Source organism: uncultured Brachyspira sp. (assembly GCF_944388875.1).
Classification (GTDB): Bacteria; Spirochaetota; Brachyspiria; order Brachyspirales; family Brachyspiraceae; genus Brachyspira.
Genome location: NZ_CALXKQ010000001.1, coordinates 288,357 through 403,699 on the forward strand (window position 1 = coordinate 288,357; position 115,343 = coordinate 403,699).

The window sequence follows — 115,343 nt, forward strand, 5'->3', positions numbered from 1 at the left end:
TTTCTTAAAACCTATATCTATACCTTCTTTTTTTCCCTCTTCTCTTTCATATTGAAGCATTACTGCCTGTCCATAAAGAAAAGCATCTCTTTCATTATAGGCTGACATTTCTTTTTCATCAGCTACGAATCTTTTATATTTATCTATTACTTTAGGCATAATAATATTACCTCCTATAAGTTTCTTAATATTTTTTTCTAAATCTTTAGTTGTAAAAAAGTCAATCCAAGATAAAAGTTTATTTTTATTATAATCATCTATACTAATATTTTTTAATATTTCTACAAATCTTTTAATCTCTACAAAATGTATCTGAAAAGCATCTAACTTAAGAGTAGGATTATTAATATCTGATAATTGAAGACATTTATGTTCTTTTTTTATATCAGTTTCACTACTTATATTTAAATTAAAATTTATAAAACTAATACTTATCATCTGGCTTACATTAATATAATCTTCATTTTCTTTTAATTCAGAAGCTATATTTTTAGCTATGTAATATAGTATTCTTTTTATAAAGTTATTATTTCCTACAAGCTGTATTTCAATAATTATTTTTTTACCGTCTTTAGTTTTTGCTTTAACATCAAGTATAGACTCTTTTAAATTTTCATTTTCTGGCAAATTATAAGGATTAATAATTTGAAGATTACTTACAGACTCAAAACCTACATCATTTAAAACAGCATTAACAATATTTTCTAATATATCTTCATCACCTTCAGTACCAATCAGATATCGTACAAATAAATCATTAAGTCTGTTAATCTCTTTCATAGTTTAATTATACTAAAAACATTTCAATTTGTCAAAGTTTAATAGTTTTTATTTAATAAAATAATCAATAAATATTCTTTTTTAAATAAGGCTTTAATTTTTCAAAATCATAAAGTGCTATAACAGCATGCGGAAGTACAAATGATTATGCATCCTAATACTATCGTATACTTTTGTAATTGAAACACCTGCAGACATTAAAGTTTCAGCATAATAACTATCAGATTTATTTATTACATCAATAGTAAAGTTATCTTCTCCAATTTCTTTATAATATTTGCTAATTTCGCTTTGCAAAGTTTTTCTAAATTTATCGCTGTCATGATAAAGTCAATCTTTTTATTAATATATAATGAAAAATTTGACATTATTGCTACTCCATCATATTCTGTACCGCTTGTAAAACATTAAATCAATATTATTTAACTGAGCATTATTTATTTTTAAACTAAATTCTTGAATTATTATAATAAAAAGCAGACAATTAGGCGGTATTTTTAGCCATTTATCCGCTTATATGTATTTGAAATTAATACAATTGTATTTATAATATCAATCTATATAAGACTTTTTATTAATAGTTATATTATATGTAATATGGTACTTATACAAAATAAATGATTTGTTATATTAGTGGCATCTAAAAAAGCAGATAAGTACATTATATTTAGCAGTGTAAATATCTTTTAATAAGCCGAGTTCTTATTATTAAATAGATATAGAGAGTATTATAAAATAGATTTTAATTAATTTGACAATTTAAATAATTATAAAAGAGTTATAGATATGAATAAAAATATAAAAATAGAAATATGTGTTGATTCCGTAAAGTCCTGTATAAATGCTGAAAAAGGAGGAGCTGACAGACTTGAGCTTTGCGGAAATATGTTTGAGGGAGGCACAACAGCTAGTTTCGGAGTCTTAGAATTAGCAAGAGAAAAAGTAAATATACCAATATATGCAATGGTGCGTCCTAGGGGCGGAGATTTCTGCTATGATGACATTGAATTTGAAATAATGAAAAGAGAAATAAAACTTATGAAAAAATTAAAAATTGACGGCATAGTATTCGGCATACTCACAAAAGAAGGAAAAGTTGATAAAGAAAGATGCAGTGAACTATTAGATTTATGGGGAAGCAGTAAAGCTACTTTTCATAGGGCAATAGATGTAAGCTGTGATTTAAATGAGTCTTGTAAAGATATAATATCCATTGGTTTTGAGAGAATACTTACTTCTGGAGGCGAGGCTAATGTTATGAACGGTATAATAAAATTAAAAAAATTAGTTTCAAAATATAATGATAAAATAATAATAATGCCAGGAAGCGGAATAAATGAAAGAAATATTGAGTATATAAAAGACACTCTAAAAGCTAATGAATATCACATGACAGCAAACAAAACAGTTGAAAGCGTAATGCAATACAGAAATGAAAATGTATTTATGGGGGCAACTTTAAGAGCTTCAGAGTTTAGTGTACAATATACAGATGAAAAAAAGGTAAAAAATATAAAATCAAAAATATAATAATTTTGGAGTAATTTTATGGCTTTAAATGATAAAAAAATAGAGGCGGAATAAGAGCTGCCATATTTCATTTAGGTGTATTAAAATGGCTTGCAGAGGAAAATGCTTTAGAGAATATAGAACATATATCAACTGTATCTGGGGCAAGCATATCAATAGCTTTGGTATATTCTTTTAATAATAATAAATTCCCAAGCAGTAAAGAATATAATAATGTATTAAAAAAAATCAAAAATGCTGTTATGAAAAAAGATATAGAAAAAACATCTATTTTTTCTTTGATTTTTCACCCATCAAAAATATTTAAAAAACCAGAAATAATTTCATATAATATGAAAAAATATTGGAATATGAACGGTAAAATTTCAGACTTGTTAAAAACTCCAAGATGGTCTATAAATGCCGCAACTGTAGAAACAGTAAAAAGATTTTCTTTCTCACAAAAACATATAGGAGATTATGAATTGGGATATACTGAAGATTTAAACTATGATATATCTATGGCTACTGCTTTTTCGGCCGCTTTTCCAATATTAGTAGGAATGCAGAAATTTAGTACAGAAAATAGAAAATGGATAGACAATGAAGGCAAGGAAATAAAAAATATCCCTAAATATATATATCTATGGGACGGCGGAGTTTATGATAATTTAGGACTTGAAGCTATATATAAAATGGATAATGGCTGAGAATTCAAAGATAATATCAACTTTACTGTTGTGGCAAATGCTTCTAGTTTTAATGATAAGTATGCCGTAGGAAAAATGGATATTAAAAGACTTTTAGATATTTCTATGAGTCAGGTAGATGCTTTAAGGACTAGAAGCTACTTTGATTTTGTATCGAGAAATAAAAATGGAATATATGTAAAAATAGGAAATCATGCTTCAAAAATATTAAATATGTCATCACTCGATAAAGATAAAAAAAAGAGATTATAAAAAATTATGATACAGAAGAAAATTGTCAAAAAGTAAAAGATTATAAAACTACATTATCAAGTCCTAATGAAGAGAACTTTGATATGATTTTAAGGCATGGATATGAGAATGCAAAATGCTGCTATTTAGGTTATTTTTAATAAATATATATTGACATAAATATTTTTTATATTATTGTTGTTAATAATTTTCAGTGAATTAACTTTATTAGTAATGAACAAATGAATAATAGAAAACATGAATTAATATCATCATTAAAATATGCATTTCCTTTTACTATACCTGTTCTTATAGGCTATATTTTTTTAGGTATGGCTTATGGTGTACTTATGAAAGCAAAAGGACTTGATACTTCTCTTGCTGTATTTTTAAGTTTATTTGCTTATTGCGGAAGTATGCAGTATACGGCTATTAATTATTTGTTTTTAGCACCTTTTAATCCTCTGTATGCTCTTATACTTACATTAATGGTTAATTCAAGAGTGGCATTTTACGGAATATCTATGGCTTCTAAATATAAAGGAATTGGAATATTAAAACCATTCCTTATATTCTCATTAAGCGATGAAACTTTCTCAATATTATGTTCTGCTAATATACCTTCAAATATCAATAAAAAATTATTTCTGTTTTTCGTGTCTTTTATAAATTACTGCTATTGGAATATAGGCACATTGTTAGGATGCTTGATAGGCTCATTTGTAACTTTTAATACAAAGGGGCTTGATTTTGTTTTAACGGCTTTATTTGTTGTGATATTTACAGAACAATGGCTTGACAGTAAAGATCATAAAGGTGCTTTAATTGGACTTGTATGCTCTGTACCTATTTTAATATTTAAAACTAATATATTTATAATACTTGCCATGATATTAATATTTATAGCTATAAGCATTATTTATAAATATAATGAAAATGTAAAAATACATGAACAATAAAGAAATATTTATAACAGCTTCAATGATTGTGATAGGAACTGCTTTTTTAAGATTTCTTCCATTCATTATAATAAACAAATCATTATCAGAAAGCAAATATATAAAGTTTTTAGGAAAAATGCTTCCATACTCTATGATATCTCTTCTTGTAATATACTGTTTAAAAGATATTAATATTCTTAAATTTCCTTATGCCATTCCAGAGTTAATTTCTATAGCAGTTATAATAATACTTCATATATTAAAAAGAAATGTATTGTTAAGTATAGGGCTGGAACTATAATTTATATGTTTTTGGTTCAGGTAATATTTGTATAATTGATAAAAGTATTAAGTTTAGTTATATTAAATTTATAGTGTCATTCATTATATTTATGAAATATGTTGCTGAATAATTGAAATCTTTTTTTAGGGCTGAATATAAGTATAACCTGCCCTTTTATATCCTTTTTATCTATAAGTCCGAAATACCTGCTGTCCTCACTTACCTTTATATTATCCCCCAATACAAAATATTGATTGCTTCCTACTAAATATAGTCCATCATCTTCATTAGAAAAAATATAATATTCATGTTCTATAAGCTCATCATTCAAATATAAACCGCCGGCTTTAATTTCAACCTTATCACCTTCTACACCTATTACCCTTTTTACTAGATTACTGTCTTCATAATTAAATACAATAACATCAAAATTTTTTATGCCGTTAAATATAAAATTTCTTTTTAATAACAGTATTTGATCCCCTTCCAGAAATGTAAGTTCCATAGATTTATTTGTAACAATATATGATAAGTGTACATTTAATAATTATAAATTCTCTTTCAAATGTGTTTTCAATGATTTCTGTATTCATATATTGAGTATAATAATCAACAATAAAAAAGCAACTAATTTAATATAAAAAATTATTTACACACCCCGCCCTATATCTTTATTATTTTGTTTTCAATTTTAATCTTTATTTCCTTACTGCTTCAAACAAAAAAGCATTCCCGCCCAAGTTTTGATTAGATTTATAATTAACTAAACGCACGGTTAATAATTTTTTTAATATTAGTAATATTATGTATTATAACTTAATTTATATTTGTTGTTTTATTTAGCGTGCGGTATTAAATTTTTTAATTAAATACAAATTATGATTGACATTTTATTATTTTTATAATAGAGTAATCGGCATGCGGAGCGGGTAAACGCGGTATTTAAGTAACTAATACTGAGGAAAGTCCGTACCTCTAAAGGGCATCATGCAAGCTAACGGCTTGAAGGCGAAAGCCTATGGAAAGTGCAACAGAAAATATACCGCCAATTTGGTAAGGGTGAAAAGGCATGGTAAGAGCATACCGCATTTGTGGCGACATGAATGGCAGTGTAAACCCCATGAGAGGCAAGAGCAAACAGAAACGGATTGCCCTTTTCCTAAGTTTCAGGTAGCTCGCTAGAATATTATAGTGATATAATATCAAGATAAATGTTTACCTTAAATGACAGAATACGGCTTATAGCTCCGCTTACTTTTTATAATAAAAAAATATCTTACACATATAAAATATTATCCTAAACAAGTAGATTATATATTAATATTTATTATCTATTATTATTTTATTATTCTCATGTCTTACTTCAAGTTTCTACACTTTTTCTAATGAAAAATCAAAATACTATCTGTAATGTTCACCTCTTCTCTTTTCCATTTCAAACATAATTAAAACCAATATTTTAACTGACAAAATGAAGCATCGTACATTCGTAATAAATAACTTAGGTGAGAGCAGATTATATAAAATAAAAAATATGTAATACTTTTTATCTTAAATTATAGATAATTACAAACTAATACAATTATGTTCATGTATCTGTTTATTATATTCATTATTATATTTTGTTTTTTAGATTTATTACAGCTATTTATATTTATACTCTGTCTGCTACGTCGTTTAGTATAATATTATAATCTTGAACATTTTCTATATTAAGCAGATGCCCCGCATTTTCAACTATAAATATATTTTTTTCTGGAGATATTATCGTTTCAAAATATTTTTTTACTTCTATAGTTGGAACCTGCCAATCATGAGAACCGCATATAAAAAATATAGGTATTTTAAAACTCTTATAAGAACTTATATCAAAATCTATAAGATAATCCAAAAGATTTTTATTAACTTTCAAAACTGAAATATATGCAAAAAGATCCTTCAAAGAAAATATAGGACTCTTTCTTATAATATTCATAAGCTTTAGAGTTCCTTCATGATAGCCTGCCAATCCGTATTTTACTTGTATAATTCTAAATTTCATTACAGCTTTCCAAATATTATCTTTATCTATATTAAAAGGATAGTCTCTCATCTCTTCCATTTTTTTTATGTATTTTTTCGACTTTGAGTTTTTTACTATTTCAAAACAATGAGTAAATGCTGTCTTTTCTCCTTTAAGAAAGTTAACAACTTGCCCCATTCCTATATAAGCTGAAACATAATTATGATACTTTTTTATAAACTCAATACCCAAAACAGTCCCCCAAGAATGTCCAAGCAAAATTATATTATCACTTTTGTATTTTATTCTGACATAATCTATTATGCATTTTAAGTCTTCTATTAGATTTTCAATGGTAATATCTTTTGTTTTAGTATTATTTTTTATTTGAGTTCTACCTGCTCCTCTTTGGTCATAATAAATCAAATTATAGCAGCTTTTATAATTTTCTGTTATATATAAAAAATGAGCCTCAGATTGTGCAGGACCTCCATGCAGAAATATTATAGTCTTATCAGACTTTCTATAATAATGAATAAGATAATGCTCTATTCCGTTTACTTTTATATACTCTTCATAAAAGTCTTTGTAGTTTTTCATAAATATTTCCATTTAGTACAAAATTGCGGGACTTATATATGTCTTTCACCTATAAGGCAGTTAATGTCTATATTCCTAGTTACATCTTTCCTCTTTTGTGTGTCCCTGCTCAAATTTTTTTTTGAAGATATATATACTAGGTTTAAATTCCCGCTATTTCCAACTATATTAAATAAGTTTAGTTTTTACCTATTTTTAAAAAATGTCAATAACTAAAATAAAAAATTTTTAATTATATATTATGGTGTAGTTTGTATATAATTTCCAAAATTGCTGTATTATAAAACATAAATGTGCTCTAAATAAAATGTATGGTAGTCTGATATATTGCATTTAAGTATTCCTTAATTTATTAAAGTAAACAAGCGGTGTGCTATAATTTTGCATCAGAATGTATGTGTTTATAGTCCCAAAAATTGTTATATTTTCTTAATTTCAGATTAGCTTTCTCTAAAGTTAATTCCTGATTACAAAAGTCATAAAATTTTTTTTGGTCAAAGTTATGTACTTCGTTGCTCTGTATACTGTAGGCAAGGCATCTGCTCGGTGTTAATGCCTCACTATGCGGAAAGACTGCATTTTTTGACTAAAATAGAGGTATTATCATACATTTAAAACTTATTTTATAAATAATTAGTAATACTTTACTATTTATAACTTATCATTATATTAATAAATTGGTCAAAATTTATAAACTATATTTGTTTAGGTATAAACTAATTAAGTATTATATTTATAATAAAAAATAAAATAATAAGTTTATAAAAAAATATTTTTAATATATAATGTTACCTATTATATTATTTTGAGGAGATTATTTTATGTCTGAAGTAAAAAGAATAGCTATAATAGGAGCTATGGATTCTGAAATAACCAATTTTAAAGGTATGATAGAAAATATAGAAGAAATTGAAATAGCTAATATTACTTATTATAAAGGAGTATTATGCGGAAAAAATGTAGTATTATTAAAATCTGGAATAGGGAAAGTTAATGCCGCCATTGCTACAACTATAGCTATAGAAAGATTTAATGTAGAAAAAATAATATTTACAGGTGTTGCTGGTTCTGGAAATCCAGATTATGATATATCTGATATAGTGATATCAAAAGATTTAATAGAGCATGATTTTGATACAAGCGATTTAGACGGAGATGAACTTACTGTGCTTGTAAAAGGCTATGATAAAAATTATTATCCTGCTGATACTTCTTTAATACAATTAGCAAAAGAATCTGCACAAAAAGTGATTACTGATAATAAAATATATATTGACACTATAGCTACAGGAGATCAGTTTGTAGGTAATAATCAAAAAGTTAAGCAGATACATAATAAGTTTAAAGCAGGTGCTATAGAAATGGAAGGAGCTGCTGTAGCTCATGCTGCTTTGATGTATAAAGTGCCTTTTGTAGTTATACGTTCATTATCTGATAAAGCTGACAGTGATGCGGTAGTAGATTTTCCTAAATTTGTTGTAAAATCAGCTCAGAACTCTATGAAAATAGTAGTAGAAATGCTTGAAAATATGAAATAAAAATTTTAATACTGATAAACAAAAAGCTGATAATCAAATAAATAAGATTGTCAGCTAACTTTATAATAAATAATATATAAACGACTAGGAAATATATAATATCAAATAAGAGTCATAAAACTTATTGTTATATATATATACAAATTTACTATTGAAAATATTTTACATTTGTAATATAATCTGTACTATTAATTAACATAATTATATTAACATAATATTGGAGCTTCAATGCCTGATAAAAGAACAATATTAAATGGAAATGGAGTCGGAGATGATGTTGCAATAGGAAACTCATTCTTATACACGGCATCATTAAGCACGCCTGTATATAAAATAGAAGAAGATGATATAGAAGAAGAATATAAAAGATTCGATGAGGCTATAAAAAAATCTAAATTAGAAATACAGGAATTACAAAAGCATGTGGATAATAATATAAAAAATATATTAGCCATGCATATACTTATGCTTGAAGATAATGTTATAATAAGACAGGTAAAGGATGAGGTTAAATTAAAACTATTTAATGTAGAATATATATATGATACTATAATTTCAGGATATTTAGATAAATTATCTAAAATAAATAATAAAATGCTGTCAGAGAGAACCAGCGATATTGTAGATATAAAATCAAGACTTATAAGAAATTTAATACAGCCCAATTCAGGAGATTATTCTCAAGTTCCTCCAGACAGTATAGTAATAGCAAAAACTTTAACTCCAAGTGATGTTTTAAAATTTAACAGTATAGGTGTTAATGGCTTTATCATAGAAAGCGGAGGATATACTTCGCATGCAGCAATACTTGCAAAGTCATTTGGAATAACAACGATATTTAATATAGCAGACATTTCAAACAAAATAAAAAACGGCAGAAAAATTATAATAGATTGCAGAAGCAGTATAGTAATAATGAATCCAAGTGAAAAGGATATAAAAAATTATACTATTCTATCAGAAAATATAAAGCAATTTAAAGAACAATCTATAATAGATGCAAAAGAAGATGCTGTAACAAAGGATAATATAGAAATAAAGATACATGCTAATATAGATATACCCGAAGAAACAGAAAATGTATTAAAACATGGTATAAATTCCATCGGATTATATAGAACAGAATTTTTGTATATATTTTCAGAAGAAGATAGTGCTACAACATTACCTACCGAAGAACTGCAGTTTAGCGTGTACAAAAGAATAGCATCTAAAATGAAAGGCAGAGTAATAATAAGAACTTTAGATATAGGCGGAGATAAAATGACTCCTGCTTTAGGATTAGATTTCAAAGAAGATAATCCATTTTTAGGATGGCGTGCTATAAGATTTTGTTTATCCAATAGACAGGTATTTAAAGATCAAATAAAAGCATTGTTAAGAGCATCTCATTATGGGAACATAGAAATAATGATTCCTATGATAAGTACTTTAGAAGAATTTATAGAAACTAAAAAATTTATAGAAAATATAAAAGATGAATTAAGAAAAGAAAAAAAAGAGTTTAATGAAAATATAAAAATAGGAGTATTAATAGAAACACCATCAGCTGCTGTTATAATAGATTTATTAGTAAAAGAGGCTGATTTTTTATCAATAGGTTCAAATGATTTAGTACAGTATTTGATGGCATGCGATAGAACAAATGAAAAGTTAAGTTATCTTTATAATCCTATAGACATATCAGTTTTAAGAACTTTAAAAAATGTAATAGAAACAGCTAAAAAGGCAAACAAACCTATAACATTATGCGGTGAAATGGGAAGTGTGGGAGCATATACTCCTATATTATTAGGACTTGGTATAAGAGAATTATCAATGTCAGTTACATCAATAGCTAAAATAAAAAATATTATTAGAAGCATAAGTATAAAAGAATGTGAAAATCTAGTTAATGAAATGCTTAATAAATGCGACAATAATTTTTCTAAATCTATTTTAAATAGTTTTATAAAAAGAATAAATGTAAAAAATTATAAAGGTATAAGTGAATGAAGAGAATTTTATTAAACACTATTATTTCTGTATTATTCATAATATTATTGCAGTCATGTAAGGTTGCAAATTCATTAAATGAGTATCAAAAGTTAAAAACAATAGAAAAAACAGAAGATTATGGTTCTTTAAGTGATTTTTTAAAAAATTTACCCAAATCAGAAGAAGAAAATGCTCAATCGCCGTACAATGAATTAACGGCATTTATTACTGGAAGAAATCAAATACTGTCATCAAACTATAAAGAAGGTTTTGAAACCCTAGCAAGATTCTTATTCACATACCCTTCAAGTTATTATGAAAGCGAGGCTTCCTATCTATTAGGTCAGGCTTTAATATATATGGTAGAAAATGATCCTAATTATATAGAACAATTTTACAAGCAATTATTATCAGAAGGTATAGTAGAAGGAGAAGAAAATAATGATGATGCTGTTACAAATGTAAATACTTCTTTAACAAATATATACCGTCAGCTTGGTATTGTAGTGAAAGACGGAAAATATTATTTTAACGGATATACATTTGACAGAATACTTCAGGATGAAGAAAGTGCTTTTCCTCTTAAAGACTTTGCATACTATTTTAGTATAAGACATAGATTCAGCAATATAGAAACTTCAAATGATAAATATAAATTTATAACAAATGTAAGCTACCTAAAAAGATTTTCAGACAGATACAGAACAAGCATACTTCAGGAAAATATACTAAATAATAAATCATACTTTCCAGATACTTGGCAGTTTCAATTAACAGCAGAAGAAAAGAGAAATTATGATGAAATAATAAAAATTGTAAGAAACAGAATAGATGATATAAAAGCCGAATATGAAGAACCTAATTATGTTATAGGAAATGGTGTTATAATAAGAGATAGAATACCAGCAGTAAGTACAGGAGAAAAAGAGCTTTATAGATTATATAATTATGATTTTGTAAGCATATTAAAGAGAACTAATGTATACAATACTAAAACAAGGGAGAATGAAAACTGGGCATTAGTAAAATATGATACATACTACGGTCCTATAGTAGGATGGAGTTATGCAAGATATATGACTAATAATATAAAATATATAGAAGATATATTTGATAATTACAGGTCTGCCATGAATTGTTATAAAAATTATGATTATTTAAAAGCATCAGATTTCTTTTCCTATGTACTAAATAATCCTCAAACCAATTATTTCACAGATAAATCAGTGTATTTCTTATGGAAGGTTAACAATAAAATAGGAGAATTGGTAAGTTCTAAGAGTAATCCGTATTATAATTATGTATTAGATTATCCAAAATATTTTTATTACAATACAAATAATAATGTACTTCAAAGTTCAACATTATTATATAACTACTTGATAAAAATACTGCCTACTAACCCTTATAGATTTGTTATAAGCGGGGATAGTGAGGCAGAATACAGTGTAGACTAAAAAATTATAAAATATAAAAAGGCTGCCAATTATTTGACGGCCTTTCTTAATTATAATAAATTTTATTATTCAGCTTGTAATGAAGTTAAAACAGCCAAATCAGCAATATCCTGAGCAGAACATCCTCTTGAAAGGTCATTAGCAGGTTTAGCAATACCTTGAAGCATAGGACCTATAGCAGTACATTTACCTACTCTTTGAGCTATTTTATATCCAATATTTCCTGCATTCAATTCTGGGAATACAAATACATTAGCATCCCCCTTAATAGGAGAACCAGGAGCTTTTTGAAGTGCAACTTTTTCTACCATAGCAGCATCAAACTGCATCTCTCCGTCATAAGCAAAATTAACATTGCGTGAATCTAATATTTTTTTAGCCTCTCTTACTTTTTCAACAGTTTCATGTTCAGCAGAACCTTTAGTAGAAAATGAAAGCAAAGCAACTTTAGGTTCTATTCCAGTCATAGTTCTATAAGACTCAGCAGTTGAAGCTGCAATATCTGCAAGCTGTTCAGCAGTAGGATCAGGTATAACAGCACAATCAGCAAAACAAGCTATACCATTACTAAATAAATTTTTATCAGGACTTTCCACAAAGAATGTAGAAGATAATGTTTTAATACCTTTTTTAAGACCAATTAAAAATAAAGCAGCTCTAAGCATTTCTCCAGTTGCATAAACGGCACCTCCAACCATACCGTCAGCATCGTTAGAAGCAAGCATTGCAGCACCTGTATAAACAGAGTTATTAATTATTAAATTCTTAGCTTGATCCTTAGTCATACCCTTTTTCTCTCTAGCTTTAAATAGCATTTCTATATAGCCTTCTGTTTTAGAATCTTTGTTAGGGTCAAAAATTTTAGCAAAATTTCCATCTAATTCTAATGAATTTTCTTTTGCTAAAGCCTCTATTTTTGCAGTATCTCCTACCAATATTACACCCTTAGCTAATTGATCTCTTTTTAGTATAACAGCTGCCTTAACATGTCTTTCATCATACCCTTCAGCTAGAACTATAGTTTTAGGATTAGTTTTAACTTTTTCTTTTAAATTGTCCATAAATGATGCCATAATAAAAAACCTCTTTAAAATAAAATTACAATTATATTTTAATGCATAAATAATAATTTTGCAAACATATACCCATAATATGTATTATTTTTATATAAAAAAAGCACCCGCTATAAAAATAGCAGGTGCCTTATAATAAACTTATAAAATTATAAATCTTCTCTATTAAATGGCATAGACATACACCTAGGACCTCCGCGTCCTCTTGATAATTCAGCAGAAGGCATTATATGAGTTTTTATTCCAGCATCCTGCAATACTTTATTAGTTACAGTATTTCTAGAATAAACAATAACTTCTCCAGGAGCAATGGCCAAAGTATTAGATCCGTCATTCCACTGTTCTCTAGAAGCAGCAATCAAATCATTACCTCCGCATTTAAGAATTGTAACTTTATCCAATTTTAAATATTTGGCCAAAGTTTTGTCGACATCCATTGTTTCTTCTTTAATAGATATATCCCCATTTTCACCTCTAGTAATAGCATAAGTAGTTAAAGGTCCCTCAATCTCAGGATGCATTACAAATTTATCTCTGTCAATCATAGTAAATACTGTATCAAGATGCATGAAAGCACGTTTTTTAGGAATATTAAATGCCAATACAGTTTTGAAAGAAGTATTAGCATCAAATAAGTTAACAGCAAGTTTTTGAACAGATTCAGCATCAGTACGTTCAGAAATACCAATAGCAAGCAGCTCTTTAGAAAGTATCAATTCATCGCCGCCCTCTATAGATGTAGTATCATTTCTCTTATACCACATAGGAACTTCTTTTCCTTTAAATCTAGGGTTATATTCAAAAGTATACTTACCAAATAATGTTTCTCTGTTACGTGTTACAGTACGCATATGATTTAAAGATACGCCATTACCTATAATAGCAAACGGATCTCTAGTAAAGTATAAATTAGGCATAGGATCAACAGCAAAAGGATAATCTGGATCAAACACATCAAAAAAACTTCCTATATATCCGCTAATCTCATCTTTCCTTACACCAGACATCATCTTCAATACCAGCTGTTTATTATCTTTGATATCGGAATAAAACTTTAATAATAAGTCTTTCTTTTTACCATAAGCATTCAAATCATCAACAAAGTCCATAATAAACTGATCTCTTACCTTAGAATCAGATATACTCTCAGCAGCCAAATCTTCCAAATACAATACTTCTACCCCATTATCTCTTAAAATTTTAGCAAAAGCATCATGTTCTTCAATAGACGCATCTAAATAAGGTATATCATCAAATAATAATCTCTCAAGTATATCAGGAACTAGATTTTCTAATTCGAGATATGGTCTGTGTAATAACACAGTTTTTAATTTTCCAATTTCAGAATAAACATTTAAACCGTTGTCCATAAAATTCTCCTTTTATCATATCACCTATTATTATTAAGCTTTTTTAGTTTGAATATCCTCGTCTGGGAATCTTTTCATACCGTTTCCAACAAAACCAGCTACTAAATAAACTATAGAGCCTAATAAACCAGCAAGTATAGGAGCTTCAACCCAGCCAACATTTAATTTTAATATAAATATTGTACTAGTAATTAATCCAACAAGCATAGAAAGTAATGCAGCTGTTATATTGGCTTTAACAATAGGTCTCATCATAATAGGACCAACAAACATAGCTATCAAACCGCCAGTACCTATATAAGCTATTTGATTTAACATACCTTGAGGAGCAAGATATGTTAATATTACACCCCATACGCCTGTAAATATAACTCCGAATCTATTAATTAATGGACTGCTTTTCTCAGGATTTCCAGATATAGAAACAATTAAATCGTGTGAAAGAGCTGAAGCCAAAGCCTGTAATACAGAGCTTATAGTAGATAACATCGCAAACAAGATGAACAATATTATAAGTCCTTCAATTGCAGGCGGTAAATAAGTAGTTAAGAATACTGGCATAGCACTGTCTGGATTAGCCAAACCAGGTTGTTTATAGAACATATAAAGACCTGTTATAGGAATAAGACTTAATATAATTCCTATAGGAGCCATTATAAGAGCCATTAATGGTATATTAACATTATCTTTGAATGATAAGAATCTAACTGACATATAAGGCAATGTTGTTGTGAATAAGAAAGCATAAATAAATACCAAAAATACACTGTATTTAGCTTCACCATAAGGAACTGAACTTTCTGGGTTAATAAATTCAGGTTTCATTTCACCTACTTTTTGTATAAGTTCCAATAAAGGTATATCTTTAACTATAGTAAAGTATACTATTAAAGAAGCTACAACCATACCCATACACATTATAGTATCAGTAACAGCAACTGCAAGCAAACCGCCTTGTACTGTAAATATAATGATAACTATCATCAATATAATAGAAGCTGTATGTTCAGGAATACCAAGCCATTGAGAAGCAACCAAACCAACAGCTCTGATTTGTCCTATTATGTATACAGATAAGAATACAAAAGTAGCTAAACCGCCTAATCCATGTACAATTCTTTTCTGTCCGTTTGGACCTCTGTGTGTTGAAGAGATATATTCAGGAACAGTAAAACCGCCGCTTTCTTCTGCTCTTCTTTTCATAAATCCGGCAAAAAACAATGTACCGAAAGTTATAGCAGGAGCAAAGAAGAAATTAGCAAATACTTCTATAGCACCATAAGCATAAGCTGTACCAGGAGAACCAATAAACCCCCAGCCGCTGTAACCTGTAGCCATTAAAGTACCAGCACCTACAAATGCACCTATAGATTTAGCTCCTAATAAAAAACCTTCAGATGAACCACCAGCATCACCTTTTTTAATTTTCATTTGAGACCAAAAACCAACTCCTATAAGAGCTAAAGAAGATAGTATAAAGATAATCCAGTTAGCAGTCATTATTTATTACCTCCCTTATTCTTATTCATTGCCCTCAAAACGCAAGCTATTATAGGTACAATAACCAATACAACGCACCCATAAATAAAATAATCCATTAACCAAGAACCAGTCATATTTCACACTCCTTGAAAAACAACGGGAGGCTTTAACCTCCCGCTAAAAAATTTTAATTTATTTTACCACTTTTTAACTTCCCATTTTTTGTAAGTAACAAGAGTAGGATCATCAACAGCCTTAGGGAAATAATCCTGACATGTTCCTTCACGGTAAACGTCAGCAGTAGCACAGTGTAAACCGCCTCCGAATGGGTAAGCATCACGGAATGGAACAGGAATAACATTCATTCCTAATTTATCCATTTGCTCTAATTGATTAGTTTCGCTAGCTTCTACTAATACTGTTTTATGGTCTAATACAAGACAGTTCATAGACAACCAAACACTAGAATAACAAAGTGGTGGAGGATCTTTGTGAGCAGGCTGAGCAGCATCAACAATTTCCCAACCATTTGCTTCAAATATTTTTCTTTGTTCTGTAGGAAGTTTTCTAGTAGGGTTATTAATTATCAAACCAGGTCTCAATGGAACAAATGTAGCATCAATGTGTATTGGATAAGGGTCTCCAGGGAAGTTTACAGCATGTACTCTAAAGTCTGGATATTGTCTTCTTAACCATTCCATAGCTTTTCTATTAGTAGTTAAACCATGCTGACAGAACAAGTCTTTACCAATTCTCATAATATCAGCAGCATCGAATAGAATTTCATGCTCAGTTGTTACCATGTGTAATTTTGCTGTTCTTTCTAATAAGATTTCTTCAGTTACATTTCCGTCAAAATAATGCATATCATAGCTGGCATCTCCAAGTTCAGGACGAGGTGCTGATATCCATCTGAATTCTGGATCATCATCAAAATATTGTCTTAATATTGGTGAATAAGCCAAATATTCAAAGTATCTGGATCTGAAAGACATAGGTGCTGAAATAATGTCGCTTCCTATAGTAAGAAGTACATCTCTAGGAGGCATACATCCAAACATACTTCCTGTCATAAAATGAGGTGTTACTACTGCTTGGTTCCACTGAATAGGAGTAGGTCTGTCTACTTTTACTCCATGTTTTTCTAGGATTTTGCAAAGGTTATCTAATTGAGCATTAGCCTTTTCTACTGTATCCAATGGTCTTGGACCTGTCATACCTCGCATTGGACTATTAAGCGGTACTTTAGCTTTTGAAGCAGGTTCAGAAGGTGCAATACAACAATTGTCTGCTCTACCTACTATAACATGTTTCAAAGGATCAAAATCATTCCATGAATTAACTATTTTCATATGGATCTCCTTTTTATTTTTTTATATAAATAATTGATTATACAACTATTTATTTCTAATGTAAAGTACTAAAATTTTAGACAGTATAAAGTAAAGTTATTTTATAACTATTGTTCCTGTTTTTCCTGCTATTCCATCTGCAGCTTTTTCCAAAGAGGTAATTAAAGCCTTACGTCCTGATTTAGATTCTGCAAACATCATAGCTGCTTTTACTTTAGGAAGCATAGAACCTGGAGCAAAATGTCCTTCATCTATATATTTTTTAGATTCATCTATAGTCATTTTTGAAAGCCATTCTTCATTAGACTTGCCAAAATTAATAGCAACTTTTTCTACTGCTGTCAATATTATCAAATAATCAGCATCTAGTATTTCTGCTATCTTAGCTGAAGCAAAATCTTTATCTATAACAGCTGGAATACCAATTAATTTATCGCCATCAACATAAACAGGTATTCCGCCTCCGCCTACAGTAATAACAACTGTACCAGCATCCATTAATGTTTTTACTGTATCTTTTTCTACAACATCAACTGGTAAAGGTGAAGCTACAACTCTTCTATAGCCTCTGCCTGCATCTTCTTTAAATACATCGCCTGTTTTTTTTGCTTGTTCTTCTGCTTCTTCTTTTGAATAAAATGAGCCGATTGGCTTGGTAGGATTTTGGAAAGCTTTGTCATTTTTATCAACAACAACTTGGGTAATAACTGTAGCTACATTCTTATTGACTTTCCTACGCCTCAATTCTTCGCTTATAGCATTCTGAAGATGATAACCAATATAACCTTGACTCATAGCACCGCATTCAGGAAAAGGCATATTTGGTATATTAGAAGCTGTATCAAAAGCTAAATTAATCATACCAACTTGAGGTCCGTTGCCATGTGCAATAACAACGGTATGTCCTTCCTGTATCAAATCTACTATAGGCTTTGCTGTATTTATTACAGCTTCAAGCTGTTCTTTTGGATTATTACCTAAAGCGTTACCGCCTAATGCTACTACTATTTTTCCCATTTATTACTCCATAAATTGATATTATAGTGGCAAACTCATTACCACTATAATATTCTTAAAATTTATTTAATTATAGTTTACCAATAGTTGCTACTATAACTGCCTTAATAGTATGCATTCTATTTTCTGCTTCATCAAATACTCTTGAATATTTACTTCTAAATACTTCATCTGTTACTTCCATTTCTTTCAAGCCAAATTTTTCATGTATTTCTTTACCTGTTGTTGTATTTAAATCGTGGAAAGATGGAAGACAATGTAAGAAAATAACATTAGGATTACCTGTTTTCTTAATCATATCCATATTTACTTGATAAGGCTTCAATAATTTGATACGTTGTTCAAATTGTGCTTCTTCTCCCATAGATACCCATACATCTGTATAAATAACATCTGCTCCTTTTACATCTTCTATACTCTCGCTGAAATTAAGAGAAGCTCCTGTTTCTTTTGCCACCTCTTTCATTTCTTTTACTAAATCTTCTGAAGGCCATAATTCTTTAGGAGCAATACCCCAGAATTCCATTCCCATTTTTGCCGCACCAATCATAAGTGAATTACCCATATTATTTCTAGCATCACCTACATATACAAATTTCACTTTATTAAATGGTTTTGGAACATATTCTCTTACTGTCAAAAAGTCAGCAAGAATTTGAGTTGGGTGATAAAGGTCTGTTAAACCATTCCATACTGGTACTCCAGCATTATTAGCCAATATCTCTACTGTTTCTTGTTTAAATCCTCTAAACTCTATACCATCATAAAACCTACCTAAAACTTTGGCTGTGTCCTCTATAGATTCTTTCTTGCCCATCTGACTATCACTAGAACCTAAGAATGTAACACAGCCGCCTTCATCCATAGTTGCTACTTCAAATGCACACCTTGTCCTAGTTGATGTTTTTTCAAACAAAAGAACTATATTTTTTCCTTCTAAAAGATTTCCTTTTATTCCTGCTCTTTTTTTAGCCTTCAAATCAGCAGCTAAATTTAATAAATAATCGATCTCATCAGGAGTAAAATGTTTTAATGTTAAAAAATTTCTTCCTTTCAAATTTACTGGCATGTTTAACCCCTATTTAGTTTTATTTGTAAGAAATAATTAATTATCTAATTATTCATAAAACTAGTATATAAACTTTTAATTGCTTGTCAAGAAAGTACCAAAAAAATATATCAAAGATAACAATTAAAGGAAAAATTTAATATAAAATGTGAATATATAATCATTAATAGTAATTAATAAAGATAATAAAAAATATATATATTGTAAAATTTAGATACAAAATAGTAAATAACTTATACAAAAACAATAATATAATTTAACAAAATAATAAAATTAAGTTATAAATACGTATGTTAATACTATACCATAGAATACTATAAAAGAATAAAAAATAATTACTATTTATTTTATACTGCCGCCTATTTCACATATAAATATAGCAGACATCATACATATACCCCCTATAACAAAATTAACAGTAAGAGGGTCTTTCATAAATATAATACCGCACAAAGCTCCTAAAAATGATTCTAAACTCAATATTATACCAGCTTTGCTAGGAGCAACATATTTTTGAGATACTGTTTGTAATAGATAGGCTATACCAGTTGCACCTATTGCTAAATAAGAAAGAGAATATATGCTTTCACTGGATACAGCATCTATATTAAAAGGTCTTGATGTAATAATACCAATTGATAAAGAAATTAATCCTGCTATTATAAGCTGCAATGCTGACATTACAATACTATCTACATAATTAAGTATTTTATCAACAAGCATCAAATGCACCGCAAAAACCACAGCACATAAAAGAACAAGTAAATCGCCTGCTTTAATAGAACCTATGCCGTCAAATGATGTTAATAAGTATAAACCTATTACTGTTATAATAGCTGCTATAAATGCTGCAATATGAGGTCTTTTTTTATACATAATCCAAGTAAAAAACGGAAGCAATATTACATAAGAGCCTGTAAAAAATGCTACTTTTGAAGCTGTGATAAATTTAGTACCCATTGTTTGAAGGAAAAAACCCAAGAAAAGAGCAATTCCTACTGGTATTGATAATAATATATCTTTTCTCTTTACATTGATAATTTTTTTGAAAAATATAATTGATAAAAATATACCGCCTGCAAGATTCCTAAATCCTACAAGATAAAAAGGGTCTATTTCCTGAACAACTACTTTAACTGCAACAAAGCTATAGCCCCAAATTAATGCAGTTAAAAACATTCCAATAGTACCTAGTCTTTCCTTATTAGCCATATTTTATAATCCGATTAATATTAAAAATGAAAGATGTAAAAAATCAAGATTTTAATTTACTTTGAAATAAATTAACTATTTTACTATAGCCTTTCTCTTTAGCAATATAATACTCTTTTTCTAATATATTTTCACTAAAATCATCTATTTCATAGTATTTAATTAACTTCTCACATATCTCAAAATATCCATTTGAAGAAGCAATATATAATGCTGTACATCCATTAGCATTTTGATCTTTAATTGAGGCATTATTCTCTAATAAGTAATCAACAACATCCAATCTTCCATTATCAGCAGCTATCATCAAAGCAGTTTCTTTAAATTTACTCTTTTTATCGATAATATCTGGATACAAATCTAAAATATATTTAACTATATTCATATACCCTTTAGCACAAGCAAACATAAAGGCATTCCATCCATTCACATCATTTTCTTCTATATTGACGCCTTTTTCAACTAAATATTTTACAGATTTAAGATTATCATATATAACAGACCACATTAAAGGAGTAATACTCTCGCCGCTTTTATTTAATGACATTCCATTTAATAAAAGAAGCTCAACTATATCTATATTTCCAGATATTAATGCATGTACAATAGCATTTCTATCTATACTGTCTATAGCATTTATATATGCATTATTATCAAGTAAAGTTTTTACTATCTCTATATTACCAATGTATGAAGCATACATAAGGGGAGTTACATCATCATCATCAGCTTGATTAATATTAACATTATACTTTATAAGCAAATCTATAATTTCCTTACTTTCATTCTCTATAGCTGAAATCAAAGCAGATTTACCGTTATCAGATACTCCATTAGGAGATACGCCATTCATAAGCAAATAGTTTACTATATCTTTATGTCCTGCAGAAGCGGCAATTGCCATAGCTTTAGGTGCTTTCTTTTTAGAGTTATCAAAGAAATACCTTACAACATCCAAGTGTCCGTTATAAGCTGCTGATATAAATGCACTTGAAAATACATTATGCTGTTTATTTGTCCCTAATTTTGAATGTATATAATGAACCAATGCCAAATTTCCGCTTATAGCTGCTACAGTTAAAGAATATTTGGGTATCTCTATATTACCCCTATTAAGTATATATTCAACTATATCAATATTGCCGCTGGATATGGCATAGGATAAAACAGTTTCTTCATATATATCAACATCATCGATATTGGCATTATGATCTATTAAGAATTCAACTGCTTCAAAATTCGATTTCTGACATGAATACATCAAAGGTGTAACATTAATATCTGTTTTAGCATTAACATCAGCACCATTTTCAACAAGTATCTTTATTATATCAAGATAATTCTCAGAACATGCATAATGCAAAGGAGTTTCGCTATTGCAGTTGCTTAAATTTACAGAAGCTCCATTTTTTATTAATATATTTACTATATCAGTATGACCATTGGCACAAGCATTCATTAATGGTGTTATATATAGTTGATCTGGTTTATTCGGATCTGCCCCAGCTTTAAGTAATAATTCAACTATTTCTTTATATCCTGATTTTGAAGCATGTGTTAAAGGAGTTAAACCTAATATATTGCTTAAATTTATATCTATATCCTTATTCTTTAATAAAATTTCAACAGCTAAAATATTATTATTAGCTGATGCCTCATGCAATTCAATCTCAATCTCTCTCATAACTAATAAACCTCATTTATTACAAATTTAATATAAAAGATTAAATAGTCAAATATATTTTTATTATTTTTGAGTTTTTTATGTGGCTGTCATTATAAATTAATTATGTTAATTTAACAATATTTTTTTAAAAATTTTTTAAAAATAGTAAAAAAAATATTACTGCATTATCATAAATGCAATAGTAGCTATAGAGCAGTATATAGCAGTTCCAATTATATCACATATAGAAGTAAGCATAGGTGCTCCGCTTATTGCAGGATCAATATTAAATTTTGTTAATATAAATGGAAGAGAAAGACCTATCACGCTGCCTATAAAAACTATGCTAAACATTGATACGCCTACAATAGAAGCTATTTCCAATCCTCCGCGTATTATTCCTAGTATATATGCTCCTACTGCCATACTTAAACCCAATATAGAAGCCACTATCATTTCTTTTGAAAGCATATAAAACCAATCTTTAAGTACAACATCTCCAATAGCAAGCGAACGTATAACAAGCGTAGCAGACTGACTTCCAGCATTGCCTCCGCTGCCTATAAGAAGGGGAAGAAATACAACCAAAACTATATGTTTCTGCAAAGTATTTTGAAATATTCCTATTACGCCTCCTGAAAATATATTTATAAATACTAATATTAAAAGCCATAATATTCTCTGCTTATACAATGTTAATATTGGAGTAATTTTTAAATTATCATCAAATTGATCCTCGCTTGAAGTAATACCAGCCATTTTATGAAAATCATCAGTATACTCTTCTTCGGCAATATCCATTATATCATCTATTGTAACTATTCCTATCATATAATGCCTGTCATCAACAACAGCAAGAGAATGAAGATTATATTTTTTTATTATATCAATAGCATTTTCCTGTTCATCATAAACGGATATATAAGGACAATTATTGATTATCTCTGATATAAGTACATCTTTATCAGTAAAAAATAATTTTCTTAAAGTAATAGAACCCATTAATGTTCTTCTTGAATCTATTACATAAATAGTAGTATAAGTTTCAGAATCTTCTATATTGCTTCTTACATATTCAAATGCCTCTCCGACAGTCCAATCAGGTTTTATTGTTATATATTTTGGCGTCATCAAACGACCGATACTTCCTTCTGGATATGCAAGCAGCCATGAAGCCATCTCTCTCTCTTCGCTGCCTAATAATTTTAATATATTTTCAGACATCTCCTGAGGTATTGACTCTAAAAAATATGTTCTGTCATCAGGATTAATATTTTCAAGCAAATCTTTAATATCAGCATTATCCGTATTTTCTATGATTCTTTGCTGATCTATTGGAACAAGCTCTGGGAAAACACCTAAACGATAATCTCTTGGAAGAATATTAAAAAGTTTGCTCTTATCTTCATTCTTTAAAGATGTTATTAAATTAGCAGTTTCAACCTCCTGCCATAATGGAAGTATATCACTTAAGGCGTCCCATTCCTTCTCTTCTATTAAATCCTCAATCTCTGGCTGTAAAAGTTCTTTAAGCATTCTGCATCATACCTCATAAGTAATACAAAAAATAAATTATAATTAATTCTTAGTACCAACCAAATATGTACCTAATTGTATTCCAAAATCGAATGAATGTATATTATATCTTGAGTAATTAGGATTTTTATAATTCATAGCAAAATCATAATTAAAATATAATCCAGCTGCTATAGCAGAAAAGCTGTTTAAATTATATTTAAAATCTATTGTAAACTTAAGATATGGTATAACTGCCGTTGTAAAAGAATTTTTTATATCATCACTATTTAATTTAGCACTATAATCCCCATCTTTAATATTTGCTGCCAAAGGTATTTTTACTCCTGAACCAATACCCAATGATAAAACCAATACAGTAACTCTGAACATAGCTCCTACATTTACTGTATCAAAAGTGTATGAAACTAAACTTCCGTCATTAGAATTTCTATAATTGTAAGAACTTCTATAATATCCTATATCCGCTAAAGCATCAAAGCCTAAAAGTCCTCCGAAATCATAAAAATATCCTGGCTGAAGCAATACTCCAAAATCAAAGGCACTTCCGCTTTTAAGTATATTTAATTTACTTCCGTCCAAACCTCTAACATCAGAAAATGCAAAACTTCCTGTTAATGGTACAAATAAAGCAACACCTCCCCCATGCTGTGCAAATAAGGCTGAACTAAACATAAATGCTAAAAATAATGATGTTATAATTTTTTTCATATCATACTCTCTTAAATTATATCTTTAGTATTATAATATAAAAAAATAATATAATGTCAATTATTTATTTAATGCAGAATATATAAAATGGGGCGGGTGGGCGGGGTAAATAAATAATAAAGATAATTTTAAATTATGTTTTTATATATACTATAAAAAAAATCAAACTTCTATACTGAGTCCGTCATAAGCAGGATACATATTAGAAGGCAGCTCTTTCTCTAAATGTCTATGCAAAACATCATGCGTCATGTGTGTAAAATACGCTTTTTTTACTCCAAGCCTATCAGCTATATTTACAGATTCTTGAAGTGATAAATGAGTATGATGAGGTCTGTATCTTAAACCATTCAAAACTAAAACTTCTGTACCCTCAATTAATTTTAGACTTTCATCGCTTATATAGCTTGCATCTGTTATATAAGTAAAATTATTAAATCTATAGCCTAATATGTTTAAAATACCATGCTTTATAGCAATAGGAGTAATTTTTATATCATCAATCATCATCTCTTTTTCTATATGATGAAATACAACCTGAGGAAGTCCTCCTCCAATTTGAACAGGATTAAAAAAATAATCATATTTATCCCTCAAATTATCCATAGTATCCTTGTTGCCATAACAGTCTATTGAAGTATGCATAATAAAATTCAATGATCTTAAATCCACTATACCTGAAGTATGATCAGCATGAGCATGAGTATAAAATACTGCCTCAAGACTGTCAATTTTTTCTCTTAACATCTGCTGCCTGAAATCAGCTGAAGTATCTACTATATAATTTTTATTATTATGCTGAATCAAAATAGATGAGCGTGTTCTTTTATCTCTTTTATCTTTACTAGTACAAACTTTACATTTGCATCCTATCATAGGCACACCGTCAGAAGTGCCTGTTCCTAAAAAAGTTATTTTCATATAATCTGCACCTCCATTTATTATTTATAATTAATATTATATAGTTTTTATTCTTAATATCAATATAGTATTTTAATAAATAAAGGTGCATTCAAAATAGGTATATTATTAATCGATTTTCATTATAATCCATTGAATAGCAAAGGCATCTTCTAAGATTTCACCAAGCAAAAGTCCTACATTCATTAATTCATCTCCAGTATAAACTCTATCTGAATCATTTACTTTATATTTTGATTTTGAATCTAATCCTTTCAAACGCAAACGCTTAGTTACTAAATTAGGTACTACACATATTTGAACATAATTTACAACTATAGTTTTCTTATCAATGCTTTTATGAAGCCAAGCATATTCATTTCCAGAATCTAATCCTTTTAAACGGTAAATACTTCCAAATTGAACAGTACTTCTTATGCTTTTATATACTTCTAATTTTTGAGCTATAACTTTTCTATCTTCTTCGCTTATTTTATTTAAATTAAGTTCAAGTCCCAAATTTCCCCACATAGCAACATTAGCCCTTGTTTCTATTCTCTCTTTTCTTCTAGTTTGATGATTAGGTATATCGGATACATGGCAAGCCAAATATATAGAAGGATATACCAAAGAAGCACCATACTGTATAGCAAGCCTTTCTACAGCATCAGTATCATCACTAGTCCAAACCTGAGGCATATAATAAAGCATACCAGCGTCGCATCTTCCTCCGCCTCCTGCACAGCTTTCAAAAAGAACATTAGGAAAAGCATTAACTATATTATCTAATACTCTGTAAAGCCCTAACATATATCTATGAGCTTGTTCCTTTTGTCTTTCTGGTTTTAAATAAGATGAACCCATATTAGTAATATTTCTATTCATATCCCATTTAATATATGTGATATTATTCTTAGAAAGCAGTTCGGTCATAAAATTAATTATATAATCACATACTTCTGGATTGCTTAAATCCAAAACATACTGATATCTTGAAGTTTCTATTTTTCTATCCTTTACTTGAATAGCCCATTCAGGATGCTTTCTAAATAAATCACTGTCTGGAGATACCATTTCAGGTTCAACCCATAAACCAAAACTTATTCCTTTTTTATTTATATCATCTATCAAACTAGATAAACTCCCTCCCAATTTTTTTTCATTAGGCGTCCAATCTCCGAGAGAACTTTTATCATCATCTCTTTTTCCAAACCAGCCGTCATCTAATACGAATAATTCTGCTCCTATATTTTTTCCCTCTTCTACTAATTTCAATAAACTTTCCTTATTAAAATCAAAATAATTAGATTCCCAGCTGTTAATTAAAATAGGGCGTTCTTTATAAGCATATCTATCTGACATCAAACAATCCTGATATAGCTTATGGAAAGTTCTTGACATATCTCCTAAACCCTTATTTGTATATATCAAAACTGCTTCAGGAGTTTGGAACTCTTCATTAGGCATTAATGTCCAGCCGAAGTCGAAATCGTTTATTCCCATTTGAAATCTGGTATTTAAATGCATATCTACTTCGGCACTTATTATAAAGTTTCCGCTGTAAATAAAATTCATAGCAAAAACTTCTCCATTATTTTCATCAGTATTCGGAGATATTAAAGCGGCAAATGGATTTTGTCCATGTCCAGAAGCTCCCCTTATACTGCCTATAGACTGCATTCCCTGTTCTAGTTGTCTTCTTTTTATATGACATTCTCTTGCCCAAGCTCCTGCCAAATGAAGAAACTCAAAATTACTATCTTGAATATCAATATTAACAGACATTATCTTTTCTATATACAAAGTGTCTGAAGGATTTTTATTTATAACTTTTACAGATTTTGTTAAAGCATTATGTTTTTCAAATACTGCTAATGTAATTATAACTTCCACTTTTTTTAATTCATCAAATAAAGTTAATTCCAAAACTTCGCTGTCATCATTTGATAATACAGTAGGAAGACCATCTAATTTTTTCTTTGTTTTGTATATATTATGAGATTTATAACGCAAATCTGTAATTCTTGAACCATCTTTATGAATAAAATGAAAAGCAGGTTCTTTTAAATCTGTGTATCCGTAAGAAGGATATAATTGAGGTATAACTTCTAATTGAAACTTTTTCTTATTATCAGTATCAGCCATATAATTAGCTTCTGTAATACCGTCTATTACATAATCTATATCGCATGCTTCTATTTTTGCTCCCCAATATGGTAAAAATATATAATTATCTTCATGCACCATTAAAACTAAAGATGTACAAATAGTATTAAGAAAAAATAATTTCCTTCCTTTGCTATTTTCAATAATGCTTATCATTTTTTAATATCTCCTAAAATTAAAATAATATAAATAATTATAATAAATTCAATATAAATTTAAATAATGTTATTTTTAATAAAATAAAAGTAACCGATTACAAAATATAATAAAACAATAATTATATTTTGTCAACTTAAAAAATAATTCAGCTTCTTTTTTCTAAATAAGAAATAAGCTCTATATGATAAGTATCAGCAAACATATCTATAATACTTAAATCCAGCATATTATAATAATCTTTCATCAAATTAATATCTCGTGAAAAAGTCATAGGATCGCATGAAATATATATAATTTTTTTAGGCTTAACTCTTATTATCTCCTTTATAACTTCCTTATTAATACCATCTCTTGGAGGATCTAATATCAAAACATCAGCATTATAATTAATATTTTTCAATGTTATTAAAGCATCTTCATTTTTTATATTTAAACCATATTTATTAGCTATATATACAGAATCTTTACTTATTTCTGATGAAATAAAATTATAATATTTATTAAAACTTTTTAATTTATTTTCTATGGAAATAGTAAAAAAACCGCTTCCAGAGTAAAGTTCTATAAGTGTATTATCATTATCTCCTATATATTTTACAGCCTCATCTTGAAAAACATCAAGTAAATATAAATTACTCTGAAAAAATGTTTTATGCCCTATAGGAATACCTCCATATTTGGTATTATATAGCATACCTTCAATACCATAATTTTTAATATTTTTATTATGCTTGATAGTTATTCCTTTAAAATATTTTTCAAAAGATTTTATATTATTTTTTTTGTTTAATTCGATAAAAGCAAATGCTTCATTATTATTATTTTCTATAGAATATATACTGCCTGTTATATTATTTTCTTTGGAAAAATCTTTAATCCTTTTAAATAAACTTTTTTTTAAAATAATGCATTCGTCAATATCTACAAAATCATTGCTTTTAAATCTATAAAAACCTACATTACCATTAAAAGCTATCATATTAACTCTTAATCTATAGCCTTCATTATAATTAATATTTTTATTATAAATGATTTTTATATCTTTTATATAATCAAGATTTCTTATAGCATTTAAGACAATTTTCTTTTTTATATCAAGCTGTTTGTTATAATCAATATGACAAAATACGCACCCCCCGCAAATACCTGCATATTTACATTTGGGTTTTATTCTATATTCAGAAGGTTCTATTATTTTTTTTATAATACCATAAGAGAACTTTTTACTTTCTTTTGTAAAATATATATCTAATAAATCGCCCTCTACACTATGAGGTACAAATATAATCTTTCCATTTTTATCTTTAGCAATACCATATCCGCCATAAGCTGTATCTATAATTTTTACTTCCATAAAATAATTTTATCCGTACTAAAAAATGATTTTTTAATTTAATGAGTATCCAATCATAACTTTTTTATATATTATATTGTCGTTTATAATAAAATAACTTATAACTATCTTATTTATTAGTTCATTAAAAATTTATATTTAATAACTTCTTATTCAATATTAAAGCAAAAAGTATTCATATTAGCATTAATTATTATTGAATTGGTAAAATCTAAAAATTAACTTTATCAGTAAAAAGATAGCATACAAAATAATCATTAAGCACATTAAAATTTTTATTATCTGATTTCAATTCCATAAACTTATTATAATGAAATATTTATTCTTTGTCAAATAATATAATTACATAAAGATGGCAAAATTCAAATTTGATTAAAGAATAAAAATATATTATACTAATCAAAAAATTATAAACGGATAAATATAATGCAGGAAACATTTTTTGGAAGCGATAATAAAGAAGAAAGTCAAAAACTCACGCCTATGATGAGGCAGTATAAAGAAATTAAAGATAAATACAATGACAGCATACTTCTTTTTAGAATGGGTGATTTTTATGAGGTATTTTTTGATGATGCCAAAGTAGTATCCGATATATTAGGGCTTACTCTCACAAAAAGAGCCAATGTTCCTATGGCTGGAGTTCCTTATCATGCAATAGACAATTATTTATCAAAACTAGTAAAATCTGGAATGAAAATTGCTATATGCGATCAAATGGAAGACCCAAAAACAGCTAAAGGAATTGTAAAAAGAGAAGTTACTCAGGTTATAACACCTGGTACTATTTCAGAAAATAAATATTTAGAATCAAAAAGCAATAATTATCTGGCTTCTATAATAGTTTCAAAAAGTGAGAAAAATGCTGCTATATCTATATGCGATATTTCTACAGGAGAGCTTTATGCTTCAGAAATTAATTCTAACTTAGAAAATCAAAATGAAGCTATAAAAGAAATTATTAATGAACTTACAGAAGAGATTATAAGATTTTCACCAAAAGAGATTATGACTATAGAATCAGTTTCCGAAAGCATTATCATAAAAGAGATAAAAAATAAGTTTTCAAATATATTTTATAGTACAACATCAAATTATACCGCAGAATACTCTTATGCCTACAAAACTTTAACTAATCATTTTAAAACAGTATCATTAAAAAGTTTCGGCATAGAAGATAAGCCTCTTTTAATATCGCTTTTAGGTTCAACTATATTTTATATTCAAGAGCTTTCAAAAACCTCACTTGAACATATATCTAATATTAAGCTATATAACAGAAGAGATTCAATGACTTTAGACTATGCTACAATAGCAAGTTTGGAAATATTAGAAACAATAAGAAATGATAATAATAAAATGACATTATTTGACACTATAGACAGAACAAAAACTTCTATGGGAGCGAGATATTTAAAAAGAATAATAGTAGAGCCATTAATAAATATTGATGATATAAATAAAAGACTTGATAATGTAGAGTTCTTTTATAAAAATCAAAAGTTTATGTATAAAATAAGAGATTTGCTTCAGGACATTGGGGATATAGAAAGACTTGCTTCAAAATTGGCATTAGGAAGGATTAATCCTAAAGAGCTTGTATCATTAAAAAGATTTTTAGTAACTTCTCTTGAGGTTATAACGGAACTTGCTATGAATAATTTTGAAGATGTTAACTTTGAAGAGGTGAACGATATAAAAATAATTACTGATTTGATAGAGCGTGCTATATTAGAAGAACCTAAAATAGTTATAAATGAAGGCGATATTATAAAAGATGATTATGATGAAACATTGAAAAAATATAATGAAGCTAGAAGAGAGGGACGTTCTTGGATATCAGAACTTGAACATAATTATAAATTAGATACTGGAATTAATAATTTAAAAATACGCTACAATAATGTCATAGGATATTATATAGAAGTAACCAAAGCAAATGCCTCATCAGTACCAAGCGATTTTATAAAAAGGCAAACATTAATAGGAAGCGAAAGATACACCACAAGCAAATTAATGGAGTATGAAACTATTATTAATGAAGCCAATGAAAAAAGCTATGCTTTAGAGTATGATATATTTATTGATGTAAGAAATAAAACTAATGAGTATTTAAACTCAATATTAAAAATTGCTAAGATAATATCTGTAATAGATGTTTATTCTTCTCTTGCATGCCTTGCTAAAGAGGATAATTATGTTAAGCCTATAATAACAGATGATGGAATAATAGATATAAAGGAAGGAAGACACCCAGTTGTAGAAGTTAATCTAAAAACAGAAAGATTCATTCCAAACGACACATATTTAGACAGCAAAAAAGAACATCTCCTTATAATTACAGGACCTAATATGAGTGGTAAAAGCACATATTTGAGGCAAACTGCTTTGATAGTATTATTAGCTCAGATTGGATCATTTGTACCTGCTGCAAGTGCAAAAATATCTATAGTTGACCGTATATTTACCCGTGTTGGAGCAAGCGATAATATAGCAAGAGGTGAAAGTACATTTTTAGTAGAGATGAATGAAACAGCATATATACTTAATCATTGTACTGATAAAAGCCTTGTTATAATGGACGAAATAGGAAGAGGTACTTCTACTTATGACGGACTTTCTATTGCTTGGGCTATAGTTGAATATTTAGTTCATGAAGAAAATAAAAAAGCTAAAACCTTATTTGCTACGCATTACCATGAACTTACTATGCTTGAAGATTTAGAAGGTGTTAAGAACTATAAAGTATTAGTAGAAGAATATAAAGATGAAATAATATTTATGAAAAAAGTTACAGAAGGAGCTGCACAGTCAAGCTATGGAATATATGCAGCAAAAATAGCAGGAGCTCCTAATAAGGTTATAAAAAGAGCTGGCGAAATATTAAAAAAACTTGAAGCTGATGCTAGCATACAGGTTGAAAATATAGAATTAAATACTGAGAAATCAAAGGATATACTTCCTTTTTATGATAATAATATAATAGAAGAAAAAATAAAAGAAAGTGAAATAGAAAAAGAAATTAAAGAATTAAATATAAATAATATTACCCCGCTTGATGCCATAAATCTAATCAGTAAATGGAAAAATATGATATAAACAATATAGTATTAATAAAATCGATTTTTATATAAATTCAATTTTATAACATCACAATCCGAAATTATACTATAACAATGAGGTATAAACATGACTGAACAATACTATTATAAATCAACTACTGAAAGAGAATTTGACTGCATAAAAGATGATGAAAAATTAATAGAAACATTAGCAGACAGAGGATATACAGTTTATTCCATTACTCAGAAACCTAATCAGCTTATACCATATCATGAACATCCTTCTGAAGAAATGGTTATAGTATTAAGCGGAAAAATAAGGTACATAGTAGAAGAAGAAATAGTAGACTTGGAAGAAGGCGATATAATAAGAGTAAGACCTCATTCAGTTCATTCAATGATAGGCAGAACCGAAGAAGAAAATTCCAATTTATTATTAGTGTTTATTTAATTTTATACTAAAACCATTTATAAAAAATAATAATATTTAAGTTAATAAATTAATATTCTATATTATGAGCAATACAACAAATAATCTATCATTTAAAATCTTTATATAACATACTAGGCTGAACATCGGTATTGTTTTGATATTTGCTGCTTGTATATTCTTCATATTCCCCGTCAATAGTGTGATAATAAAGCTGAGCTATTTCTACATTTGGATATATTATAATAGGTTTTATACAGAATATTTCTAAAGTCCAATATCCAGCAAAACCTACATCTCCAAAACCAGCTGTAATATGAATAAATATTCCAAGTCTGCCTATAGAAGAACGTCCCTCTATCATAGGAACATAATTTTTGGTATTGGTATATTCTAAAGTCCTTCCTAAATATAATTCATTAGGCTTTAACTCATAACCGCTTTCTGGAATTATTATCTCTTTAACACTATTTGGTTTTCTCATATCTAATACTTTATCTTTATATATTAAAAGTTTATTGTGAAGTTTTACATTATAGCTGTTTGAATTTAATTGTTTTCTATTAAATGGTTCTATTATTATATTTTTACCTAAATTTTTTTCTATTTCTAGTCCTGATAAAATCATCTATATAAAATCCTATTTATTATAAACTCTTATAACAATAAATTTACTAAATTTTCTTTATTTTTCGGTATTATTATAGTATAATTTACCAACTAAAATAAAATGAGGGAGTTATTAAATGCTGTCTATAAATTATAAAAATGTATTAGGATTTTTAAAAGAGCATGAATTAGAATATTTATCTGATAGTGCAAAATATGCTAACGAACTTCTTGAAAACAAAAAAGGTGCCGGCAATGACTTTTTAGGCTGGGTTAATTTACCAACAGAAGCTTTGAAAATGGTTAATGAAATCGATAACTTAGCTAAAGAAATAAGAGAGAATGCTGAGGTATTGGTTTCAGTTGGTATAGGCGGATCTTATTTAGGAGGTAAAGCTGTTATTGAATCATTCTTAAATCCTTTTGCTCAGGCTAAAAAAGGAAATACTCAGGTGGTATATGCAGGTCATAATATGAACGGAGAATATTTTAAGCATCTGCTTGATTATTTGGAAGGCAAAGATTTTTATATCAATGTAATATCTAAAAGCGGCACTACAACAGAACCTGCCATAGCTTTTAGAATGCTTAAAGAATATGCTGAAAAAAGATACGGTAAAGAAGGAGCTTCTAAAAGAATAATAGCTACTACAGATAAGGCTAAAGGAGCTTTAAAAACATTATCTGATGAAAATAAATATAGAACTTTTGTTATACCTGATGATGTAGGCGGAAGATATTCTGTGCTTACTCCAGTAGGACTGATACCTATTGCAGTTTCTGGTATAAATATAGAAGAGTTTGTTAAAGGTTTTGATGCTATGGCTAAAATAACTAAAGAAATGGATTATAAGAAAAATCCTTCTATGTTATATGCTATGCTTAGAAATGCACTTTACACTAAAGGATACAGCACAGAAATAATGGTTAATTATATACCTAGAATGCATTATATATCTGAATGGTGGAAACAATTATATGGAGAAAGCGAAGGAAAAGATAAAAAAGGAATATTCCCTGCTTCTGTTGATTTTTCAACTGATTTGCACTCTTTAGGTCAGTTTATACAGGACGGTAAAAGAGGATTATTTGAAACTGTTATAAGAGTAGATAAAGAAGATATTGATTTAAAAATACAAAAAGAAGCATCAGATTTAGACGGACTTAATTATTTAGATGGAAAGTCTTTGCATGAAATAAATAAATCAGCATTGGAAGCTACGGTATTAGCACATGTTGACGGCGGAGTACCAAATATTATAGTAGATATTGATAAAATTACTCCTTTTACTATCGGAGAACTTTTATATTTCTTTGAAAAAGCATGCGGAATATCAGGACATATACTTGGTGTTAATCCATTTGACCAACCTGGCGTAGAAGAGTATAAGAAAAATATGTTTGCCATGCTTGGTAAAAAAGGCTATGAAGAGATGGGTAAAGCTCTAAGAGCAAGATTAGAAAAATAATTGTAATAAATTGATAATGGAGTTGATAATATATATTATTGACTCCTTTTTTAATTTATATTATAATATACCCTTACTATCTATAATATATAATATTTTGAGGTAAATTATGGATAAACTTATAAATTTGAAGGTAAAAGAGTATATAAATGAGGTAGATTCTCCATCATCTGCTCCGGGAGGAGGAAGTGTAATGGGGGTTGTCGCCTGTTTATCATCTGCTTTAGCTGGAATGGTTGGGCATCTCACTATAAATAAAAAAAAGTTTTTAGAATTAAATGAAGAAGAACAAAACAATTTTAATAATTCTATAGAGCAAATAAAAAATATTAAAATTAATTTAATGGAAATAGTAGATAAAGATGCTGAAAGTTTTAATTTATTTATGGAAGCTATGAAAATGCCTAAGGATACTGAAGAGCAAATAAAAAATAGAAAAAATGCTATGTCAAATGCTGCAATAAAAGCTATAGAACCTCCTTTTAATACACTTAAATACTGCTATGAATTGATTACATTATTTGATATAGTTTTAAAATATGGAAATAAGGGAGTAATTACCGATATTGCTTCTGCATATATACTAGCTTTTGCTGCTGCTAAAGGCTCTATACTAAACATAAACATTAATATTCCAATGATAAACGATGATAATATTTTAAAAAAAATAAAAACTGATAGTGTTAAATATATTGAAACAATTGAAAATAGGTATTTGTCTATAGAAAAAGAAATATCTCTATTTAATATTTGATATAACAATAAAAAATATTTTATTATGCTCTATAAATTATTATTATTATAATATAATTATAAAGTTTATGAACAAAATTCTAATTTTGTTTTTTCATATTGATATTTTATTTATAGTATGATAATCTTTGCAAACAACAAGGGTTTATAAAATATATAAGAATAAAAAATATAGTAATATAAGTGTAAATTTTATTCTTGTATTTTGATGTAATATATCTAAATTACTTTAAAATAAAAATTATAGTCATAAGTATGGGATTACTATGTTTTTTAAAAAAAATCTCCTTGTCTTAAATTTTAAGCTACATCCATTCTTTTTATAGGAGGTTCAAATGAGCATAACTACTAAACATATAATATCCTTAAGTGAAGAGGAAAGAGAAAAAATCAAAGAATTCATTAAAAAGGAAGGTAAATCCAAAAGGCTCATATCCAGAGCTAATATTATTTTAGCATTAGATGATAAAAAAAACACAGGGTTAACTCATACAGATATTGCTAAACAGTATAATGTTACTTATCATACAGTAGTAAATATCATAAATGAGTATATTAAGTCAGGATTAGATGAAACACTGACTTACAAAAGAAATCCAAACAGCAATAGAAAAAAGAAACAGGCTAACTAAAATGGACAATATTTTTATGTGCGGGACAGATTATTTTCAGAAATTATTTTCAATACTCTCGCACATGAGAGAATATCCGCATCTATATCATCAAACATATAATCTGCATTTTCATATATATTGCTTATCAAATTAATTCCAAAATTTATACCTTTGTCTATATCTCCTGTCATAGCTAAATCATCTGTAATAACAATGCCTTTAAATCCTAAATTATATTCTAATATATCAGCATATATTTTAGACATACTTGCTATATTATTGCTGTCTATATATTTATTTTTAATATGTGCTATTAAAACCATCTCAGCACCAGCATCTATTGCCCTTTTAAAAGGAATAAACTCATTTGAATAAAGATCATTAGTAGTTTTATTTATATATGGAAAATCATTATGAGAGTTTACTGCTGTATCCCCATGCCCTGGAAAATGTTTTAATACACTTATTATTCCTGCATCTCTTTGGGCCTTTACTGTATATTCAGCCATGTCAGATACTATATCTATATTAGTAGAAAAGCTTCTATAATATAGATAAGAATTAGTATCATTTGGTATATCACATAATGGTCCTAATATCATATTAATTCCTAAATCTAATAAAAATTTAGATTTTTTATATGCTATATCATAAGCATATTCTTTACTTGCCTTATCCCCTATATCTTTAGGAGAAATATCTTTTAAAGGGTCAAAGTCTATACGATTTACGCTCCCCCCTTCCTGATCTATAGCTATTAGCATGTTTGAATCAACGTATTTTCTTAAGTCAGAAGTTAATTGCTTTAACTGAATTTCATCTTCTATATTATAATCAAACAGTATTACTCCATTTATATTATTATCCTTAAGTGTTTTTATTGTTTCTTTAGATAGAATTTTATCTTTTATTCCTACCATAAGTAAAAGACCTTTTCTTTTCTTTCTGCTCATTTTGGATACTTCATCTATATAATGATTTAATTCTGGGTATTTTTCTTTTAGTTTTTTCACATATATTTTTTCATTTACTATATTTATGACTATTCTTACGGAATATATTACAAATACTATTATTATTAAATATAATACTAATTTTATAATTTTTTTATTAATCTTAATATCTTTGAGCATTCTTTTATATCCATTTCTTTTATATTAGTTTCTATAATACTTTTTAATTTATTTACATCTTTATAATAATTACTTGAAAGTACATTAACTGCATAATTAATAATATTCTTATCATCATTAATATAATCAGTCATTATAATACCATTAAATTTCATATTATTAAATAAAAAATCCCTGTATTTATCATTATCCTTTATATGCGACATTACTATAATATCAGTATTAGCCTTTATACCAGCTAAAAAAGTTTCCCTGTTATCAATAATACTTTCTATATTTTCTATATTCTCATCTATATATAACTCATCATTATAGTATTTTGGAAAATATTTTATTGCTGTTATAAGCCCATTATCTTTATATGCTTTTACTGTATTGTATATCAAATTAGAAGCAAGTATTTTATCATCTGAAAATATATGCTCTTTAAGATGAGATTTTTCATTGCAATAGGTATTACATATTGGAGATAAAATCATATTAATGCCTATAGATTTTAATTTTGAAGCTCTTTCATATGCTATTTTGTATGCATATTCTTCACTTTTTCTCTCTCCTATATAGCTCGAAAATACCTTAAACTTCTTATCATAGTATATACTGGAAGTGTTTTTATAATCCTGATCTATTGCTATAAGTATTTTTCTTTTAATATTTCTTTTTATTTTTTTTATTATTTTATCAAGATTTTCGATATCTAAATTATCTATATTTATTATTATACCTGATATATTGGTTTTGTTTATTATATCTATCAAATTATCATCATAATTTTTTACTGATATTATAAATGGTATCTCTTTTTTATTTTCAATACTTTCATTATTTTTTAAGACAATATTAAAATTATCATAAAGATAAATAAAAATAAAAAATAAAATTAATAATAATATTGAAATTATAACAATGTAAATCATTATTTTATTATACTTTATTTATATAATATTCTTATATACTAATATTTATAAAAACTATTTAGTTAAAATATAAACTAAATAAGCCTTTAATTAAATTGTATATCTTGATTTATAGTTTTTCTATTTTTATCTATATATAAAAAACTTGTTCGTAACAATCCATACCATTCTTATGAATGTCAGGCACTTACAAGTTTTTTATTTTTTCTATACTTAGTCCTGTTAATTCACTAATAAGATTAATATCCATGTTTTTATTTTTCATATTTTTAGCTAATGAATATTTTTCTTTTTCTATACCTTGTTGAAAACCTATTTCTATACCTTCTTTTTTTCCTTCTGCTCTCTCATACTGAAGCATAGCAGCCTGCCCATAAAGAAAAGTATCTCTTTCGTTATATGCGGACATCTCTTTTTCATCGGCTACAAATCTTTTATATTTATCTATAACTTTAGGCATAATAATATTCCCCCCTATGAGCTTATTAATATCTTTCTCTAAATCTTTAGTAGTAAAAAAATCAATCCAAGATAAAAGTTTATTTTTATTATATTCATCTATGCTAGTATTTTTTAGTATTTCTGCAAATCTTTTAATCTCTATAAAATGTATCTGAAAATCATCAAGTCTAAGATTAGGATTATGAATATCAGCAAATGTTAAACATTTATGTTCTATTTTTATATCAGTATCACTTCCTATATCCAAATTAAAATTTATAAAGCTAATACTAATTATCTGACTTATACCAATATATAAATCACTTTCTTTTAATTCAGAGGCTATATTTTTTGCCATATAATACAATATTCTTTTTATAAAATTATTATTTCCAACCAATTGTATTTCAATAAGTATCTTTTTACCATCTTTAGTTTTTGCTTTAACATCAAGGATAGACTCTTTTAGATTCTCATTTTCTGCTAAATTGTAAGGATTAATTATTTCAAGACTACCAACCGACTCAAACCCCACATCATTTAAAACTGCATTAACAATATTTTCTAATATATCTTCATCACCTTCAGTACCAATTAGATATCGTACAAATAAATCATTGAGTCTGTTAATCTCTTTCATGATTTTATTATACTAAAAATATAGTATTTTGTCAAAAAATAAAACATTAATTCAAATACTTAATAATACTTTCAGCAATATACACAGCATCCTCTTCTTTTAAAGTACTATATAAAGGAAGAGTTATTTGATTTTTATATAAATTAAAAGCATTTTTATAATTATTAATATCATATCCTAAATCAATATAAGCCTTTTGTGCTGGAAGAGGAAGATAATGAACATTTAATATTATTCCAATTTCAGACATTTTATCTATAAGCAAATCACGTTCATCTTCTTCATAATCTTTTATTCTAATCAAATAAAGATGATAAGATGACTCGCTTAAATCATCTTTAAAATTGGGAAGTATTATTCTTTTATTTTTAGATAAAATTTCATTATAAACGCCTACTATTTTTTTTCTGTTATTAAGCATAGAGCCATATCTTTTAAGCTGAGATAAACCAATGGCAGCATGAATATCACTCATATTAGCTTTATACCCTGCTAGCTCAATACTATATCTCCAAGCTCCTTTACCGCCTTTATTTTTATCGAAAGCACTTTTACTCTGTCCATGAAGTGATAATACAGAAAGCTCTTTATATATATCATCAGCATTAATAATACCCATATCATTAAAAGATAAAGCTCCGCCCTCAGCAGTAGTAATATTTTTTACGGCATGGAAAGAGAAAGAAGAAATATCAGCCTGAGAGCCTGTTCTTTTTCCTTTATAAACTGCTCCTATAGAATGAGCTGCATCAAGTAAAAATAGTGGTCTTTTTAATTCTCTTTGATATTTATTTTCTGAAGCATTAAATAATTCTTTTTTACTTTCAAGTATTTTAATAATGCCGTCATAATCGCAGGGTTTTCCTCCAATATCTACAGCAATAACAGCTTTAGTTTTATTTGTTATAGCTTTTTCTAATGCTTCTAAATCTATATTAAAATCATTATCTTTAGCATCTATAAATACTACTTTGGCTCCAAGATGAACAACTACATTTGCAGTTGAAGTATAAGTATAGGCAGGAACTATTACCTCATCACCCTCCCCTACTCCAAATATTTTTAATGCAAGCTCCATAGCAGATGTAGCACTTGATAATAGCTTTACTCTTTTTACATCTATATATTTACAAAGCTCTTCTTCAAACTCTTTATTAACTGGACCTGTTGTAATCCAACCTGATTTTAATACTTTTACTACTGCTTCTATTTCACTGTCTGTTATATCTGGAGGTGAGAATGGTATAGATTTATTCATAAGTTATTTCCTTTATATTTTTCTATATTATGTTTACTTTACATAATTATATAATATATAGCATGTAAAAAATAAATCAATAATAATTTATAATTATTAATAAACTTAATATAAAAATATTAAGCTTCATTATGTATTTATAATTTATTCATTTAAAATTTAGATATTAATTCTATTAAAGAATTTGCAAATAACACATATTTAGTATAAATAAATTTGACAAAAATTTATCATAGGTATAGTATTTTTTGTTAATAAAAAATAAATTAGCGGTGTTGTATTATGCTGAGTATAGAGAATTTAATTATAATAATCATAGGCTGTTCAATAGCAGGTTTTGTTGACGCAGCAGCTGGAGGAGGCGGACTTATAAGTCTTCCAGCATATCTAATAGCAGGCATCCCTCCTCATACAGCATTAGCTACAAATAAACTCACTTCAACATCAGGAGCTGTAGTTTCTGCTTTTACATTCTTCAAAAATGGAAAAGTTACTTCAAAACTAATAAAGTTTTTAATACCTATGACAATATTAGGCTCTATTGTAGGTGTTCAGGTTATAGTATTGATAGAAGCTAAAATATTACAGCCTTTGATAATGATATTAATTCTAGCTGTAGGTATTTATACTTTATTTTCTAAAACTTTTGGAACCGAAAACCTATTTGATGAAAATAATTTGAAAAGAAAAAACTATATAGTAGGTATGCTTTTCGCTTTTCTTTTGGGTTTCTATGATGCAGTATTCGGACCTGGTACTGGAAGTTTTTTAATAATGTTTTTTGTGCTTTATTATAAAATGGATTTTCTTCTTGCATCTGGTAATGCTAAGGCTTTGAATCTCACAAGCAATTTATGTTCATTAATAATATTTGCCATAGAAGGAAAAGTGAAATATATGGCTGGAATATTTGTTATACCTTTTATAATGATATCCACTTACTTTGGTGCTAAGTTTGCAATTAAAAAAGGAATAAAAGTGATAAAACCAATATTTGTAACTATATCACTACTTACTACATTAAAAATTTTAATAGATATAATAAGATAAAAATAAAGTATATACCTAAACAAATACAGTTTGTCAAAATTAATTTTTAAATTTCAATATTTACGAATCACACAGAGCATGACAAAAAACTGCATCATGATGAAGTCTAAAAAGCGAATGTTGAAAAAGTTGAATAAAAAAATACAAACTTAAAATTATCAGCATATATTAAATTTATGGTATCATTCATTATATTTATGAAATATGTTGCTGAATAATTGAAATCTTTTTTTAGGGCTGAATATAAGTATAACCTGCCCTTTTATATCCTTTTTATCTATAAGTCCGAAATACCTGCTGTCCTCACTTACCTTTATATTATCCCCCAATACAAAATATTGATTGCTTCCTACTAAATATAGTCCATCATCTTCATTAGAAAAAATATAATATTCATGTTCTATAAGCTCATCATTCAAATATAAACCGCCGGCTTTAATTTCAACCTTATCACCTTCTACACCTATTACCCTTTTTACTAGATTACTGTCTTCATAATTAAATACAATAACATCAAAATTTTTTATGCCGTTAAATATAAAATTTCTTTTTAATAACAGTATTTGATCCCCTTCCAGAAATGTAGGTTCCATAGATTTATTTGTAACAATATATGTATCGAAAAAAAATATTCTTATAAATGCCGCCAAAAAAACAGCAAGCAATGATGCTGATATTATTTCTATAATTTGTTTTTTGTTTATCATAATTAATAATTTTTAAGATAATAGGATAAAGCCTCTTTTGCTGACTCAAATGCTATTTTTTTTATATCAATATTTTCTCTTTTAATAAAACTTACACTTTCCGCATCATCATCAGCATGAACCTCAGGAGTATAATCTAATACAGAATAAAAAAATAAATCTGAAGTTATATACATAATTCCGTCATATACATATTCATTTACTCCGCTTATTAGAAAATGCACATTATTAAGCTCTATACCTGTTTCCTCTAATACCTCTCTTACAGCCGTATCTTCCACTTTTTCATAAGGCTCGCAGAATCCGCCCGGCATATCTATATATCCTTTCTTAGGTTCAAATTTCCTTTCAACAAATACTATGCCGCTTGGAGTATCTATTATAACACCAACAGCTGAAGCAGGGTTAAAAAAATAAGTTCTTTTGCATTTTGAACATTCAAAAATTTTTATGCCGTTAAATATTAAAGAATCTTTAGTACCGCAATAAGGACAGTATTTAAATTGGTATTTAATATGCTCTTTTATTTTAAGAGCATTTTCAAAATGACTATTAATATGTTCTTGCATAATTTTTATTTATATAATAGGAAGCTATATTCTTTGCATTGCATATAAAAACATCAGATTCTGCCCAAATACCAAAAGGGGCATTCTCAAATGATATATTATGTAAATCTACAACATTAACACTCTCATAATTATAATTATTAGGATCAACATTATAAAAATCATAAATATAATAGTAATCAACACTCATATCTTTCATTTTTTCATCTATTAAAGTTTCCATTTCTTCTATTGTATTTGCAACTATATAGTATGTAGATATGAAAGTTCTTTTCTGGCATTTACCTAATCCCTTAACTGTAACATTCCACCATTTTGCTGTTTTCACAAATGAGCAGTCATCATTTAAGTTAATAGTTGTAAATCCATATATATGCTTTAAATTATTGATAATATCATAATAATCAAATATATATTCATCCGTTTCCGAACATCCTTCATCAGATACTATTGATGATAAAGAATAATGCCAATGTTCATAATCAGCAATAAAAGATGCCTCATTATTAAATAAATTATATGAATCTAATATGCGGTTGATTCTTTGCATATTTTTATATGTTGTATTTATTTCTATTTCTTTATCCAAATTTATGAATATTTCAAATTCTGTAAGTTCATCTATTACACCAAAACCTACAAATCCGCATTCAATCCATAAATCACTGTACTTTTTAAATATTTTTTTTATTTCATTTAATGAAATATCAGGATCGCTCATTAAAACATCAAAATCCCTATTTACATCCTCACTAATGCGTTCTATAACCATAGTACCATAAGATGGAAACAATTTTAATAATTTTAAATATAAATTAGCAATTTTTTCTGACGATATGGATATTCTATATGAATATATATCTCCATTATCAGTATTCTTTAATTCTATTTTTGCCCCTTCTACGGGATATGCATATCTGCTTGGAATTATACCGAGCGGAATATGAAATTTATTTATTATAATCCTTCTTGATTTTATATTATTTAAGATCCTTCTTCTTCTTTGACTCTTTTCAAAATAACTAAGCACAATATTTCCCCAAAAAAGATGTTCTCATTATAATAATAAAAAAATGAATTTTGTCAAGTAATAAGTTTGTAAATTAAATTGATTTTTTTCATATTTTTTTATATAATTGCTTGACTTTTTTTGAAATATTTTTATATTTATGCATATTTATTCATGGGTGCAGCATAGATTTTTTAATGTCTATATCCGATTAATATATAGATATTATTTATTTGGTTTATTAATTGTGGATAATTTATTTATTGAAAAGTTAAATAATCTGCTTTCTAGGGTATCTCTCATTGATATATTAGGGGATAAATATAAAGTTGTGCCTAGAGGAGGAAATAAATATACCGTACAATGTCCTTTCCATAAAGATGGGCAGGAAACTAATCCTTCTATGTCCGTAGATAATGATAAGGGAATATATAAATGTTTTACATGCGGTGCTAAAGGAAATGTAATTACATATTTAAAAGAGAAAGAAAATAAAACTTTTAAAGAAGCTATACAGTATCTTGGAAGCAGATTCTCTATTGATGTAAGCGATTTCTTTTCATCTAAAACATCACAAAAGGATAAAATATATTTAGAAAGCAGAAGAATAAATAGGATAGCATGTAATTTTTTTGGTAAAACATTGTTTTTTAAAGATAAGGATGGAAGCTATTTTTATAAAGAGGCAGAAAAATACCTAAAAAATAGAAAAATACCATTTAGTATAATAAAAGAGTTTAAAATTGGATATGCTCCGCCTAGTTGGAATGCACTTATGAATGCTTTAACTGAAAATAAAATAACCCTAAATAATATGAATATATTAGGGCTTATAAGTGTAAGTAAAAATAACCCTAATCATTATTATGATACATTTGTTAATAGAATAATGTTTCCTATTATAAATGAAAGAGAAGAGGTTATAGGATTCGGAGGCAGGAGCATAGATGGAAAGGAGCCGAAATATTTAAACTCTAAAGAAAGTTTAATTTTCAAAAAGAAATCAGTTCTATACGGTATAAACATAGCCAAAAGTTATATAATGAAGAAAGATGAAATTATATTAGTTGAAGGTTATATGGATACTATAGCATGCCATAAAATGGGCATAAAAAACACTGTTGGTACATTGGGTACAGCAATAACGGAAGAGCATGCATTGGAAATAAAAAAATATACTAAAAATGTAATTTTGGCTTTAGATAATGATGAAGCAGGGATAAAAGCCGTAAAATCGGCTATTCTAACATTATTGAAATTTGATTTAAAATTAACTATACTTTCCATAAAAGATACAAAAGATTTAGATGAATTTTTTACAGTTTTCGGAAAAGAACGGTTTGATATACTATATAATAATAGGTGTAATTGGTATGATTTTATTATAGATACCAATTTGAAAAAGGATATAAATTCTGCTTCAATAGAAGAGAAATTAGATATTATTAATAGTTTTTATAAGTATTTGGATGCTGTTAATAGTGAGACAGAAAAGCAGATGATTATTTCTCACACGGCTTCTAAACTTTTAGTAGACAGGGAGGCTTTTAACAGGGATTATTTACGTAATTATAAATCAAATCAGCATGTTTCTAACAATAAAAAAAATATAAAGAAAATAGATGATAATAATAATAAGTTTTACTATGAAAATAGTTTAATATATTTGCTTGCTTTGAATCCTTCTTTAATTAAAGAGGCTGAAAGAGAAATTAGTGTTGATCTTATAAAGAAAGATATAACAAGAGAATTTTATATAAGACTCTTAACCCTTAATAAAGAAGCAAGCGTTCAGGATGCTCTTGATATATTAGGAAATGAGCATGTAGCTAATCAGATTCTAAGCAAACAGAAATTATATAGTGAAAATATATATGAGAAATTGGAGGAGCTTATTATTAAAATTAAAAGCGGCGACATAGACTCTAAAAGGCAAGAGGTTTTACACAGCAATGCATTTAATAATACTCTTGAAAGTAATGAGGGATTTGAGGCTATTTGTGCAAAGGCCCGCGAAATACATTTACTTAATAAGCAAAAAGAAAAATTACATCAAGGAAGTGATTTATGATGATAGAAGAAGATTGCGATCTTTTGATTAAAAACGAAAAAATTAGAAAACTTTTAGAAAAAGGAAACGCTAATAAATATCTCACTTATAAAGAGATTAATAGTGCTATAGACAATGTTGATGCTGATGTTATAGATATATTATTCCAGCTGTTAAATGCAAGAAATATTGTAACTGTAGAAGATAAAAGGGAATTTGAAAGTCTTTCTAAAAGCCAAAATAAAATTGACGATGCTGCTAAATTCATACATGTGGAAGATAAAGTTGGAAATAATGATGATCCAATCAGACTTTATCTAAAAGAAATAGGAAAGGTAAGCCTTCTTACACATGATGATGAGGTAGATTATTCTAAAAAAATAGAATCTGGGGAATCTGAAATAGAAAATATTATACTTAATACTCATCTTGTTGTAGGAGAGGTATTAAACACTATTAAAAATGTTCAGATTGGAAAAGTATCAATACATGAAATATTGGAGCCGCCTAGAATATATAATGTTTCCACTCAGGAAAAAAGAAAATTAGAAAGAAAATATAAAAATTTTGAAAAAGAATATACTGCATTAGCTGAAAAATATCTTTCTTTAGATAAAAGAATCAAAAAAATAACAACTCAGAAAACTATAAAAACTTTAACTAAAGAACAGGAAGAAGTTAAAGAGAATATAGTTAAACTTTTAACTAAAGTAAGATTAAATAGAATGGAGATAGACAGAATAGCAGAGAAATTAAAGTTCTATCTTCATAGGATAAATCAAATAGAAGAATATTTTGAGAAACTTAAAAAGAGATACTACAAAGAGATAGAAGATTTTGAAAACTATTACAAAGAAATAGAAGCAGGCAATAAAGATATATTCATAAGATTGGTAGATGAGTTTAATATCACGCCAGAGGCAATAGAAGCTGTTATAATAAGCTTTCATAAGGCACAGATTCGTATGGCTGATATTTATGATGAGGTTCGTATTGATAAAGAAACTTTAGTTGAATGGGTGCGAAAAATAGATTCATCAAGAAGAAAGATTGCTCAGGCTAAGGATCATATTGTTAAAGCTAATTTAAGACTTGTAATAGCTATAGCAAAAAAATATGTAAATAGAGGACTTCATTTCTTTGATTTAGTACAGGAAGGAAATATTGGGCTTATAAAAGCTGTAGATAAATTTGAATACAAAAAAGGATATAAATTTTCTACTTACGCTACTTGGTGGATACGTCAGGCAATAACACGTTCTATAAGCGATCAGGCTAGAACTATAAGAGTACCTGTTCACATGATAGAGCAAATAAACAAAGTTCAAAGAGTTTTAAGACAGTATATGCAGCAGTACGGAAGAGAGCCTTCTATACAGGAGATTGCAAAAGCATTAAGCTGGCCTGAAAGCAGGGTAAAAAGTGTAAGAAATGTAGCTAAAGACCCAGTATCTTTAAATGCCCCTATAGGTGATGAAGAGGATACTATACTTGGAGAGCTTATAGAAGATAAAGAATTTGAAAGCCCTCAGAACATTACAACTTTCAAAATTCTTAGAAAGCAGATTGATTCAATACTTGACAGTTTGCCTGAAAGAGAAAAAAATGTTATAAGGATGCGTTTTGGGCTTGTTGATGGATATTCGCATACTCTTGAAGAGGTTGGATATGTATTTAAGGTTACAAGAGAGCGTATACGTCAGATAGAGGCTAAAGCTATAAGACGCTTAAGGGCTCAGTCAAAGAAAAAAGAGTTAAAAGATTTTCTTGACTCTTAATATTTAAATTAAAAAATTTCAAAGGAGGCATTTTTTATGTCTCCTTTTTTAATATGCAAATTCAAAATTTAATAAACACTTGGGTGGGTGTGCTATTTCTCATCAAGCAAAAAAACAATTAAAAATTATATTTCTAAATAAAATAAAAAACTTTAAAGGGAGGGGATGTAATTTAAGTTAAAAATCTCATTACAAGCCCCACCCTATAGTTTTATTAATTTAATTTCTGATTTTTATGTTTTTTCTTTTTTGTTTATACTGTTATTTTGATGCCCGCCCTAGTTTTATTTAAATTTTTAGCTATATCACCGCACGCAAAATAAAATTACAAATATAATTAAAATTATCAATATAAATTCAATTATATATAAAATTTATTTAACCGTGCGTGAAATAAATCCTCAAATTTAATAAATACTTGGGAGGGTGTGCTAGTTCTTATAAAACAATAAAATAATTAAAAATTATATTTCTAAATAAAATAAAAAACTTTAAAGGGAGGGGATGTAATTTAAGTTAAAAATCTCATTACAAGCCCCACCCTATAGTTTTATTAATTTAATTTCTAATTTTTATGATTTTTTCTTTTTTGTTTATACTCTTATTTTGATGCCCGCCCTAGTTTTATTTAAATTTTTTAACTGAATAACCGCACGCAGAATAAAATTATAAATATAAAGAAAATTATTAATTAAAATTCAATCATATATAACATTCATTTAACCGTGCGTTTAATTGAGTTTAAAATTTAATAAACGCTTGGGAGGGTGTGCTTTTTCTAATTAAACAATAAAATAATTAAAAATTCTATTTCTGAATAAAATAAAAAATTTTAAAGGGCGGGGTATGTAAATAGTTTTTTAATTATTTAGCTATACTTTATATTTTACTAATAATTCAATAGTCATTTGTCTTTTATATAACTCAGCATAATATAAAGCATCATGTCCATCATTATCTTTTATATTAATATCAGCACCATTTTTTATTAAATACTCTGCTAAATTTAAATGCTCATTTAAGCATGCCATAATTAAAGGAGTTTCTCCATAACGGTTCTTTATATTAATATCAATTCCTTTACTCAATATATATTTAGCTAATTCAAAATAATTATTTTCACAGCATATAAATAGTGCTGACTTATAATTTTCTTCATTTGCATAATTTAGTAAATACTCAATTATTTTAATATCTAAATCTAATATTGTACAATAGTCAAAATATTCAAAAATATTATGATTATTAATTTTTACATTTATATTGGCACCATTTCTAACTAAATATTTAACCCACTCTAAGTTATTTTTTCCACAAGCCTCAATTAATAATATTTCTTTTATATGAAATTTTTTTTCCAAATATTCTATCAAATCGGCATCTTGTTTTTTATAAACCTCTTTAAATATTTTTATTATTAAATATGAACGATTTTTTAAACGATCTATAAAATATTTAAAAAGTTCAAATTTGTTATATTCATTATCAGAATGTATTAACTTTCTAATTATCTCTGCACAGTTATCAGAACTTATATAAAATTTTTTACTTATGGCATATTTAAAGAAATCCATATAATTATTGTCTATAAGAATTGAAGATATTTTAAATAAAAAATCATCGCTTATTTTTATAAATTTCTTGTCAGATAAATAATCTATGAAGCATTTAAAAAGCTTAAATTTATTATCTTCATTATCGTAATGTATTAAATTTCTAACTATTTCTACACCATTATCAGAGCAATAATTTTTTATATTATTTTTAAAAAATAATTTAAAATCTTTTAAATTTCCACTTCTGCAAATTTTTTCTAATTTTTTCATATAAAGCTGCTCCTTAAATTAATTATTTAAAATTATAAAATGATTATGCGACAGTTTTTGTCAGTATTTTTGTTATTTTAAAACAAGATTAAATATTATTCTCACTCCCCCACCCTTTATATTTAATGCTTAATTTTGAATTTGAAATTTTATTTATCTTTATTGCTTTAATATGAATGAGAATGCCCACCCTAGAGTTTTTTAACTTTCTACACTAATTAACGCACGATTAATATTTTATTTCAAAATAAGCGTTATGAGTAAAGCAATTTAAATTATCCCAAAAATCAATTTACCGTGCGTATTAAATTTTTTTTATATATGCATTGTGTTATGATAACTATTAATTGAAATTTTATCATTTTGATGTAATATTAAAAAATTCATAGTTTATTTTTTATAAAAGAGGAATATATGCAAAATAATATTGATAAGGTTTTAATACTAGATTTCGGCTCACAATTTACACAGCTTATTACAAGAAGAATAAGAGAATTGAATGTATATTCTGAAATACATCCTTTTCATATTTCAATAGATTTTATAAAAAATTTCAATCCTAAGGCAATAATACTTTCAGGAGGCCCTTCAAGCGTATATGAAGAAGATGCCCTAAAAGTTGATAAAAAATTATTTGAACTTGGTGTGCCTATATTAGGAATATGCTATGGTATGCAGATAATAGTTTATTCTATGGGCGGAAAAGTAGAAGGTGCAGAAAAACGTGAATATGGAAAAGCTGAAATTGAAATAACTAATCATGAAAGCATATTTAAATCATTTAATAAAAAAAATATTGTTTGGATGAGCCATGGAGATAGTATAAAATCTATACCTGAAGGTTTTGAACTTATAGCAAAAACACCTAATACAGAGCTTGCTGCTATAGAAAATAAACAAAAAAATATTTATGCTATACAGTTTCACCCAGAGGTTGTTCATACAGATAACGGCATAAAAATTATAGAAAACTTTTTATTTAATATTTGTAAATGCGAAAAAAATTGGAATATGGGCTCTTTTATAGAGTATGAGATAAAAAGAATAAAAGAGAAAGTAGGCGATAAAAATGTAATACTAGGGCTTTCTGGAGGAGTTGATTCTTCAGTGGCTGCGGTATTAATAGAAAAAGCTATAGGAAAGCAGTTAAAGTGCATATTCGTTAATAACGGACTTTTAAGAAAAGATGAAGACAAAAAAGTTGTTGAAGTGTTCAGAGATAATTTTAATATTGATTTGATTTATGTTGATGCTTCAAAAAGATTTTTGGATAAATTAGCAGGAATTACAGACCCTGAACAGAAAAGAAAAATAATAGGACATGAATTTGTAAATGTATTCAGTGACGAAGCTAAAAAGATTGAAAATGTAGGATTTTTAGCACAAGGCACGCTTTATCCTGATGTTATAGAGAGTGTATCATTAAGAGGAAGTTCTGCAGTCATAAAAAGCCATCATAATGTAGGCGGACTTCCTAAGGACTTAAAATTTGAACTTTTAGAGCCTTTCAGAGAATTATTCAAAGATGAAGTTAGAGAGATAGGATTAGAATTAAAACTTCCTGAAGATATAGTATACAGACAGCCTTTCCCTGGTCCTGGTTTAGCTGTTAGAATATTAGGAGATATCACTGAAGAGAGAGTAAAAATACTTCAGGAAGCTGATGATATAGTTGTAAGCGAGATAAAAAAGGCAGGTCTTTACAGGAAATTATGGCAGTCTTTTGCTGTACTTCTTCCAGTAAAAAGTGTCGGTGTTATGGGAGATGGCAGAACTTATGAACAGGTTTGTGCAGTTAGAGCTGTTGAAAGTGTTGATGCTATGACTGCTGACTGGGCTAAAATAGACTATAATGTTTTAGGTATAATATCAAATAGAATCATAAATGAGGTTAAAGGAATTAATCGTGTCGTATATGATATATCCTCAAAACCTCCTGCAACTATAGAATGGGAATAAATTATGAATGCAAAGGTTAAGTCTAATCGAAATAAAACTATAGACTTTGATATAGAAAGCGATGATGCTAAAGAGTATATAAAAAGATGCATCACAGATAATGACAGCATAAAAGAATACAGTAAAGAATATATAAACAATAAAACTATAAACGGCGACACATTCATTGTTTTAGAAAAAATAGAAAAGAATATTGCTGATTTGATGATAGTTGATCCCCCTTATAATATATCTAAAAATTATCATGGTTTTAAATTTAAAGATATAGATAATTTAAGCTATGAAAAATATACTAATTTATGGGTAGAAAGCATTATTCCTATACTAAAAGAAAATGCCGCTTTATATGTTTGCTGTGATTGGAAGTCCAGTCTTATAATAGGAAATGTATTAGATAAATACTTTCATATACAAAACAGAATCACTTGGCAGAGAGAGAAAGGAAGGGGTGCTAAAAATAATTGGAAGAATGGAATGGAAGATATTTGGTTTGCTACCCTATCCAATAAATACACTTTTAATGTAGATAATGTAAAAATAAGAAGAAAAGTAATAGCTCCTTACAGAATAGAGGGAAAGCCAAAAGATTGGATAGAAACAGAAGATGGAAATTTTAGGGATACATGTCCGTCTAATTTTTGGGATGATATATCGATTCCTTATTGGTCTATGGCTGAGAACACTGCACACCCTACTCAAAAGCCAGAAAAGTTAATAGCCAAATTAATATTAGCAAGTTCAAATGAAAACGATTTTATATTCGATCCTTTTTTGGGAAGCGGCACAACTTCAGTAGTAGCCAAAAAATTGGGCAGAAATTATTGCGGCATAGAGCAAAATCCTACATACTGTGCTTGGGCTGAAAAACGAATAGAATTAGCAGAAACCAATAAATATATACAAGGCTATAATGATAATATATTCTGGGAAAGAAACACAATATCCATACAAAACAAAATAAAAAATGGGATTATATCCCACGAATAACCCCATTACTTTAATGAATGAACAAAAAACTACTTTTTTATTAAAGTATTAAAATTAAAGAACCGATAATATAAATGCGACAAGGGGGAAATTATCCTTGCACATTTAAAGCACCCCCCGTGATTTTCGGCTCTACTTCAACAGTTGCTGTATTGTCAGAGAAATTACTTCTGACAGTAACATTTACCCCACCTATTGACGTAACATAAGTATTAGTTGTGTCAGTCGTCGTAATAGCTGTAACCATATTTGTAAACTCCTTTTTAAATATAGCTTCGTTCTAACTGTATTATACATTATTATCAAAAATAAACAAATATAAAATTTATTTTTTTGAGTAATTTTAATAGTATAAAAATATTGACTTTAGGCATAAATTATACTATTATAAGTTTATGGCTTATAGTAATAATATCAGAGAAGAAGAATTAAAAAATAAAGTAGCTAGAGATTATTTTAACTCTTTCGATAATACTCAAATCATAGAAGAGATTGATTTCAGTATTGCACCGAAAAAAGAATCGGATAAAAAAGAAACAGAATATTTTTTGTGGGCAGAAGCTAAGAAAGGAAATAAAAATGATATTTACGAATCATTTGTTCAGCTTATACTCACTATAGGAAAGAAAAGAGTTTTTGACAAGCATTTACCGCCGCCTTTTTTGGGAGCTTTTGACGCTGAGAAAATAGCTTTTATTCAGTATTATAAAGTTCTTGATGTATTTAATCAAAATGATTTTAATTGGAATGTAACGCCTTCAGATCATGAAACTAAAGAGTTTAAACAGCTTTATAATCTAGTAGAAAATACTCTCAAAAATGAAAGCTATATTTATAAATTCGGCGATGATGATAAAGAGATTAAAAACTTCATAAGCAGTAATTTTGCAGCTGGTAAAACAAGCATATCAAAAGTGCAGATAGACAAGAATAATTTTGTTAATATATATTCAAAATGGCTTAATGCTGTAAAAGAATCTATATCAGTAGATTGGGATAAGGCAAAAAGCTATGGTATAATAGATGCCGATTTTTATTTAGCGGATTTACTAAGCGAAAATAATTTAACATTGAAAGAAAAGCTTTATGTAATACTTAAAGAAGATCATTATGAGCTTGACAGAAAAATAGACGATATGGGTTTAGCCTCTAGTAAGGAAGCATATTTTTATGATAAGCAGAAGGCACATAATGAGTTTTGGAAGAGGTATCAAAGACCTCCTAAAAGCGAGTATTGGTATTATATAATAGAAAGACGCGATTTACTTGTACCGCAGGATATAAGGGAGAGGAAAGGCTCATTTTTCACACCGCAGATATGGGTTGAAAAGAGTCAGGAATATATCGCAGAGGCATTGGGAGAGAATTGGCAGGACGAATATTATATATGGGACTGTGCGGCAGGTACTGGTAATTTGCTTGCAGGACTTACAAACAAATATAATATATGGGCATCTACTTTGGACAAGGCGGATGTAGAGATAATGAAAGAGCGGGTAAAAAACGGAGCGAACTTGCTTGAGAATCATATATTTCAATTTGACTTTTTGAATGATGAATTTGATAAACTTCCTAAAGACTTGAAGGCTATAATAGATGATGAAGAGAAAAGGAAGAAATTAGTAATCTATATCAACCCTCCTTACGCTGAGGCTGCATCTACAGGTACTATATCTGGTACTAGTAAGAATAAAGCAAAAGTTGCAACAGAAAATAATACAATAAAAAAATATAAAAAAATTATGGGAGCATCTTCAAATGAAATATTTGCACAATTTTTAATAAGAATATATAAAGAAATTCCTAATTGTATTATAGCAGAATTTTCAAAATTAAAAGTTATACAATCTCCAAATTTTAAAGATTTTAGAAATATATTTTTAGCAAAATTAGAAAAAATGTTTGTTGTACCAGCTGATACTTTTGATAATGTTAAAGGAAAGTTTCCAATAGGTTTTTTTATATGGAATACTTTAAAAAAAGAAATAGTAGATAGTTATTTATATGATATATATGATGATAATCAAATTTTTATAGGAAATAAGAAAATATACTCATATTCTAATTGTAAATATATTAATGATTGGTATAAAAATTATTACGATAATAGTTCAGAAGAAATTGGTATAATGAATACTAGAGGAAACGATTTTCAAAATTATAATTATATTCGTATTTCATCTGATAATAATCATAATCACACAAATATAATCACCAAAAATAATTTATTGCAATCATGCATTTATTTATCTGTTCGTCATTGTATTGAGGCTGATTGGCTTAATGACAGGGATCAGTTTCTTTACCCAAAAAATACTTGGGAGGAGGATACTGAGTTTCAAAATGACTGCGTGGCTTTTACTTTATTTCATTCGCAGAACCGTATTTCCTCAGAGCAGGGCGTTAATCACTGGATTCCGTTCACTGAATCCGAAGTTAATGCAAAAGATTCTTTCTCTTCGCATTTCATGACTGATTTTATCGCTGGTAAGATTAAAAAAACTGCTTCCGACAATGACAGTCTTTTCAGCAGCGGTACAAAATCTTCGTCTCCTTTGAAATTTTCTAAAGAAGCTAAGGCGGTTTTTAAATCTGGGCTTGCTTTATGGAAATATTATCATTCTTTTGACCTTATCAATGTTAATGCGTCCTATTATGACATACGGGCATTTTTTCAGAAGTTTAAAGTGGACAACCGAGCATCTGCATTGAAAAATGCAGATACTTATAGCGAGGCTGGGAACTTAGCAATAAAAAGGCGTATGAACCCTACTTCCAAAGACGAAAAATACAACTCTTTACTTGCCGATCTCAAATTCAATCTTGACGTTCTTGCTAAAAAGATTGCTGTTAAGGTGTATGAGCATGGGTTTTTGAAGGAGTGATTTTTATTTTAATAGGCTTGACAAATTATTAAAAAAGTGTAATATAGCAATATGACCAGCCTATATTAATAAAATAGTATAGGTAGATCCTGCGGTGGTTTACCAACGCAGGCTTTTTTATTTTTATGCAAAAAATATATGCTTATATTGATGGATTTAATTTATATCATAACTTAAAATCTTATATTAAGAATAATAATCTTGACAATGAATTAAAATGGCTTGATGTCAGAAAACTTGTAAGCTGTTTCATAGATGAAAAAATTCAAATTTTAGAAAAAGTTAATTTCTTTTCGGCAGTACCTACTCACTGCAGTATATCTAAGCAGGAAAAACATAGAAATTATTATGAAGCATTAAAAAGTGCAAATGTACATATAATAGACGGCAGATTTTCACAGAAGAAAAATACACATTTTAGATGTTTAAAATGTAATGAAACTAATTTTAATAAAGAATGTCAATATTGTTATAATACAGATACAAATTATTTTGTAACACATGAAGAAAAAGAAACGGATGTTTCACTTGCCATAAATATAATTAGTGATGTTTTAACTATTACAGACTTGAAAAAAATAATTTTAGTAAGTGCTGACACTGATTTTATTCCTGTTGTAAGATATATACTTGAAAATACCGACAAAAAAATTACTGTTCTTCTTCCTTTAGGACATCATTATTCTAATGGTTTTAATAACATTAGAAATGAGTATAAAAATAATCATAAAAGATTTGATATAAAGATTATAAAACTTAATAATATATTAAATTCATTGCTTCCAGATGAAATTGAATATAATAATAAAATATATAAAAATCCTTATAAAGCTAATTAACAATTTTATATGAATTCTTTATTAAATTTTTTCTCTTTACCAAAAGTGAATTTATTGTACCTTTTTGAATAGCCAAAAAAGCTGCTTCTTTTGTTGGCACAGGCACCGCCCCCTCGCGAAGCGTGCCTTCGGCAGGCGAGAAGCAAAAATACTGCAATTATTAATATCATCTTATATATTGTTGATGATTTAATTATTTGGTTTATAATTGAAGTATAAATTTTTTAAGAGTTTTTTATGACTATTTTAAATGTTGATGAAATAGAACAATATGGAATAACAGAACAGCCTAAAGAATATAATTCAGAAGAAGAGCTTATCAAATGGCTAAAGTATGATTTATTAAAACAGGCACTTGGAAAAGGTAAAAACCCAGATGAAAATAATACTATAACTATTACAGATAATGAAGAATATGATTATACATTGAATATTGGTGAAATAAATGGTGAAAAAATAATATTTAATTTTGATATCAATATAAATTATAATTTATTTTTTATGAATAATAATGAAACTAACTATAAAATTAATTTTAATTCTATAGTATTTAATAATTTTGTATCTTTAAAAAAGATTAAATTTAATAATGATATAAATATACAAAATTCTTACTTTAATAATAAATTTGATTTATTTGAAATAACATTTGATAAAAATGTTGATTTTTCAAATTCAGTTTTTAATAAAGATAATATAGAATATTATTTTTATAAAGTAACTTTTAATCGAAATGCATTTTTTAGATCGGTTTCAATAAAACATAAAATAATATTTAATAATATGTATTTAGAAAATAAATTTAATTTATCTATTATAGAAAGCTACAATACTCATATAGAATTTGATAATATTTATTTTCAAAATTCAAATTCTTATTTAAACATATTCTATGTAGATAAAAATATTCATAAAATTATTTTAAAAAATACTATTATAGATGGAAAAATAGAGTTGAGAAATATTGAAGTAGAAGAAGCAGATTTTAAAGGCTCTGTTATTAATGGAGGTTTAATCAATCCTGTTAATTTCAAAGTGCATAAATTTGCTAATCATGAAAGTGCTTTATTTCTTAAACAGCAGGCTTATACTGCAAATAATGCTATTGATGCATTACAGTATAAAGCTCAGGAAGTGGAACTGCATAAAGAAGAATTAAAAGAGCAATTTAAAAAAGATAAAAATCTAAAAACTTTAGGAGATATACTTTCAATTGAATTAAGTTCTTTATACAGCGATAATGGGCAGAACTGGATTAGGGCTTTTATTTGTACTATTCTTTTTCCAAGTGTGTTTTTTACTCTTTCATTTGCTCCGTATACTATAACATTATTTATTTTTATAATTTTATGTTTTGCATATCCAATATTTTATAACAATAATATTACTAAATATATACTTTTTTCTCTTATAACATATTTAATAATTTCGTTTTTATATATGTTTAATGATAATTCTCATTTAAATTTTGTAAAAGAATTATTCTCTTTTTTGACACCTACAAATTTTAATCAAATAATATATAACAATGAAAATTCAAGTTACATATATAGCAATAACTCTAACTATATACAATTGATATTTAAAGGAATTTCATACTTTTTAGGTAAAATTGCTTTTTGGTACGGCTCGGTGCAGACTGTTCAGGCATTTAGGAAATTTGCTAAAGGGGCTTGAGATTATTTATTAATTAAATATTTTGAAAGTATTTGATTAGCTATTTCTGATATTGAGGTTTCTGACTGCTTGGATAAAATTTCTAGCTCAGATAATATTTTTTTATCTAAATAAATGGGAGTTTCTATATCTTCATTATTAATAAAAAATTTACCATTTTCAAAATCTGTAATTCTCTGAGCTTTTGAAAAATTGTATTCTTTTTTTATATTACTCATGATTCCCCCTATTATAATATTGATTAATTTCATTTTTAGTTGCATATCTAGCTGATATGATTCTTATAACTTCTTCATTAGAATTTTTTGTTCTGTCTGTATGAACAACAACAACAATAAACTTTCTTTTAATATTTCCCATTGTAATAAATCTGTCCTCATAATCAGAATGTTCTTCATCTTTCATAATGAGTGCATTTTTATCTGAAAAAACATATATTGCATCTTCAAATGAAATTTTATGTTTTTTTATATTTATAAGATTTTTATTGTTATCCCATTCAAATTTTATCATAATATTATTTTATATTATTAAACTATAATATCAATAGTGATGAATAATATTCTACTTCTTCTTAGGCAAATGCTTTATTACCTGACCCTCAAGCTGAATGGATTTCTGTTTAGCATCGTATCCTAAAATTTTGCCGTACACTTCTATATAATTTTTAGTTTCTAATTTGACAGTAAGATTAACTATCAAATCAGCAACACCCGCAATGTTTTTATCTTCATTATCATAGACTAATATCCTAGCTTTCTTTTTAGGAACTCCGTCTATATTAGTTTGAGATACTGTATTTACATCGGCTTTCCATTTTATATATCCGCCATTGTATAAGTCGTAATTTTCAACTACTGTAAGATAGTCTGGACTTTCTCTAAATATATTATAATCGGGTGCTATTACAAAGTTTTTAAGTACTCTGAATCTCTCTTTTAAGTATTCGTTAATGTCGCTTTTTAATGCACCGTTTATTATCATAACAGCTTCATTGACAGATGCACTTCTCATATTCTTTTTTGCCTTATCAAACATCTCAGCTACTTCACGAGGCGAATATGTGGGACTTTTAGCACTCTCTGGTATCTTTCCATCTTCAAGCCCTTCAAATAAATATACATTCTCAAGTTTTTCTCTTAACTCTTTTTGATCCTTATCAAGAAGAACATATCTTATCTTAGGATAAACTCTGTCTATAACTAAATATGAACCAAGCGTTAGTATAAACGCTATAGGTATAAGAAGCAAAAATTTTGATACAGATATTTTTTTCTTGCCTAGTAAATATACTCTTGGATTAATCTCATCTCCTCTGGCATTGTTAGTTAAAAATCTTATTCTTTCTATATTGTCTTTTGCTATTTTATTTTCAGGCTCCAAATCTAATATTCTAAAATATTCCCTTAAAGCATTTTCTCTATGTCCATTATTAAGACTTATATACGCCTTAGCAAGCATAGCATTAATACAGAAACTATCTTCTCTAAGTGCCTTTCTTGAAACTTCTTCAGCACCATAAAAATCTTTCAAAAAAATATCAGCAAATGCAAGCATAGCATAGGCATCAGCATCATGAGTGATTTTAGATTTGTTGTTTAGAATAAAGTCTTTTGCTTTTTTATACTTTTTCTTTTTTATTAAAATATAAGCATTATAAGCTATTTTGCTTCTCATATATAAGTGATAATCCTGTATTTAAAATGTTAACATAATTATCGGTATTATGATAACTTGCATTAATACTTTTTTGACTTATTAGACTTCCCCCAAAAGTACTTGAGAATATTAACTACAAAAATTATTTAATAAAAAAACCATAAGCATAATGTTTTATATGTTGCATAACATATTATTTTAGTATATAAATATGCATTCTTTTTGTCTTTCTCATGCACAGAGTTCCCAACTATAATAGAAAAATATTAAATCAAAAACTATAAGCATTAACAATTGAGTTTTGAAACAGCTATAAAAAAAGGACAGCAAACAAGCTGCCCTTATATATAAATAATATTTCTATTTCTCTTTTTTGGCATCTTTTTTCTTACTCATACCTAATGCATCAGCTAATTCCTCATCAATAACAACAACAACATCATTGTGTAATTTTAAAAAAGTAACAGGACATTTAGTTGTAACTTTATCATGGCTCAATAATTCTTTCATAGCAGCAGCTTTACCCTTTCCTATTGCAGCAATGACTATCTTTTTTGCCTTTAATATTCCTCCCATCCCCATACTGAATGCTTCTCTAGGAACATCTTTTTCTGAAGCAAAAAATCTTGAATTAGCTTTAATTGTTTTTTCATTTAGTTTAATACATAAAGCATTAGCATGCAAAGCCTCATCATTAGGTTCATTAAATGCAATATGCCCATTAGGACCTACACCTAAAAGCTGTAAATCTCTAGGAAGCTTTTCTATTTTATCATTGAACTCTTTTAATATTTTATCTTTATCCCCTATACCCTTAGGAACAAAAGTATTTTTTTTATCAATATTTACATGATCAAATAAATTTTTATTCATAAAGTATCTGTAGCTTTGTTCATTTTTAGAATCCAATCCCTTATATTCATCTAAATTTACAGATTTTACATTTTTAAAATCTATCTCTTTTTTTTGATAAGCCTTTATTAAATGAGGATACACCGCCTCAGCAGTACCTCCTGTAGCCAGTCCTAAAACAGCATCTTTTTTTACTTTTAACAGATTAATAATTTCAGAGGCAACTTTTTTACCAACAGCATTGGCATCTTTAGCAATGATTAATTTTAAACCCATAATAATACTCCTTTTATTAATTTTGGATTATCATATTTTTCATAAATTTACATACCAATCATATCTGACAAAATTATAACACATATATATTTTATTATCAAATACGTTATTTTTTATTAAATACTTTGCATAATTCATTATATATTTCATCAAATAATGATTTCTCATTTTTCAATCCTGTTACTTTGATAATCACATCTGATAATTTTTCATTATCAAGCATTTTTTTTAATTCTTTACTTTCATTATCATCTTCGCTGTAGAATTGAAAAGCTGCAACAACACCCTTAACCAAATTATCATGTTTTAAATTGTATTCTAAAGTTCCTAATATAGGTTTTATTAATCTGTCATTATATGATAATTTCCTCATAGGCTCTCTTCCTACTCTCAAAACAGAATCTTCTAAATAAGGATTAAAAAATCTGCTTAATATTTTTTGTATATAAGCTTCATGTTGATCTTCTTTGAATCCATGTCTTTTTATCAAAACAGCTCCGCTTTCTCTCATAGCACCTAATACTATATTTTTAATACCTTCATCATTTACAGCATCATATATAGTTTTTTTGCCGTTTATAAATCCCAAGTATGCTGTTATAGCATGCCCTGTATTTAAAGTAAATAATTTTCTTTCAACATAAGCATCTAAATTTTCTTTTAATGATAATCCTTCAACTTGAGGCAAATCACCTATAAAAACAGACCTGTCAATTATAAGATCAGCAAAATTTTCACAAGTAACAGTAAGAGGATCCGAATTTTTCATAGTAGGAACTATGCAGTCAACTGCCACATTAGGAAAAACTATCTTATTTTCCATCCATTTTTTTATATCATCATCTAAAAGTTCATATACACTCTCTTTTAGCTTAGAAGAAGCACCTGTAGTATTTTCACATGCAACTACATTTAATGCTTTTTCATTTTTTGTATCATGCCTTCTTTTTACAGCTTTAACAACAAAAGGTGCAATTTTAGGAAGTATATTAACTCCTACAGCAGTTGTTATAATTTCTATATCATCAAACAATTTTAATAAACTCTCTTCATCATCAGGCACCTTATCAACTTTATCAATTTTTATAGTATTATCAACATCCTTTCCAACAATTCTCACATTATAAGATTTTTTATCTGATATCATAGACAAAAGTTCCATATTTACATCAGAAAAATATACTTCATATCCAGCCTCATGAAATAATCTTCCAACGCATGCTCTTCCTATATTTCCTGCTCCAATTTGTATCATTTTTTTCATTATATTATCTCCTTATTTTTTATTCTCTTTGATTTTATCTGCTATTTCATTATAGAAATTTTTATCCATAAAATTATTGATGCTTAAATGTATTTTATTAGGCATTTTTTCTTTAGCTAAATTAGTCAATGATTTTTGAGTGATGATTATATCAGCACTGTCATCTAAATTAGAAATTGCAGAGTTCACTATAGTTATAGAATCCAAACCTTTTTCTTTTGCTATCTTTTTAAGAACAGTAGCTCCCATAGCACTTGAACCCATACCAGCATCGCATGCTACAACTATCTTTTTTATTTCTACTTTTTTTATTGCATCTTCAAAACTAATTTCTGATACTTCTACAGTATTATTATTTTTATCTGAAATATTACCAGAAGTTTTATTAGACTTGCTTTTTTCTATTGCTTCTTCTAAATCTTCTTCAGGAGCTCTTTTTACAAATATTGAAGCAATTAAAAAAGTTACAACAGTTGCAACTACTACACTTGATATTGTAGCCAAAAAACCGCCTTTAGGAGTTACAGCTAACATTGCTATTATAGAACCAGGAGCAGGCACAGCTATTAATCCTCCTTTAAGTATCAAAGTAGTTAAAACTCCGCTCATACCTCCTACAATCAATGCCAAAATTAATACAGGATTCATCAATATATAAGGGAAATATATTTCATGTATTCCTCCAAAGAAATGTATAATAGCAGCTCCAGGTGCTGTTGCTTTAGAACGTCCTTTACCAAATAAAGTATATGCTAATAATACTCCTAAACCAGGTCCAGGATTAGTTTCTATTGTGAAGAATATTGATTTACCAGATTCTGCAACCTGCTGTATTCCTATAGGTGAGAAAACTCCATGATTTATAGCGTTATTCAAGAAAAATACTTTAGCAGGCTCTACTAATATTGAAACTAAAGGCAATAATTTTAAATCTACCAATACTTGTACCCCAGATGATAAAGCATTGCTTATAGTTTCTACAACAGGACCTATAATGAATAATGAAATAATAGCTAAAATCATGCCTAGTATTCCAGCAGAAAAGTTATTAATTAGCATTTCAAAACCAGTAGGTATTTTAGGTGTGATCAATTCATCCAATTTTTTTATAAGAAATGCACCTAATGGTCCGGTTATCATAGCTCCTAAAAACATAGGTATATTTGAACCTACTATAACACCTGCTGCCATTATACTTCCTACAACTCCTCCCCTATGTCCGTAAACCATATTTCCGCCTGAATATGCTATAAGTATAGGAAGCAAATATGTAAGCATAGGTGAAACTAAACCATTTAATGTTTCATTCGGAAACCATCCTGTAGGAATAAATAATGCTGTTATCAATCCCCAAGCAATAAAGGCTGCAATATTGGGCTGTACCATATTGCTTAGATACCTTCCAAATTTTTGTATTTTATCTAACTTCATAATAAAAATCTCCTTGAAATTTAAGTACTATTATTATATATTATAACATACTTTTATATATTGTAAAACTATTACTACTTTAATTACTAAATATTAATTTTTTTTATATTTTTAAGGAATATTATATGTGTATTATAAAACCTAAAGCAATAATATTTGATTTTGATGGAACATTAGTGAATAGCGAAAGCATATACACAAAATCATTGATAGAAACTGCTGGCAGAATGAATGTACTTAAAGATGTAGATTTTGAATCTATGGCTGGAATGCAGACAAATGATATATGGAATATTCTAAAAAATAAGGGATATTATGTTCCTGATAATTTTTTTAGTGAAACAGAAAAATATTTTCATAAATTACTTGAAACTGATTTGAATGTATTTGACGGAGTTATGGAAACTTTGGAGAGATTTAAAGATTTAGATATGGTTATAGCTTCTAATAGTAATATTAATTATGTAAAAAAATATTCTGATATAAAAGGAATATCTAAATATATTAAAGGCTATTCATGCTTTAATGATAAATTAAAAGCTAAGCCAGAACCTGATTTATTTCTATATGCCTTTGAACTTCTTAAGGAATATAATAATAATTTGAAAAAAGATGATGTTATAATATTTGAAGATAGTTTAGCTGGAATTGAAGCTTCTCAAAAATCAGGAATTAAATCTATAGCAATTACTAACAGCTACAATGAAGAAGAGCTTATAGAAAAAGGGGCTTATATAGTTGTAGATAAAATAAATGATGTCTTCAATTATATAGAATCATAACTTTATAAATATCAATTTTCTAAATAATCAAAAAATATTATTGTTAAAATTGATATTTAATATATGATAAAAATATTAATTATAACTAAGGATTTTATTATGTTAAAAGAAATGTTAAATGGCAAAATACAAATTGCAGATAGTATAAAAGATTGGCAGGAAGCCTTAAGAGCAGCAGCAAAACCCCTTTTAGATGCTGGAAATATAGAAGCTAGATATGTGGATTCTATTATAGAAAATGTAAAGAAAAACGGTCCTTATATAGTTTTGACTGACGGAGTTGCTATGCCGCATTCAAGGCCTGAAGAGGGTGTTATAAAAAAAGGAATGAGCTTATTAAAAGTTAAAAAAGGAGTTGATTTTTATCAAACAGAAAAGAAAGTTTATTTGTTTTTTACATTGGCTGCAGAAGATTCAGACAGCCATCAAGATGCAATAGCAGATTTGGCAGATGTTCTTGGAGATGATGACTTACTAAAAAAAATAATAGAGGAAGATTTATCTGAAGAGCAAATATTAAATTTATTTAATTGATTTATAATTAATAAAAGGTGCTTCATTATTAATGAAGCACCTTTTTATTTTAATCAATATATCAAAATATAAAAAATTACATCTCTGATATATATTTATACATAGGGAATTTTTTGCATAAAGCATCAACTTTCTTAGCAACGGAAGCTATAACTTTTTCATTGTCGCTATTGCTTAAAACCTCATCTATATACTGAGTAAGTTCCATAACTTCCTTCTCTTTTAAACCTCTTGTAGTAATAGCAGGAGTACCAAGTCTTATACCGCTTGTAACCATTGGAGATTCTGTATCATAAGGTATGCCGTTTTTATTTATGGTGATATGTGCTTTATCTAAAACTGTTTCAGCAATTTGTCCAGTTATACCTTTGGATTTTTTTACATCAACTAATATCAAATGCGTATCAGTACCTCCTGAAATAAGTTCATATCCTTTAGATAAAAACATATTAGCCATAGCATCAGCATTCTTTAAAACCTGCTCCTGATATTTTACAAATTTAGGGTCTAATGCCTCTTTAAAACATACAGCCTTAGCAGCTATAACATGCATTAAAGGTCCGCCTTGTATACCTGGGAATATTGTTTTATCAACTTTTTTAGCAAGCTCTTCCTCTGTAGAAATAATATATCCGCCTCTAGGTCCTCTCAAAGTTTTATGTGTAGTTCCAGTAACAAAATGAGCATATTCAACAGGATTAGGATGAAGCCCTGCAGCAACAAGTCCTGCAATATGTGCCATATCTACAAGTAAGTATGCACCTACTTCATCAGCTATCTCTCTGAACCTTTTGAAATCAATAACTCTAGGATAAGCACTTCCGCCTGTTACTATTAATTTAGGTTTATGCTGCAATGCCAAATCTCTAACTTCATTATAATCTATCTGCATTGTTTCTCTATTTACATTATAATGCTTAAAATCATATATTTTACCAGAAAAATTGACATTTTTACCATGTGTTAAATGTCCGCCTGCATCAAGTGATAATCCCAAACAAGTATCCCCCGGCTGAAGTATTGACATATAAACACCCATATTAGCCTGAGAACCAGAATGAGGCTGAACATTAATAAATGGTGCTTTAAATAATTTTTTTGCTCTTTCTCTAGCTAAATTCTCAACAACATCCACAGCACTGCATCCGCCGTAATATCTTTTTGATGGATAGCCTTCTGCATATTTGTTTGTGAATATAGACCCTTGAGCCTCCATTACAGCACGTGAAACTATATTCTCACTAGCTATAAGTTCAAATCCGCCTACCTCTCTCTTATACTCACTTTTCATAGCAGCAAATATTTCTTTATCAGCAGTTTTAAGCGGAACTTCTGATACATAATATTTAGGAGCAGCTACTTTCTTTTCTGCTGTTTTTACTGCTTTTTTAGTATTAGTAATTTTTTTAGCAGCAGTAGTTTTTTTAGCAGAAGCACTTTTTTTAGCAGATTTTGATGAACTTTTATCTGCTGGTTTTTTCTTAGATATGGGCATGTTTCCTCCAATGAAATTTTTATATGCAGTAATGATATATTAATATAATTTTTTTTTCAATTATTAAATATACCTATATACTCTTTTTTAATAAAAAATAATTCCAGCTATTGATTTTTTTTATTTAAATGTTAGAATATACTAACAAATTAGATGATATAACTAACTTTTATAAAGGGTTTATAAAATGAAATATATAATAATCATATCAATGATAATAACAAATACATTATACTCATATAATTCAAAAGAAATTAATAGCTTTTATAATAACTATTATTCTTCAAACTATAGAATAAAATCAATAGAAAATAACAATTCTCAAACATATAAAAATATATATGCCTTAATAAAATCAAAAGGTATAGAAGATGAAAAAGAAAAATACAATTATTTAAAAGAGATAATAAATCAAAATGAAGACTATATAAAATCTGATGATACAGACTATTTAATAAGCGTATCTGAATTATTAAATTATATAGTTTATTATTGTAAATTACCTGAAAAAATTTCTTTTGGTTCAAAAAGTAAAGAAATATATAAAAAAATTTTAGAAATAGATAATAGTAATTTCTTCGCTCTTCTTGGCACAGCCATAGGATATATGCATGCCCCAGCTATAGCAGGTGGAAGCAATAAAAAGGCTTTTGAATATTTTAACAAGGCTTTAAATAATGCTGAAGAAAGATACCAAAAATATTTATCTTATGTTTGGCTTTCTCAGTATTATTTCAAAATAAAGGATAATGAAAATTATAATAAATATATTGATATGAGTAAAAGAATATATCCTAATGGAAAATTCCTTGAAGAAGCTGTAAAAAGAAATAATGAATATAAGAAACCTTTATAAGAAGAATATATTTACAAAGTGAAAATAAAAAATATTAAGTAAGGAGGAAATAAGTATGGAATAATAAAACATATAAAAAATAATAAACAGTTTGATAATAAAAAATGAATAATAAAAAATAATAGTGTTTAGGCGGATACAAAGTTGTTGAGAAGTTATAAACAAAAATATTTGAGGATAAAAAAATGAAACGTTTATATTATATTTTAACAGCTTTAATAATAAGTGCTTATAGTGTGTTTGGATATACAATATTAGAAGATTTTAATGATTTTCTAGTTGATGAAAACCAGCTCACTATAAGGCTTGACAGATTCGGAGTTTTGGCAGGAACAGAAAATTTGAGATTTATGGTAGGAGTTGAAGGAGAAACTGCTGGAGTATTAATTGATAATTTAGATAATGGAGTTAAGGGAGGTGTTAATACATTCAGACCTGCTGCTACAGCTGGATTTGGATATAAAACAGATAGTTTTGGCATAGGATTTGGATATCAATTTAAATATATATCTGGAACTTGGCATGCACATACTCCTATAATAACAGCAACTGCTTTAAATGATAATTTAAGAATCAACATACCTGTTACAATAGGAGTTGGAATGGGAGGAGTTAATGACGGAGATATGGCTGTTTCAACTGATATAAGGGTAGAATATTATACGGGCAATGATATATTCAGCAGAATAAGGGTTAATTTGCAATACGGCATGTACTCAATGAAAGCAAATGACAGCAGAGTTTATAGTATGTCTTCGGCACCTGTTGTCCCTGGTCATAATACTACATTCGGATTTCCTGATGATACTCAGGCACATTCTATAGGTATAGATGTAAGAGGATATTTTATAGCAGCAACAGACCCTATATTGATAGAGCCTCAAATAAGATTAATATACAAAGCTTCATTAAAAGATTTTGGAGGTCCTTCATATACTATAAGTGGTCAAACTGGATCAAGCGGATTTGGTTTTTATCAAGTGGATGCTTCTTCTCCTATTGGAGCTATTGGTGCATATAATCCATCTTCTCATAATTTACCTCTTGAAACAGGGGGAACTATAACAATAGGAGAAACTGATTATTATATTACAAAACCTCAATTTATAGGCTTATCTGTTCCAGTCGGATTTACTGCTGAGAGTGAGTTTATTACTCTATATTTAGAACCTGCCGTATCATTTTCTATGATTACTGGAGGAGTTAATGCTGGAATAGCAAGTATGAAGCCTGTAAGAATACCGCCTGTATTTTATTCGCTTGGATATTTAGTTTACGGAGAATTATATATTACTCCTATGCCTAATTTGGAATGGTATTTTGAAGCTCAGGTTGGAGGTGCCACTACCGTTGATAATATAGGAAACAGTTCTGACAGCGGACTTGTGTTTAATGGAAGTACAGGAATTACTTATAGATTTTAATTTGCTAAATTATTGATTTGGGATAGATTATTGGGTGTCATTAAAATAATGATGCCCAATAGAATATAAATAATATTTAAAGGCTTACAAATGATTAATTCTTATGAAATAAGTAAAGAATATAAATTACAAAATAAAAGGGAACATGAAAAGAAATCTATTCTTTATATGATAAGAATATACTGCAGACATAATCATAAAGAATATCATAAAACTTATTATAAGACATTTGGAAGCAGAGATATTTGTAAAGAATGCGAAGAGATATATAATTATGCTGTTTTAAGAATAGATAAATGCAGGTATATGGAGCATAAAACTTTCTGCAGTGCATGCCCTACTCCATGCTATAGAAAAGATATGAGAGAAAAAATAAAAAATATTATGTCTTTTTCTGGAAAAAGAATGCTTTTTCATAATCCCCCTATAGCATTAAAACATATATTTGTTATGATAAAGCATAATTTAAATAAAAATAAAAAATTAGATTTTAAAGGTATTATATGAGAATATTATTTATAAGTTTAGGTTTTATATTTGTAGGAATAGGAGTTGTAGGAATATTTGTTCCTATTTTACCTACTACGCCTTTTCTTTTGCTTGCTTCTTTCTTTTTTGCAAAAGGCTCTAAAAAGTTTCATGATTGGTTTATATCTACAAAACTTTATAAAAAGCATTTAGAGAGTTTTGTTAATTCAAGAGCTATGACTTTAAAATCTAAACTAAGCATACTTCTTCCTGTAAGTGCTATGCTTATAATTACATTTATTTTTGTAAATAACTTGCATGCTAGAATCGTACTTATAATACTCTTTATTGCAAAATATTTATATTTCTTTACTCAAATAAAAACTATAAAAGATGAAAAAGAAATTAATGAACTTCAAAAAACTGATAATAATTAATTGATTGATTCTTTTTTAATCATACCCTATTTTTTCAGGAGATAATAATGAAAATATTAAAATATATTTTTATGTTAAATACTGTTATTTTTTATTTATCTGCATACGTTTATGCTGAGGAAGACACAGAAAAAAAAGGTTTTCAGTCTGTGTTAGATAATAGATTTTTTTCTATAGGATTATTCAGCAGTTCTGATTCTATTAAAACAACCGTTAATATAGAATTTGGTTTTAAAATTATGAAATATAATAATTTTCAAATTAAAAGCTACACTGCAATAACAGGCTCTAAAATATATGATGACAGTCCTCAAATGTATCAGTTAGGACTTATGCAGAAATTCACTTTTGGAAATAATGATGAATATGTAGGAAAGGTAACTATATCAAGATATGGTTTTGCATTTGCAAGTTTCGGATTTTTATCATTTGATGCTGACAGAAGCGGTAAATTTTTATTTTCCTCACCTTTTTATTGGGAAGTAGGAGGAGGGGCAGGATTTAATATAAATGTAAGCAAACATGTAGGTATAGTATTGGAGTTCGGAGGAGGGCTTCATTTAGTACCTAATGGAAAAGAACTTGGATACCCTGAAAAAATTAATAAGGCTGGTTTTGGAAGAATAAGTGTAGGAGGCAGATATTATTTTTAAGCAATAATGCGTTTTTTCCTTCTCCTAAGACTATGAGTTAACTGTTTATATAATATAAACAGTTAACTATTTATTTAATTTTTGTATTGACAAATAATAATAAATGTACTATACTGAACAATGTTCATTAATTGATTCATTTTTTTATTTAAAATAATGAACAATGTTCAATTTATAGGGTTTATTTTTATGAATAATGCTGTAACTTCAAAAGAGGATATATTAAAAGCAAGCAGAGAATTGATAAGAAAAAAAGGACTTAATTCTATTAATATGCGTTCTGTTGCTGATGAAGCTAATATAGCTGTAGGTTCTATATACAATTATTTCAAATCAAAAGAAGAGTTAACTATTGCTGTAATAGTAAGCGTGTGGTTTGATATATTTCATCCGTCAAATGTTTGTATAGAATCTGATAATTTTATTGACAGCATTGATTCAATTTTTAAAAGTTTGGAGAAAGGAAATAAAAAATATCCGAATTTCTTAACTGCACATTCCACAATAATGTTTAAGAAAAACAAAGATAAAAGTTTGAATGCAATGAAAAAAATGATAGAACATATAAAAGAAAGTTTATATAAAACACTAATGAAAGATAAAAAAGTTAGAACAGATGCTTTTAATAAAGATTTCACTCATAATAAATTTATAGATGTAATATTCTCATTTATTATGAGTGCCATTATAAATTCAAATTATGATAGTTCTTCTATAAAAGAAATTATTAAAAGAACTATTTATTAATATAAAAATTAAATATAAAGGAAAAAGTTTTATGATTAATAAAAGGCTTATTGCTTTGATGGGAGATGCCAAAAAATATATAGCTTGGCATGTTATAATACAGCTTGTTAATCTGGCACTTAATATAACAGCCGTATTTTTTATGGCTGATATTATACAAAAGGCTTCTAATGGTAATATAATAAAAGAAGATATTATAAAATTATGTATTGCTATTTTTGTAATAATAGTATTAAGATTCAGATTTACTGTTTTAATGTCAAAAATGTCGTGTCATGCTTCAGGCAGAGTTAAGCAGACTTTAAGAGAGAAAATATATTCAAAACTCCTAACACTCGGAAGCAGATACAAAGAAAAATTTTCTACAAGCGAAATAGTGCAAATATCTATGGAAGGAGTTGACCAGCTAGAAACTTATTTTGGAAGATATTTGCCTCAATTTTTTTACAGCATGATAGCTCCTATAGTTCTTTTTGCTGTGCTTTCTACTATAAGCATAAAATCAGCTGTTATACTTTTAATATGCGTTCCTCTTATACCTATATCAATAGTTGCTATAGTAAAAATTGCTAAAAGAATATTAAAAAAATATTGGGGAAGCTACAGCGATTTGGGAGAGATATTTTTAGAAGATGTACAGGGACTTACTACTTTAAAAATATATAAAGCTGATGAAAAGAAGAATGAAGAGATGAATACAGAGGCTGAAAAGTTTAGAATTGCCACTATGAATCTTTTATTTATGCAGCTTAATTCTACAACTATAATGGATATAATAGCTTATGGCGGTGCTGCTTTGGGAGTAATAATTTCTGTGCTTGAATATATGAAAGGCAATATTAATCTTTCAGGCACATTTACTATAATAATGCTTTCTGCCGAGTTTTTTATTCCATTAAGACTTTTAGGCTCATTCTTTCATATTGCTATGAATGGAATATCTGCAAGCGATAAGATGTTTGAAATACTTGATATGAAAGATGATGATAAAAGAGTAAATAAAATAAATAAAAATAATGAAGAGATTACTTTTAAAGATGTTAGTTTTGCATACAATGAAGATAAAACTATATTAAAAGATATTAATATGACTATAAAAGAAAAATCATTTGTTTCTATAGTGGGCGTTTCAGGTTCTGGAAAAAGCACTATTGCAGGGCTTATATCGCTTAGAAATGAAAATTATAAAGGCTCTATTAAGATTGGAGATATAGAAATTTCCACAATAGATAAGAATGATTTATACAAAAAAATAGTTGTAGTGGATCATAACAGCTATTTATTTGAAGGTACTGTATATGATAATTTAAAAATGGCAGGAGATAATATAACAGAAAATCAGATGAATGAAGTATTAAAAAAAGTTGAGCTTTATGATTTTTTACAGTCTGAAGAGGGACTTAATACTAAGATAATGGAGAAGGCTGCCAACTTATCAGGAGGACAGAAACAGAGATTGGCATTAGCAAGAGCTATACTTCTTAAAGGCGACATATATATATTTGATGAGGCTACTTCTAATGTTGATGTTGAAAGCGAAGAGAGTATTATGAAAGTGATAAGAGATATCGCTAAAGAAAAAACTGTTATATTAATATCACATAGACTTTATAACTCTATTCTTTCAGATAAAATATACTTCTTAAAAGACGGAGTTATAAAAGAGGAAGGTACACATAATGAGTTAATGAATATAAATGGAGAGTATGCTAAAGTTTTTAATGAGCAGACTAATTTAGAGAGTATAACAAAAGGAGATAGTTTAAGAATAGCTATATAAAATAAATATTTACTTAAAATTTTTAAATTTGTAATTTTTTTTATTGTTCTTTTTCCCGCCGCAAAAAGAACCAAAAAGTGCAAGCATAAAAATAATACTAAATAGTACTAATTTGTGTTTTACATGTTGTATAAATTGTATGTTTAAGCTAGAAAATGCAGTCCTTCGCGACTGCGGGCTGTGCCTACTTCTTTGGGTCACCAAAAGAAGTGGGGGGTTGGGGCTAGTCCCCACAAATATAAATAAAGGAGTTTATAAAATGAGAAGAAGCGGTATAAGAATTATGGCGGAATTAATCGGCTTAATAACTCCGCTTATACATGTTATGATACTTGCAATAACCACAGGAGTTTTAGGTTTTTTATGTGCAATATCAATAACTATATTCGGAGGATATGCCATATTAACATATTTAGGATTAAATAATTTATTTACGGTAAAAACAATATTTATAATAGTGTTAGTACTTGCTGTTTTAAGAGGAGTACTTCACTATATAGAACAGCTTAGCAATCACTTTATAGCTTTTAAACTGCTTGCTTTAATAAGAGATAAAGTTTTTAAGGCTTTAAGAAAATTATCACCTGCCAAACTAGAAGGAAGAGATAAAGGAAATTTAATAGCACTTATTACAAGCGATATTGAGCTTCTTGAAGTATTCTATGCACATACTATTTCTCCTATAGCAATAGGAGTATTAACTTCAATTATTATGACAATTTTTATAGGAAGTTTTAATATTGTATTAGGAGCTATAGCATTACTTGGATATATTACAATAGGCTTTATAATACCTTATTTTTCATTAAAGTTTGGTAAAAATGACGGAATGTCTTACAGAGATGATTTTGGTAAATTAAACAGTTACTTTCTTGATAGTTTATGGGGGATAAAAGAGGTACTGCAATTCGGATACGGAGAGAAAAGAGCAAAAAATATAGAAACAAAAACTGACAGCTTAATGCATATCAATGAAAAGCTAAAAAAATATGAAGGCTTTATATCAGGTATTACAACTTCTGCTGTAACATTATTTACATTTGCTGTACTTGTTGTGAGCATTATACTATCAAAAGATATAAAAAATAATTTTGCTAATATTATAATACCTACTATAGCAATGGCAAGCTCATTCGGACCTGTTATAGCACTAAGTAATTTATCAAATAATTTGTTTATGACTTTAGCAAGCGGAGAGAGAGTGTTAAACTTGCTTAAAGAAAAACCTATTATTGAAGAAGTTCATAATGGAGAGAAAGATTTAGAGTTTAAAGGTTTAGAATGTAAAGACATATATTTTGACTATGAAGGCGAAGAGATATTAAATGATTATAATTTGCAAATAGAGCCTAATAAGATAATAGGAATAAGCGGAAAAAGCGGAAGCGGAAAATCTACACTTTTAAAACTATTCATGCGTTTTTGGGATATCAAAAAAGGAAGCCTCAAAATATCTGATGCAAATATAAAAGATATAAATACAGATTCTCTTCGCGATATGGAAAGCTATGTAACACAGGAAACTTCTATTTTTAAAGACACAATAGAAAATAATATAAAAATAGCGAATCAAAATGCATCGAGAGAAGAAGTTATAGAAGCATGCAAAAAAGCCTCGCTTCATGATTTTATTATGACCTTGCCAAAAGGATATGATACTAATGTAGGAGAGCTTGGAGATACTTTATCAGGCGGAGAGAAACAGCGTATAGGAATAGCTAGAAGTTTTTTGCATAATGCACCTTTTATACTTCTTGATGAACCTACAAGTAATTTGGACAGTTTAAATGAGGCTGTTATATTAAAATCAATAAAAGAAAATAGTAAAGATAAAACTATTGTATTAGTGTCGCATAGACTTTCTACACTTAATATAGCAGATAAAGTTTATAAGATGAAAACTGACAGAGTAAGCTGAAAATTCATATAAAAGCCAAAATAATAATAGAAAAAGTTTAAAAAAGAAGCATGCATATTTTATATATACATGCTTCTCTATTTTTATAATGCGTATAAATTAATTTTCTCTTTTTTTCATTTTTCTCATTACTATTATAATAACGCAAAGAAGTACTATAACTCCCAAAGCAACAGGGATAACCCATCCTTTATATGTAGAATCATTAGAAAGTATTTCATTCCATAAATCTTCCATTAATATATTAGTTTCATCAGGTAAAGTTATGTAAACTTCACAATTATCTAAAGTTACTTGATCAGGATATATTATTTTATTATTTCTAGTTGCTGAACTCATTATAGCAATAGCTCCGTCATTAGGAGAAGCATAATTAATATATTCTATATTTGCTAATGCTATTTCAGGTTCGCATAAGAAATTAATATACATTTCACCCAATTCAGGAGAACCAGAACTAGAAGGTATACATATAGAATCTACAAATAAGTTAGCACCTTTTTTAGGTATAACAAAATTTAAATCATGATTGCTTTCCATCATAGATAAAGAATCTCCAGCATAATAAACTCCAAGTGCTGCCTCGCCTGCTTCCATTTTGTCATATATTTCATCCATTACATAAGACTGCACTAATGGTTTTTGCTCTTTTAATATTCTTGCACATTCTCTTAATTCTGTTTCATTAGTGGTATTTAAAGAATAACCTAAATATGCCTGAGCTATACCAAAAGCATCTCTAGGGTTATAATACATAAGTATCTGACCCTTATATTTTTTATCAAAAAGTATTTTCCAATCTATTTCTTCTTCGTTTTCTGATACTAACTGTCTGTTATAAACTATACCAGTTACTCCCCAAGTATAAGCTACAGAATACTCTCCTGTAGGATCAAATGGAAGTTTAACGAATCTTTTAGCTATATTTGTGTGAGCAGGGATATTATTATAATTTAATTTTTGAACTAGATTTTCTTTAATCAATTTTTCTATCATATAATCAGAAGGTATAATAACATCGTATTGAATTCCGCCTACTTTTAATTTAACATATAATTCCTCATTTGAGGCAAAAGTAGAATAATTAACTTTTATACCTGTAAGTTCTTCAAAAGTCTTATTCACATCAAGCGAACCGTCAGAACCGTCAGATATATATTCTCCCCAGTTATAAACATTAACTGATAAATTTTGCCCTTTAAACTTATGATAATAGTTAGTGTCAAAATTGCTGAGATCAACTGTTTGTGCACTTGCCGATACAGCAATTAACATTAAAACGGCAAAAAATTTTTTTTTCATTGTTACTCTCCTTATAAATATTTATTTTTTTATTTTAATTATTTATGTATTTTTCTTTTAAGCTGCATCAAATATTTTTCTTTCTTTATCTCTTTTAAATTCATAATAACTAAACTTATAAGCACAACTATGAATATAACCGTAGATATAGCATTAATCTCAGGGCTTACTCTTTTTCTAGTCATAGAATAAATTGTTATAGGCAAAGTCTGAGAGGTAATACCAGAAGTAAAATAGCTAACAACAAAATCATCCAATGAATAAGTCAAAGCCATTAGAAAACCAGCAAGTATGCCCGGAAGTATATCAGGTATAACAACCTTCCAAAAAGCCATTGAAGGAGTGCATCCTAAATCCAAAGCAGCCTCATATAAACTGTTATCCTGCTGTCTTAATTTTGGTAAAACATTTAATATAACATAAGGTACATTAAAAGTTATATGTGCTAAAATCAAAGTTGTAAATCCGAATTTTAATTTCATTATAACAAACAAAAGCATTAATGATATTCCTGTTACAATTTCAGGATTGATTATAGATATATAGGTAACACCCATTATGGCACTTTTCATTTTTTTATTGAAACCATTAATTCCTATAGCAGCCATAGTACCAAGAACAGTAGCAAGTACGGATGATATAGAAGCTACTATTATTGTATTAACAAATGAACTTAATATTAAATCATTAGAAAATAATTCTCTATACCAATTTAGAGTAAAGCCTGTAAATACTCCGCGTCCTCTAGCTTTATTGAATGAAAAGAAAATTAGTATTGCTATAGGAGCATATAAAAATAAAAATATAAAAGCAATATAGCTTCTTGAAAGAATCTTTTTTATCATAACGGCATATCCTTATAAAAACATACCCTTAACATCTTCATCTTCTTCATCTATCTGCTGCATAAGCATAATAGCACATAGAGATATAACGATTAATACTAAACTTATAGCAGAACCCAAATTAGGATTATAAGACATTCCTAAAAACTGCATCTCTATTAAATCGCCTATAAGTATATTAGAACCGCCTCCAAGCATACGTGAAATTACAAATGTACTTACTGCAGCCACAAATACCATTGTAACTCCTGCAGCCATACCAGGCAAACTTAATGGGAATATCACTTTAGTAAATACATTAAAAGAATTAGCTCCTAAATCCTGAGAAGCCTCTATCAAACTATTATGTATCTTTGTCATAACTGAATAAAGAGGAAGTATCATAAAAGGCAAATAATTATAAACCATACCTATTAGAACAGCTGCCTGAGTATTTATAAGTTTTACAGGAGAAAGTCCCATAAAAAGAAAAGCTCTATTTATGAGTCCGTTATTCTCAAGTATGCTCATCCAAGCATAAGTTCTAAGAAGGAAGTTCATCCACATAGGAAGCATTACAAGCATTATAAGTGCATGCTGAATAGTCTTTTCCTGTCTTGATATATAATATGATAAAGGATAAGCCAATATCAGGCATATAACAGTAGAAACAGCAGCCAGTACAACAGAACGTACTATAACAGGAGTGAACGATGTAACATTTGCAAAATTATCAAGAGTAAAATCGCCTTTCTGATTGGTAAATGCAAAATATATAACCAAAAAAAGAGGAACTAATACGAAAATTAATGTCCAAATTAAATAAGGTATTGCTGGTATCTTTGTCTTCATATCATCACCTCTTCTACAGTTTTTTTCATAATATGAATATTTTCTTTAGCTACATCTATGCCTATTTCAGTACCTGCCTCCCATTTATCTGTGGAATGTATTATCCATTTATAGCCATGTGCATCAAGTATCATTTCAAAATGCACTCCTTTAAATATAGCAGATTCAACTAAACCCGATATATTGGCATTTTCAGGAGGCACAACTATTATATCTTCAGGGCGTATTACTACATCAACCTTTTCTAATTTTTCAAATCCTTTATCAACACAGTCAAATATATATCCTGCAAACTCTACAACATAATCCTCATGCATTATACCGTCTATAATATTGCTTTCGCCTATAAAGTCAGCAATAAATGCATTTTTAGGTTCATTGTATATATCTTCAGGTGTTCCAAGCTGAAGTATCTCACCATCTTTCATAACAGCAACCGTATCACTCATAGTTAATGCTTCTTCTTGGTCATGTGTTACATAAACAAAAGTTATCTCTAATGACTGCTGAATCTTCTTTAACTCTATCTGCATTTCTTTTCTTAATTTTAAATCCAATGCCCCCAAAGGCTCATCAAGAAGAAGTACTCTAGGCTTATTAATCAATGCTCTTGCAATAGCAACTCTCTGCTGCTGACCTCCTGAAAGACTGTTTATATTTCTTCCGCCGTAATTTTCTAGGTTAACCATTTTAAGCATTTGATAAACTCTTTCTTTAATTTCTGATTTAGCAACCTTTTTTAAATTAAGTCCGAATGCAATATTCTCAAAAACATTTAAATGCGGAAACAATGCATATCTTTGAAAGACTGTATTAACTTCTCTTTTATACGGAGGAGTATCATTTATCATCTTTCCGTCAAATAAAACTTCACCAGAATCTGGCTTTATAAATCCTGCTATAGTTCTTAATATAGTAGTTTTTCCGCATCCTGAAGGACCTAAGAGAGTTAAAAATTCTTTATCTTTGATATCTAAATTAAGATTTTCAAGTATTGAGTTTTCATCGTAGGAAACATTGATGTTCTTTAAAGACACGATAATATTATCGTTCATAAAACGACCCCCTATGCGTATATTTGCAATAGCCTCCGTAAAATTACGTATATACATTTTAACGTATAAAACGCAGTTTACTCGTCGCTTACCCGCATAGGGTTTTTTTCGATCCAGCTAATAATAAGCCTTTCTTAGTCAACAGATACACCTGCAAAGAATATCCATTACTTGAGCTATTGCTAATTGTTTTTTATAGTGCTTTAATATAATACAAATACAAATAATGTCAATACTATAAATAGATTTTTTACTCATTTTTTTATATAAATATTTATCAATGCAAATAAAAAGGGGGTTATTAAAAGCAGCTCATTATGATTTAAATAGCTCAGATTTTAATTTGAAAAACAATAAGATTTATGTAAACAATTCTATTTCAAATAAATTATATTAAAAATGACCCCGTTAACTGCATTTTAACATTAAAAGTTCTTTTTACAAATGAAAGCTTTGAAACTAATGAATTTATTGGAGATATGAATGTTATTTTAGAAAGAGATAATTACACTGATACAGTTGGAGAAATAATATAAATTGTATTGTTTATAGGTCTTTTATCATTGCTTCCTTTTAGTATTTTGCTACCTTTCTTAATGCACTCTCATATAGAAGAATTTAATTTATATATGATGGTAGTATTATTTTTTATAGTAGGTGTATTTATTATTTCTACTTTAATTTTTAATAATTATACTCCAATGCTATTTCAAATACATGCTCCAAAATTTGATTGCTCTTGAAAGGAGTATAATAATTAAAAGTAAAACTAAAATTATTATAATTAATAAGAAGTTTGGCATTTAAATCCATTTTATAATTAGGCGAATGAGAAAAATAAGTTATTATATTAAATAGATTGTTAAGAAAATATAAATAAAGCCCTATAGAATAAAATGAATGACTATCTTCATAAAAATATTCTACATAAGGACTTAATATAAAATCATAATTATAAATAAAAGTATAATTAATACCTAGTAAACTTTTTATATCATTAAGGCTTTTCCCTATATTGTCGCTGCTTAAAATATTGTAAGTAACATTTCCATAAAGTTTAAAGCCTATGTCAAATATATATGAAGCCTCAAAACCAAGCATTAAATTATTTTTAAGTGTTAAGTCATAAGTATATTTTGTAATAGCCATTAAACCCAAATGAGAAGAAGAATATTTTAAATAATACCAAGCTATGTAATACTTTGGTTCTTCTAGTAAATCTATTGATTTTGTGTCTGTGATAAATCCTATAGAATGCGTTATATTATCCTGATAAAAATTAAGCTCGCTGTTGTATAAAGCGTCAAAATCATTATATAATACACTATCGCCCACAAACATATACTGCCTATTAAAACCTTCTCCGAAATGAAATTTTCTTTTGCCTATATAAAAACCCAAAATATCATTTATATATGTAAACTGAAGCTCATCAAAAGTAAAAGAAGCATAAGCCTTATTATCTGTCTGCTTTATAAAATTACCGTTATCATAAATAATATCTCTATTATCTTTTGTATATATTCTTACTGACGGCTTAAATGCAAAATAAAAATTATTATTAATATATTCAAAACCCAAATAAAAATAAGCATCATTGCTTAAAATAGAATTTGGTATAAATTCCGTTTCTTTCATATCTATATAGCTAAAATTATTTTTTATTCCAAATTTAGGAGTTATATCAGCGAATGCTATAGACGATACAATAAAAAAAATAAGATATATTTTTATATTTTTCATTTCTTAATTAATCTTTAAATAAACTAAAAAGCATTTTCATATTCTCGCTTCTAAAATATGAACTTGAGGAACTTGAAGGCTCTGTACTTGATATATGACATACTGTGCTTAAATTGGTATTAATAATCAAATTATAAAACTCCATATCATTAAAAGCATTATTATTTACTTTATATATACCTCTTTTTAATGCTTTACCGCTGTTATCAAAAAAATCTATATTATAACCGTTTGAAGTTTTTTTAAGTACCGCCTTAGCATAAGGAACGCTTCTATTTTTCTTTACTAAATTTATCTCTTCTGAACTTATCTCTTTTTCAATTTTATAATCATCAGTAAAGTTTATGGACATCAAATCATTCATATTGGCAGCACCTGTTACAACATAACTTCCAGAGATTTTTAAAGGTGAAACCTGCTTCTCTCCTTGAACAAAAAAACCCTGCTTATTGGCTAAAAATAAAGTTTTATTATCTTTTAAATACATTAATTTATAATCTTTTCCAACTATCATATCAAAATTATTAATAGTTTTTTTGCCGTCCTTTATATCAGTAAAAGTTCCAGACATCTTATAACTTTTGCCGCCTCTATTATAAATATTAACAAAATCATTAAATATATTCTGACTATACAAATTAAAAGATAAAATACTTATTATAAATAAAACTCTAAACATATTTTATAACCTCTATTATAGGCATTTTTATAACCTTTATTATTGGATAAATACCTGCTAAAATTGATACAGATAATACCCATGCAAATATTAAAACAGTATCTTTGAATGTTAGTAATAAACTTAAAGAATATCCGTCAGTAGCCCCCGGAAATTTCATTATAAAGTTTGAAGCATTAAGTATTCCAGAAGCACTGTAAGAAATAATTATCGAAATAACTGAACTTAATACTGCCATTATTATAATTTCCAAAAATAAAAGCAAAGTTACATTTTTTATATTTATTCCTAAGGCACGCATAGTACCAAACTCATTTAATCTCTCCAAAAAATTTGTAGTAAGCATCTGCATAACTGAAACAAATACTAATATGCTTAATACTCCCAAAGCTATTAAATAATTATTAGTGTTCATATCTATTACAGACAGCAAAAATGCATTCAAATCCTTCCAGTCTTTAGCCTCATAATTTAAATTGTTTTCATTAAAGTATTTGTTAAGATCATTTTTTATTTCTTCCGCCTTTTTATAATCTTTTAAATATATGAGTAAATTATGAGCATCACCATATTCAAGACCAAATACTTCATATACAGCATTAAGAGGACAGTAAATAGTAATAGCATCTGAAGCACTATTATTTAATGATATCAAACCTACAGCCATTAAAGAACCTAAACTTATGCCCTCTCCGAAATCAGTCATCAAATTTAAATAAGACTCTTCATCATAATTGAGATTAAAAAACTCTCCCAAATCTTTACCAAGCACCATAGTATTAATATCATCATCGAATATAGGCGTGCCAGACTTTAAAGAAACTGATGACATGATTTTTGAAGGTTTTTCATAAGCATACCCTGAAAAAAATTTACTTTTATTTTCATTGCCTATAAGTCCGCTTATATCAAGTTTTTTCTGATAATCATTAACTTCATTTATAGTTTCAAGTTTTTTATAAATAATTTCAAAATCATTATCTTTAAGCATATTAATTTTTTCGCTTTTTTTATCCCAATAGGATTTATCAGCTATTACAATAGAGCCTCCGCTTGTATTTATACTTGTAATAATGCCTTCTTTAGTAAAATTATTATATCCGCTTATCATCATAAGAGATACAAAAGACACTATAATAAGTATCATATTTAAAATTGTTCTGGTTTTATTATACCAAAGATTATCAAAAGCTAATTTTATTATATTCATTTATCTATTCCGTTATAGTTATTAACAATATCAATTTAATTTTAAGTTTATCAATTTTTTTATTCAACTTTTTCCCGCCTTCGCTTGCCTACGGCACACAGAGTGGCGGGCTTCGCCAAAAGAACCAAAAAGTGCAAGTTAAAAATAATACCAAATAGTACTAATTATAATAAATCACTTATTCGTATAATAATATATAATTGCGTACTATCTATAATATTTAGCAATACGGTGCGGAGAATATATAACTCCCTCCCTCATAATGTATTTTGTATCAGCATAATTCTCTATCAATTCATCATGCGAAATAAAAAAACCTATGCCGTTTCTTCTCTTTATAGTGCTTCTTATATATTCATAAATAAATTTGCTTGTGTCAGTATCCAAATTTGCACTTATCTCATCGCCAAATATATAAGGAGCTTCACTTACTAATGCCCTAGCTATAGCTACCCTCTGCTTCTGTCCTCCTGAAAGCTGTTCTGGTTTTTTCTTTTTTAAATTATATATTTTTAAGTTTTCTAATATTTCATTAACTTTTTTATTTATATTAGAAGAACTTTCGTTTAAAAATTTAAGAGGAAGTGCAACATTATCAAATACACTCTGAGTTTTTAACAGCTCAAGAGACTGTAAAATAAGCCCAATATTTAAAAGTCTGAAACTGCTTCTTTCTTTATCACTCAATCTTGAAACCTCTTTATCATTCCAATAAACTGCTCCCTCTGTAGGAATATCTATACTTGAGAGTATGTGAAGAAGCGTACTTTTACCAGATCCAGAAACTCCAGCCACCCAAACAATTTCGCCGTCTTTTATCTCCAAACTAATATTTTTATTTGCAGATATATTATAATCTTTAGTCTTATATATTTTTGATATATTTTCGCATCTTATCATAATTAAAAGTCAGCCCCCTCCGCACTTAAAAATCCATCATTACCTTTATCATAAGAGCTTTTTAATAAATACCCGTAAAAACCTTTAGGATACATTTTCAAAGCATTATCCAATTCTTCAAATGCCTTATCCGTTTCATTTACTTTCATATATGCCATAGATCTATAAATATAAGCTCTGTAAATCATATAATCTGGTAAACTGCTTGTATAATTTAATGATGTCATCACAGAATAGTATGCAGCATTATTATAAAAACTCAAAGTAGCTATCTGCCACATTCCGTATACCTGCTTTGCTCTTATATTATTTTTATTCTTTAATAAAGCCAAACGAGAATAAGTATACATATCAACAATCACGCTGTAAGGATATTTTTTATTGAAAAAAGCAAGCGATGTGAAAGAGTTAGCAAAATTAGCATAAGCTCCGTAAATATCAGAAGAGCCTTTTTTAAAAACTTTATCTTTTTTAAGATTTTTATATATATCCCCTAATATTTTATAATCCTCTTCAAAAGTTCCGCTTGCAATAGATACATTAGCCCATAAAGTATAGCATTCTATACTTAAATACATTTTCTCTTCTTCGCTTAAATTACTGTTTTTTATTCTGCTTAAAATATCTTTAGCCTCGCTCGTTCTTACAAGTCTTTCTCCTGAATGATATTCATTATTTTTATTATCTATTTCTTTTAATATATTATTAGCTTCGCTTGAAATCTCAGCGTATAATCCGCAGAAAGAACTAATAAAAATTAAAACAATCACTCTAAACATTTTAATATCCTTATTTATTACAGCAATTTTATATATACTGAAAATTTTTAAGTTTCTCAATTTTTTTATTCAACTTTTTCACTTCGCTTGCCTACGGCACGCAAAGTGAAAAACGCACAATATATAAGTATATTTAATAATTCGTAAATATATCAATTAAACATACCCTTTCCTTTAGCATTCATATCAATAACATTTTTTATAAAAGCCCCCTCTGGAAATATATCTTTTGCCATTTTTATGTATTTATCATAATTGGCTTTATCATTATTTTTAAAATAAGCCTGAGAAGTCCATAAATAAACCGTATGCTTTTCCCATTTCTCTTTGGCATTGCTTTCAGCCTTTTTAAATATTGGAAGTGCTTTATCTATTCCGCCTCCTACAAACTCAGGACTGTATGCTGTAAGTATTGCCTTGCCCAAAAGCGAAGGAAAATGATTCGCATTGATTTTTAAAGCATTATCATATATCTCCCCAGCTTTTGCCGAAAGTTTTATAACATCATTAAATGAGGAATAATTAATAGCACCGCTCATCACATCAGCAACAGAAGCCATATAATCAGCATCTTTTTCAGATAAAAGAGGAGTATTTTTATTAATATTATCATTTAATAATTTATAAGCCTCTCTTTTACTTTTAGGATTCATATATATATCCATAAGTAAAATAAGATTCTCATAAGTTTGTTTTTCTATTTTTCCATAATTACCATTTTTTATCTTTTCTATAACAGCATTTAAATCCCCTTCTTTATTTGTATTAATCATATAATACAAGTTATAAAGTTCATTAAAATCCTTACTATATGGAAAAGCTGAAAGAGCAAAAACTAAATATAAAACTATAAAAATATTTCTCATATATTAAATCCTCCTTAAATATAACTACTCATTAACAATGTTAACATCGCTGTCTTTATTCAAATTATTTTCATTGTTTTCATTATTTAAATTATTCATATTAGAAAAAAATGCTTTGTCTTTTATCCCCATATAAATAAAATAAGAAATCATCACAGCTATAAAAGTACATACAACAGAAACAACATAAGAAATAATCTGCTGTATTATTAAATCATTATTAATAGTTATATTATTTATAATAAAGCTAAAAAAGAATGATGAAAAAGATAATCCGCTTATAACAAATTTTATAAATGCAATTATCAAAGCAGTTATTAAAGCCATATCAATTCCTTTATTTTTAATATAATTTTTGATGAAATAAATAGTTAAGCAAGTTAATATAATACCAATCACATTAATAATAATACCAAAAGCACTTTGAATCATCATATACATCAAAGTTACAGGAGTAGAATCCAAAATAGTAAACATTCTTATAATTTCAAACAATCTAAAAAATATATAATATAAAATACCAATCACTATTGAATAAATAGGAGAATACAAAAAAGCAGGAAGTATAAAAAATATGCTAAATATAGTAGTACAAAATATAGTAATTATACCCAATACTTCTGAATTAAAAGGTATTAAATAAAACGATAAACTCAATGCTGTATAAAAGATTAAGCATATAAAACAAAATATAATTTTATTTTTAATACTTCCCATTAATAATAAACTCCAAAATATTAAAACATTATAGTACTAATTATTAAATTCATAACCAAACTATTATTATTATCAACACCAAAAGTTAATTGTAAAGGTGTTGATCCGTAAAGATTATATCCTATTCCTCCTCCTACAACGTACAATAAATTACCTTTATCAATACTCTCCTCAAAATATTTTCCATAACCTACATTACCAAAAGCAACTAAGTATATATCATTAAAACCAGATGGAAGAAATCGCATAAAAAATTTATATTCAAAATGAGCAAATGTAAGAAAGTCCATATTTTTAAGATGTGCTTCCAAATTTGATAAAGGCATCATCATAAGAGAGTATAAATATTTAAATCCAATAGAATATTTTTTCTCGCTTTTATCAAAATAAGCACTGTATCCTATATAAGGCATAATTCCAAGCTCTCCCCAATAATGAAAGAATGAATAAGGCATACTAGCTGAAACATTATAAGAATACTGATTCTCATTAGGTATAATGCTCGCACCTATACCAGCATTGAATTTTAATTTATTGACTCCATCATCAACAAATGTAGAACTTAAACCAACACTTTGATTAATCTTAAATATAGAGCTTAATCTGTAAACTTCCCTCTCAGAAGAAAGTATTTTTCCTATGTTCATGCCATAATAAATCATTACATTATCAAAAGAATATCCTAATTTTAATTGTCCGTAATATTCTAAATCTTTATAATTAAATGTAGAAAAAGGAGGTGTTATTCCTTGTTTGTAATTTAAATCTATAAAAAATCTTCTGTATCTGTACTCCATTCCAACATTAGCAAATATTCCAAATGATGACTCAGAGCCATAATCAAAACTTATTCCCACACGAGGAACATATACAAAATGCGAATTCTTTTTATATGCATATCCTAAATCAACAGAAAAAGGAAATCCGAAATAATTATAACTATAATGAAAACCCGAGTTTACAAAATCATTCTGAGCAAAAAGAAAACTTGATAATATGCTGAACAAAATTAATATTCTAAATATTTTCATGGAATATAAATCACCTACTATTTATCTTATATTACTATTATAGCATAAGTATTATGTCTGTCAATATACTTTGTGTAAAATATTATAAAATTCATTTTTTATATTCAAATATGCTACTCCTAAATAAATGATAATCTGCAATTATAGAAATAGTCCAATTTAATATTCCATTAAAAGCCCAAATAAACCACAAATAATTATTATATTTATATGTGATAATATTTATAATAAGCATTATTGATGAATAAATAAGAACAGCAATAATAGAGTTTTTTAAATTAATTTTATATATATCATAACTGTATTTTCTTATTTTAGGCTTAATATTATCTGAGAAATTCCAAAGAGTATAAATAATTATATAAATAAATAATATCAAATAAAAATAAGGCATAGTAAGTTTATATCCTATTTTAGTAACTTCATTAAAAAAACTTAAATTCTCTATAATCAAACCCAAAATAAATACCAAAAAAGCTGTAGAAAAAGATGATATCAAAGACGTTAATATCTTTATATATAAATTATGAACAATTTTTGCATCTTTGCTTATATCATCAAAAAGCTCATCAATATTGCCAAGTTCATTTATAGCTTTACTGCTTGCTTCTTCATATTTCATTCCATTTTTTACATAATTCTGAACTTTAGAATTAAGCATATCTTTTATTTCATCTAACTGCTCAAGCACTTCTCTAGTATTAGGATATTTCTTTTTAATATTTTTATAAAACTCATTAATATTCATTATTATTTCCTATTAATATTTTTATCAGAATTTTTAAAAAATTTATAAAATAAAAATACAGTCAAAGGCCAAGATAAAAAATATATAATAACAAATACAAACCAAATATGATGAGGACTGAAAACAATATTAAATATAAATACTGCTATAGATATAATCAAAAAACCTATTATAGAATATTTTAAATTTATTATATAATCATTATAAGTATATTCAACTACCTCATATATACTACGCATATTAATAAATGGTATAACTGTAGTTAAAAAAATAGCAATTATTCCAGAAATAATAAAAAATATGCTTGGCACTAATGAATTATTTATATAAGAAAAAAATAATATATTGTTGTTTTTTAAAGATATAAAACATAATAAAAAAGTTAAAAAAGCTACAATAAAAATATCAATAATACCAGCAAATAAATATAATCTGCATTTATTAATAATTTTTGCATCCTTTGATAATTCTTCAAGAAGTGAATCAGCATCCCCGAAAGATTTAAGAGCCTTTTTAAAAGCCTCTTCTTTAGAATCATTTACATATTCTTCGCTTTTCATATATAAATAATTTCTAAGCTCTTCAATCTGATCTCTAATTTTCTGAGTATTAGGGTATTTATTTTTTAATTCATTACAAAAATCATCTATCATAACATTTTCTCTTATATACAATATCTATTCAATATCAAGTAGTTTATCTATTATCTTTTTAGTAAACAGCCATATTTCTCTCTCTTCATTAAGAAATTTTATGCCTTCTTCTGTAATTTTATAATATTTCCTTCTTCCGCCCTGACTTTCATCTCCCCAATAACTTTCTATTAACTTTTTTCCTTCAAGCCTTCTTATAGCACTGTATAAAGTCTGTCCGTTAATCTCATATTCTCCATTAGTTTTATCGGTTATCAATTTAGAAAGCTCATAACCGTAAGAATCATTATCTTTTAAAAAATGCAAAACTACAGCATCTATATGTCCACGTATAATATCGCTTTCTATATACATTATATTCTAACCCTTAAATTAATAATAATATACTTCTTACAGTAAAATAAATATATAATTTTGTCAATAACTTATTTATCAGCATACCTGAAAGTATTAACAGCAAGAATCAAAGCTACTATTAAACATACTAAAAGTACTGCTATTCCTATAAAGTAAGCCTTAAAATCAAAATAAAAAGCCCCCCTAAATGCATTCAAAAAATACTGAAAAATATTTAATTTGCTTAATAACTTTACTATATTAGGTGCATTATATAATGAATAATATCCGTCGCTTAAAAACATAGAAGCCATTAAAATAATATTATATAATATACTTGCTGTTTCATTATTTTTTACAAGACTAGAAACAAAAAAACTTATAAATATATAAAGCAAAGAAGCTATTATTATTACAGGCAGAAATAACAAAATAGATATAAAAGAAAACTCTATCTTAAAAAATAAAGCACAGACAAAAAATACAAATAAACTGCTTATAATAGATATTATCACCCAAGCAGATGATAAACTTATTATATATTTATATAAAGGAAGCGGGGTTACTTTAAGTAAATTATAAACGCCTCTTCTTCTCTGACTTAATACATTAAAACTAGTAGTCATAAAAGAATAGGCAAGCACACTTACACATGTCATAGCGGTAAGTATATGTATAGTATAGCTTTCCATATTAAAAAAAAGCCCTAGTGATATAACTATTACCAAAGGAAAAAATATTGACCAAAATATAAGAAAAGGATCTCTTATAGCTTTTTTCATTGTAAGTTTAAATATTATTCTCATAATAATTATTATTTCTCATAAAACTTCTAGTATATACATAAACAATTAAAATTTAATAATTAGTAATATGCAGATAAAGTTTCTCTAAACTGTCAAAATTATATTTACTTAAAAGTTCATCTTTACTTCCGCTTTCTAATATCTCTCCTTTATATAAAAATACTATTCTATCAGCAATATCTTCTACCTCTTCTAAATCATGAGAAGTAAAAAGAATTGTTTTATCATTCTGGGCAAACTCTTTTATCATATTTTTTACATTGTATCTTTCTCTAGGATCCAGACTCGCTGTAGGCTCATCAAATATAAGCAAATCAGGATTTTGCATAGTAGCTATCATTATGGCAAGTTTTTTCTGCTCACCTCCTGAAAGTTTAATAGCTAATGTTTTGGCATTAAGAGAATATTTATTAAGCATATTGTTTATATCTTCATCTGTTATTTTTATATCATAAAGAGCTGAAAACATTAATATATTATCTCCTACACTATAGCCTTCAAAAAAAGGCGTAGACTGTAATTGAACTCCTATATGCTTTTTATAATTGTCTATATTAATTTTTAATTCACCGTTATCCGCTTTTAATATGCCTAGTAATATATTTATAAGGGTAGTTTTTCCAGAACCGTTTGGTCCTACAAGTGCTATAACTTCGCCTTTATTTATATCAAAATCTATTTTTTTTAATATTGTATTTTTATTAAACTTTTTTTCTATATTTCTAGCACTAATCAAAGTTTCCATTTTCCGCAATTACCAGATTTCATTTTTTCTAAATTATTATAAAACCCGCTGCATCAATAATAAAATTATCAATACAGCAGGCATTAAAATTTATTATAAAAATTATAATAAATTAATTGTTTGTTGTAGTTGTTACATTAACACAACAAGAACAACAACAAGAGCAGCAACATCCTCCAGGAGTCAATACAACAGATTGGCTTTTTAGAGAACATGTTGTGCGTACTTTTGAAGAATATTTAATCATATCAACAACTCCTTTTGATGTTTTTTATATTAAACTCATCATACAAAACATTTTTATATAATGAAATTAATACCTACGCATATTTTCAAACTGCCCAAAGTAATACATTGTAAAAGCTATATTAGCAAATATGGGCGGTATTAAACTTCCGCTGTACTCAAATGCAAGTCCATTAACAAAAGTAACTACTAAGCAGGCTATAGTAAATATAAATGCCTGTTTAATGCTTGTTACTCTGAAAATTTCTTCCAATGAGAATAACATACCCACTATAAAAATAGTAAAAAATAAATTTTGAAATTTATCTCTTAAAGCTAAGTATATTACTCCATTAAAAAACAAACATTTTATTATACTCGATAATATTATTAATATCCATTTTGGATTTATTCTCGAAGAATAAAGCAAATACACAGATGGAACTAATAATATATTATTAAATATAACATTAGTCCTTATATCTTTATTAATCAAACTTATTACAGCCATAATAATTTCAAAAGCTGAAATAACAGCAAAAATATTAATAAAAATATAAATTATATATTTTCTTTCTATATATAAATATAACAAAATATTTTGTTTTTGCAAAAAACTAATTAAAAATGCAAAGCTAATCATAAAAAGCCAATATATATAAGTGCTTACATAAACATACATATCATCATATTCTAATTTGCTGTGATTCATCAAATTAAAGCATATACTATTAATGATATTATTACGCTCCAAAAACTTAATTATAATACCAAGTATAAATGATATTACTATATAAGGCAGAATGTCTAAAATTATCAATTTATCTTCTCCACTCTCTTTAATGACAATAAATATAAAATCATATTCTGAGAAAAATGGGTAATAACAGGTATTATAATACAGAAAGAAGAATAAACAAACAGCAAAGAATATATTAAACCCACTATAAACTTTTGAAATACAGCATTAGCACCTAAATATATATGATTAATGGCATATATAAAAGCAGAAAGTATAATAACAATAAAGATATTAATAGAAAATATATTATAGGCTATATTAAAAAATACCTGCCTGAAAATAATTTCCTCGCATAAAGCCCCTATAAATATAATTATAATATCAAAAAATATATTCTTTTTTTCTATTATTTTATGAACTTCTATATTTTTTATCCAAACTCTATATTTAATAAAATGAATAATGATGCCTTCAAATAGCTCCAATCCTATGCATATAAATGAAAATACAAAAGCTATTATAATAAAATATATATTAGCACTATAATTAATAATACCAATATACCCTGTAAAAAACACCATTATAACAAATAAAGCATAGCTTAAAGCATTAGGGAGTATATTATTTATTCTGCCTAAATTTAATTTTATAAATATCCCAATCAATGAAGTAGGAAAAGAAACTGCTGTAAGAACAAGCAATGCACTAAGGTAATGGGTGTGGGAATTCATTATTAGAAATTCCTCCGTTTTTAATTATCCTAGGGTGATTACTGTAAGGAAAAGCAGGCATAGACATTTGCACCAGCTCTGGTATATAAACTCTCATAACATGCAAATCTTTATCTGATATTTCAGAAGGTGTAATATCCAAATAAACAGCATATTTTGAAATATTATTAAGACCTTTTAATAAATATTCCAAATCTTTTTGAGTATTAACTTCAAGATTTTTGTATTTATTCAACTGCACTTTTTCTTCTATCTTGCTGTTAATAAATTTAAGTTTTTTATCTTTATTTTCTAAATTAGCCCAATAATTAACATTGCTGTCAAGATTAAGATAATTTTTCTCTGATACAGTTTCTAAATAATCACTAGGCATAGATAATGCTCCGTTAATATTTAATGTAAGTATAGCCAAAGCCTCCATAAAAGCCCTGTATATTACCTTTCTAGGATTAAGCCCAGAAGAAGCACCCACTACAATATACGGAGTTTTTTCGCTTTTGTTTATAAGAATAACAGTAAAAACATAGCCTAAATTATTATCAACTGTATAATCAAATACTCTTATTTTATAATCAATATCCTTCAAAATCATATTAATAGCTTCGTTAAGTATATCATCATCTATAATAACTTCTTTAACCTTGCTTCTTGTATACCACTTTATCATACAAGCATCGCATTCTATTATCTCATTAACAGCAGATTTTAAAGCAAGATAAATACTTTTATGACTTGCACTTCCTTTTGAAAATCCGCTTATAAATACTTTCTCTTTTTTATCTCTTCTTATTATATGCGATAAAAATAAATTCTGTGCTGGTACATAATATTCTTTTTTACTGTCAAATAAGGAAGGAAGAAGCACCCAAGATAATACATCATCTTCTGTAATATTTTCTAAAATACCTATACTATTTAATTTATTTATATCATCATCTGTATATATTTTAACATATTCAAAAGGTATAACATTATCAGGATATTTTTCTTTTAATTGATTGTAAGAAAGATATTTAAGTTTATCCTCAAAATATAAATTTGAAGTAAATAAAGCATACCTCTCAATACCCTCGCCTAATAATCTTATAATAGCCTCATCTCTATAAATACCATATCCTGAAAGATGATAATTCACCTCAGCGTTATCTCCTAATAATATTTTATGATAATTAGGAAGCATAGCAGTGCATGTATTCATATTCTCAGCAATCACAGAATTAGCCTGCATTATGATAATAGAATCCATTATGCCAGTCTGATGTCCGCAAATAGAATTATATTTATTTAAAATGTTTTTATAACTTGGGTAATAATTAATCATATACTTTTATCCGTTTTTATTTAACAATTTCTTTTTTATAATTTTTATCATTTTATTATAACTTTGCTTGAAAACTTTTCTATAATCTCTTTCGATGAAGTATACATTTCATTATATTTTGCCTTGCTTATATGACCGCAAGCAGGACAGAAAGGTACTCTAAGCAAATCCTGAACTTGAATCTCTATAGAAGGTATATAAACATTAATAACTCGCCCTGCTAGTTTGAATTTACCTATTGCAGCAAATAAAAATGCCTCATACAAAGCAATGGAAGTAAAACTTTGCAAAATAGGCGTTATATAAGTTCTTTTATTTTTTATTTTAAAGTTCATAGTCTGCTTAACAAATTTATTATAAACTGATAAACTTTCATTTCTTGCTATAACTCTATTTTCAAAGCATTCATAACAAGCTGTTTCTTTTCCTTTTATAGTTGTAATATTTAAAAATGGTCCGTCCAGTATTGATATAACTATTGGTATTGACTTATCAAGAAGAAGCCTATTAATATTTCTAAGCAAATTAAGTCTTGGCTTCTCTACGCTTATAACTACGCATGATATATTATCAAATAATTTTAATAATTCTTTTTGTATTTCTATGTTTTCAATAGCATCAGTTGTATCTGTAAGATTAGATTTTTCTATTTTTTTTATATCATCAGCACTCATCATATCAATATTTATATATATATCTTTAGATACTAATAAAGCATAATCTTTTAATCTGTCATTATCAGTTATAAACATTATTTTATTTTTTTCTATTTTGCTTTCATCTGGAATATCATAAAAGTATTCGCCTATAAGCTCGTATACCATATTTTGCATATTATTTTTTTTATCATCATACTCTAAAAATCTGTTTCCAATCAAAGAAGATATAATATCATTTAGTAAATTGCTGTCTTTTTCATCTAATAAGAATTTTTTTACTACATCATCAAAAGATATAACCTTGTCATCAAAAAGCTCTTTAGATATAAAAGCTATTACTTCTTTCATATTATCATTTAAATCATTAAGAGTTAAAGAAGCCTCTTCAAAGTTCCATATTCCTTTTCTAAATCTAATCTCATCATCAGAACTGAAAAAAATGCTTACATTATCATAAAGTTTAATATTCTTTTTAGCCATACAAAATCAACCTATTATTATTTATTTTTATATAATTTACATAAAATCATTTTGAAAGTAAAGTAAGATGCACAACATGATTAGTTTGTCCGTCAATATTTAAAAACTCTTCAGATAAAGTTTTATTAAATCCTCCTATATCGCATGCCAGAATACCGCTTGCTGCTGCTGTAAGCTGTATATTCTGAGCAATTTCTCCCGTTTCTATCAATGCAAACTGAAGTGCCATATCACCATATTTCCTAGAGTTTTCATATATGCTGTATACATAATAAATAGATAAAGCAGTTTTTCTTAAATCTATATCTCCTCCAAAAACATTATTATTATAATAATTTTCTAAATCTCTATCACTGAATAATTTAATTTTTTCAAGAGAATGAGTAAAAGGCATATATTTGTATATTCCTTTATCAAGATTATTTATATTAAGAACTGCTATATAAAGATATATTGGATAAAGTCCTCCTCCAGACGGAGCTGTACGGAGTTTTGATATATATTTATCTCCAAATGTTATAGTACTGTATTCATCTTTATTTAGCTTGAAATCAAAATCGCCAGAAATACCATCCCCATAATAAAGAAGAGTAGATAAATCACTTAAAGTTAGAGGCTTGCCTTTAAAATCTCTTCTGCTTCTTCTTGACCTTATTACTGAACCTATAGGAGCATTAATATTTTTATAAGGAGGAAGTTTTACAGCATTTCCTTTTTTATGAATTTCCTCTTCAAGAAGCACTCTATTGCTTAAAGAAGCATCTATAGGAAATGATGAATAGCTTACTACATTTAATATTGAAGAGATATCTATTGATGATTTTTTCGAGTTTAAAAGATATTCTTCGCTTATATTTCTGTTTATTTCAGAATGTATTGCTCCTCTGTATGATGACTCAGAAGTTTTTATGCCTATAGTATCAGCATACATTGAAACTGGTATATTTGAAGAAAAATTTACTACACTAAAAAGAAGAGGTATCTCTTTTGCTTCTAATTCTTCTTTTGTTATTACTATTTTTTTTGTTTTTTCATTTTTTTTATCAACTTTCTTTATGATTCCCATAAGATTTCCGCATTCTAAAACTTATTCAATATAATAACCAAATATAACAAATTTCATAAAAATATCAGTAATTATTTTTTATTCTATTGAAAATACATATCAAATTCTATATAATTTTAATGTTCTCTAACAATTTCTCAAGGAGCATTAATATGATAAAGAAATTATGCATTGCTTTAATATCAATAGTGTTTTTTTTATTTTCTTTTTCCTGCTCAAACTCTTCTGCCAAAAAAACAGGAAATACGGGTACTCTTACAATAATACACATGAATGACACACATGGAAAAGATGAAGAAGAAAGAGTTATAGACAAAGAATTAAATCCGCCTGAAACTAATTATATGTATGGAGCTTCCAGAAGAGCTTCTTATATAAAACAAGTAAAATCCACTAATAATAATGTATTAGTTCTTCATGCTGGAGATACTATTACTGGAAGCGTTTATTCTACGGTATTTCAGGGAAGAGATGAAGTAGATATAATGAATATGATAGGGGTAGACGCTGTAACTATAGGAAATCACTTTGTAGATTACGGACTCGATAATTTTACAGAAATAATGAAAGAGAGAAAATTTCCAACACTTTCTGTAAATATAAAAAATAAATCTGATAATAGCTATTATGCTATTCCTTATATAGTTACAAATGTTAATGGTCTTAATGTTGCTGTAATAGGAGTGACAACTACGGAACCAGTTTATAGTTCTTCAAGTGTAAAAGACTTAGTATTTGAAGAAGAAATACAGGCATTAAAAAATTTTCTTAAAAAAACACCTCTTAATACTACTAATGATGTTACTATACTATTAAGTCATATAGGTTATGAAAAGGATAAAAAGGTAGCAGAGGCTATCCCTAATACATTTGATATAATAATAGGAGGACACAGCCATACAGAACTGCATGAAGCTGATATTGTAAATGGTACGCCTATAGTGCAGACTGGCTGTTATGGAAAGTATTTAGGAGATATTAATTTAAGCGTTAGCAACGGCACTATAAATAGTTTTGATTATAAATTGGTATTAATGGATCAGAATATAGAACAGGATAAAGATATGCTTGCATTTATTGATGAGATGAAAGGTACTGTTGATAAAGAGTTTAATGTAAGAATAGGTACTTTGCCTGTTGAACTTCCTCAAGATGGAATAAGAACTAATTCTATGGCTATAGGAAATTTTGCATGCGATTTAGTGCTTGATTCTTATGATAATATAGATATAGCTATAGTTAACTCTGGAGCATTAAGAACTTCATTGCCTGAAGGAGATATTACTTTGGGAAAAATACAAAATGAATTCTTTCCTTTTAATAATCAGGCTGTAACTCTTTCATTAAATGGAAAAGATTTGCTTGATATGATAAAAATATCTGCTACAAAAAGAGGCGGTGGTGGTTTTCTTCAATATTCAAAAGGTGTTGAAATAGTATATAATACTCAAGGAGAATTGATATCGGCAAAACTAAATGGAGAGGATATTACAGAAAATAAAGATTATAATATAGTAATGTCTGATTATATTTTAGACGGAGGAGATGGTTATACTGATAATGAAGGAAATCCTATAGGAAGAAAAGGAAAAAATATTATCATGACTGGAAATGATATAAGAGATGCTTTAATATCGCAGATAAAAAAACTTAATAATATACCAGCAGATTATATATATGAAAAACCTAGAGTAATATTTGAGTAATTATTAAAATATAAGAGCCTGTTTTATCAAGACAGGCTCTTTTTACAATAAAAAATTTTAATAATTTATTTAAATCTCTCTCCAGTAATGTAATAGTAAACCCATTTAGCTATATTCTCAGCATGATCTCCCATCTTTTCAAAATATTTTGCTATCATCATTAAATATATAGCCTGATCAGCATTCTCAGCACCGCTTTTAATTAAATCAACCATAGCATCACGCATACTATAAAACAGCTTATCCACTTTATCATCACAAGCTATAACATTTTTCGATAATTCTTCATCCTTTTCTTTAAATGCTTTTAAACAATTACTCACCATATAATCTATTATTTCATACATCTCTATTATATGCTTTATATTATCTTTATAAACATTTCCTTCCAACAAAAATCTAAGCAAATCGCATATATCCTTAGCCTGATCCCCTATCCTCTCTAAATCTGTAGCAATTTTTAAGGCGGCAGAAACTATTCTCAAATCAGTTGCAACAAGATGCTCTAATAAAAGCATTTTTAAAGATGCACTTTCTATCTTATATGATATTCTGTTTATATTTCTGTCATTTTCTATAACCTGATTAGCAAGATCAATATCAGCATTTACTAAAGCCTTAGAAGTATTCCTCAAAGCATCCAATATCATGTCGCCTGCTTCAACAACATATTCTGTTAATTTATTTAATTCTTCATCAAATTTTTTCATTTTTTTAACTCCAATTTTTTATTAAAAAATAATAAACTATAAAATTAACCAAATCTTCCTGTGATATATCTCTCTGTTCTCTCATCCTTAGGTTTAGAGAATATCTCTTCAGTATCTCTATATTCTATAATCTCACCAAACAAGAAGAAAGCCGTCTTATCAGACACCCTCATAGCCTGCTGCATATTATGAGTAACTATTACTATAGTATATTCATTTTTAAGCTCATCAACAAGGTCTTCTATTTTTCCAGTGCTTATTGGATCTAATGCACTTGTGGGCTCGTCCATAAGAAGTATTTTAGGATTAACCGATAAAGCCCTAGCAATGCATAATCTCTGCTGCTGCCCTCCAGAAAGCCCTAAAGCATTTTTATTGAGCCTGTCTTTTATGTCGTCCCAAATAGCAGCCTTTGTTAAACTATATTCCACTATCTCATCTAACTCTGATTTCTTTTTTATTCCGAAAGTCCTTGGTCCATAAGCAATATTATCATAAACACTCATAGCAAAAAGATTAGATTTCTGAAAAACCATTCCTACATTTTTTCTTAAATACGATACATTAACATTTTTATTATATATATTAACTCCAGCTATCTCTATATCTCCCTCTATTTTGCAATTTGGAATTAAATCATTCATTCTATTAAAAGTTTTTAAAAGAGTAGATTTTCCGCATCCAGAAGGCCCTATAAAAGCTGTTACGCTGTTTTTGTTTATATCAATATTTATCTTTTTTAAAGCCTGAAAAGATTCATAATATAAATCTAAATCTCTAACCTTAATAGCTATATCAGTATTAAAATCAAAGTTTACCATATTATTTAATTCATTAGCCATATATATTCAATCCCCTTAGAATTTAATAATCTTTTTTTAATTTTGTATTCACTAAAAATAATGAAGCATTAAGAAGTATAACCATTATAAGCAAAATGCTTGCAGTAGCGAATGTTTGATTAATATAAAGCCCCTCGCTTGAAAACATCCACATCATAACAGAAAAAGAACTTCCAGCACTAAAATAACCCTTAGGCATATATCTAACAGCACCAGCAGTATATATTAAAGCAGCACTCTCCCCAACTATCCTACCAATACTTAAAATAACAGAAGTCATTATTCCAGAGAAACCACAAGGCAAAACTATCTTAAATATTGTTCTCACCTTTGAAGCTCCTAATGCTAAACTACCCTCTCTTAAACTTGGAGGTATTGAAAGTAATGTTTCTTCTGTTTGTCTTATTATAGAAGGAAGAATTATTAACACTAATGTGAGAGAACCTGCCATTATACTTCTTCCCATGCCAAACAAATTAGCAAATACCAACATACCAAAAAGCCCAAACACTATCGAAGGTATTCCTGATAAACTGTCTGTAAATATTCTTATTATAGATATTAATTGACTCTTTGCCTTTGAATATTCTGTTAAATAAATAGCGGCAAATACTCCTAATGGAATAGCTATTATTAAAGACATAAAAAGCATCATAGAAGTAGAAACTATTGCAGGCAAAAGCGTCATTTGTGAATTGTTGCTTTCACCAAATAGTAAATTTAATGTTATATGAGGAAGACCTCTAATAAGTATAAATAATACTATAAAAACTAAAAGCAGTGTAGATACAATAGATGCAAACACAGAAATATATTCTAAAATACTAGCTTTTATAGTACACATTTTCATGTCAAACTTTTTAAAAGAAAAATCATTTATATTTGTTTTAAGCTCTTTGTTTTTTCTAAAAAGATTAGAAAAAGAAAATGAAAAATATAAATTATTTCTTTTTAGAATAGAAAGCACTATATTGATTATAAGTATAAATATGAGAAGCACAAAAGCAGTTGCAATTAATGCAGACCTATGATTGCCTGTTGCATACCCCATCTCTAATGCTATATTAATAGTCATAGTTCTAAAATATGAGAATAAATCTTTAGGTATAAAAGGAGCATTACCTGCAACCATCATAACAGCCATAGTCTCACCGATAGCCCTACCCATACCAAGCACTATAGCAGAAAATATACCCGACTTTGCCGCCTTCACTATAACACCAAAAATAGCCTGTGAATGAGTATTACCCAAAGCCCTAGCACCGTCATAATAATATTTGTAAACTGCCTCTAAATTGTATCTTGTAATTGATGTTATAGTTGGAAGTATCATTATAGCAAGTATTATAGAACTCGCTAACACTCCCTCACCTACATCATTAGGAGAGAAGTTTTTTAAGAAAGGAACTAATACCACCATTCCAAAAAATCCATAAACAATAGATGGAATGCCCGCAAGCAAATCTATTACCTGAGATAATATTGTTCTTATATTCTTTGGAGCAAACATTGATATGTAAACCGCAGTAAAAAAACCAAATCCGCCCCCAAGAAATACAGAAAGAATTGTGATATATAAAGAGCCTACAATCATAGGCAATATTCCAAAATCCTTTGTTGAAGGCGACCAATTCATTCCAAAAACAAATTTGAAAAATCCAACCTCTTTAAATATTGGCACACTATAGATAAATATAAAAATACATATTGAAAATACAACTATAACTGAAAATATAGAACATATAAAAAATACATATCTCATTATATTATCTATTATTTCATTAAACTTATATTTATTAATATTCTTACTCAAAATAAATGTCCTTAAAAATTACTTAGAAATAAAAAAAGCCGATATACAAAAAATATTGTACATCGACTTATTCATTTCAAATTAGTTGGCTACATAGCCATTTTCATTTATGACCGCTTTCCCTGCTTCACTATTAATGAAGTCTAAGAACGCCTTAGTTCCTTCATCAAGTTCTATACCCTTTTTAGTGAATATGTAGAAAGGACGGTATAGCTTGTAGGCATCACTTTTGATATTTTCTACTGATGCTTGAACATATTCATTTTGACCTTTTGCTTTATATGCTAAAGGCTTTATTGTATCATCAATAGAACCCAAAGAAATATATCCAATCTTTGAAGCATCACTCATTACTGATGTCTTAACCTTTCCTGTTCCATCTAATATTTCAACAGTTGCAGGTAATGGATTTTCTTTGCCGATAGAAGTTAAGTCTGTAAAAGCACTTCTTGTACCAGAACCATCTTCTCTAGAAATAGATTTAGTTACAGTTCCTATAGCAGTATTGTTCATATAAAGATTGTATAATTCTTCTTCGCTTATCTGAGCAATGTCAGCATCTTTATTAGCGATGATTACTATACCATCTTGACACAATAAATAAGCATCTAAACTAGGTAACTCATCTTCTTTCAAATTTCTTGAAGCCATACCTATATTGTTGTTGCCGTTTATAGTGTCCTGAACTCCAATAGTTGAATCTGATGTTTCTACTGTTACAGTGTAGTTGGAATTAACTTCTTCAAACTTTTCAGCTAATTTAAACATTAGCGGGGACACTGAAGAAGAACCTGTTATAACGATATCAGTAGAACTAGAGGCACCGCCTCCGCAAGAAGTAAGCATGATCATACTCACGAGACTTAAGAAAATCAAAATCTTTTTCATAAAATTGATTTACTCCGAAATAATAATTTTTTGTTAATATCAAAAATTAACACAAACCTTATATACCATAAAACATATTATGTCAATACAAAAAATTGATTTTTTTAATTTTTTTATTATACCTAACCGTACTATTTTAATTTATCAGGATTTAGGCATTTCAAACTGTCAATAACAAATAAACCGTCTTTTCTTATAAGTTTATCATCAAAATATATCTCACCGCCTCCGTATTTTTTTGTCTGAATACATACTAAATCCCAATGTATTTGAGAGTTATTGCCGTTAGGTGCTTCATCATAGCATGATCCAGGAGTAAAATGAAAACTTCCCATAATCTTCTCATCAAATAAAATATCTTTCATAGGCTCTGTTATATAAGGATTAACTCCTATGGCAAACTCACCTATATATCTTGAACCTGCATCGGTATCTAATATCTTATTTATTCTCTTTGTATCATTACATGAAGCATCTATTATTTTTCCATTTTTAAATTCAAATTTTATATTCTCATAGGTAAATCCATCACTGTAAAGAGAAGGAGTATTATAACTCAAAACTCCATTAACAGAATTTTTTACAGGTGCTGTAAATACTTCTCCATCTGGTATATTCATTTTTCCATCACATTTTATAGCCTTTATCCCTTTTATGGAGAAAGTTAAATCCGTACCATTTCCAACTATTCTTACCTTATCAGTTTTATCCATAAGTTTAACCAAGTTATCCATAGCCTTAGACATTTTAGAATAATCTAAATTACAAACCTTGAAATAAAAATCTTCAAACTCATCGCTGCTCATAGAAGCCTGCTGTGCCATTGCTGGTGTAGGATAATTCATAACTACCCATTTAGTATTTTTTACTCTCTCTTTCATGTGTACTGGATTAAGATAAAACTTCTCGTATATTTTATTATTTTCAGTTTTAATGGAAGAGTTTTCAGCACTGTTTAATCCTCCCCATATTCCTACATAAGCATCCATATCCTTCATAAGCATTAAATCAGATTTTGCCCAAGTTTTCATCTGATCTTCATTACATTTTTTTAATAATTCTCTCATTATATGAGGGTCATGATTCCATACAAAAGGATTAGCACCCACTTTATATGCCTCATTAATAATTGCTAAAGCCAAATTGCGTTCATCTCCCTCACCATAACATTTGATTAAAATATTTTCACCTTTTTTTAATCTGCATGAATAATTTACTATAGTTTTTGCTAGTTTTTCTATTCTTGAATCTTTCATTATTTATCCCCTTAAAAAATATATAAACAATAATATATAATAAAAAATAATAATCAATAATTAAATACAAAAAAAGCAGCTATGCAAAAATTATTGCAAACTGCTAAAAACATTCCATCATATATAATTAACAAATTATGATTTAAATAAATGCATATAAGGAGCATTCATTATCTCAGCAAGCATAACAGCCGAAAAATTAGCCTCCTCTCTGTTGTAATCAGCTCCATTATCCAATAATACCTTAATAACTTCCTCAGGCTGATTCTTAATAATAGCTAAATGCAAAGGACTTACTCCTCTTTCATTAATGGCATTCACATTAGCACCTTTAGCAATCAAAGCAGCAACAACATCAGCATTATTTATCTGCACAGCTAAATGCAAACAGCTTATCTTATTATCAGAATAATTAACATCTTCCTCAGTACTCTTATCTATCATCTCCAGCAGTTTATCAGTATTCTCCTTTAAATCAAAATTTTCATCATCTTTTTTCTTAATAATTTTTTGAAGAAGTTCATATAATCTTGACTTCTTGTATAAATTTGAATTAATTGGCATTATTCTTTAATCCCCTAATTTATTAATAATGTATTAGTATTATAATACAAACTAAAAATTGTTGCAAGAAAAATATGATTTACAGTTATTTACAATAATTTTTCTATATCTTTAATTATATATTTAGGATTAACAAAAGGGGCATATCTATGTATTATACTGCCTTCTCTATTAACTAAAAATTTTGTGAAGTTCCATTTTATATTTTTATTAAATATATAACTGCTATTATTTATTAGGTATTCATAAAAAGGCTCTATATCATATCCCTTAACACATATTTTATGAAACCTATCAAAAGTAGCAGCATAATGAAGTTTGCAGAAATTATTTATATCTTCATCTGATTCAGGTGCTTGATTTAAAAATTGATCGCATGGAAAATCTAAAATTTCAAAACCTCTTTCCTTATATAAATCATATATTTGCTGAAGTTCTTTATACTGATTAGTAAATCCGCATTTAGTTGCAGTATTAACTATCAATAAAACCTTACCCTTATATTTTGATATTGATACATCATTTCCATTGGTATCTTTAACAATATAATCATATATACTCATTTTGCTTCACGTTCTATAATTTTATATTCATTCCAAAGTTTATCCATCTCATCCAATGTCATATCCTGAAGTTTTTTATTCATCTTGAATGCACTCTCTTCAACATAATTAAATCTCTTAGTAAACTTTTCATTAACCCTTATAAGTGAGTTTAAAGGATTAATCTTATTCATACGTGCAAAATCAAGTACAGTCATAATCAAATCCCCTATCTCTTCCTCAAGATGATCTTTATCATTCTCACTATATGCTTCTTTTACTTCATTAAGCTCTTCTTCTATTTTCTTTAATGAATCATCAATATGCTCATATTCAAAACCTACACTTGCAGCCTTCTTCATTAATTTATATGATTTCTCCATTATAGGAAGCGATTTGGGAATACTATCAAGCACACTCTTAAATTCTTTTTCATCATTTGACTTTTCTTCTTTCTTTATCTCATCCCATTGCTTCAAAATTCCATCAACATCTTTTACTTTACTATCTCCAAATACATGCGGATGTCTTCTAACAAGTTTTTCATTAATATTTTTACAAACATCATCAATATTAAATTTATTTTCATCTCTTGCAAGCTCAGAAAAAAATACTACATGCAAAAGTACATCTCCAAGCTCTTCTTTAATATTCCCATAATCCTTATTACTTATAGCCTCTACAAGTTCATAAGCCTCTTCTAAAAAACATGGTATTAAACTATCAAATGTCTGCACCCTATCCCAAGCACATCCATTTTCTCCCCTTAATCTCTTTACTATAGATATTAATTCTTCAAATGAATCCATTTTTAATAACTCTCTTTATTAATTAATTTTTTTATTTCTTATAATTCTATAATTAATTCTTTTAGGCTCAAGTATGGCATTGTAAATAATAGCATTCTTTATATCTAAAGAGGTAAGCATATTATTCACATGAGATTTATTATCTGCGGTATTCTTAACTTCTTCTTCATCCTTATTTACTGTATTTTTTATGTTATCAAGTTCTCTAATTTTGGAATTATATCTTTCCTGAAGCTCCAGCATTTCTCTATCTGTATTTGAAGATTCATATTCATTCAATGATTCATTATTTAATTTCTGCAAATCTTTGATATTTTTTTGAAGTTTTTTGAATATTTCTTCCTCATCATTTCTATTATTTATATTTCTTTTTGCAGTACTAGTATGCTGCCTATTATTATAAGATTTTTTTTGAGTATTATTTTTTCTACTATTCTTTTTATTATCTTTATTTGCCTTTTGTATTAAACTAATAATACCCCATATAATAGCTATTATTATATATATAACCAATTCTGACATAATAAAAACCTCTCACTTTTTATTCGGTATCTTTTTCATTATCACTGATATTCTCTTTTTTATCCTTTTCATGTCTAGAATTAACAATTCTAGTTGTAACTGCATATATACAAAGTAAGATAAAACCAATAATTAAAAGTATATTTATAGGCGACATTATTTTCTCCATAAAATATTTATTTATAGTTTAATATATAATGATATTAATTTCAATATTATATTATGCAATAAAAAAGGCGAAGCTCTATAAAAACTCCGCCTTTAATATTCTGTTATAGCTTATATTACCAAGTATCTAGTGGATCATCTTCTTCTTTATAAGTTTCTAAATACATATCTGTTTTAGCCATTAATTGATCGAAGTAGATGTAATATTTACCATAAGAATCTCTAGGATCAACTTTAACATGTATACCCATAAAACTTATACCTTGTTCTACTTGACCTCTAAATTCTTCTTGTCTTACTTTAGCAGGTACTTGAACAGTAATATTTTTCCAACCCATAAAGTTTAGAGCTTCATTACCAACAGACTGAGGTTTGCCGTTTACATCATAGATGTAGAAACTCATTTTGTTATTATGGTTACGTCCAGCTACCCAAACACTAATTTCTTTAGTATATCCAGGTATTTTTACAGGTCTAGGAGGAGTAACAGAGAACCAAGGATTACCAGTTCTAAAATACTCTACTTTAGCACCTAATATATATTTATTATTTTCAGCACCTTCAGCTACTACATCAGCAGGACCACCTTCACGACGTATAATGCTAACTACACCATAATCACTAGGCATAGAAGCCTGCCAAGTATTAGCAAATTCAAAATCGTCTATTAAGTAATTAGTAATAGCTTCTGTAACGAAATTATTATTACCATCACCGCCTTGAGTTTGAGTAGTTTGCTCACCTGTTTGAGCCGCATCTTGGGCAAACAACAAGAATGCAACAGTTAGAATTAACATTGTTATCAAGATACTTAATCTTTTCATATTATTTCTTCTCCTTACTTATACCTTATTGTTGCGCTTCTTGTGGCTGTTCTGCAGTAGTATCTGTAGTTGTACCGCCGCCTTCGCCTACTACTTGAGCTCCACCTTCTGTATACTGTTCAGAAGATCTTCCGCCAACTTCTTGACCAAGTGTAGTTTCAATGTCTGAACCGTCATAAGCTTCTCTAAATGTATCTGTAACTGTTTGGAAGTAGTCTAGTAAAACTACAAAGTTATCAGCTCTTTCCTCTGGTGAAGACCAGAAACGGAAATTCATAAATCTTAAACCTTTAGCTCTAGGTACATAAGGTTCTTCCTGAGGTATGAAAGCCGGTACTGCTGTACTCATATTTCTCCAACCTATGTATCTTATTGATCCTAAAGGCAATGTATAAGTATAACCGCGATAATCTTCAAATATCATTTCCATAGTATAGTCATAATTACCACCCCATACCCAAACATCAAATGTCTGAGCTTTTCCTGGTATGATTTTTTGTACTGTTGGAACTAAATCAAAGAAATTATAAGATTTTCTGAAAAAAGAAACACTTATTGATAATGAATTAGTTGAATTATAACTTTGGTTACCCATACCATATGGTTTTGTAGCGAATAATCTCATGTTAGGATATTTCATTACAACACCATTTTCATTTGTTCTATCACCTCTAAACATAAAACGGCTAGCATTTGATATTGGCTGCCATTCATCTAATGTTTCAAAGTTGTAAAGTAGTCTAGTTTCCATGTAAACACTAGAAGTTTGTCCATAAACAGCAAATGAACATATGCTTATGAATAGACAAATGATTATGAGGTAGCGAGATAAATTTCCCGTACTTCTATAGAATTTCATAGCGCACTCTCCTTAATATTTATAGCTAAGCAATTATATCCAATAACTTAGCACCATTATATTATAATAAACAAAAATTGTCAACTATAAAATATAAAATTCTCATACTATTATATCGTTATAATAACTATTTAATTTTAGTTAAATATTTAATAAATTTGATTAAAAATTAAATTATGTTAATATATATAATATACATAAATAAACAATACTATAGAAAGAATCTAAAAAATATAATGAGACTCAATAAATATATAGCATCAATGAATATAGCAAGCCGCAGGGAAGCTGATAAGCTCATACAAAATGGCAAAGTAAAAATAAATGGAATGATAATAACAAATCCTGCAGTTCAAGTGTCAGAAAATGATAAAGTGGAATATGATATAAAAGATCATAAAGAAAATAAAATATATATAAAATTAAATAAACCTATAGGATATGTTGTTTCCAATAATAAGGAAGAAGGAAAACCTATTTACAGCTTAATAAAAAATAAATTTGATAATATATATCCCGTAGGAAGATTAGATAAAGACAGTAATGGACTTATACTATTTACAAATGATGGAGTATTCAGCAGAAAAATTATAGGAGAAAATACAAATTGTGAAAAAGAATATTATGTTAAAGTGAATGATGATGTCCCTGATGGTGCATTAAAAAAACTTGAATATGGTATATCATTAGATGGACATAAATTAAAACCTGCAAAAGTAAAAAGAATAAATAAAAACTCATTTTATATAACACTTATAGAAGGCAGAAATAGGCAGATTAGAAGAATGTGCCAAAAAATAGGATTTGAAGTCATTATACTAAAAAGATTAAGAATAGCAGGTATTTTATTAAATGAATTAAAAGAAGGATGTTTTCAATGTTTAACAAAGGATGAAATAAATTCAATATTAAAAAAATAAATTATACCTAATATTGCTTAATATAAAAAAATAGTCTATATTATTTACTTAATTTGACACATTAAATATTTTTGTTATAATCTATTGTATTAATATTCTTTTAGGGTTGCATTATGAAAAATAATAAAATATTATTATTAAAATTAATAGTTCCATTTGCTGTTTTTTTGCTTATAGCATACATAATTATATACTTCGCTTACAAAACAGTATATATAAATGATTTTAAAAATAATACATTAATTGAAATGGATAATACGGAATTAGTTTTATCCATAGAAATGGAAAAAATATATGATGTAATGTATACATTGAGAGGATATTTCCAAGCAAATGAAAATTTATTTCCTAATATTAGAAAGACATTAGAAAACATTTTGCAGTCTAATAAGAATATATATGACATACTTTATGGAAATGAAATACCTTATAATATTGGCGGACTGTTTGTTAATGGAATAAGTCCTTATCCTGATACTTATGATCAAACATCAAGAGTATGGTATAAAGGTGCTTTATCTAAAGACGGAATATTCATAACAGAGCCTTATATTGATGCTAATACTGGAGGTATATGTATAACTTTATCTTTGGCAGTTTATACAAATAATTCTTTAAAAGGTGTTATTGGTATAGATTTTTTAGAAATGAACAATATTGTGAAAAAAGTTATAACAGAAAATCAAGTTAATCTAATTACATCAGAAGGCTTATATATGTCGCATCAAAATAAAGACTATATATTTAATGATAAATATAATATATATCAGGAAGTATTATTTAAAGATGCTAAATCATTAGAATCACCTAATAAAGCCATAATACAAATTGTTGGAAATGAATGGTATGCTATTAAAAATTTAAGAAATACTCCGTACAAATTAGTTATACGAGGTAGTATGGATGAAACAAATGGAAGAATAAAAAGAATGATGATTTCTTATTTAGCTATTATGGTTATTTTAATAATAATGCAGACATCTTTGGCATTTTTAGTTGTTATACCTATATCACAAATGCTTGATAAAGCCATAAACAGTATAGATCAAATGTCTAAAGGAAATTTCATAATAGAAACTTCTAAATCAAACAAATTGAAAAATGATAAATCAGGTCATCTAATTTCTCATGTAAATGAGATGAAAAATATAGTTGGAAATGTAGTATTAAAATTAAAATCAAATATTTCTATGATAAATAATGAAATAGAAAATATTTCATCAAGTGCCGAATATTTATCAGATAGAAGCAATACTCAAGCAGCCGCTATAGAAGAACTTACTGGTTCTATGCAGTCATTATCAAGCTCTATAAAAGAAATATCTTCAAACTCTATAAAAGCAAAAGATATGAGTACAAAAGTAATAGAAACTACTGAAACAGGGGTAGATGCTGTTAATGAAATATCAGCACACATGCATGATATATCAGAATCAAGCAAAAAGATATCTGAGATTACAAAATTAATACAGTCTATAGCTTTTCAAACCAATATACTTGCTTTGAATGCTGCTGTTGAGGCTGCACGTGCTGGGGAACAAGGAAGAGGTTTTGCTATAGTAGCAAGCGAGGTAAGATCATTAGCACAAACTGTAAATGAAGCGGCTACGAATATAACTAATATAGTAGATGAAACAGTTAGAAGAGTAGAAGTTGGAAGTGAGTCTGCAAATAAATCTTCTGAAATATTGGAAGCTATTAATAATTTGGCTAAAGATATGGAAAAAGAACTGCATGATATATCTCAGTCTATAATGCAGGAAGAAGACGGAATAATTCAAATGAATGCTGCTATAGTAGAATTAAATAATATTACTCAGGAAAATTCTAATCTAGCAACTCAAAATTCAGCCTCAAGTACAGAAATATCCAATATGAGTAAAGAAATAGTTAATGAAATAGATTATTTTAAATTAAAATAAATGAACATTTCTATTATCTATAATCTTATATTATAATGATTTTTTATATAAAATGGAGATTTCATAATGTTCAAAATATCAATTATTATATCTATTATATTTGTTTTATTATTTATAATATTGATCTTATCAAAGAAAAAAAAGAAGGAACGTCAAAACTATTCTTCTAATGAAGCTGATACTGATATTGGTAATAATGATGATGAATATCAAATAAATGAAATAACAGAAAGAAGATTAAAATATATGGATAGCGGAAATATTAAGACAAAAAGAGTTATGAATATAGAAGAAACAAAAATTTTTTATTCTATGGTAAAAATATTAAATGACTATAGTGTAAATCCGCAGGTATCTTTTAGGGCATTTTTAAAAGGAGAAGAAGACACTGATGCTTGGAAAACATTTAGGGATTTTTACTGTGATTTTTTAATTACACATAAAAGAGGAAGTAAAATGAATGAACCTATAGCTGTTATAGAATATCATGGCGGAGGACATTTTGGAGATACAGAAAAACAAAAAGAAAAAGTAACAAATAATGATATGATAAGAGAAAAACTTTTTAATAAAATAGGATTGAAATATTTTATTATTAAGGATTCTGATATAAAAATGAAAGCAGGACTTATAGACGAAGAAAAGTTAAACTCTTTTTTGAATGATATAAATAATATTTTATCTAAATAAGGAAACATATTATGAATTCTAGTGTATTAATATCTGTGATTATTTTTATTATATTTGTAGCTCTTTTTTTATTTTTAATATCAAAAACAGGAAACTCTAATATTTATAGAAATTATAGAAGACCTTTTAAAAGATACTATAGAAGAAATAAATATTATAAAAGATATAAAGAAATAAAAAAAGATATAACAGAACAAAGACTGGAAAATATGGATAGCGGAAATATTTTAATAAAAAAAATTATGAATATTGAAGAAACAAAAGTATTTTTTTCTATATTAAAAGTATTTAAAGATTATAATATTTATAAGCAAGTTTCATTTAAAGCTTTTTTAGATGCTGAAGAAGATACGGATGTATGGAAAACTTTTAGAGATTTCTACTGTGATTTTTTAATTACTTATAAAAACGGAGATAAAATTAATCAGCCTATAGCAATTATAGAATATAATGGAGCAGGACATTTTGGAAACAATGAAGATATGAAAGAAAAAATCAAAAACAACGATATAACAAAAGAAAAATTAGTAAGCAAAGCAGGAATGCAGTACTTTATCATAGATGAGAAATCAATAAAAGAAAATTCTAAATTTATAGATGATAAAAAGCTAGAGTATTATCTGAAAGATATAGAAAATTCTATAAGAAAAAATACTACTGCATAATATAAATAATAGACTGTTTCAAAACTAATTTTATTTATTAATTGAGGGGGCTACACAGCCCATCTTCTTTTGTTGACACAAGCGAAGCCTGCCTGCGGCGAGAAACAAAAAGACTGCATATTTATATACTAAAATAATAATTTATACAACATATAAAACATTATTTTGCATTTATAAATTATAAAAATTTTATATATAATCTTGTCAAGTACTTTTGAAACAAGTCTAATTTACAAAGAAAAGAATATTTTTCCGTTCTCAACATTAGCACTTGCAACTAATATTTTCACTCTATTGCCTAATTCATAAGCCTTTATTTTATCTATATATACGCTTTGCATATCCTGATAAAATTTATAATTTGAACCTACATACGTAGCCTCTATAAATCCTTCTATCTCTAAACCTTCTATTTCAACATATATACCTTTATGAGATATAGAACTTATAACTCCATAATACTCATCGCCAAGTCTGTCTTTCATGTATCTAGCCGCTTTTATCTGTCTAATATAACGTTCTGCTTTTTTAGAAGTTTTATCAAGAATAGAACAATTCTCTACAGAATTTATACAAATATTTTTTAATTTTTCGTTTACAGTATTATTATTCTTTATTATAGTGTCCTTAACTATTCTATGAACAAGCAAATCAGCGTATCTTCTTATAGGTGAAGTAAAATATGTATAGAAATCAAAACCCAAACCAAAATGGCTTTTATTTACAGTACTGTATGAAGAAGGAGTCATTGAACGAAGAAGCACAGGTATTAATAAATTCTCATCCTGCTTTCCCTTTATTTCATCTATAAAACTTTTTATATTATATGTATTATCATCCAGCTGTTTTAAATCATACCCTTTATTATGTGCTAATATCTTAAAATTATTAAATCTGTACTCATCAGGAGATCCATGATATCTGTATATAACCCCATCATAATTTGAAAGTTTCTTCGCAGTTTCGCTATTAGCAAATATCATAAGCTCTTCTATTATTTTAGATGCCTCTTTTTTCTCTTCAGCATAAAATTCTATTGGTATGCCTTCATCATTTAATACTATCTTTACATCCTGATCTTCAAATTCAACTCCTCTTCCCTCTTTTCTTTTTTTGTACAATATATTTTTCACATTCAAAGCATTATCTATCAATTCTAAAAGCCATGACTCATCCTCTGCTTCTTTTTTTATTATTTTTTCTGCATAATCATAAGATAATTTCCTATCAGATCTTATAATACTTTTGCATATAGATGAATTTAATATATCCCCATTAGTATTTATATCAGCAATCAATGTCAAAGCAAATCTGTCAGAGTTTTCATTCAATGAAATTATATTATTAGATAATACCTCAGGAAACATATTATATACTGTATCAATCAAATATGTGGAATTTCCTCTGTTTCTAGCCTCCAAATCAAGCGGAGAATCAAGTTCTATAAAATGGCTTACATCAGATATATGTACATAAACCTTATAATTATTATCATCTAATTTTTCTATACTAAATGCATCATCTAAATCTTTTGAAGTTTCACTGTCTATTGTTATAGTTTTAAGATTTCTAAAATCAATTCGGTCATCTTCTATATTTGTAAAATCAGCATTATTATTTATTTCATCAGCTAATTTTAAAAGCTCTTCATCAAAGTTTAATTTTATATTATATGCTTTGGCTATAATCTGAGAATCTAATTTTGCATCACTAGGATTAATATTAACTTTTACCGATTTTACTGTTTTAGGTGCTTCCTCCTTACCTTCTATCTTATTAATATACTGCCTGCCTTCCTTAGTAACTTTAAGCAAATTGCCGTCAGTTTTTTGTATATATCCGTCGCTTATAGCTTTTCTTATTAAATTGGTAAGTGCTGTTTTTTCTATTGCTGTTTTTGAATTAAATTTTATAAATATATTATAATCCATCTGATTTTTCATTAATTTTTTTATTAACTCTTCTGCTGTTTTCATAATCTGCCTTTAAATTAAATTTTAAATAAATATATACTCTTTTTATACTTATTTCAAATTAACAATATAAAAAATAAATATTCATACTTCAATTTTAATATTTTATTAACTTTTTTAATTAAAAAGATTATAAAAAATATTTAGTTCAATACTCAATATATAATTTATTACATTCTATTCTAGCAACAGTTATTTATTATATATTACAAATAATATAATAAAAACAATATAAAAATTTTATCAAGTGTTTTATAATTAATTATAACTTTATACAAAAACTAATTAAACAAATTCTCCAAAATCAAAATGCTTCCGTAGATGAACCTGTTAAATACTTCTTTATTATTCTCATTCCTTCCGTTAATTGAAACTTTTATATTAACCTCATCATTATAATTAGAATTTCTTTCAAAAGGAGAATCTATATACAATGATAAGCCGCTATAATTATCCAAATACTCATAACCATTTATAACATAATAATCTGAAATCTCTTTGAATGAAAATTTATTAACAAAGCTTTTTATTTTAGATACTGTAAGTGCTAAACCATTGTATTTATTAAATTCATTTTCTAAATTATCTATTATTTGAATCTGTTTAATAGGCTGTGCTATTTCATAATCTGATAATTGACTAATACATTTTTCCAATAACTCATTACTCATTTCTGCAGGAGAAGATAAACTTATAAAATTATTTTCATTTAATCTTATATAATCATCGTTAAAGTTAATAAAACTTCCATCCCCTAAATATCTAAATATATTTATAAATTTTTCATTTTCATCATATAAGTTCCAAAACAAATTCACAGAATACTGATTCAAAAATGAATTATCAATATAAATCCTCTTCCAAAACTCATAGCTGTATTTTCTGCCGTTCATAAGAAGATGCATTATTTTTTCTTTTTCTCTCTTAATAACATTTTTAATCTCCTTCTTCATAAAATTAATATCTGATTTTAATTCGTTAGAAAAAGTTTTTGGCATAGTCTTTAATATTTTATCATTTTCTATTATATCAATAGACATATTATTATTAATAGATATTTTATATTTTTTATCTTCTATATTTATTATTCTCTCTCCGTTTTTATCAAGTCCGAAATCTGAAACTAATAAACTGCTTAGCTCTTCTCTGTCTATTTTCATTCTGTCAGCTATTACATCAAGTGCAGAATTAGCAGCATTTCTTACACTCTCAATTTTTGATTTTCCAGCCATTTCATCAATTAAACTTAAAGCATATTTTCCGTCATTTAAAGCCAGTATATAAACATAATATGAACGCGGATAAAATTCTTTTCCTTGAATACTTTTAGCATAATCTTTTATAATACTGCCTTTGCCGTATATACCTACAATTATTCTTGAAGCAATTTTACTTCTGTCATTTTCAAATATTTTATAAGCGGCATTCCTAAAACTTTCAATATCAATCAAGTTTATAATATTATCTATAGTTTTTAATCTTCTTACATTATCTTTAATCTTTAAATAACTTCCGTAAATGAACTTAATGATTTTAATATCTATCTTTTTAGTTTTATCCTTTGTAAGAATATCATACTCATCTTTAATAAATTTTAAACTTTTATCAAAAACCTCTTCATAATTTTTATCAACATAATCCACAACTTCTTCTACAGTATTAAATAAAGTTTCAGATTTTGCCTCTAAACTTTCTCTGTATTCTATAAGATTTTTAAGCTCTTCATAATGTTCTTTTTCTAACTTTGTTCTAAAAGCTATAATCTTTCTGTTTTTTGAAGTTATTATTGATTTATATATATCTTTTATATCAATGTCATTAATTTTGTCAAAATCTTCATAATACAGATTAACTCTCAAATTAATAGGAAGTTTTTTTATATCTATATTTTCACTAAATACATTATATGCTTCTTTTATATTATCAAGATTCCATTTATACGGATATTTATCAAAACTTAATGCATTAAAAAACATGAATGGAATCTTTTTAAGATTTGAAGTATTCCAAGAATTCAAATCATAATTAAAATACTCAGCATTCTTAAACATAGCAGTCATATCATAAACATTTGAAGTATCCCAAGTTTCTATGCCTTCAAAATTTTTTCTTTTACTGTTTTCAAATAAAAAACTCATGTCCTTAATTAAACTTGTATCTACACTGCTTAAACAAATATTTTCATCATCTGTTATTTTTTTTAATTCTTCTTTTGATAAAGGCTTATACTTACTCATAATTCTGAATATATTAATCCTCGCGTATTTTTATATTAAATCTGTTTCTAAAACTAGAATATACAGAAGGTATTATTATAAGAGTAAACATAGTAGAAAATATCAACCCTCCGCAAACTCCTATAGCCAAAGGTCTGTACATCTCGCTTCCGTTTCCAACCTCAAAAATCATAGGGAATAATCCCAATATAGTAGTAAGCGAAGTCATAAGTACTGGTCTAAGTCTTCTCTTACATGATTCCAAAGCTGCAGTATCCCAGCTTATATTTCTCTCCAATACAGCCCTATTCATATAATCTATCAAAACTATTCCATTATTAACAACTATACCTACAAGCATTATTATTCCTATTCCGCTGTAAACATTTAAAGTCTGTCCTCCAAAGTATAAAAATACCAAAGCACCGAATAATGCAAAAGGCACAGCAAGAGATATTACAAAAGGCGTAATATATGATTCAAACTGCCCTGCTATTATAGCATATACAAAAACCAAAGCCATTATCAAAGATACTATTAACTGCCCGAAAGCCTCCTGCATATCCTCATAATCGCCTGAAAAATTAACGGAAAATCCGCTCGGTATATATATTATTAAGCTCTTTTCTAATATCGCTTACAATTTCATTT

Annotated in this window: 105 protein-coding genes, 1 other RNA gene and 3 pseudogenes (2 of these 109 cut by a window edge); 37 read left to right on the top strand and 72 right to left on the bottom strand. The window is 27.4% G+C overall.

Features of this window, described 5'->3' with window-relative positions; genetic code table 11:
- A protein-coding gene (locus Q0J69_RS01345; protein WP_297203596.1) for an Rpn family recombination-promoting nuclease/putative transposase crosses the window boundary here: on the bottom strand, window positions 1–780 show its 5' portion. Its footprint begins 126 nt before the window's first position; the window shows 780 of its 906 coding nt (coding positions 1–780); it begins with the start codon at window positions 778–780; the stop codon falls past the left edge of the window.
- 117 nt (window positions 781–897) lie between these two features.
- A complete protein-coding gene (locus Q0J69_RS01350) occupies window positions 898–1,077 on the bottom strand; it encodes a hypothetical protein (RefSeq protein ID WP_297203598.1) in 180 nt (59 codons plus the stop codon).
- A gap of 489 nt (window positions 1,078–1,566) precedes the next feature.
- Here Q0J69_RS01350 and Q0J69_RS01355 point away from each other — a divergent pair, with 489 nt between their 5' ends.
- The 5 genes from Q0J69_RS01355 (at window position 1,567) to Q0J69_RS01375 (ending at window position 4,472) form a co-directional block, all read left to right on the top strand.
- Window positions 1,567–2,310 (top strand): copper homeostasis protein CutC, encoded by a 744-nt coding sequence (locus Q0J69_RS01355; RefSeq protein ID WP_297203599.1) that lies wholly within the window; start codon window positions 1,567–1,569, stop codon window positions 2,308–2,310.
- Between the two features lie 50 nt (window positions 2,311–2,360).
- Window positions 2,361–2,999 (top strand): patatin-like phospholipase family protein, encoded by a 639-nt coding sequence (locus tag Q0J69_RS01360; protein ID WP_297203912.1) that lies wholly within the window; start codon window positions 2,361–2,363, stop codon window positions 2,997–2,999.
- A gap of 30 nt (window positions 3,000–3,029) precedes the next feature.
- Window positions 3,030–3,251, top strand: a complete 222-nt coding sequence (locus Q0J69_RS01365; protein WP_297203601.1) for a hypothetical protein — start codon at window positions 3,030–3,032, stop codon at window positions 3,249–3,251.
- 221 nt (window positions 3,252–3,472) lie between these two features.
- Window positions 3,473–4,189, top strand: a complete 717-nt coding sequence (locus Q0J69_RS01370; protein ID WP_297203603.1) for an AzlC family ABC transporter permease — start codon at window positions 3,473–3,475, stop codon at window positions 4,187–4,189.
- The gene (locus tag Q0J69_RS01375; protein WP_297203605.1) at window positions 4,179–4,472 is read left to right on the top strand and encodes an AzlD domain-containing protein; all 294 of its coding nucleotides are present in this window, start codon (window positions 4,179–4,181) and stop codon (window positions 4,470–4,472) included. Before Q0J69_RS01370 ends, Q0J69_RS01375 begins: the two co-directional genes overlap by 11 nt.
- 76 nt (window positions 4,473–4,548) lie before the next feature.
- On the opposite strand, the pseudogene lepB (Q0J69_RS01380) reads toward Q0J69_RS01375, so the two are convergent.
- Window positions 4,549–4,980, bottom strand: a pseudogene (gene lepB / locus Q0J69_RS01380) (signal peptidase I); the annotation flags it as partial.
- A 391-nt stretch (window positions 4,981–5,371) separates the two neighbouring features.
- Between lepB (Q0J69_RS01380) and rnpB the strand changes: the two are divergent.
- Window positions 5,372–5,712, top strand: an RNA gene (gene rnpB, locus Q0J69_RS01385) — RNase P RNA component class A.
- A 396-nt stretch (window positions 5,713–6,108) separates the two neighbouring features.
- On the opposite strand, the gene Q0J69_RS01390 is transcribed toward rnpB, so the two are convergent.
- Window positions 6,109–7,056 (bottom strand): alpha/beta hydrolase, encoded by a 948-nt coding sequence (locus Q0J69_RS01390; protein WP_297203607.1) that lies wholly within the window; start codon window positions 7,054–7,056, stop codon window positions 6,109–6,111.
- A gap of 373 nt (window positions 7,057–7,429) precedes the next feature.
- A pseudogene (locus tag Q0J69_RS14205) lies at window positions 7,430–7,561 on the bottom strand (transposase); the annotation flags it as partial.
- A 316-nt stretch (window positions 7,562–7,877) separates the two neighbouring features.
- On the opposite strand from Q0J69_RS14205, the gene Q0J69_RS01395 reads away from it, so the two are divergent.
- The 3 genes from Q0J69_RS01395 to Q0J69_RS01405 all read left to right on the top strand — a co-directional run bounded on the left by Q0J69_RS01395 (window position 7,878) and on the right by Q0J69_RS01405 (window position 12,028).
- The gene (locus Q0J69_RS01395) at window positions 7,878–8,594 is read left to right on the top strand and encodes a 5'-methylthioadenosine/adenosylhomocysteine nucleosidase (protein WP_297203609.1); all 717 of its coding nucleotides are present in this window, start codon (window positions 7,878–7,880) and stop codon (window positions 8,592–8,594) included.
- 228 nt (window positions 8,595–8,822) lie between these two features.
- On the top strand, window positions 8,823–10,589 hold the full coding sequence (gene ptsP, locus Q0J69_RS01400; RefSeq protein WP_297203611.1) for a phosphoenolpyruvate--protein phosphotransferase: 1,767 nt from the start codon (window positions 8,823–8,825) through the stop codon (window positions 10,587–10,589).
- A complete protein-coding gene (locus Q0J69_RS01405; RefSeq protein WP_297203613.1) occupies window positions 10,586–12,028 on the top strand; it encodes a hypothetical protein in 1,443 nt (480 codons plus the stop codon). The genes ptsP and Q0J69_RS01405 overlap by 4 nt, the downstream gene beginning before the upstream one ends.
- Window positions 12,029–12,093: 65 nt before the next feature.
- On the opposite strand, the gene pta is transcribed toward Q0J69_RS01405, so the two are convergent.
- From pta to Q0J69_RS01470, 13 genes are all read right to left on the bottom strand, one after another.
- Complete coding sequence (gene pta / locus Q0J69_RS01410) at window positions 12,094–13,101, bottom strand: phosphate acetyltransferase (protein ID WP_297203615.1); 1,008 nt, start codon at window positions 13,099–13,101, stop codon at window positions 12,094–12,096.
- Window positions 13,102–13,250: 149 nt separating this feature from the next.
- The gene (arcA, locus tag Q0J69_RS01415; RefSeq protein WP_297203617.1) at window positions 13,251–14,471 is read right to left on the bottom strand and encodes an arginine deiminase; all 1,221 of its coding nucleotides are present in this window, start codon (window positions 14,469–14,471) and stop codon (window positions 13,251–13,253) included.
- Between the two features lie 33 nt (window positions 14,472–14,504).
- Window positions 14,505–15,971 carry a sodium:solute symporter family protein gene (locus Q0J69_RS01420; protein ID WP_297203619.1) on the bottom strand — a complete coding sequence of 489 codons (1,467 nt, stop codon included), beginning with the start codon at window positions 15,969–15,971 and terminating at the stop codon, window positions 14,505–14,507.
- 179 nt (window positions 15,972–16,150) lie between these two features.
- Window positions 16,151–17,305, bottom strand: coding sequence for a serine/threonine protein kinase (locus Q0J69_RS01425; RefSeq protein WP_297203621.1), 1,155 nt, complete (start codon window positions 17,303–17,305; stop codon window positions 16,151–16,153).
- 96 nt (window positions 17,306–17,401) lie between these two features.
- Window positions 17,402–18,322, bottom strand: coding sequence for a carbamate kinase (gene arcC, locus Q0J69_RS01430; RefSeq protein WP_297203623.1), 921 nt, complete (start codon window positions 18,320–18,322; stop codon window positions 17,402–17,404).
- 70 nt (window positions 18,323–18,392) lie between these two features.
- Window positions 18,393–19,391, bottom strand: a complete 999-nt coding sequence (gene argF, locus Q0J69_RS01435; RefSeq protein ID WP_297203625.1) for an ornithine carbamoyltransferase — start codon at window positions 19,389–19,391, stop codon at window positions 18,393–18,395.
- 342 nt (window positions 19,392–19,733) lie between these two features.
- The gene (locus Q0J69_RS01440) at window positions 19,734–20,603 is read right to left on the bottom strand and encodes a DMT family transporter (RefSeq protein ID WP_297203627.1); all 870 of its coding nucleotides are present in this window, start codon (window positions 20,601–20,603) and stop codon (window positions 19,734–19,736) included.
- A gap of 43 nt (window positions 20,604–20,646) precedes the next feature.
- Window positions 20,647–22,287, bottom strand: a complete 1,641-nt coding sequence (locus tag Q0J69_RS01445; protein ID WP_297203628.1) for an ankyrin repeat domain-containing protein — start codon at window positions 22,285–22,287, stop codon at window positions 20,647–20,649.
- 159 nt (window positions 22,288–22,446) lie between these two features.
- Window positions 22,447–23,805: a magnesium transporter gene (gene mgtE / locus Q0J69_RS01450; protein WP_297203632.1), complete on the bottom strand. Its 1,359-nt coding sequence runs from the start codon at window positions 23,803–23,805 to the stop codon at window positions 22,447–22,449.
- A 42-nt stretch (window positions 23,806–23,847) separates the two neighbouring features.
- Window positions 23,848–24,516 (bottom strand): hypothetical protein, encoded by a 669-nt coding sequence (locus tag Q0J69_RS01455; protein ID WP_297203634.1) that lies wholly within the window; start codon window positions 24,514–24,516, stop codon window positions 23,848–23,850.
- A 162-nt stretch (window positions 24,517–24,678) separates the two neighbouring features.
- Entirely contained in the window at window positions 24,679–25,437 is a 759-nt protein-coding gene (locus Q0J69_RS01460) for an MBL fold metallo-hydrolase (RefSeq protein ID WP_297203636.1), read from the bottom strand.
- A gap of 108 nt (window positions 25,438–25,545) precedes the next feature.
- Complete coding sequence (locus Q0J69_RS01465) at window positions 25,546–27,738, bottom strand: alpha-galactosidase (protein WP_297203638.1); 2,193 nt, start codon at window positions 27,736–27,738, stop codon at window positions 25,546–25,548.
- A gap of 148 nt (window positions 27,739–27,886) precedes the next feature.
- Window positions 27,887–29,095 (bottom strand): class I SAM-dependent RNA methyltransferase, encoded by a 1,209-nt coding sequence (locus Q0J69_RS01470; RefSeq protein WP_297203640.1) that lies wholly within the window; start codon window positions 29,093–29,095, stop codon window positions 27,887–27,889.
- Between the two features lie 426 nt (window positions 29,096–29,521).
- On the opposite strand from Q0J69_RS01470, the gene mutS reads away from it, so the two are divergent.
- Window positions 29,522–32,194 carry a DNA mismatch repair protein MutS gene (mutS, locus tag Q0J69_RS01475; protein WP_297203642.1) on the top strand — a complete coding sequence of 891 codons (2,673 nt, stop codon included), beginning with the start codon at window positions 29,522–29,524 and terminating at the stop codon, window positions 32,192–32,194.
- Window positions 32,195–32,284: 90 nt separating this feature from the next.
- Window positions 32,285–32,608, top strand: coding sequence for a cupin domain-containing protein (locus tag Q0J69_RS01480; RefSeq protein WP_297203644.1), 324 nt, complete (start codon window positions 32,285–32,287; stop codon window positions 32,606–32,608).
- 88 nt (window positions 32,609–32,696) lie between these two features.
- On the opposite strand, the gene dcd is transcribed toward Q0J69_RS01480, so the two are convergent.
- A complete protein-coding gene (gene dcd, locus Q0J69_RS01485) occupies window positions 32,697–33,215 on the bottom strand; it encodes a dCTP deaminase (protein WP_297203646.1) in 519 nt (172 codons plus the stop codon).
- A gap of 118 nt (window positions 33,216–33,333) precedes the next feature.
- Between dcd and Q0J69_RS01490 the strand changes: the two genes are divergently transcribed.
- The 3 genes from Q0J69_RS01490 to Q0J69_RS01500 all read left to right on the top strand — a co-directional run bounded on the left by Q0J69_RS01490 (window position 33,334) and on the right by Q0J69_RS01500 (window position 36,050).
- Complete coding sequence (locus Q0J69_RS01490) at window positions 33,334–34,665, top strand: glucose-6-phosphate isomerase (RefSeq protein ID WP_297203648.1); 1,332 nt, start codon at window positions 33,334–33,336, stop codon at window positions 34,663–34,665.
- Between the two features lie 109 nt (window positions 34,666–34,774).
- Complete coding sequence (locus tag Q0J69_RS01495; RefSeq protein ID WP_297203650.1) at window positions 34,775–35,419, top strand: cyclodeaminase/cyclohydrolase family protein; 645 nt, start codon at window positions 34,775–34,777, stop codon at window positions 35,417–35,419.
- A 334-nt stretch (window positions 35,420–35,753) separates the two neighbouring features.
- Window positions 35,754–36,050 (top strand): helix-turn-helix domain-containing protein, encoded by a 297-nt coding sequence (locus Q0J69_RS01500; RefSeq protein ID WP_297203652.1) that lies wholly within the window; start codon window positions 35,754–35,756, stop codon window positions 36,048–36,050.
- A 14-nt stretch (window positions 36,051–36,064) separates the two neighbouring features.
- On the opposite strand, the gene Q0J69_RS01505 is transcribed toward Q0J69_RS01500, so the two are convergent.
- The 4 genes from Q0J69_RS01505 to Q0J69_RS01520 form a co-directional block, all read right to left on the bottom strand.
- A complete protein-coding gene (locus tag Q0J69_RS01505; RefSeq protein ID WP_297203654.1) occupies window positions 36,065–37,165 on the bottom strand; it encodes a glycoside hydrolase family 3 N-terminal domain-containing protein in 1,101 nt (366 codons plus the stop codon).
- Window positions 37,129–38,082, bottom strand: a complete 954-nt coding sequence (locus tag Q0J69_RS01510) for a glycoside hydrolase family 3 N-terminal domain-containing protein (protein WP_297203659.1) — start codon at window positions 38,080–38,082, stop codon at window positions 37,129–37,131. The genes Q0J69_RS01505 and Q0J69_RS01510 overlap by 37 nt, the downstream gene beginning before the upstream one ends.
- 187 nt (window positions 38,083–38,269) lie before the next feature.
- Window positions 38,270–39,163 (bottom strand): Rpn family recombination-promoting nuclease/putative transposase, encoded by an 894-nt coding sequence (locus tag Q0J69_RS01515; RefSeq protein WP_297203662.1) that lies wholly within the window; start codon window positions 39,161–39,163, stop codon window positions 38,270–38,272.
- Between the two features lie 46 nt (window positions 39,164–39,209).
- The gene (locus Q0J69_RS01520) at window positions 39,210–40,421 is read right to left on the bottom strand and encodes a DegT/DnrJ/EryC1/StrS aminotransferase family protein (protein ID WP_297203664.1); all 1,212 of its coding nucleotides are present in this window, start codon (window positions 40,419–40,421) and stop codon (window positions 39,210–39,212) included.
- A 282-nt stretch (window positions 40,422–40,703) separates the two neighbouring features.
- On the opposite strand from Q0J69_RS01520, the gene Q0J69_RS01525 reads away from it, so the two are divergent.
- Complete coding sequence (locus Q0J69_RS01525; protein WP_297203665.1) at window positions 40,704–41,471, top strand: TSUP family transporter; 768 nt, start codon at window positions 40,704–40,706, stop codon at window positions 41,469–41,471.
- A 182-nt stretch (window positions 41,472–41,653) separates the two neighbouring features.
- Here the strand turns inward: Q0J69_RS01525 and lepB (Q0J69_RS01530) are convergent, their stop codons facing one another.
- The 3 genes from lepB (Q0J69_RS01530) to Q0J69_RS01540 are packed head-to-tail and all read right to left on the bottom strand — an operon-like array spanning window position 41,654 to window position 43,777.
- Complete coding sequence (lepB, locus tag Q0J69_RS01530) at window positions 41,654–42,178, bottom strand: signal peptidase I (protein ID WP_297203667.1); 525 nt, start codon at window positions 42,176–42,178, stop codon at window positions 41,654–41,656.
- Window positions 42,179–42,180: 2 nt separating this feature from the next.
- Window positions 42,181–42,747 (bottom strand): NUDIX domain-containing protein, encoded by a 567-nt coding sequence (locus Q0J69_RS01535; protein WP_297203669.1) that lies wholly within the window; start codon window positions 42,745–42,747, stop codon window positions 42,181–42,183.
- Window positions 42,731–43,777 carry a hypothetical protein gene (locus Q0J69_RS01540; protein ID WP_297203671.1) on the bottom strand — a complete coding sequence of 349 codons (1,047 nt, stop codon included), beginning with the start codon at window positions 43,775–43,777 and terminating at the stop codon, window positions 42,731–42,733. Before Q0J69_RS01540 ends, Q0J69_RS01535 begins: the two co-directional genes overlap by 17 nt.
- Before the next feature lie 226 nt (window positions 43,778–44,003).
- On the opposite strand from Q0J69_RS01540, the gene dnaG reads away from it, so the two are divergent.
- Window positions 44,004–45,827 carry a DNA primase gene (gene dnaG / locus Q0J69_RS01545; protein WP_297203673.1) on the top strand — a complete coding sequence of 608 codons (1,824 nt, stop codon included), beginning with the start codon at window positions 44,004–44,006 and terminating at the stop codon, window positions 45,825–45,827.
- Window positions 45,824–47,584, top strand: a complete 1,761-nt coding sequence (rpoD, locus tag Q0J69_RS01550) for an RNA polymerase sigma factor RpoD (RefSeq protein WP_297203675.1) — start codon at window positions 45,824–45,826, stop codon at window positions 47,582–47,584. Before dnaG ends, rpoD begins: the two co-directional genes overlap by 4 nt.
- An 872-nt stretch (window positions 47,585–48,456) precedes the next feature.
- Here the strand turns inward: rpoD and Q0J69_RS01555 are convergent.
- Entirely contained in the window at window positions 48,457–49,410 is a 954-nt protein-coding gene (locus tag Q0J69_RS01555; protein WP_297203677.1) for an ankyrin repeat domain-containing protein, read from the bottom strand.
- Between the two features lie 414 nt (window positions 49,411–49,824).
- Between Q0J69_RS01555 and guaA the strand changes: the two genes are divergently transcribed.
- Window positions 49,825–51,369, top strand: a complete 1,545-nt coding sequence (gene guaA, locus Q0J69_RS01560; RefSeq protein WP_297203680.1) for a glutamine-hydrolyzing GMP synthase — start codon at window positions 49,825–49,827, stop codon at window positions 51,367–51,369.
- 3 nt (window positions 51,370–51,372) lie between these two features.
- Window positions 51,373–52,356 carry a DNA methyltransferase gene (locus Q0J69_RS01565; RefSeq protein WP_297203682.1) on the top strand — a complete coding sequence of 328 codons (984 nt, stop codon included), beginning with the start codon at window positions 51,373–51,375 and terminating at the stop codon, window positions 52,354–52,356.
- A gap of 91 nt (window positions 52,357–52,447) precedes the next feature.
- Here Q0J69_RS01565 and Q0J69_RS01570 read toward each other — a convergent pair whose 3' ends face one another.
- Window positions 52,448–52,603 carry a hypothetical protein gene (locus tag Q0J69_RS01570; protein ID WP_297203684.1) on the bottom strand — a complete coding sequence of 52 codons (156 nt, stop codon included), beginning with the start codon at window positions 52,601–52,603 and terminating at the stop codon, window positions 52,448–52,450.
- A gap of 148 nt (window positions 52,604–52,751) precedes the next feature.
- On the opposite strand from Q0J69_RS01570, the gene Q0J69_RS01575 reads away from it, so the two are divergent.
- From Q0J69_RS01575 to Q0J69_RS01585, 3 genes are all read left to right on the top strand, one after another.
- Window positions 52,752–55,241, top strand: a complete 2,490-nt coding sequence (locus Q0J69_RS01575; protein ID WP_297203686.1) for a hypothetical protein — start codon at window positions 52,752–52,754, stop codon at window positions 55,239–55,241.
- A gap of 125 nt (window positions 55,242–55,366) precedes the next feature.
- Entirely contained in the window at window positions 55,367–56,080 is a 714-nt protein-coding gene (locus tag Q0J69_RS01580; protein WP_297203688.1) for an NYN domain-containing protein, read from the top strand.
- 237 nt (window positions 56,081–56,317) lie between these two features.
- Window positions 56,318–57,757, top strand: coding sequence for a hypothetical protein (locus Q0J69_RS01585; protein ID WP_297203690.1), 1,440 nt, complete (start codon window positions 56,318–56,320; stop codon window positions 57,755–57,757).
- Window positions 57,758–57,759: 2 nt separating this feature from the next.
- On the opposite strand, the gene Q0J69_RS01590 is transcribed toward Q0J69_RS01585, so the two are convergent.
- From Q0J69_RS01590 to Q0J69_RS01615, 6 genes are all read right to left on the bottom strand, one after another.
- Window positions 57,760–57,975 (bottom strand): hypothetical protein, encoded by a 216-nt coding sequence (locus Q0J69_RS01590; protein WP_297203692.1) that lies wholly within the window; start codon window positions 57,973–57,975, stop codon window positions 57,760–57,762.
- Window positions 57,968–58,270: a BrnT family toxin gene (locus tag Q0J69_RS01595; RefSeq protein WP_297203694.1), complete on the bottom strand. Its 303-nt coding sequence runs from the start codon at window positions 58,268–58,270 to the stop codon at window positions 57,968–57,970. Before Q0J69_RS01595 ends, Q0J69_RS01590 begins: the two co-directional genes overlap by 8 nt.
- Window positions 58,271–58,321: 51 nt before the next feature.
- On the bottom strand, window positions 58,322–59,434 hold the full coding sequence (locus Q0J69_RS01600; RefSeq protein WP_297203697.1) for a hypothetical protein: 1,113 nt from the start codon (window positions 59,432–59,434) through the stop codon (window positions 58,322–58,324).
- A 342-nt stretch (window positions 59,435–59,776) separates the two neighbouring features.
- Window positions 59,777–60,544, bottom strand: a complete 768-nt coding sequence (locus Q0J69_RS01605) for a glucosamine-6-phosphate deaminase (RefSeq protein WP_297203698.1) — start codon at window positions 60,542–60,544, stop codon at window positions 59,777–59,779.
- Between the two features lie 106 nt (window positions 60,545–60,650).
- Window positions 60,651–61,808: a mannitol-1-phosphate 5-dehydrogenase gene (locus Q0J69_RS01610; protein ID WP_297203699.1), complete on the bottom strand. Its 1,158-nt coding sequence runs from the start codon at window positions 61,806–61,808 to the stop codon at window positions 60,651–60,653.
- A gap of 12 nt (window positions 61,809–61,820) precedes the next feature.
- Window positions 61,821–63,239: a PTS mannitol transporter subunit IICBA gene (locus tag Q0J69_RS01615; RefSeq protein WP_297203701.1), complete on the bottom strand. Its 1,419-nt coding sequence runs from the start codon at window positions 63,237–63,239 to the stop codon at window positions 61,821–61,823.
- Window positions 63,240–63,364: 125 nt separating this feature from the next.
- Between Q0J69_RS01615 and Q0J69_RS01620 the strand changes: the two genes are divergently transcribed.
- Both Q0J69_RS01620 and Q0J69_RS01625 read left to right on the top strand, forming a co-directional pair.
- Complete coding sequence (locus Q0J69_RS01620; protein ID WP_297203703.1) at window positions 63,365–64,021, top strand: HAD family phosphatase; 657 nt, start codon at window positions 63,365–63,367, stop codon at window positions 64,019–64,021.
- A gap of 99 nt (window positions 64,022–64,120) precedes the next feature.
- Window positions 64,121–64,555, top strand: a complete 435-nt coding sequence (locus Q0J69_RS01625) for a PTS sugar transporter subunit IIA (protein WP_297203705.1) — start codon at window positions 64,121–64,123, stop codon at window positions 64,553–64,555.
- A gap of 76 nt (window positions 64,556–64,631) precedes the next feature.
- Here Q0J69_RS01625 and glyA read toward each other — a convergent pair whose 3' ends face one another.
- Entirely contained in the window at window positions 64,632–66,050 is a 1,419-nt protein-coding gene (glyA, locus tag Q0J69_RS01630; RefSeq protein WP_297203707.1) for a serine hydroxymethyltransferase, read from the bottom strand.
- Window positions 66,051–66,237: 187 nt separating this feature from the next.
- Here glyA and Q0J69_RS01635 point away from each other — a divergent pair, with 187 nt between their 5' ends.
- The 8 genes from Q0J69_RS01635 to Q0J69_RS01670 all read left to right on the top strand — a co-directional run bounded on the left by Q0J69_RS01635 (window position 66,238) and on the right by Q0J69_RS01670 (window position 74,333).
- Window positions 66,238–66,906 (top strand): hypothetical protein, encoded by a 669-nt coding sequence (locus tag Q0J69_RS01635; protein ID WP_297203709.1) that lies wholly within the window; start codon window positions 66,238–66,240, stop codon window positions 66,904–66,906.
- Window positions 66,907–67,091: 185 nt separating this feature from the next.
- Entirely contained in the window at window positions 67,092–68,330 is a 1,239-nt protein-coding gene (locus Q0J69_RS01640) for a variable surface protein VspJ (RefSeq protein ID WP_297203711.1), read from the top strand.
- Window positions 68,331–68,420: 90 nt separating this feature from the next.
- Window positions 68,421–68,837, top strand: coding sequence for a nitrous oxide-stimulated promoter family protein (locus Q0J69_RS01645; protein ID WP_297203713.1), 417 nt, complete (start codon window positions 68,421–68,423; stop codon window positions 68,835–68,837).
- A complete protein-coding gene (locus Q0J69_RS01650; RefSeq protein WP_297203715.1) occupies window positions 68,834–69,235 on the top strand; it encodes a YbaN family protein in 402 nt (133 codons plus the stop codon). Before Q0J69_RS01645 ends, Q0J69_RS01650 begins: the two co-directional genes overlap by 4 nt.
- A gap of 47 nt (window positions 69,236–69,282) precedes the next feature.
- The gene (locus Q0J69_RS01655) at window positions 69,283–69,888 is read left to right on the top strand and encodes a hypothetical protein (RefSeq protein ID WP_297203717.1); all 606 of its coding nucleotides are present in this window, start codon (window positions 69,283–69,285) and stop codon (window positions 69,886–69,888) included.
- 189 nt (window positions 69,889–70,077) lie between these two features.
- Window positions 70,078–70,635 carry a TetR/AcrR family transcriptional regulator gene (locus Q0J69_RS01660; protein WP_297203719.1) on the top strand — a complete coding sequence of 186 codons (558 nt, stop codon included), beginning with the start codon at window positions 70,078–70,080 and terminating at the stop codon, window positions 70,633–70,635.
- A 31-nt stretch (window positions 70,636–70,666) separates the two neighbouring features.
- Window positions 70,667–72,415, top strand: a complete 1,749-nt coding sequence (locus Q0J69_RS01665) for an ABC transporter ATP-binding protein/permease (protein ID WP_297203721.1) — start codon at window positions 70,667–70,669, stop codon at window positions 72,413–72,415.
- A gap of 259 nt (window positions 72,416–72,674) precedes the next feature.
- Window positions 72,675–74,333 (top strand): ABC transporter ATP-binding protein, encoded by a 1,659-nt coding sequence (locus Q0J69_RS01670; RefSeq protein WP_297203723.1) that lies wholly within the window; start codon window positions 72,675–72,677, stop codon window positions 74,331–74,333.
- 99 nt (window positions 74,334–74,432) lie between these two features.
- Here the strand turns inward: Q0J69_RS01670 and Q0J69_RS01675 are convergent, their stop codons facing one another.
- The 22 genes from Q0J69_RS01675 to Q0J69_RS01780 all read right to left on the bottom strand — a co-directional run bounded on the left by Q0J69_RS01675 (window position 74,433) and on the right by Q0J69_RS01780 (window position 94,803).
- The gene (locus Q0J69_RS01675) at window positions 74,433–75,635 is read right to left on the bottom strand and encodes an ABC transporter substrate-binding protein (protein ID WP_297203725.1); all 1,203 of its coding nucleotides are present in this window, start codon (window positions 75,633–75,635) and stop codon (window positions 74,433–74,435) included.
- A gap of 38 nt (window positions 75,636–75,673) precedes the next feature.
- Window positions 75,674–76,480, bottom strand: coding sequence for an ABC transporter permease (locus tag Q0J69_RS01680; RefSeq protein WP_297203727.1), 807 nt, complete (start codon window positions 76,478–76,480; stop codon window positions 75,674–75,676).
- 12 nt (window positions 76,481–76,492) lie between these two features.
- Window positions 76,493–77,311: an ABC transporter permease gene (locus Q0J69_RS01685; RefSeq protein WP_297203729.1), complete on the bottom strand. Its 819-nt coding sequence runs from the start codon at window positions 77,309–77,311 to the stop codon at window positions 76,493–76,495.
- Window positions 77,308–78,366 carry an ABC transporter ATP-binding protein gene (locus Q0J69_RS01690; protein ID WP_297203731.1) on the bottom strand — a complete coding sequence of 353 codons (1,059 nt, stop codon included), beginning with the start codon at window positions 78,364–78,366 and terminating at the stop codon, window positions 77,308–77,310. The genes Q0J69_RS01685 and Q0J69_RS01690 overlap by 4 nt, the downstream gene beginning before the upstream one ends.
- A gap of 684 nt (window positions 78,367–79,050) precedes the next feature.
- Window positions 79,051–80,109 carry a hypothetical protein gene (locus Q0J69_RS01695; protein WP_297203733.1) on the bottom strand — a complete coding sequence of 353 codons (1,059 nt, stop codon included), beginning with the start codon at window positions 80,107–80,109 and terminating at the stop codon, window positions 79,051–79,053.
- A gap of 7 nt (window positions 80,110–80,116) precedes the next feature.
- Window positions 80,117–80,788, bottom strand: a complete 672-nt coding sequence (locus Q0J69_RS01700; RefSeq protein ID WP_297203735.1) for a hypothetical protein — start codon at window positions 80,786–80,788, stop codon at window positions 80,117–80,119.
- Window positions 80,781–81,998 carry an FtsX-like permease family protein gene (locus Q0J69_RS01705; RefSeq protein WP_297203738.1) on the bottom strand — a complete coding sequence of 406 codons (1,218 nt, stop codon included), beginning with the start codon at window positions 81,996–81,998 and terminating at the stop codon, window positions 80,781–80,783. The genes Q0J69_RS01700 and Q0J69_RS01705 overlap by 8 nt, the downstream gene beginning before the upstream one ends.
- Before the next feature lie 207 nt (window positions 81,999–82,205).
- Window positions 82,206–82,898 (bottom strand): ABC transporter ATP-binding protein, encoded by a 693-nt coding sequence (locus Q0J69_RS01710; RefSeq protein WP_297203740.1) that lies wholly within the window; start codon window positions 82,896–82,898, stop codon window positions 82,206–82,208.
- Window positions 82,899–82,900: 2 nt separating this feature from the next.
- A complete protein-coding gene (locus Q0J69_RS01715) occupies window positions 82,901–83,677 on the bottom strand; it encodes a hypothetical protein (protein ID WP_297203742.1) in 777 nt (258 codons plus the stop codon).
- Between the two features lie 152 nt (window positions 83,678–83,829).
- Window positions 83,830–84,543, bottom strand: coding sequence for a hypothetical protein (locus tag Q0J69_RS01720; RefSeq protein WP_297203744.1), 714 nt, complete (start codon window positions 84,541–84,543; stop codon window positions 83,830–83,832).
- A 24-nt stretch (window positions 84,544–84,567) separates the two neighbouring features.
- Window positions 84,568–85,260, bottom strand: a complete 693-nt coding sequence (locus Q0J69_RS01725; RefSeq protein ID WP_297203746.1) for an NADH:ubiquinone oxidoreductase — start codon at window positions 85,258–85,260, stop codon at window positions 84,568–84,570.
- A 20-nt stretch (window positions 85,261–85,280) separates the two neighbouring features.
- Complete coding sequence (locus tag Q0J69_RS01730; protein WP_366030056.1) at window positions 85,281–86,285, bottom strand: hypothetical protein; 1,005 nt, start codon at window positions 86,283–86,285, stop codon at window positions 85,281–85,283.
- 97 nt (window positions 86,286–86,382) lie between these two features.
- Window positions 86,383–87,039, bottom strand: a complete 657-nt coding sequence (locus Q0J69_RS01735; RefSeq protein ID WP_297203750.1) for a permease prefix domain 1-containing protein — start codon at window positions 87,037–87,039, stop codon at window positions 86,383–86,385.
- Between the two features lie 2 nt (window positions 87,040–87,041).
- The gene (locus Q0J69_RS01740) at window positions 87,042–87,692 is read right to left on the bottom strand and encodes a permease prefix domain 1-containing protein (RefSeq protein WP_297203752.1); all 651 of its coding nucleotides are present in this window, start codon (window positions 87,690–87,692) and stop codon (window positions 87,042–87,044) included.
- Window positions 87,693–87,716: 24 nt separating this feature from the next.
- Window positions 87,717–88,046 (bottom strand): PadR family transcriptional regulator, encoded by a 330-nt coding sequence (locus Q0J69_RS01745; RefSeq protein WP_297203754.1) that lies wholly within the window; start codon window positions 88,044–88,046, stop codon window positions 87,717–87,719.
- A 71-nt stretch (window positions 88,047–88,117) separates the two neighbouring features.
- Entirely contained in the window at window positions 88,118–88,834 is a 717-nt protein-coding gene (locus Q0J69_RS01750) for an ABC transporter permease (protein ID WP_297203756.1), read from the bottom strand.
- 52 nt (window positions 88,835–88,886) lie between these two features.
- Window positions 88,887–89,579 (bottom strand): ABC transporter ATP-binding protein, encoded by a 693-nt coding sequence (locus Q0J69_RS01755; RefSeq protein WP_297203757.1) that lies wholly within the window; start codon window positions 89,577–89,579, stop codon window positions 88,887–88,889.
- A gap of 313 nt (window positions 89,580–89,892) precedes the next feature.
- A complete protein-coding gene (locus Q0J69_RS01760) occupies window positions 89,893–90,624 on the bottom strand; it encodes a hypothetical protein (RefSeq protein ID WP_297203759.1) in 732 nt (243 codons plus the stop codon).
- Entirely contained in the window at window positions 90,621–91,277 is a 657-nt protein-coding gene (locus Q0J69_RS01765; RefSeq protein ID WP_297203761.1) for a CPBP family intramembrane glutamic endopeptidase, read from the bottom strand. Before Q0J69_RS01765 ends, Q0J69_RS01760 begins: the two co-directional genes overlap by 4 nt.
- Complete coding sequence (locus Q0J69_RS01770) at window positions 91,252–92,598, bottom strand: YcaO-like family protein (RefSeq protein WP_297203763.1); 1,347 nt, start codon at window positions 92,596–92,598, stop codon at window positions 91,252–91,254. The genes Q0J69_RS01765 and Q0J69_RS01770 overlap by 26 nt, the downstream gene beginning before the upstream one ends.
- 47 nt (window positions 92,599–92,645) lie before the next feature.
- Window positions 92,646–93,737 carry a streptolysin associated protein SagC gene (locus Q0J69_RS01775; protein WP_297203765.1) on the bottom strand — a complete coding sequence of 364 codons (1,092 nt, stop codon included), beginning with the start codon at window positions 93,735–93,737 and terminating at the stop codon, window positions 92,646–92,648.
- A 46-nt stretch (window positions 93,738–93,783) separates the two neighbouring features.
- Window positions 93,784–94,803, bottom strand: a complete 1,020-nt coding sequence (locus tag Q0J69_RS01780) for a SagB/ThcOx family dehydrogenase (protein ID WP_297203767.1) — start codon at window positions 94,801–94,803, stop codon at window positions 93,784–93,786.
- A 152-nt stretch (window positions 94,804–94,955) separates the two neighbouring features.
- Here Q0J69_RS01780 and Q0J69_RS01785 point away from each other — a divergent pair, with 152 nt between their 5' ends.
- On the top strand, window positions 94,956–96,509 hold the full coding sequence (locus Q0J69_RS01785; protein WP_297203769.1) for a bifunctional UDP-sugar hydrolase/5'-nucleotidase: 1,554 nt from the start codon (window positions 94,956–94,958) through the stop codon (window positions 96,507–96,509).
- Between the two features lie 65 nt (window positions 96,510–96,574).
- Here Q0J69_RS01785 and phoU read toward each other — a convergent pair whose 3' ends face one another.
- The 12 genes from phoU to Q0J69_RS01845 all read right to left on the bottom strand — a co-directional run bounded on the left by phoU (window position 96,575) and on the right by Q0J69_RS01845 (window position 106,198).
- Complete coding sequence (gene phoU / locus Q0J69_RS01790) at window positions 96,575–97,219, bottom strand: phosphate signaling complex protein PhoU (RefSeq protein WP_297203771.1); 645 nt, start codon at window positions 97,217–97,219, stop codon at window positions 96,575–96,577.
- A gap of 44 nt (window positions 97,220–97,263) precedes the next feature.
- The gene (gene pstB, locus Q0J69_RS01795) at window positions 97,264–98,061 is read right to left on the bottom strand and encodes a phosphate ABC transporter ATP-binding protein PstB (protein WP_297203773.1); all 798 of its coding nucleotides are present in this window, start codon (window positions 98,059–98,061) and stop codon (window positions 97,264–97,266) included.
- A 22-nt stretch (window positions 98,062–98,083) separates the two neighbouring features.
- Window positions 98,084–99,874 carry a phosphate ABC transporter permease subunit PstC gene (gene pstC / locus Q0J69_RS01800; protein WP_297203775.1) on the bottom strand — a complete coding sequence of 597 codons (1,791 nt, stop codon included), beginning with the start codon at window positions 99,872–99,874 and terminating at the stop codon, window positions 98,084–98,086.
- Between the two features lie 81 nt (window positions 99,875–99,955).
- A complete protein-coding gene (locus Q0J69_RS01805; protein ID WP_297203777.1) occupies window positions 99,956–100,762 on the bottom strand; it encodes a substrate-binding domain-containing protein in 807 nt (268 codons plus the stop codon).
- A 131-nt stretch (window positions 100,763–100,893) separates the two neighbouring features.
- A complete protein-coding gene (locus Q0J69_RS01810) occupies window positions 100,894–102,018 on the bottom strand; it encodes an aminopeptidase (RefSeq protein WP_297203779.1) in 1,125 nt (374 codons plus the stop codon).
- A 135-nt stretch (window positions 102,019–102,153) separates the two neighbouring features.
- The gene (locus tag Q0J69_RS01815) at window positions 102,154–102,582 is read right to left on the bottom strand and encodes an ankyrin repeat domain-containing protein (RefSeq protein WP_297203781.1); all 429 of its coding nucleotides are present in this window, start codon (window positions 102,580–102,582) and stop codon (window positions 102,154–102,156) included.
- Between the two features lie 89 nt (window positions 102,583–102,671).
- On the bottom strand, window positions 102,672–103,145 hold the full coding sequence (locus tag Q0J69_RS01820; protein ID WP_297203783.1) for a glutathione peroxidase: 474 nt from the start codon (window positions 103,143–103,145) through the stop codon (window positions 102,672–102,674).
- The gene (gene mazG, locus Q0J69_RS01825) at window positions 103,142–103,933 is read right to left on the bottom strand and encodes a nucleoside triphosphate pyrophosphohydrolase (protein WP_297203785.1); all 792 of its coding nucleotides are present in this window, start codon (window positions 103,931–103,933) and stop codon (window positions 103,142–103,144) included. The genes Q0J69_RS01820 and mazG overlap by 4 nt, the downstream gene beginning before the upstream one ends.
- Before the next feature lie 18 nt (window positions 103,934–103,951).
- A complete protein-coding gene (locus Q0J69_RS01830) occupies window positions 103,952–104,455 on the bottom strand; it encodes a hypothetical protein (protein ID WP_297203787.1) in 504 nt (167 codons plus the stop codon).
- Between the two features lie 19 nt (window positions 104,456–104,474).
- Complete coding sequence (locus tag Q0J69_RS01835; protein ID WP_297203789.1) at window positions 104,475–104,612, bottom strand: hypothetical protein; 138 nt, start codon at window positions 104,610–104,612, stop codon at window positions 104,475–104,477.
- A 127-nt stretch (window positions 104,613–104,739) separates the two neighbouring features.
- Window positions 104,740–105,447, bottom strand: a complete 708-nt coding sequence (locus Q0J69_RS01840; RefSeq protein WP_297203791.1) for a flagellar filament outer layer protein FlaA — start codon at window positions 105,445–105,447, stop codon at window positions 104,740–104,742.
- 25 nt (window positions 105,448–105,472) lie between these two features.
- Complete coding sequence (locus tag Q0J69_RS01845) at window positions 105,473–106,198, bottom strand: flagellar filament outer layer protein FlaA (RefSeq protein ID WP_297203916.1); 726 nt, start codon at window positions 106,196–106,198, stop codon at window positions 105,473–105,475.
- A gap of 344 nt (window positions 106,199–106,542) precedes the next feature.
- Here Q0J69_RS01845 and Q0J69_RS01850 point away from each other — a divergent pair, with 344 nt between their 5' ends.
- From Q0J69_RS01850 to Q0J69_RS01865, 4 genes are all read left to right on the top strand, one after another.
- Window positions 106,543–107,226, top strand: a complete 684-nt coding sequence (locus Q0J69_RS01850; protein ID WP_297203793.1) for a pseudouridine synthase — start codon at window positions 106,543–106,545, stop codon at window positions 107,224–107,226.
- 113 nt (window positions 107,227–107,339) lie between these two features.
- Entirely contained in the window at window positions 107,340–109,148 is a 1,809-nt protein-coding gene (locus Q0J69_RS01855; protein ID WP_297203795.1) for a methyl-accepting chemotaxis protein, read from the top strand.
- Between the two features lie 66 nt (window positions 109,149–109,214).
- Window positions 109,215–109,838 (top strand): DUF2726 domain-containing protein, encoded by a 624-nt coding sequence (locus Q0J69_RS01860; RefSeq protein ID WP_297203797.1) that lies wholly within the window; start codon window positions 109,215–109,217, stop codon window positions 109,836–109,838.
- 11 nt (window positions 109,839–109,849) lie between these two features.
- Window positions 109,850–110,503, top strand: a complete 654-nt coding sequence (locus tag Q0J69_RS01865; protein ID WP_297203799.1) for a DUF2726 domain-containing protein — start codon at window positions 109,850–109,852, stop codon at window positions 110,501–110,503.
- Between the two features lie 230 nt (window positions 110,504–110,733).
- Here the strand turns inward: Q0J69_RS01865 and Q0J69_RS01870 are convergent, their stop codons facing one another.
- The 3 genes and pseudogenes from Q0J69_RS01870 to Q0J69_RS01880 form a co-directional block, all read right to left on the bottom strand.
- Entirely contained in the window at window positions 110,734–112,479 is a 1,746-nt protein-coding gene (locus tag Q0J69_RS01870; RefSeq protein WP_297203801.1) for a ribonuclease R family protein, read from the bottom strand.
- Between the two features lie 278 nt (window positions 112,480–112,757).
- Window positions 112,758–114,713 (bottom strand): BspA family leucine-rich repeat surface protein, encoded by a 1,956-nt coding sequence (locus Q0J69_RS01875; protein ID WP_297203803.1) that lies wholly within the window; start codon window positions 114,711–114,713, stop codon window positions 112,758–112,760.
- A gap of 13 nt (window positions 114,714–114,726) precedes the next feature.
- Window positions 114,727–115,343, bottom strand: a pseudogene (locus Q0J69_RS01880) (efflux RND transporter permease subunit) (it continues 2,507 nt past the right edge of the window).

What these genes read in the sequence shown, in the direction of transcription:
- Q0J69_RS01720 (WP_297203744.1), bottom strand. Translation starts at nt 84,543, where the DNA reads ATGAGAAATATTTTTATAGTTTTATATTTAGTTTTTGCTCTTTCAGCT.
- Q0J69_RS01725 (WP_297203746.1), bottom strand. Translation starts at nt 85,260, where the DNA reads ATGGGAAGTATTAAAAATAAAATTATATTTTGTTTTATATGCTTAATC.
- Q0J69_RS01775 (WP_297203765.1), bottom strand. Translation starts at nt 93,737, where the DNA reads ATGGCTAAAAAGAATATTAAACTTTATGATAATGTAAGCATTTTTTTC.
- Q0J69_RS01785 (WP_297203769.1), top strand. Translation starts at nt 94,956, where the DNA reads ATGATAAAGAAATTATGCATTGCTTTAATATCAATAGTGTTTTTTTTA.
- Q0J69_RS01445 (WP_297203628.1), bottom strand. Translation starts at nt 22,287, where the DNA reads ATGAGAGAGATTGAGATTGAATTGCATGAGGCATCAGCTAATAATAAT.
- Q0J69_RS01770 (WP_297203763.1), bottom strand. Translation starts at nt 92,598, where the DNA reads ATGATTAATTATTACCCAAGTTATAAAAACATTTTAAATAAATATAAT.
- Q0J69_RS01670 (WP_297203723.1), top strand. Translation starts at nt 72,675, where the DNA reads ATGAGAAGAAGCGGTATAAGAATTATGGCGGAATTAATCGGCTTAATA.
- Q0J69_RS01855 (WP_297203795.1), top strand. Translation starts at nt 107,340, where the DNA reads ATGAAAAATAATAAAATATTATTATTAAAATTAATAGTTCCATTTGCT.
- Q0J69_RS01525 (WP_297203665.1), top strand. Translation starts at nt 40,704, where the DNA reads ATGCTGAGTATAGAGAATTTAATTATAATAATCATAGGCTGTTCAATA.
- Q0J69_RS01455 (WP_297203634.1), bottom strand. Translation starts at nt 24,516, where the DNA reads ATGAAAAAAATTATAACATCATTATTTTTAGCATTTATGTTTAGTTCA.
- Q0J69_RS01355 (WP_297203599.1), top strand. Translation starts at nt 1,567, where the DNA reads ATGAATAAAAATATAAAAATAGAAATATGTGTTGATTCCGTAAAGTCC.
- Q0J69_RS01750 (WP_297203756.1), bottom strand. Translation starts at nt 88,834, where the DNA reads ATGAGAATAATATTTAAACTTACAATGAAAAAAGCTATAAGAGATCCT.
- Q0J69_RS01440 (WP_297203627.1), bottom strand. Translation starts at nt 20,603, where the DNA reads ATGGCTAATAAGGAAAGACTAGGTACTATTGGAATGTTTTTAACTGCA.
- lepB (WP_297203667.1), bottom strand. Translation starts at nt 42,178, where the DNA reads ATGATAAACAAAAAACAAATTATAGAAATAATATCAGCATCATTGCTT.
- ptsP (WP_297203611.1), top strand. Translation starts at nt 8,823, where the DNA reads ATGCCTGATAAAAGAACAATATTAAATGGAAATGGAGTCGGAGATGAT.
- Q0J69_RS01745 (WP_297203754.1), bottom strand. Translation starts at nt 88,046, where the DNA reads ATGTATATAGAAAGCGATATTATACGTGGACATATAGATGCTGTAGTT.
- Q0J69_RS01395 (WP_297203609.1), top strand. Translation starts at nt 7,878, where the DNA reads ATGTCTGAAGTAAAAAGAATAGCTATAATAGGAGCTATGGATTCTGAA.
- Q0J69_RS01765 (WP_297203761.1), bottom strand. Translation starts at nt 91,277, where the DNA reads ATGAATTCCCACACCCATTACCTTAGTGCATTGCTTGTTCTTACAGCA.
- Q0J69_RS01805 (WP_297203777.1), bottom strand. Translation starts at nt 100,762, where the DNA reads ATGAAAAAGATTTTGATTTTCTTAAGTCTCGTGAGTATGATCATGCTT.
- Q0J69_RS01735 (WP_297203750.1), bottom strand. Translation starts at nt 87,039, where the DNA reads ATGAATATTAATGAGTTTTATAAAAATATTAAAAAGAAATATCCTAAT.
- Q0J69_RS01875 (WP_297203803.1), bottom strand. Translation starts at nt 114,713, where the DNA reads ATGAGTAAGTATAAGCCTTTATCAAAAGAAGAATTAAAAAAAATAACA.
- Q0J69_RS01665 (WP_297203721.1), top strand. Translation starts at nt 70,667, where the DNA reads ATGATTAATAAAAGGCTTATTGCTTTGATGGGAGATGCCAAAAAATAT.
- Q0J69_RS01505 (WP_297203654.1), bottom strand. Translation starts at nt 37,165, where the DNA reads ATGCTCAAAGATATTAAGATTAATAAAAAAATTATAAAATTAGTATTA.
- Q0J69_RS01460 (WP_297203636.1), bottom strand. Translation starts at nt 25,437, where the DNA reads ATGAAAATAACTTTTTTAGGAACAGGCACTTCTGACGGTGTGCCTATG.
- Q0J69_RS01860 (WP_297203797.1), top strand. Translation starts at nt 109,215, where the DNA reads ATGTTCAAAATATCAATTATTATATCTATTATATTTGTTTTATTATTT.
- glyA (WP_297203707.1), bottom strand. Translation starts at nt 66,050, where the DNA reads ATGCCCATATCTAAGAAAAAACCAGCAGATAAAAGTTCATCAAAATCT.
- Q0J69_RS01865 (WP_297203799.1), top strand. Translation starts at nt 109,850, where the DNA reads ATGAATTCTAGTGTATTAATATCTGTGATTATTTTTATTATATTTGTA.
- Q0J69_RS01370 (WP_297203603.1), top strand. Translation starts at nt 3,473, where the DNA reads ATGAATAATAGAAAACATGAATTAATATCATCATTAAAATATGCATTT.
- Q0J69_RS01580 (WP_297203688.1), top strand. Translation starts at nt 55,367, where the DNA reads ATGCAAAAAATATATGCTTATATTGATGGATTTAATTTATATCATAAC.
- mazG (WP_297203785.1), bottom strand. Translation starts at nt 103,933, where the DNA reads ATGGATTCATTTGAAGAATTAATATCTATAGTAAAGAGATTAAGGGGA.
- guaA (WP_297203680.1), top strand. Translation starts at nt 49,825, where the DNA reads ATGCAAAATAATATTGATAAGGTTTTAATACTAGATTTCGGCTCACAA.
- Q0J69_RS01495 (WP_297203650.1), top strand. Translation starts at nt 34,775, where the DNA reads ATGGATAAACTTATAAATTTGAAGGTAAAAGAGTATATAAATGAGGTA.
- Q0J69_RS01740 (WP_297203752.1), bottom strand. Translation starts at nt 87,692, where the DNA reads ATGATAGATGATTTTTGTAATGAATTAAAAAATAAATACCCTAATACT.
- Q0J69_RS01625 (WP_297203705.1), top strand. Translation starts at nt 64,121, where the DNA reads ATGTTAAAAGAAATGTTAAATGGCAAAATACAAATTGCAGATAGTATA.
- Q0J69_RS01520 (WP_297203664.1), bottom strand. Translation starts at nt 40,421, where the DNA reads ATGAATAAATCTATACCATTCTCACCTCCAGATATAACAGACAGTGAA.
- Q0J69_RS01690 (WP_297203731.1), bottom strand. Translation starts at nt 78,366, where the DNA reads ATGAACGATAATATTATCGTGTCTTTAAAGAACATCAATGTTTCCTAC.
- arcA (WP_297203617.1), bottom strand. Translation starts at nt 14,471, where the DNA reads ATGGACAACGGTTTAAATGTTTATTCTGAAATTGGAAAATTAAAAACT.
- arcC (WP_297203623.1), bottom strand. Translation starts at nt 18,322, where the DNA reads ATGGGAAAAATAGTAGTAGCATTAGGCGGTAACGCTTTAGGTAATAAT.
- Q0J69_RS01420 (WP_297203619.1), bottom strand. Translation starts at nt 15,971, where the DNA reads ATGACTGCTAACTGGATTATCTTTATACTATCTTCTTTAGCTCTTATA.
- Q0J69_RS01780 (WP_297203767.1), bottom strand. Translation starts at nt 94,803, where the DNA reads ATGGGAATCATAAAGAAAGTTGATAAAAAAAATGAAAAAACAAAAAAA.
- Q0J69_RS01830 (WP_297203787.1), bottom strand. Translation starts at nt 104,455, where the DNA reads ATGTCAGAATTGGTTATATATATAATAATAGCTATTATATGGGGTATT.
- Q0J69_RS01710 (WP_297203740.1), bottom strand. Translation starts at nt 82,898, where the DNA reads ATGATAAGATGCGAAAATATATCAAAAATATATAAGACTAAAGATTAT.
- Q0J69_RS01680 (WP_297203727.1), bottom strand. Translation starts at nt 76,480, where the DNA reads ATGATAAAAAAGATTCTTTCAAGAAGCTATATTGCTTTTATATTTTTA.
- argF (WP_297203625.1), bottom strand. Translation starts at nt 19,391, where the DNA reads ATGCCAGTAAATTTGAAAGGAAGAAATTTTTTAACATTAAAACATTTT.
- Q0J69_RS01655 (WP_297203717.1), top strand. Translation starts at nt 69,283, where the DNA reads ATGAAAATATTAAAATATATTTTTATGTTAAATACTGTTATTTTTTAT.
- Q0J69_RS01470 (WP_297203640.1), bottom strand. Translation starts at nt 29,095, where the DNA reads ATGGAAGTAAAAATTATAGATACAGCTTATGGCGGATATGGTATTGCT.
- mutS (WP_297203642.1), top strand. Translation starts at nt 29,522, where the DNA reads ATGCAGGAAACATTTTTTGGAAGCGATAATAAAGAAGAAAGTCAAAAA.
- Q0J69_RS01610 (WP_297203699.1), bottom strand. Translation starts at nt 61,808, where the DNA reads ATGAAAAAAATGATACAAATTGGAGCAGGAAATATAGGAAGAGCATGC.
- pta (WP_297203615.1), bottom strand. Translation starts at nt 13,101, where the DNA reads ATGGCATCATTTATGGACAATTTAAAAGAAAAAGTTAAAACTAATCCT.
- Q0J69_RS01510 (WP_297203659.1), bottom strand. Translation starts at nt 38,082, where the DNA reads ATGATTTACATTGTTATAATTTCAATATTATTATTAATTTTATTTTTT.
- Q0J69_RS01810 (WP_297203779.1), bottom strand. Translation starts at nt 102,018, where the DNA reads ATGAAAGATTCAAGAATAGAAAAACTAGCAAAAACTATAGTAAATTAT.
- Q0J69_RS01705 (WP_297203738.1), bottom strand. Translation starts at nt 81,998, where the DNA reads ATGAATATAATAAAATTAGCTTTTGATAATCTTTGGTATAATAAAACC.
- Q0J69_RS01635 (WP_297203709.1), top strand. Translation starts at nt 66,238, where the DNA reads ATGAAATATATAATAATCATATCAATGATAATAACAAATACATTATAC.
- Q0J69_RS01535 (WP_297203669.1), bottom strand. Translation starts at nt 42,747, where the DNA reads ATGCAAGAACATATTAATAGTCATTTTGAAAATGCTCTTAAAATAAAA.
- Q0J69_RS01615 (WP_297203701.1), bottom strand. Translation starts at nt 63,239, where the DNA reads ATGAAGTTAGATAAAATACAAAAATTTGGAAGGTATCTAAGCAATATG.
- Q0J69_RS01675 (WP_297203725.1), bottom strand. Translation starts at nt 75,635, where the DNA reads ATGAAAAAAAAATTTTTTGCCGTTTTAATGTTAATTGCTGTATCGGCA.
- Q0J69_RS01515 (WP_297203662.1), bottom strand. Translation starts at nt 39,163, where the DNA reads ATGAAAGAGATTAACAGACTCAATGATTTATTTGTACGATATCTAATT.
- Q0J69_RS01500 (WP_297203652.1), top strand. Translation starts at nt 35,754, where the DNA reads ATGAGCATAACTACTAAACATATAATATCCTTAAGTGAAGAGGAAAGA.
- Q0J69_RS01490 (WP_297203648.1), top strand. Translation starts at nt 33,334, where the DNA reads ATGCTGTCTATAAATTATAAAAATGTATTAGGATTTTTAAAAGAGCAT.
- Q0J69_RS01425 (WP_297203621.1), bottom strand. Translation starts at nt 17,305, where the DNA reads ATGAAAATAGTTAATTCATGGAATGATTTTGATCCTTTGAAACATGTT.
- Q0J69_RS01640 (WP_297203711.1), top strand. Translation starts at nt 67,092, where the DNA reads ATGAAACGTTTATATTATATTTTAACAGCTTTAATAATAAGTGCTTAT.
- Q0J69_RS01465 (WP_297203638.1), bottom strand. Translation starts at nt 27,738, where the DNA reads ATGATAAGCATTATTGAAAATAGCAAAGGAAGGAAATTATTTTTTCTT.
- Q0J69_RS01660 (WP_297203719.1), top strand. Translation starts at nt 70,078, where the DNA reads ATGAATAATGCTGTAACTTCAAAAGAGGATATATTAAAAGCAAGCAGA.
- Q0J69_RS01405 (WP_297203613.1), top strand. Translation starts at nt 10,586, where the DNA reads ATGAAGAGAATTTTATTAAACACTATTATTTCTGTATTATTCATAATA.
- Q0J69_RS01685 (WP_297203729.1), bottom strand. Translation starts at nt 77,311, where the DNA reads ATGAAGACAAAGATACCAGCAATACCTTATTTAATTTGGACATTAATT.
- rpoD (WP_297203675.1), top strand. Translation starts at nt 45,824, where the DNA reads ATGATGATAGAAGAAGATTGCGATCTTTTGATTAAAAACGAAAAAATT.
- Q0J69_RS01820 (WP_297203783.1), bottom strand. Translation starts at nt 103,145, where the DNA reads ATGAGTATATATGATTATATTGTTAAAGATACCAATGGAAATGATGTA.
- Q0J69_RS01480 (WP_297203644.1), top strand. Translation starts at nt 32,285, where the DNA reads ATGACTGAACAATACTATTATAAATCAACTACTGAAAGAGAATTTGAC.
- Q0J69_RS01650 (WP_297203715.1), top strand. Translation starts at nt 68,834, where the DNA reads ATGAGAATATTATTTATAAGTTTAGGTTTTATATTTGTAGGAATAGGA.
- Q0J69_RS01595 (WP_297203694.1), bottom strand. Translation starts at nt 58,270, where the DNA reads ATGATAAAATTTGAATGGGATAACAATAAAAATCTTATAAATATAAAA.
- Q0J69_RS01755 (WP_297203757.1), bottom strand. Translation starts at nt 89,579, where the DNA reads ATGGAAACTTTGATTAGTGCTAGAAATATAGAAAAAAAGTTTAATAAA.
- Q0J69_RS01555 (WP_297203677.1), bottom strand. Translation starts at nt 49,410, where the DNA reads ATGAAAAAATTAGAAAAAATTTGCAGAAGTGGAAATTTAAAAGATTTT.
- Q0J69_RS01700 (WP_297203735.1), bottom strand. Translation starts at nt 80,788, where the DNA reads ATGTTTAGAGTTTTATTTATAATAAGTATTTTATCTTTTAATTTGTAT.
- mgtE (WP_297203632.1), bottom strand. Translation starts at nt 23,805, where the DNA reads ATGCTTAAAGAACTTTTACAGCCAGAGATTGAGGATTTAATAGAAGAG.
- Q0J69_RS01575 (WP_297203686.1), top strand. Translation starts at nt 52,752, where the DNA reads ATGGCTTATAGTAATAATATCAGAGAAGAAGAATTAAAAAATAAAGTA.
- dcd (WP_297203646.1), bottom strand. Translation starts at nt 33,215, where the DNA reads ATGATTTTATCAGGACTAGAAATAGAAAAAAATTTAGGTAAAAATATA.
- Q0J69_RS01645 (WP_297203713.1), top strand. Translation starts at nt 68,421, where the DNA reads ATGATTAATTCTTATGAAATAAGTAAAGAATATAAATTACAAAATAAA.
- Q0J69_RS01390 (WP_297203607.1), bottom strand. Translation starts at nt 7,056, where the DNA reads ATGAAAAACTACAAAGACTTTTATGAAGAGTATATAAAAGTAAACGGA.
- Q0J69_RS01845 (WP_297203916.1), bottom strand. Translation starts at nt 106,198, where the DNA reads ATGGAAACTAGACTACTTTACAACTTTGAAACATTAGATGAATGGCAG.
- pstB (WP_297203773.1), bottom strand. Translation starts at nt 98,061, where the DNA reads ATGGCTAATGAATTAAATAATATGGTAAACTTTGATTTTAATACTGAT.
- phoU (WP_297203771.1), bottom strand. Translation starts at nt 97,219, where the DNA reads ATGAAAAAATTTGATGAAGAATTAAATAAATTAACAGAATATGTTGTT.
- Q0J69_RS01375 (WP_297203605.1), top strand. Translation starts at nt 4,179, where the DNA reads ATGAACAATAAAGAAATATTTATAACAGCTTCAATGATTGTGATAGGA.
- Q0J69_RS01570 (WP_297203684.1), bottom strand. Translation starts at nt 52,603, where the DNA reads ATGGTTACAGCTATTACGACGACTGACACAACTAATACTTATGTTACG.
- Q0J69_RS01840 (WP_297203791.1), bottom strand. Translation starts at nt 105,447, where the DNA reads ATGAAAAGATTAAGTATCTTGATAACAATGTTAATTCTAACTGTTGCA.
- Q0J69_RS01605 (WP_297203698.1), bottom strand. Translation starts at nt 60,544, where the DNA reads ATGGGTTTAAAATTAATCATTGCTAAAGATGCCAATGCTGTTGGTAAA.
- Q0J69_RS01600 (WP_297203697.1), bottom strand. Translation starts at nt 59,434, where the DNA reads ATGAGAAGCAAAATAGCTTATAATGCTTATATTTTAATAAAAAAGAAA.
- Q0J69_RS01585 (WP_297203690.1), top strand. Translation starts at nt 56,318, where the DNA reads ATGACTATTTTAAATGTTGATGAAATAGAACAATATGGAATAACAGAA.
- Q0J69_RS01715 (WP_297203742.1), bottom strand. Translation starts at nt 83,677, where the DNA reads ATGTTTAGAGTGATTGTTTTAATTTTTATTAGTTCTTTCTGCGGATTA.
- Q0J69_RS01695 (WP_297203733.1), bottom strand. Translation starts at nt 80,109, where the DNA reads ATGAAAAATATAAAAATATATCTTATTTTTTTTATTGTATCGTCTATA.
- Q0J69_RS01835 (WP_297203789.1), bottom strand. Translation starts at nt 104,612, where the DNA reads ATGTCGCCTATAAATATACTTTTAATTATTGGTTTTATCTTACTTTGT.
- Q0J69_RS01620 (WP_297203703.1), top strand. Translation starts at nt 63,365, where the DNA reads ATGTGTATTATAAAACCTAAAGCAATAATATTTGATTTTGATGGAACA.
- Q0J69_RS01815 (WP_297203781.1), bottom strand. Translation starts at nt 102,582, where the DNA reads ATGCCAATTAATTCAAATTTATACAAGAAGTCAAGATTATATGAACTT.
- Q0J69_RS01590 (WP_297203692.1), bottom strand. Translation starts at nt 57,975, where the DNA reads ATGAGTAATATAAAAAAAGAATACAATTTTTCAAAAGCTCAGAGAATT.
- Q0J69_RS01870 (WP_297203801.1), bottom strand. Translation starts at nt 112,479, where the DNA reads ATGAAAACAGCAGAAGAGTTAATAAAAAAATTAATGAAAAATCAGATG.
- Q0J69_RS01850 (WP_297203793.1), top strand. Translation starts at nt 106,543, where the DNA reads ATGAGACTCAATAAATATATAGCATCAATGAATATAGCAAGCCGCAGG.
- Q0J69_RS01565 (WP_297203682.1), top strand. Translation starts at nt 51,373, where the DNA reads ATGAATGCAAAGGTTAAGTCTAATCGAAATAAAACTATAGACTTTGAT.